This is a genomic window from Candidatus Flexifilum breve (assembly GCF_016713355.1).
This window is the reverse complement of the sequence record NZ_JADJPI010000035.1, coordinates 288358-403700: the sequence shown is the minus strand read 5'-3', so window position 1 is coordinate 403700 and position 115343 is coordinate 288358. Positions and strand designations below refer to the sequence as shown.

The 115343-nt window shown below is 60.3% G+C and carries 90 protein-coding genes, 3 pseudogenes and 1 riboswitch (2 of these 94 only partly in view); of the genes and pseudogenes, 55 read left to right on the top strand and 38 right to left on the bottom strand.

Features of this window, described 5'->3' with window-relative positions:
• The 6 genes from IPK17_RS24680 to IPK17_RS24655 all read left to right on the top strand — a co-directional run.
• Positions 1-221, top strand: the 3' end of a protein-coding gene (locus IPK17_RS24680) for a TolB family protein (protein ID WP_343420356.1). It extends 1891 nt beyond the left edge of the window; only the last 221 of its 2112 coding nucleotides appear in the window; its start codon lies beyond the left edge, outside the window; the stop codon is at positions 219-221.
• Positions 222-224: 3 nt separating this feature from the next.
• Positions 225-1469 carry a M23 family metallopeptidase gene (locus tag IPK17_RS24675; RefSeq protein WP_343420355.1) on the top strand — a complete coding sequence of 415 codons (1245 nt, stop codon included), beginning with the start codon at positions 225-227 and terminating at the stop codon, positions 1467-1469.
• Positions 1470-1536: 67 nt separating this feature from the next.
• Positions 1537-3645, top strand: coding sequence for a pre-peptidase C-terminal domain-containing protein (locus IPK17_RS24670; RefSeq protein WP_343420354.1), 2109 nt, complete (start codon positions 1537-1539; stop codon positions 3643-3645).
• A gap of 91 nt (positions 3646-3736) precedes the next feature.
• Positions 3737-4423, top strand: a complete 687-nt coding sequence (locus IPK17_RS24665) for a hypothetical protein (protein WP_343420353.1) — start codon at positions 3737-3739, stop codon at positions 4421-4423.
• 37 nt (positions 4424-4460) lie between these two features.
• On the top strand, positions 4461-5210 hold the full coding sequence (locus IPK17_RS24660) for a S1 RNA-binding domain-containing protein (RefSeq protein WP_343420352.1): 750 nt from the start codon (positions 4461-4463) through the stop codon (positions 5208-5210).
• Positions 5211-5383: 173 nt separating this feature from the next.
• Positions 5384-6076, top strand: coding sequence for a hypothetical protein (locus IPK17_RS24655; protein ID WP_343420351.1), 693 nt, complete (start codon positions 5384-5386; stop codon positions 6074-6076).
• 65 nt (positions 6077-6141) lie between these two features.
• On the opposite strand, the gene IPK17_RS24650 is transcribed toward IPK17_RS24655, so the two are convergent.
• Entirely contained in the window at positions 6142-6624 is a 483-nt protein-coding gene (locus IPK17_RS24650) for a vitamin K epoxide reductase family protein (protein ID WP_343420350.1), read from the bottom strand.
• A gap of 10 nt (positions 6625-6634) precedes the next feature.
• Positions 6635-7882, bottom strand: coding sequence for a molybdopterin molybdotransferase MoeA (locus IPK17_RS24645; RefSeq protein ID WP_343420349.1), 1248 nt, complete (start codon positions 7880-7882; stop codon positions 6635-6637).
• Positions 7883-8000: 118 nt separating this feature from the next.
• On the opposite strand from IPK17_RS24645, the gene IPK17_RS24640 reads away from it, so the two are divergent.
• Both IPK17_RS24640 and IPK17_RS24635 read left to right on the top strand, forming a co-directional pair.
• Positions 8001-10190: a RelA/SpoT family protein gene (locus IPK17_RS24640; RefSeq protein WP_343420348.1), complete on the top strand. Its 2190-nt coding sequence runs from the start codon at positions 8001-8003 to the stop codon at positions 10188-10190.
• A gap of 126 nt (positions 10191-10316) precedes the next feature.
• Positions 10317-11318: an AfsR/SARP family transcriptional regulator gene (locus IPK17_RS24635; protein WP_343420347.1), complete on the top strand. Its 1002-nt coding sequence runs from the start codon at positions 10317-10319 to the stop codon at positions 11316-11318.
• A 26-nt stretch (positions 11319-11344) separates the two neighbouring features.
• Here the strand turns inward: IPK17_RS24635 and gyrA are convergent, their stop codons facing one another.
• Positions 11345-13819: a DNA gyrase subunit A gene (gene gyrA / locus IPK17_RS24630; protein WP_343420346.1), complete on the bottom strand. Its 2475-nt coding sequence runs from the start codon at positions 13817-13819 to the stop codon at positions 11345-11347.
• Positions 13820-13969: 150 nt separating this feature from the next.
• Here gyrA and IPK17_RS24625 point away from each other — a divergent pair, with 150 nt between their 5' ends.
• The 3 genes from IPK17_RS24625 (at position 13970) to IPK17_RS24615 (ending at position 16723) form a co-directional block, all read left to right on the top strand.
• Entirely contained in the window at positions 13970-15325 is a 1356-nt protein-coding gene (locus IPK17_RS24625; RefSeq protein ID WP_343420345.1) for a hypothetical protein, read from the top strand.
• Between the two features lie 3 nt (positions 15326-15328).
• Positions 15329-16276 carry a helix-turn-helix transcriptional regulator gene (locus IPK17_RS24620; RefSeq protein ID WP_343420344.1) on the top strand — a complete coding sequence of 316 codons (948 nt, stop codon included), beginning with the start codon at positions 15329-15331 and terminating at the stop codon, positions 16274-16276.
• 75 nt (positions 16277-16351) lie between these two features.
• Positions 16352-16723 (top strand): VOC family protein, encoded by a 372-nt coding sequence (locus IPK17_RS24615; RefSeq protein WP_343420343.1) that lies wholly within the window; start codon positions 16352-16354, stop codon positions 16721-16723.
• Positions 16724-16815: 92 nt separating this feature from the next.
• Here the strand turns inward: IPK17_RS24615 and IPK17_RS41135 are convergent, their stop codons facing one another.
• The 5 genes and pseudogenes from IPK17_RS41135 to ftsY all read right to left on the bottom strand — a co-directional run bounded on the left by IPK17_RS41135 (position 16816) and on the right by ftsY (position 25906).
• On the bottom strand, positions 16816-19116 hold the full coding sequence (locus IPK17_RS41135; protein WP_502749411.1) for a DNA-directed RNA polymerase subunit beta': 2301 nt from the start codon (positions 19114-19116) through the stop codon (positions 16816-16818).
• Positions 19117-19395: 279 nt separating this feature from the next.
• Positions 19396-21441 (bottom strand): annotated as a pseudogene (locus IPK17_RS41130) (DNA-directed RNA polymerase subunit beta'); the annotation flags it as partial.
• Between the two features lie 277 nt (positions 21442-21718).
• Positions 21719-23842: a CHAT domain-containing protein gene (locus IPK17_RS24605; protein WP_343420341.1), complete on the bottom strand. Its 2124-nt coding sequence runs from the start codon at positions 23840-23842 to the stop codon at positions 21719-21721.
• A gap of 15 nt (positions 23843-23857) precedes the next feature.
• Complete coding sequence (prfB, locus tag IPK17_RS24600) at positions 23858-24982, bottom strand: peptide chain release factor 2 (protein ID WP_343420340.1); 1125 nt, start codon at positions 24980-24982, stop codon at positions 23858-23860.
• Between the two features lie 6 nt (positions 24983-24988).
• Entirely contained in the window at positions 24989-25906 is a 918-nt protein-coding gene (ftsY, locus tag IPK17_RS24595; protein ID WP_343420339.1) for a signal recognition particle-docking protein FtsY, read from the bottom strand.
• A gap of 133 nt (positions 25907-26039) precedes the next feature.
• Here ftsY and moaC point away from each other — a divergent pair, with 133 nt between their 5' ends.
• From moaC to rnc, 5 genes and pseudogenes are all read left to right on the top strand, one after another.
• Positions 26040-26525, top strand: a complete 486-nt coding sequence (gene moaC, locus IPK17_RS24590; RefSeq protein ID WP_343420338.1) for a cyclic pyranopterin monophosphate synthase MoaC — start codon at positions 26040-26042, stop codon at positions 26523-26525.
• A 3-nt stretch (positions 26526-26528) separates the two neighbouring features.
• A pseudogene (locus IPK17_RS24585) lies at positions 26529-26714 on the top strand (MoaD/ThiS family protein); the annotation flags it as partial.
• 106 nt (positions 26715-26820) lie between these two features.
• Positions 26821-27243 carry a molybdenum cofactor biosynthesis protein MoaE gene (locus IPK17_RS24580; protein ID WP_343420337.1) on the top strand — a complete coding sequence of 141 codons (423 nt, stop codon included), beginning with the start codon at positions 26821-26823 and terminating at the stop codon, positions 27241-27243.
• Positions 27244-27296: 53 nt separating this feature from the next.
• Complete coding sequence (fabF, locus tag IPK17_RS24575) at positions 27297-28541, top strand: beta-ketoacyl-ACP synthase II (protein WP_343420336.1); 1245 nt, start codon at positions 27297-27299, stop codon at positions 28539-28541.
• A 6-nt stretch (positions 28542-28547) separates the two neighbouring features.
• Positions 28548-29264, top strand: a complete 717-nt coding sequence (rnc, locus tag IPK17_RS24570; RefSeq protein WP_343420335.1) for a ribonuclease III — start codon at positions 28548-28550, stop codon at positions 29262-29264.
• Between the two features lie 182 nt (positions 29265-29446).
• Here the strand turns inward: rnc and IPK17_RS24565 are convergent, their stop codons facing one another.
• The gene (locus IPK17_RS24565) at positions 29447-31513 is read right to left on the bottom strand and encodes an endonuclease/exonuclease/phosphatase family protein (RefSeq protein ID WP_343420334.1); all 2067 of its coding nucleotides are present in this window, start codon (positions 31511-31513) and stop codon (positions 29447-29449) included.
• A gap of 81 nt (positions 31514-31594) precedes the next feature.
• Between IPK17_RS24565 and IPK17_RS24560 the strand changes: the two genes are divergently transcribed.
• Positions 31595-33571: an amidohydrolase family protein gene (locus IPK17_RS24560; protein ID WP_343420333.1), complete on the top strand. Its 1977-nt coding sequence runs from the start codon at positions 31595-31597 to the stop codon at positions 33569-33571.
• A 163-nt stretch (positions 33572-33734) separates the two neighbouring features.
• Positions 33735-34709, top strand: a complete 975-nt coding sequence (locus IPK17_RS24555; RefSeq protein ID WP_343420332.1) for an NAD-dependent epimerase/dehydratase family protein — start codon at positions 33735-33737, stop codon at positions 34707-34709.
• Here the strand turns inward: IPK17_RS24555 and IPK17_RS24550 are convergent.
• The 10 genes from IPK17_RS24550 to IPK17_RS24505 form a co-directional block, all read right to left on the bottom strand.
• Entirely contained in the window at positions 34684-35355 is a 672-nt protein-coding gene (locus tag IPK17_RS24550; protein ID WP_343420331.1) for an FHA domain-containing protein, read from the bottom strand. The genes IPK17_RS24555 and IPK17_RS24550 overlap by 26 nt on opposite strands.
• Before the next feature lie 63 nt (positions 35356-35418).
• Positions 35419-36105: a hypothetical protein gene (locus IPK17_RS24545; RefSeq protein ID WP_343420330.1), complete on the bottom strand. Its 687-nt coding sequence runs from the start codon at positions 36103-36105 to the stop codon at positions 35419-35421.
• On the bottom strand, positions 36105-37031 hold the full coding sequence (gene miaA, locus IPK17_RS24540) for a tRNA (adenosine(37)-N6)-dimethylallyltransferase MiaA (protein ID WP_343420329.1): 927 nt from the start codon (positions 37029-37031) through the stop codon (positions 36105-36107). The genes IPK17_RS24545 and miaA overlap by 1 nt, the downstream gene beginning before the upstream one ends.
• Positions 37021-37386, bottom strand: a complete 366-nt coding sequence (locus tag IPK17_RS24535; RefSeq protein WP_343420328.1) for a YraN family protein — start codon at positions 37384-37386, stop codon at positions 37021-37023. Before IPK17_RS24535 ends, miaA begins: the two co-directional genes overlap by 11 nt.
• Before the next feature lie 107 nt (positions 37387-37493).
• Entirely contained in the window at positions 37494-37742 is a 249-nt protein-coding gene (locus tag IPK17_RS24530; protein WP_343420327.1) for a Zn-ribbon domain-containing OB-fold protein, read from the bottom strand.
• Between the two features lie 63 nt (positions 37743-37805).
• A complete protein-coding gene (locus IPK17_RS24525; RefSeq protein WP_343420326.1) occupies positions 37806-37979 on the bottom strand; it encodes a hypothetical protein in 174 nt (57 codons plus the stop codon).
• A gap of 131 nt (positions 37980-38110) precedes the next feature.
• The gene (locus tag IPK17_RS24520) at positions 38111-39262 is read right to left on the bottom strand and encodes a thiolase C-terminal domain-containing protein (RefSeq protein ID WP_343420325.1); all 1152 of its coding nucleotides are present in this window, start codon (positions 39260-39262) and stop codon (positions 38111-38113) included.
• Positions 39263-39267: 5 nt separating this feature from the next.
• Entirely contained in the window at positions 39268-40347 is a 1080-nt protein-coding gene (locus IPK17_RS24515; protein WP_343420324.1) for a hydroxymethylglutaryl-CoA synthase, read from the bottom strand.
• A 34-nt stretch (positions 40348-40381) separates the two neighbouring features.
• Complete coding sequence (locus tag IPK17_RS24510; protein WP_343420323.1) at positions 40382-41686, bottom strand: hydroxymethylglutaryl-CoA reductase, degradative; 1305 nt, start codon at positions 41684-41686, stop codon at positions 40382-40384.
• A 166-nt stretch (positions 41687-41852) separates the two neighbouring features.
• Entirely contained in the window at positions 41853-42089 is a 237-nt protein-coding gene (locus tag IPK17_RS24505; protein WP_343420322.1) for a hypothetical protein, read from the bottom strand.
• A gap of 286 nt (positions 42090-42375) precedes the next feature.
• Between IPK17_RS24505 and IPK17_RS24500 the strand changes: the two genes are divergently transcribed.
• Positions 42376-43542, top strand: coding sequence for an aminotransferase class I/II-fold pyridoxal phosphate-dependent enzyme (locus IPK17_RS24500; protein WP_502749409.1), 1167 nt, complete (start codon positions 42376-42378; stop codon positions 43540-43542).
• Between the two features lie 121 nt (positions 43543-43663).
• Here the strand turns inward: IPK17_RS24500 and IPK17_RS24495 are convergent, their stop codons facing one another.
• Positions 43664-48568, bottom strand: coding sequence for an efflux RND transporter permease subunit (locus IPK17_RS24495; RefSeq protein WP_343420320.1), 4905 nt, complete (start codon positions 48566-48568; stop codon positions 43664-43666).
• 141 nt (positions 48569-48709) lie between these two features.
• Here IPK17_RS24495 and IPK17_RS24490 point away from each other — a divergent pair, with 141 nt between their 5' ends.
• Positions 48710-50749 (top strand): adenylate/guanylate cyclase domain-containing protein, encoded by a 2040-nt coding sequence (locus IPK17_RS24490; RefSeq protein ID WP_343420319.1) that lies wholly within the window; start codon positions 48710-48712, stop codon positions 50747-50749.
• 813 nt (positions 50750-51562) lie between these two features.
• Here the strand turns inward: IPK17_RS24490 and IPK17_RS24485 are convergent.
• The 6 genes from IPK17_RS24485 to IPK17_RS24460 all read right to left on the bottom strand — a co-directional run bounded on the left by IPK17_RS24485 (position 51563) and on the right by IPK17_RS24460 (position 58342).
• Complete coding sequence (locus IPK17_RS24485) at positions 51563-52345, bottom strand: MinD/ParA family ATP-binding protein (RefSeq protein WP_343420318.1); 783 nt, start codon at positions 52343-52345, stop codon at positions 51563-51565.
• Between the two features lie 83 nt (positions 52346-52428).
• Positions 52429-52956, bottom strand: coding sequence for a hypothetical protein (locus IPK17_RS24480; RefSeq protein ID WP_343420317.1), 528 nt, complete (start codon positions 52954-52956; stop codon positions 52429-52431).
• Positions 52957-53091: 135 nt separating this feature from the next.
• On the bottom strand, positions 53092-54063 hold the full coding sequence (rsgA, locus tag IPK17_RS24475) for a ribosome small subunit-dependent GTPase A (RefSeq protein WP_343420316.1): 972 nt from the start codon (positions 54061-54063) through the stop codon (positions 53092-53094).
• Positions 54064-54394: 331 nt separating this feature from the next.
• Positions 54395-56464, bottom strand: coding sequence for an argonaute/piwi family protein (locus IPK17_RS24470; protein ID WP_343420315.1), 2070 nt, complete (start codon positions 56462-56464; stop codon positions 54395-54397).
• 1 nt (position 56465) lies between these two features.
• Positions 56466-57305, bottom strand: coding sequence for a sulfurtransferase (locus IPK17_RS24465; protein WP_343420314.1), 840 nt, complete (start codon positions 57303-57305; stop codon positions 56466-56468).
• Between the two features lie 29 nt (positions 57306-57334).
• Positions 57335-58342, bottom strand: coding sequence for a Gfo/Idh/MocA family protein (locus IPK17_RS24460; protein WP_343420313.1), 1008 nt, complete (start codon positions 58340-58342; stop codon positions 57335-57337).
• A 56-nt stretch (positions 58343-58398) separates the two neighbouring features.
• On the opposite strand from IPK17_RS24460, the gene IPK17_RS24455 reads away from it, so the two are divergent.
• From IPK17_RS24455 to IPK17_RS24385, 14 genes and pseudogenes are all read left to right on the top strand, one after another.
• On the top strand, positions 58399-58785 hold the full coding sequence (locus IPK17_RS24455; RefSeq protein ID WP_343420312.1) for a hypothetical protein: 387 nt from the start codon (positions 58399-58401) through the stop codon (positions 58783-58785).
• Entirely contained in the window at positions 58691-59512 is an 822-nt protein-coding gene (locus tag IPK17_RS24450) for a PQQ-dependent sugar dehydrogenase (RefSeq protein ID WP_343420311.1), read from the top strand. The genes IPK17_RS24455 and IPK17_RS24450 overlap by 95 nt, the downstream gene beginning before the upstream one ends.
• 21 nt (positions 59513-59533) lie before the next feature.
• On the top strand, positions 59534-62029 hold the full coding sequence (locus tag IPK17_RS24445) for a glycosyltransferase family 39 protein (RefSeq protein WP_343420310.1): 2496 nt from the start codon (positions 59534-59536) through the stop codon (positions 62027-62029).
• 94 nt (positions 62030-62123) lie between these two features.
• The gene (locus IPK17_RS24440; protein ID WP_343420309.1) at positions 62124-63053 is read left to right on the top strand and encodes a metal ABC transporter solute-binding protein, Zn/Mn family; all 930 of its coding nucleotides are present in this window, start codon (positions 62124-62126) and stop codon (positions 63051-63053) included.
• A 3-nt stretch (positions 63054-63056) separates the two neighbouring features.
• Positions 63057-63816: pseudogene (locus tag IPK17_RS24435) on the top strand (metal ABC transporter ATP-binding protein).
• A gap of 1 nt (position 63817) precedes the next feature.
• Positions 63818-64744 (top strand): metal ABC transporter permease, encoded by a 927-nt coding sequence (locus IPK17_RS24430; RefSeq protein ID WP_343420308.1) that lies wholly within the window; start codon positions 63818-63820, stop codon positions 64742-64744.
• Positions 64741-65847 (top strand): metal ABC transporter permease, encoded by a 1107-nt coding sequence (locus tag IPK17_RS24425; protein WP_343420307.1) that lies wholly within the window; start codon positions 64741-64743, stop codon positions 65845-65847. The genes IPK17_RS24430 and IPK17_RS24425 overlap by 4 nt, the downstream gene beginning before the upstream one ends.
• A gap of 88 nt (positions 65848-65935) precedes the next feature.
• Entirely contained in the window at positions 65936-66820 is an 885-nt protein-coding gene (locus IPK17_RS24420) for a GAF domain-containing protein (protein WP_343420306.1), read from the top strand.
• 98 nt (positions 66821-66918) lie between these two features.
• Entirely contained in the window at positions 66919-67872 is a 954-nt protein-coding gene (locus IPK17_RS24415) for an ABC transporter permease (protein ID WP_343420305.1), read from the top strand.
• A 41-nt stretch (positions 67873-67913) separates the two neighbouring features.
• Positions 67914-69611, top strand: coding sequence for a ribose ABC transporter substrate-binding protein RbsB (gene rbsB, locus IPK17_RS41125; protein ID WP_502749407.1), 1698 nt, complete (start codon positions 67914-67916; stop codon positions 69609-69611).
• A 57-nt stretch (positions 69612-69668) separates the two neighbouring features.
• The gene (locus tag IPK17_RS24400; protein ID WP_343420304.1) at positions 69669-71210 is read left to right on the top strand and encodes a sugar ABC transporter ATP-binding protein; all 1542 of its coding nucleotides are present in this window, start codon (positions 69669-69671) and stop codon (positions 71208-71210) included.
• Entirely contained in the window at positions 71176-72147 is a 972-nt protein-coding gene (locus tag IPK17_RS24395) for an ABC transporter permease (RefSeq protein ID WP_343420303.1), read from the top strand. Before IPK17_RS24400 ends, IPK17_RS24395 begins: the two co-directional genes overlap by 35 nt.
• A 230-nt stretch (positions 72148-72377) precedes the next feature.
• Entirely contained in the window at positions 72378-75956 is a 3579-nt protein-coding gene (locus tag IPK17_RS24390; protein ID WP_343420302.1) for a HEAT repeat domain-containing protein, read from the top strand.
• 10 nt (positions 75957-75966) lie between these two features.
• Positions 75967-77490, top strand: a complete 1524-nt coding sequence (locus tag IPK17_RS24385; RefSeq protein ID WP_343420301.1) for an SUMF1/EgtB/PvdO family nonheme iron enzyme — start codon at positions 75967-75969, stop codon at positions 77488-77490.
• Positions 77491-77555: 65 nt separating this feature from the next.
• On the opposite strand, the gene IPK17_RS24380 is transcribed toward IPK17_RS24385, so the two are convergent.
• From IPK17_RS24380 to IPK17_RS24370, 3 genes are read right to left on the bottom strand one after another with little or no spacing between them, the layout of a single operon-like run.
• Complete coding sequence (locus IPK17_RS24380; protein WP_343420300.1) at positions 77556-79532, bottom strand: ABC transporter ATP-binding protein; 1977 nt, start codon at positions 79530-79532, stop codon at positions 77556-77558.
• A 4-nt stretch (positions 79533-79536) separates the two neighbouring features.
• Positions 79537-81459 carry an ABC transporter ATP-binding protein gene (locus IPK17_RS24375; protein WP_343420299.1) on the bottom strand — a complete coding sequence of 641 codons (1923 nt, stop codon included), beginning with the start codon at positions 81457-81459 and terminating at the stop codon, positions 79537-79539.
• Positions 81460-81497: 38 nt separating this feature from the next.
• Complete coding sequence (locus IPK17_RS24370; protein ID WP_343420298.1) at positions 81498-82022, bottom strand: MarR family winged helix-turn-helix transcriptional regulator; 525 nt, start codon at positions 82020-82022, stop codon at positions 81498-81500.
• A 148-nt stretch (positions 82023-82170) separates the two neighbouring features.
• Here IPK17_RS24370 and IPK17_RS24365 point away from each other — a divergent pair, with 148 nt between their 5' ends.
• The 5 genes from IPK17_RS24365 to IPK17_RS24345 all read left to right on the top strand — a co-directional run bounded on the left by IPK17_RS24365 (position 82171) and on the right by IPK17_RS24345 (position 86830).
• Entirely contained in the window at positions 82171-82716 is a 546-nt protein-coding gene (locus tag IPK17_RS24365; RefSeq protein WP_343420297.1) for a HEAT repeat domain-containing protein, read from the top strand.
• A gap of 65 nt (positions 82717-82781) precedes the next feature.
• The gene (locus tag IPK17_RS24360) at positions 82782-83207 is read left to right on the top strand and encodes an OsmC family protein (protein ID WP_343420296.1); all 426 of its coding nucleotides are present in this window, start codon (positions 82782-82784) and stop codon (positions 83205-83207) included.
• Positions 83208-83305: 98 nt separating this feature from the next.
• Positions 83306-83448, top strand: a riboswitch (cobalamin riboswitch).
• A gap of 120 nt (positions 83449-83568) precedes the next feature.
• Positions 83569-84744 (top strand): ABC transporter substrate-binding protein, encoded by a 1176-nt coding sequence (locus IPK17_RS24355; RefSeq protein ID WP_343420295.1) that lies wholly within the window; start codon positions 83569-83571, stop codon positions 84742-84744.
• Between the two features lie 14 nt (positions 84745-84758).
• Positions 84759-85847, top strand: coding sequence for an iron chelate uptake ABC transporter family permease subunit (locus tag IPK17_RS24350; RefSeq protein ID WP_343420294.1), 1089 nt, complete (start codon positions 84759-84761; stop codon positions 85845-85847).
• Positions 85844-86830 carry an ABC transporter ATP-binding protein gene (locus tag IPK17_RS24345; RefSeq protein ID WP_343420293.1) on the top strand — a complete coding sequence of 329 codons (987 nt, stop codon included), beginning with the start codon at positions 85844-85846 and terminating at the stop codon, positions 86828-86830. The genes IPK17_RS24350 and IPK17_RS24345 overlap by 4 nt, the downstream gene beginning before the upstream one ends.
• Positions 86831-87050: 220 nt before the next feature.
• Here the strand turns inward: IPK17_RS24345 and IPK17_RS24340 are convergent, their stop codons facing one another.
• A complete protein-coding gene (locus IPK17_RS24340) occupies positions 87051-88289 on the bottom strand; it encodes a peptidylprolyl isomerase (RefSeq protein ID WP_343420292.1) in 1239 nt (412 codons plus the stop codon).
• Between the two features lie 42 nt (positions 88290-88331).
• A complete protein-coding gene (locus IPK17_RS24335) occupies positions 88332-89948 on the bottom strand; it encodes an alpha-amylase family glycosyl hydrolase (RefSeq protein ID WP_343420291.1) in 1617 nt (538 codons plus the stop codon).
• A gap of 147 nt (positions 89949-90095) precedes the next feature.
• On the opposite strand from IPK17_RS24335, the gene IPK17_RS24330 reads away from it, so the two are divergent.
• From IPK17_RS24330 to IPK17_RS24315, 4 genes are all read left to right on the top strand, one after another.
• On the top strand, positions 90096-91355 hold the full coding sequence (locus IPK17_RS24330; protein ID WP_343420290.1) for an NAD(P)/FAD-dependent oxidoreductase: 1260 nt from the start codon (positions 90096-90098) through the stop codon (positions 91353-91355).
• Positions 91356-91357: 2 nt separating this feature from the next.
• The gene (locus IPK17_RS24325) at positions 91358-91999 is read left to right on the top strand and encodes an alpha/beta hydrolase (protein ID WP_343420289.1); all 642 of its coding nucleotides are present in this window, start codon (positions 91358-91360) and stop codon (positions 91997-91999) included.
• A 39-nt stretch (positions 92000-92038) separates the two neighbouring features.
• On the top strand, positions 92039-93118 hold the full coding sequence (locus IPK17_RS24320; RefSeq protein WP_343420288.1) for a VOC family protein: 1080 nt from the start codon (positions 92039-92041) through the stop codon (positions 93116-93118).
• Between the two features lie 102 nt (positions 93119-93220).
• A complete protein-coding gene (locus tag IPK17_RS24315; protein ID WP_343420287.1) occupies positions 93221-93592 on the top strand; it encodes an SWIM zinc finger family protein in 372 nt (123 codons plus the stop codon).
• 62 nt (positions 93593-93654) lie between these two features.
• Here the strand turns inward: IPK17_RS24315 and typA are convergent, their stop codons facing one another.
• The 3 genes from typA to IPK17_RS24300 all read right to left on the bottom strand — a co-directional run bounded on the left by typA (position 93655) and on the right by IPK17_RS24300 (position 97742).
• Positions 93655-95505, bottom strand: coding sequence for a translational GTPase TypA (typA, locus tag IPK17_RS24310; RefSeq protein WP_343420286.1), 1851 nt, complete (start codon positions 95503-95505; stop codon positions 93655-93657).
• A gap of 132 nt (positions 95506-95637) precedes the next feature.
• The gene (gene xylA, locus IPK17_RS24305; RefSeq protein WP_343420285.1) at positions 95638-96804 is read right to left on the bottom strand and encodes a xylose isomerase; all 1167 of its coding nucleotides are present in this window, start codon (positions 96802-96804) and stop codon (positions 95638-95640) included.
• Between the two features lie 26 nt (positions 96805-96830).
• Positions 96831-97742: a DMT family transporter gene (locus IPK17_RS24300; protein ID WP_343420284.1), complete on the bottom strand. Its 912-nt coding sequence runs from the start codon at positions 97740-97742 to the stop codon at positions 96831-96833.
• Positions 97743-97880: 138 nt separating this feature from the next.
• Here IPK17_RS24300 and IPK17_RS24295 point away from each other — a divergent pair, with 138 nt between their 5' ends.
• The 9 genes from IPK17_RS24295 (at position 97881) to menA (ending at position 107981) form a co-directional block, all read left to right on the top strand.
• Positions 97881-99101 carry a branched-chain amino acid ABC transporter substrate-binding protein gene (locus IPK17_RS24295; RefSeq protein ID WP_343420283.1) on the top strand — a complete coding sequence of 407 codons (1221 nt, stop codon included), beginning with the start codon at positions 97881-97883 and terminating at the stop codon, positions 99099-99101.
• A 288-nt stretch (positions 99102-99389) separates the two neighbouring features.
• The gene (locus IPK17_RS24290) at positions 99390-100364 is read left to right on the top strand and encodes a branched-chain amino acid ABC transporter permease (RefSeq protein WP_502749405.1); all 975 of its coding nucleotides are present in this window, start codon (positions 99390-99392) and stop codon (positions 100362-100364) included.
• A gap of 5 nt (positions 100365-100369) precedes the next feature.
• Positions 100370-101782 (top strand): branched-chain amino acid ABC transporter permease, encoded by a 1413-nt coding sequence (locus IPK17_RS24285; RefSeq protein WP_343420281.1) that lies wholly within the window; start codon positions 100370-100372, stop codon positions 101780-101782.
• Entirely contained in the window at positions 101783-102562 is a 780-nt protein-coding gene (locus IPK17_RS24280) for an ABC transporter ATP-binding protein (RefSeq protein ID WP_343421504.1), read from the top strand.
• 1 nt (position 102563) lies between these two features.
• Positions 102564-103280 (top strand): ABC transporter ATP-binding protein, encoded by a 717-nt coding sequence (locus tag IPK17_RS24275; RefSeq protein WP_343420280.1) that lies wholly within the window; start codon positions 102564-102566, stop codon positions 103278-103280.
• A 205-nt stretch (positions 103281-103485) separates the two neighbouring features.
• Entirely contained in the window at positions 103486-105459 is a 1974-nt protein-coding gene (locus IPK17_RS24270; protein ID WP_343420279.1) for a protein kinase domain-containing protein, read from the top strand.
• Positions 105460-105496: 37 nt separating this feature from the next.
• Complete coding sequence (locus IPK17_RS24265) at positions 105497-106225, top strand: ThuA domain-containing protein (protein ID WP_343420278.1); 729 nt, start codon at positions 105497-105499, stop codon at positions 106223-106225.
• A 49-nt stretch (positions 106226-106274) separates the two neighbouring features.
• Entirely contained in the window at positions 106275-107048 is a 774-nt protein-coding gene (locus IPK17_RS24260; RefSeq protein ID WP_343420277.1) for an inositol monophosphatase family protein, read from the top strand.
• 9 nt (positions 107049-107057) lie between these two features.
• Positions 107058-107981, top strand: a complete 924-nt coding sequence (menA, locus tag IPK17_RS24255; protein WP_343420276.1) for a 1,4-dihydroxy-2-naphthoate octaprenyltransferase — start codon at positions 107058-107060, stop codon at positions 107979-107981.
• Positions 107982-108107: 126 nt separating this feature from the next.
• Here menA and IPK17_RS24250 read toward each other — a convergent pair whose 3' ends face one another.
• The 3 genes from IPK17_RS24250 to IPK17_RS24240 all read right to left on the bottom strand — a co-directional run bounded on the left by IPK17_RS24250 (position 108108) and on the right by IPK17_RS24240 (position 111565).
• Positions 108108-109130 (bottom strand): NAD-dependent epimerase/dehydratase family protein, encoded by a 1023-nt coding sequence (locus IPK17_RS24250; protein WP_343420275.1) that lies wholly within the window; start codon positions 109128-109130, stop codon positions 108108-108110.
• Entirely contained in the window at positions 109127-110320 is a 1194-nt protein-coding gene (locus IPK17_RS24245) for a glycine C-acetyltransferase (RefSeq protein ID WP_343420274.1), read from the bottom strand. The genes IPK17_RS24250 and IPK17_RS24245 overlap by 4 nt, the downstream gene beginning before the upstream one ends.
• 63 nt (positions 110321-110383) lie before the next feature.
• On the bottom strand, positions 110384-111565 hold the full coding sequence (locus IPK17_RS24240) for a M20 metallopeptidase family protein (RefSeq protein ID WP_343420273.1): 1182 nt from the start codon (positions 111563-111565) through the stop codon (positions 110384-110386).
• 61 nt (positions 111566-111626) lie between these two features.
• On the opposite strand from IPK17_RS24240, the gene solA reads away from it, so the two are divergent.
• Genes solA through IPK17_RS24225 form a run of 3 tightly spaced genes read left to right on the top strand, consistent with a single transcriptional unit; the run spans position 111627 to position 115024 of the window.
• A complete protein-coding gene (gene solA / locus IPK17_RS24235; protein WP_343420272.1) occupies positions 111627-112760 on the top strand; it encodes an N-methyl-L-tryptophan oxidase in 1134 nt (377 codons plus the stop codon).
• Positions 112761-112763: 3 nt separating this feature from the next.
• Positions 112764-113906, top strand: a complete 1143-nt coding sequence (locus tag IPK17_RS24230; RefSeq protein WP_343420271.1) for an aminotransferase class V-fold PLP-dependent enzyme — start codon at positions 112764-112766, stop codon at positions 113904-113906.
• A complete protein-coding gene (locus IPK17_RS24225; RefSeq protein WP_343420270.1) occupies positions 113903-115024 on the top strand; it encodes a hypothetical protein in 1122 nt (373 codons plus the stop codon). Before IPK17_RS24230 ends, IPK17_RS24225 begins: the two co-directional genes overlap by 4 nt.
• 30 nt (positions 115025-115054) lie before the next feature.
• Here IPK17_RS24225 and pulA read toward each other — a convergent pair whose 3' ends face one another.
• On the bottom strand, positions 115055-115343 hold the final stretch of the coding sequence (pulA, locus tag IPK17_RS24220; RefSeq protein ID WP_343420269.1) for a pullulanase-type alpha-1,6-glucosidase. It continues 3392 nt past the right edge of the window; the window shows 289 of its 3681 coding nt (coding positions 3393-3681); the start codon falls outside the window, past its right edge; its stop codon occupies positions 115055-115057.

Sequence of the window (115343 nt, the reverse complement as noted above, 5' to 3'; positions counted from 1 at the left end):
ACTACATCGATCTGACCGAACTCGCCGTCGATTATGGCTGGAACCGGATGCCTGCAGGCGACGATTGGCGCGCCAACGCCTCCTCGATCAACTATTGGCTGTTCACGAAAGCGGATGATTTGAGTTTGTTTGAGTCGCTGCGCGAAATCTACGCGGAGTCGCAGTTGGGTGGGTTTGTGCCGACCGCCACGCCCGCGCCAGTAGCAACGCAGGAAGGGTAGGCGATGCAGCGCAGTGGTGTGACGGCCTTCGTCCTCGTCTTGCTCGTGGTGGGCGGCTTCATCTTTCTGCTGTGGTCGAATGCGCAACCCGCACCCGAACTGCGCGTCATCGTGCCGACGCAGAGCGCGCCGACCGAAGCCGTGAACGCGTGGGAACAAATCCTCGAAGCAGGATTTGGCGAGGACAGTACGCCGCTGCCCACCGTGGCGATCCCGACGGGCGAGTTCGTCCCGCCGACCGTCGCGCCCGTCAGCTTAGGGAGCACGCCCATCACCGCCAGTGAACTCGGCGGTCAGGCGGCGGAGCAGTTCAGCGTGCCCGCCACGCCGACGCGCCCTGTGTTGACTCCCCAGCTGGTCGCCACAGAAATCCCGCTCACCTCGATTGCGGTGACGCGCGCGGCGGTCCAATGGCAGCCGCCACCGCTGATTCCGCCGCTCTCGCGTGATCCGTTGGGGCGCGACCATTACTACTTCCTGCGCCCGGTCGATTCGAATGCGACCAATCGCGGCCTGTTCTACTATCCCTATGGGTCGGATGGCCCGGAAAATGCGTGGCGCATTCACACGGGCATCGACATGCCGAACGACATCGGGCAGACGGTACGCGCTGCCGGTTCGGGCATGATCGCGTGGGCCGGGCCGGGGTTCCAGAGCACCTCATCCTACGGCAATGTCGTCTTGATCGAGCATGATTTCGGCTACGATGGTCAGCCGCTTTATACACTTTACGCGCACCTCTCCGCGGTTCTGGTTTTCAGCGGCCAGCGGGTGAACGCGGGCGACGCGATTGGTTTGGTCGGTAATTCAGGGCGCGTGACCGGGCCGCACGTGCACTTTGAAGTGCGCTACGGCGAAAACATCTATGGCGCATCGGTCAATCCGGTGCTGTGGATGGTTCCGTATGTCGGCACGGGCGTCATCGCCGGGCGGCTGACGGATCGCAGCGGCAACCTGCTCGATGACGTCGACATTACCGTTCGCTCGTATGCGACCGGGCTGACGATAGATACTACGGCGACGTATATCTACGAAGGTACGAGCATCGACGTGAATGCCGACCCCATCTGGGATGAGAATTTCGTGGTAGGGGATGTGCCCGTTGGGCGGGTGGAAGTCATCGCCAATGTCGAAGGCGAACGCATCTCACAGATCGTCAACGTGGTAGAAGGGACGACCAATTTCGTCGATCTTACCCCGCGCGAACCTGACGCTCAGCCGACGAACGTAGTGGAAGCGTCAGGTTGAACGTAGCATATGCCTACGCAATCAGCTAAACTAACCTCGCTAACCATTCGCGAAGGAGGAATACTCCATGCTGAGTAAAATTGCGCGTCTGCTCCCGTTGATTGCGCTGCTGCTGGTGACACTGCCAGCGTTGGCGCAGGAAGGCGGGCGCGTATTGGCGCCGGGGACGCCTGTCAGCGGCATCCTGAATGAAAGTGCAATTGTGCAGGTGTATACGCTGGAAGGTCAGGCGAACCAGGTGCTGTCCGTACTGGCGTCGAATGAAATAGGTGTGCCGCTCGCGCTCATTCTGACGGACGCATCGGGGAATGCGCTGGCGCAGGTGGTCGACACCGAAGTGACCGGGACGAGCACGTTGTCAGGCATCACGCTGCCGGAAGATGGCCTGTACTACGTCACCGTCTTCAAGGCGGGCGGCGTACAGTCGGTGAGCGAAGTTACGTTCACGCTGGCGCTCACGCTGGATGCAGCGGGAACGCAGCCAGCCGCGACGGCGGAGCCGACTACCGAGGCCGTGACGCCGGAAGCGACGGGTGAGCAGCCCGCCACCGCCGAGGCGACGCTCGATTTTGGGCAGGTTGTGACGACGAGCGGTATGCAGATCAGCCTGACGTGGAATTCGACCGATGATCTCGATCTCGAAGTGCGTGACCCGGTCGGTGGTTCGCTGTACTGGGAGACGCCCACGGTCGCTAGCGGCGGCGCGTTGAGCGGCAACATCAATCAGGGCTGCGAAGTCACGACCGCGCAGTCGCCGACCGAAAGCGCGACCTGGTCGCCGGGCGGTGTGCCGACGGGCAGCTACGAAGTGATCGTCTACTTCCAAGAATCGTGCGCGGGCAATAATCCGGTCACGTTCACGGTGACGCCGACGATTGACGGTGTGGCGCTCACGCCCATTGAAGCGACGCTCCTCCCGACGCAAACGTTCGTGGGCAGCTTCCGCATCGCGGGTGATGGCAGTGGTACGATCAACCCGCTGCGCGGTGTCGTCTCGGACGATCTACCGGCCTCAGCCGCGGAGATCATCGCGGGCGCGCAGCCGATTGAACTCGGCGCGTTCGTCAACGGACAGATTACAACGAGCCAGCCGTACCAAGCGTATCGCTTCAGCGCGGCGGCTAACGATCTCGTCACGATTTCGATGAATGCGGACACGGGCAGCCTTGATCCGTTCCTGTTCCTGCTCGATGCAGCGGGAAACATCATTGGCACCAATGATGACCTCGGCGTCGGCGCGACCGACTCGCTGATCAGCAATGCGCTGCTGCCCGCCGCTGGTGATTACACGATTGTCGCCTCGCGCTATGCGAAGGCCCTCGGCGGGACGGAAGGCGCATACACGTTGTCGCTCAACACGCAGGCGACCGACCTGCCGGAGGCGTTCCTGAACCTGCCGCGCGGGCTGCTGGAAGTGCGCTTGCTGTGGAATAGCAACGCCGACCTGCAGCTCCTCGTCCGTGACTCGTCGGGGAACGCGGTGTTCGATGACTCGCCGACCATTCGCAGCGGCGGAACGCTGGCCGCAGCGGGCAATGTCAACTGCACTGTCCCGACGGGAACGCCGTTCTCCTACATCTACTGGCCGACCAATACCCCCCCGCGGCCCGGCTCGTATGAGGTTGAAGTCTGGTTCCAGAATGAATGCAATGACCCGGCTCCGGTCTCGTTCAACCTATACGTGACCTACAATGGTCGCGAAATCTTCAGCGATACCGCGCAGCCGCTGGTCGGTGACCGCTACCTGACGAGCTTCACCATTCAGGCGGATGGCACGGCACTCCCGAGCGAAGGCGGCATCATCACGGGCATTGACTCGCTGAACTACCAGTCCGAGCTGGAGAATGCGCTCCCGATCAGCGCGACCGAACCGCGCAACGGCAGCATCACGTTCGACAACAAGTTCGATCTGTATGTGTTCTCGGCGGATGCAGGGTCGCAGGTCTCGATCAGCATGAACAATACGTCCGGCACGCTTGATCCGACGCTGTATTTGATCGGCCCGAGCGGCATCCTTGTCGCGGAAAATGACGACGCGGTGGCCGGCGAGAATACAAATTCGCTAATCGCTGATCTCACCTTGCCAGAGAGCGGACAATATATTATCATAGCCACTCACTTCGGTGCGCTGTACGGTGGCACAACGGGAACGTATACGCTCACCCTTTCGCAGTAGCCAAGCACGAACAAACTCTGCCGGGGCAGCATCCCGCTGCTCCGGTCAATATTCTGCCGTTTTCAGGCTTCGTGATGAAAGTGTCTTGCCAATGAAACTTCGCTTCATTTTGCCGGGGCTGTTGGCTCTGGTATTGTTGTTTGCCGCCTGTGCGCCACCCCCTGAACTTCGTGATCCGAATATGCTGCAAGATACGAGTTTGGTTTCGGGAGAACCGTGCGAAGCTCCATGCTGGCGCGGCATCACCCCCGGTGAGACGACGTGGAGCGATGCGCTCACCATTCTGGAAGACGACACCACCATCGAGAATTTGAATACGCAGACGGACGATAACAGCAATGCTGCGCTCGCCGAATGGAATCAAAAGGGTGGTTCGGCCTGCTGCCAGATGTTCAGCGACGATGGCGAAACGGTTTCGGTGCTGCTGCTCCGCGTCGCGCCGACCATGACCCTCGGTGACGTCATTGAACGTTACGGTGAACCGACCTACGTGGTCGGCAGTCCGTTCACCGACGATCAAGCGGCGCTCAATATCATCTACCCAGACCGGGACATGGTAATCTATGTCTTCTCGGCAGGCGCGACCGGCGCGATCAGCGAGACAAGTGAAGTGTTTGCGACTTTGTATGTGGTGCCGTCGCAAATGGAACTGCTGATCAACACGACGTCGCTGCATGCGTGGGAAGGGTATGGCTCGTTTGAGCAGTACAGCGAGACCAACGAAGACTTTGAAGTTACACCGGCGATTACATTAACACCGACGGCTACCGGCGGGTGATGTTAAACACAAACAACGTGAGTTCTAGGGGAGCGATATGACGCAAGAAACTACGGTAAACAAACCCAGTTCGATTGAAGAACTGCGTACTAGCATGGAACTGAAGGGGACGATCAAGCGCATTGAGCTGTACGGCGCATTCGTCGATATCGGTATCGGGGTCGACGGCCTGCTGCATATTTCGCAGCTTGGCAAGCCGAATGTCCGCAACGTTGAAGATGTAGTGAAAACGGGGGAAGAAGTTCCCGTCTACGTCCTCAAGGTGGATCTCGAAAATCGCCGCATTGCGCTGTCGCTCGTCAAGCCTCCGATGATGTCGTGGGATGATGTGCGCGAAGGCACGGTGGTGATGGGCAAGGTCGTGCGTTTGGAGAAGTTCGGTGTGTTCGTGGAAATCGGCGCGGAACGCCCGGGCATGATCCATGTCTCCGAACTGGCCAGCGGCTACGTCAATTCGCCCTCGGATGTCGTCAAGGTGGGCGATGATGTGCGCGCGCAGATCATCAAGGTCAACAAGAAGAAGAAGCGCATTGACCTGAGCCTGAAGGCGCTGGAAATGCCGCCGGAACCCTCGGCGAAGTCTGTGGCTATTCCGGACGAAGAAGAAGAATACGTGCCGACTGCGATGGAAGTGGCATTACGCCGGGCGATGGAAGCGAACGGTCAAACCATGCCCGAACGCGAAGGTCGCGGTGGCAAGAAGGGCAAGCGCGGAGACCAGAAGCGCAAGCGCGAACGCGAGATGGAAGACATTTTCGAGCGGACGCTGCGCGGGAGCCGACGTTAGTCACTAGGGGCGAAAGTTATTCTTCATTACTTTCGCCTCTTTTCTTAAATTCCCCCTCTTAGCTGTAGTCCAAAATTACTGAGTAATGGTATACTTTCCTAAAGAGGAAGCGCCCCCCTCGTGCACGGCGGTTCCGCCTTTTATTTTTCGATTAGCACCCTTGGAGGAATTTTATGAGAAAGACCCTTCTGGTAACGCTGCTGCTCGTCGGCATGGCCATCCTGATGGTTGCGCCGACGTTCGCAGCGGACACCGCCGCTCCCGCTGAATCGACGCTCAATCAGGCTTGTGTTGGCTCGCTTGCCCCCCGTCTGCTGATCGGTGATACCGGTCGCGTGGCTCGGCAGTTCAGCAGCCTGCGTGAAGCTCCTGGTGGTCCCGCGTTCCGCGTTATGCCGGCCGGTTCGGTCTTCACCGTCGTCGATGGTCCTCAATGCGTGAATAACCTGATCTACTTCCGCGTGGACTATGGCAACGGCATTGTTGGTTGGGCGAACGAGAGCCAGGTTACCAGCCAGTATGGTGCTAATCTGTATTGGTTGGAACCGTACACCGTGGTTCCGACGAACACGCCTGTCCCGGTTGATCCGTGCGGCGCGTCGCTCGCTCCGCAGCTCGTTATCGGTCAGCAGGGCGAAATTGCTCAGCGCTTCAGCACGCTGCGCGCCACCCCCGGCGGCGCGGGCTTCCGCGTTGTCTATGCTCCGGCGACGTTCACCGTGCTCGATGGGCCGACCTGCGTTAACGGGCTGGTCTACTTCCAGATCGATTACGGCAATGGTCTGGTCGGTTGGGCGACGGAAAGCCAAGTTTCGAGCATCTACGGGGCGAATCAGTACTGGCTCGCGCCGGTGGTTCCTCAGTAAGTAAGCCGCAGCTTCAGGACGCAAAAGGGATGAGTTCAGCGCACGCTGACTCATCCCTTTTTATTCTAGCGGGCGAAGAACTGCCGATACGTGCGAATGCCTTGCACGATCAGCAGAATGGTCATCAGCACATGCGCCCCGATGCACCACGGGCAGATCGCGCCGACAAAGACAATCGAGGTGTAGGTGAGGTAGCTGTGGAAGAGGAAGCCGAATACGGCGATGCCGAGCAGCAGTACGGCGCCATATTCGCGCAGGAAGCCGACGCGATTTTCGAGCAGCAGGAGCGCGGCGATCACCAGCCAGGTCAAAAAGCCGAGGTAAGCGACGGGAATGCCTGTCCCACGCGGAAAATAGGCGTAAATGCTGCTGCTGACCGAGTCGCAGCTGATGTTCGCGCCCTCTAAGCAGGCGACCTGAGTATTTGTGGCTTTGGTGTAAGCCAAATACCCGGTCACAAACAGCGCAATTGCGAGTACGACGAGGCTGATGATGCGTAACGTGCGGCTGTTTTTCCCCTGAGATGCGGTCATTTCGACGGTAGCCATGAATTCCTCTCTAGTGAATATCGCGAAGCAGGCGCACGGCAAATGGCTCGCCGGCGCGGGCTAAAGTAACTCCCTCTGGGATGATGATGATGCCATCGGCTTTCACCATCGATGTGAGCGCGCCGGAACTTTGTGTTCCGGTCATGGTCGCGACCCACGTGGCGCCGTCACGGCGCAGTTTGACGCGCAGATAGCTGCGGCGGCCGTCGGACGGCGTGTCCTCCTCGAGCACGGCGGTGATGGTCGGGACGGCGTCGGGCTGTTCGGTGAGGCGGAGCAGGGCGGGGCGCACAAACACGTCAAAGGTGACCATCGCCGAGACCGGATTGCCGGGCAGACCGAAGAACGGCACACCGCCAACGTGTCCAAAGGCGAGCGGTTTGCCCGGGCGCAAGTTCACACGCCAGAAATTGATCGCCCCGAGTTCTTCAACGACCGCGCGCACCACATCAAAGGCGCCGACGGAGACACCCGCCGAACTCAAAATGATGTCGGGCTGTAAGGCGAGCGCTGCCTGAAAGCGCGCGCGCGCATCGGCGAGCGTGTCGCGAATGATGGGTAAGCGGATCGGCAGACCGCCGTAGGTCTTGACCAGCCCGTAGAGCGTGTACCCATTGGCATCGCGGATTTTACCGGGCGCGAGTGGCTGATCCACGTCGAGCAGCTCATCACCTGTGCTCAAGATCACGACACGGGGTTGGCGAATGACCGGGACGCGCTGGGAGCCGAGCGCCGCCAGCAGGCCGAGTTCTTGCGGGCGAATGGGCGTGAGCGCGGGCAGCACCGTGTCGCCTGTGAAAAAGTCTTCGCCGCGTGGGCGCACGTAGGCGCCGGGATTGACGGTCCGGTAGATGCTAACATAGGCGGAGGGCGGGTGATTTTCCCCGGAACGCCAGTTTTGGTCGGTTTGCTCCACGGGGACGACCGCGTTCGCGCCTTCGGGCAGCGGCGCACCCGTCATGATGCGCGCAGCCTCGCCCGCCAGCAGGGCGCGGGTGGGCATGGTGCCTGCGGGAATGTCGGCGACGACGCGCAGACGCGCGGGTTGCTGCTGTTCCGCGCCTTGCGTATCCTGCGCGATCACGGCGAAGCCATCCATGCTGGAATTGGCGAATGGCGGCGCATCGAACGATGCCCGCACATCGGCACCGAGTACGCGACCCAAACTCTCGACTAATTCAACATGTTCGACGGGCAGGGGGCGGAACGATTCTAGGATGCGGGTAACAGCAGATTCGACAGACAGAAGTTCGGGCAAAACATTCTCTCCTATCCAATGCCCCGAAATTATAGCACAAATGCTCACCTAATTCGGCTCATCTAATGAAGATTTGAGGTAAAATGGCTAAAATAATCTTAAAGCAAGGTTGGCGCGTATGAATCAGACCCCCGTACTCACTATGGATTTGCAGTCGCTCATCGACTTGCTGCCGGATCTCACGCCCAATGATCGGGCGTTGGTCGAACGCGCCTACTTCAAGGCGGAAACGGCGCACGCGGGTCAATTTCGCAAGTCCGGCGAGCCGTATTTCACGCACTGTGTGGCGGTCGCGCACATCCTTGCCGAGATGAAGCTGGACGCGGAGGCGATTGCCGCCGCGCTCATGCACGATGTCGTCGAAGATACCAACGTCACGACAGAAGAACTGCGCGTCGAGTTTGGTTCGAACATCGCCGCGATTGTCGAAGGGGTGACAAAGCTCAAGAAGCTCCCGATCAAGTCAGACGAGAAGAAAAGCCGCAACGTCGACCGGGAGATGGAATACATCCGCAAGATGGCGCTCGCGATGGGCGACGACGTGCGCGTCGTGCTCGTCAAACTGGCGGATCGCCTGCACAATATGCGCACGCTCGGCTATATGTCGCCGGACAAGCAGCGCGTGATCGCGCAGGAGACGCTCGATATCTTCGCGCCCCTGGCCAATCGCCTCGGCATCTGGCAAATCAAATGGGAGCTGGAAGACCTCAGCTTTCGTTATCTGGACTCGGAATCTTACCGGCAGATCGCCAGCAGTATTGACGAGCGCCGCGCTGACCGCGAAGCGTACCTCAACCGCATCATTGACGCGCTGCGCAAAGAACTGGTGCAGTACGGCATCCACAACCCGATCATCAGCGCCCGCCCGAAACACATCTACAGCATCTTCAAGAAGATGGATCGCAAAGGGCTGCCGTTCGATCAAATCTACGACGTGCGCGCCGTGCGCGTGATCGTCGAGACTAAGCCAGAATGCTACATTGTGCTCGGCGTGGTGCATAACCTCTGGCGCCCGATTCCCAACGAATTTGACGACTATATTGCCGCGCCGAAGGATAATTTCTACCAGAGCCTGCACACCGCCGTGCTCGACTCCAACGGCAAGACGGTTGAGGTGCAGATCCGCACCAAAGAGATGCACGAGCACGCCGAGTACGGGATCGCGGCGCACTGGCGTTATAAGGAAGGCACGAGCCGCAGCCATGACGACGCTTTCGAGCGGCGCATCGCGTTCCTGCGCCGCCTGATGGAGTTTGGGCGTGATACCGAAGATGCCGCCTCGTTCGTTGATACGATGAAGACCGAGGTCTTTCAGGATCGCGTGTATGCTTTTACGCCGAAGGGCGATATCGTCGATATGCCCAAAGGCGCAACCCCGGTCGATTTTGCCTACTATATTCACACCGACATCGGGCATCGCTGCCGCGGCGCGAAGGTGCACGGCAAGCTGGTCAGCCTGAATTACATGCTCAAAACCGGCGATCAGGTCGAAATCATCGTCTCGAAACGCGGCGGTCCCAGCCTCGACTGGCTGAACCCGAACCTCGGCTTTGTGACGACGGCGCGCGCCCGCGAGAAGATCCGCTACTGGTTCCGCAAGCAAAATCGCGACAAGAACATTCTGTCCGGGCGCGAAGTGCTGGAACGCGAGATGAAGCGCCTCGGCGTGCTGGATGTGACACCCTTCGAAACGGTGGCCAAGTGGTTTGGCCACGAAAAGCTCGACGACTTTCTCGCGAATGTGGGCGCGGGCGACATCAACGGCGGGCAGATTGCCAACAAGATTTTGGAAGTCGAACGACGTGAGCAGGAAGAACTCGAACGCACGCAGCTCAAGGCGAAAGCGCCGACACTCTCGCTTGATGTCTCCAATGGTGTGAATATTATGGGGACGGGCGGCCTACTGGTGAACATGGGGCGCTGCTGTAACCCCATGCCCGGCGACAAGATCGTCGGGTTTGTTACGCGCGGGCGCGGTGTGACCGTGCATCGTTCGGACTGTGTCAACGTGGCGCACGAGACGGATCGGCTGATCGAAGTGGCCTGGGGCCGGCAGAGCGCCGAACAGCGCTACAGCGTCCCGGTCGAGATCATCGCGTATGATCGCGAAGGCTTGATGCGCGACATCAGCACGATGTTCGCCGATGAGCGCGTCAACATGTCGACGGTGATTGTGAACACGCGGCACAATATCGCGACGTTCCACCTGACTATCGAATTGAACAGTTTGCAGCAGTTAACGCGTATCCTCACTCGTCTGGAGAACATTCCGAGCGTCACCGATGCCCGGCGGCGCAGCACGATCTAGCCGATCATCATGGAGTATTCCTGACTCAATTGAGTTAATTTGTGAGCATTTCCTCGAATGTATGTAGTAGAATAGAATATGTTCAAGTCGGCGCCTATGGCTGACTTGTAACAATCCTATCGCCTCGTGAGCGACGAACTATGGGCACAGTTTGATGGTGCGCGGGCAGAGCAGGCTGACCTTGGCGAGGGTATGATCGTCCTCGACGAGTGCGACCGAGCCGACGCCGACGCCTTGGTGGAGTTTTTGCGGCGCCTGTCCACGGCATTACCCGCCGCGCGGATCTATCTGCTCACCCGTTATTTGCCGCTCAAGCTGCTGCAGGATGCGGCACTGCGTCCGCTGACGGCGCTTGTGCCGGTAGCTGAAGAGGCGATGCTGTGGGATTACTCCCAGCGCTTGAATAATCCGACGAAGCTGCTGGAAGTGTATGCGCTAGGGGCTGGGCGCGTGTTTGTGGACGGGCGCTTAGTCCAGAACTGGGACGGCGTTTTGCCGCGCGCCCTGTTCTTTTACCTGATTGATCGTGGCATGGTTACCCGGCAGGAAATCTTCGAAACCTTCTGGCCGAATCTCCCGGTCAGGGAGGCGACGAATGTGTTCCATGTCACCAAACGCAAGATCAATGAGGTGCTGCAGACGGATTTGACGATGTACGGATCCGGTTACTATCACATCGCGCCGCACCTCCAGTTGAGCTATGACGTGTCGCTGTTCAATCTGCTGGTTCAGGACGCGCTGGTGGCCTCACCGGATGAAGCGGAAGTGAGGCTGATGCAGGCGCTGTCGCTGTATCATGGCGAGTTCCTCAGCCCACTGAATTTCGAATGGGTTAAGCCGCGCCGCGCCAATATGCGGATGACGTTCTGTGAGGCGTTGGCCGCCTTGGGGCGCGTAGTGCAGGATCGCGGTGATGATCGGCGTGCGCTCCAGTTTTATCTGCGCGCTACGACGATGCAGCGGACGCGGCAGGACATTGTCGAAAGTGTAGTGCGTTTGTATGCGGGGTTGAATATGCCCGCGGAAGCGCGGCAGTGTCTGGACAATCTCAAAGCGGAGTTGGCGCGGACACAGGCCGGGGATCTGCTCCCCAGCCTGCAGGCATTTGGTGAATCGCTGCGCGTTTGAACTCGAAGTCCGTGAGCTGTCCCCGCCTAAGTGGTGGGTTCGGGGGCGGCTTGCGGGACCGCATCCTCTTTGTGCTGCGGCATGAGCGCCGCAACGACCTGTTCTTTGGCTCCCAACGAGATCACAATATCTCCACGCTTGTCCCGCCGTCCGCTTGGTGCAAGACTGACGCGCATATCTTTGGGACGGTTTTTGTTGGTTAGCACGATGACATGATCATCCATGTGGGCGATGACTGATGCGGCGACGCCTCCGCTGTCTTTGGGCAGTTTCATCGTGACGACACCGCTGCCCGCGCGTCCCTGTGTTGGGTATTCGCTGAGCGGAGAACTCTTCGCAATGCCATCGTCGGTGATCGTCCATAGATGCAGGTCGGCGCGCGCAATGGCCGCCGCGACCACTCGGTCACGCTGTTCCGCCAGCTTGATGCCGCGCATGCCGCCCGCGCCTAAGCCCGTCGGGCGCACATCGCTCTCTTTGAAGCGAATGGCCTGCGCCTGATAGGTGGTCAGCACGATTTCGCACTCGCCGTTGGTCACGAGCACGTTAAACAGGTTATCCTCGGCTTCCAAGTCCATCGCTTTGAAGATATTTGCGGTCATGCCGGGCAAATCTGCCAGCTTGAGACGTTTGACCTCACCGGCCTCCGTCGCCATCAGCAGAAAGCCGTCTTCGGCATCTGCGGGCAGCGTGAGCATGGTCGCAACTTTCTCGCCATTCTTGAAGCCGCATAAGTCTTTGTAGAGTACGCCTTCCGCCGGGTCATGCACCTGGGGGAGCTGATGCACGGGGATGGTGGCACATTGACCGCGCGTCGAGAACAGGTAAATGATCTGCGTCGAATCGGTTTGCAGGATGAAGCGCGGCGGGTCGCTGACGTCGCCGGTCACCTTGGGCGGCGTGTTTTCGAAGCTGCGACCGATCTTGTCTTCAGCCGTGAGGGTGACCCACGTTTCTTCCTGCGGCATGAGCAGCGATTCGGTCGTGATCTGGCGGGTCGCGGCGCTGTCCACAATGATGGTACGGCGCGGGTCATTGTAGGCGCTCTTGATCGTGCGCAGTTCTTCGCCGATCACATCCCGCATTTTCTGCGGGCTACCGAGCACGCCTTCGAGATGCTTGATCAGCTTGACTTTTTCCTCGTATTCCTCTTCGATCTTCTTGCGTTCCAGCGCGGCGAGGCGGCGGAGCTGCATATCGAGGATGGCCTGCGCCTGAACTTCGCTGATGCGCAGCAGACTCATCAGGTTGTTGCGCGCCGTATCAGCGTTGCGCGACTTACGAATGGTCGCGATCACTTCGTCGAGCGCGTCGAGCGCTTTGAGCAGCCCTTCAAGGATATGGGCGCGTTCTTTGGCGCGGTTGAGGTCATATTCGCTGCGGCGGCGTACAACTTCCAGCCGGTGATCGAGGTAGACTTTGAGCGCTTGCTTGAGCGTCAGAAATCGCGGTTCGCCATTGACAAGCGCCAGCATGATGATGCTGAACGTCTCTTGCAGCGGCGTCAGCTTGAACAGACTGCTGATGATCGGGGCTGCTTCCGTCCCGCGCTGGAGTTCGATGGCGAGGCGCAGCCCCTGCCGGTCGGATTCGTCGCGCAGGTCGGCGATGCCTTCGAGCTTGCCTTCGCGCACGAGATAGGCAATGCGTTCGACCAGCGCCGCTTTGTTGGTCTGATAGGGCAGCTCGCTGACGATGATGCGCGACTTGCCGCGCCCCATGTCTTCGATGTGAATTTTGGCGCGCATGGTGATTTTGCCGCGCCCGGTCGCATACGCGCCGATCAACGAGTCTTCACCATTTTCGGTGTCATCGATGTGACGGTAGACGAGGCCGCCCGTGGGGAAGTCCGGCCCCTTGACGAAGCGCATCAGGTCTTCGACGCCGATGTCTTCGAGTTTGTCCCATTGGGCGAGCATGAAGACGAGCGCGTCACACACTTCGCCGAGGTTGTGCGGTGGGATGTTGGTCGACATGCCGACGGCGATGCCCGACGAGCCATTGACGAGCAAATTGGGAATGCTGGACGGCAGCACGGCCGGTTCTTGCAGCGTGCCGTCAAAGTTGTCGACGAAATCGACGGTGTTTTTGTCAATATCGACGAGCAGTTCTTCGCCCATCTGGGTCATGCGCGCTTCGGTATAACGCATGGCCGCCGCGCCGTCGCCGTCGATGCTGCCGAAGTTACCCTGACCGTCGATCAGGGGGTAGCGCATGGAGAAATCCTGCGCGAGGCGGACGAGCGTTTCATACACCGCGACGTCGCCGTGCGGATGGTATTTGCCGAGGACTTCGCCGACGATACGGGCGCATTTCTTGAAGGGTGTATCAGCGCGCATCCCCATGTCGTACATGGCGTAGAGGATGCGGCGATGCACGGGTTTGAGCCCGTCACGAGCATCAGGCAGCGCGCGCGACACAATCACGCTCATGGCGTAATCAAGGTAGGCGCTACGCATTTCCTGACCGATGTTAACCTGGCGCACGAGACCTAATGTCATACGTTTTCCTGTGCTACTTTCGGCGTAAGGCGCATCATTCTAGGGAACAACTGCACGCTTGTCAAATGAACATGTGTTCTTATTATACCACAATCTGAGCGAAAAAAGCGGCTATGGTTTGCCGTCAGCGGATATGTTAGGATCGTCGACATGATGAAACGACTGATAAACTCCATGATCACGTTGTTCGCCCTGTTGGTTCTGGGCGCATCGGCAAGCTTGACTGGTGCGCAGGGGGAGACTCCCACACCGCGCCCGGCCATCACACTGAGAGGCCCCGTCATTGGTCCCGGCTACGAGCCGCCGACCCTCACTCCGATCGTTACCAATACGCCGGATCCGGCGGTCACGGCGGTTCCCGGTACGGTCGCCGCTACGCCAGAGACGACCGCCACGCTCCCCAACCTTGACCCGAACCGGATGGGGATTCAGATTGACAGCAACCTTGAACAGGCGGACTGGGATAATGTCATGTACCGCCTTGGGGAGCATCTGGGCGTCAAATGGATCAAACTGCAAATCCCGTGGGAAGACATGCAGCCGAATGGCCCCGACGAGATCAGCCCGTTCTTCCAACGAGTCCAACTGTATATCGAAGATGCAGATCGGCGCCAGTTTAATATCCTGTTGAGCGTGGTCAAAGCGCCGAATTGGGCGCGTGCGAACGTGCAGGAAGACGGCCCACCCGATGATCCACAAGCGTTCGCGAACTTCCTATCGCTGCTGCTGCGGCAGGTCGGCGGCTCGATTGATGCGGTTGAAATCTGGAATGAGCCGAATCTCATTCGCGAATGGCGCGGGAATTTGCCGTTCAGCGGGGCCGGGTATATGCAGCTTTTCGCGCCCGCGTACCAAGCCGTGCGCGCCTATTCACCGTCGCTCGGCATCATCACGGCGGGGTTAGCACCGACGGGCAGCACTGACGGTTCGGTGGAAGATCGCGAATATCTGCGTCAGATGTATGCGGCCGGGCTGAGCAGCTATCAAGACGTGTATGTCGGCGTGCATCCCTATAGCTGGGGCAATGCGCCTGATGCGACGTGCTGCGGCACGCGCGGTTGGGACGACGATCCTCATTTCTTCTTTTCAGATAACTTGCGCGACTACCGTCAGATTATGACGGACAACGGCCACGCCACGACGCCGATGTGGGGCACGGAGTTCGGTTGGGCGACGTGGGATGGTTTCCCGAGCGCCCGCCCGGCCAGCGAAGGCTGGATGGACTTCAATGACCGCTGGGCGCAGGGCAATTACACCATTCGCGCCTTCGAGATCGCGCAGAGCCGCGGCGACATCGGCGTTATGTTCCTGTGGAACCTGAATTTCGCGACGCTGCTCGGCCTGATCGACAACGGCGATGAACGCGCCGCCTACAGCATCGTCGTGCCGGGGACGGCCTGTCAGGTCAACCCGCAAAGCACGGATACGACCGAGCGCCCACTCTATTGGATGCTCTATGATGCGGTACGCCCGGAAGTTAGTCTGCCGACCTACGACTGCAGTTAGCCCATGAACCGCGTCGACCGCTTGCTGGCTATCGTTCTCGAATTGCAGGCCAAAGGCTGCTTGCGCGCCGAAGACCTTGCGGCGACCTTCGAGGTCAGCAAACGGTCGATTTACCGCGATATTCAAGCGCTCTCAGAAACGGGCGTGCCGATTGTCGCCGTGCCGGGGCAGGGGTACTCGCTGGCGGAGGGCTATTTTCTGCCGCCGCTGCGCTTCACCGCGGACGAAGCGATCATTTTGCTCCTCGGCGCGGACTTCATGGCGCAGAACTTCGACGCGGAATACCGCGCGGCGGCACGCAGCGCGGAGAGCAAAATCGGCGTGGTGTTGAGCGAACGACTGCGCGATCAAGTCAGTGATTTGCAGCAGTCCATGCGTTTCGTCGCCGTGAACCATACTAATGACCCCGAACAGAAGCTGCTGCTGCAGCAACTGCGCCGTGCCATTGTCCAACGCAAAACGGTTCGCATTCACTATCACTCCAAAAGCGGTGGTGGGCATGGGGGAGAGCGCACGGTGCGTGAGGTCGATCCTTATGGCATTGTCTTCTACGGACAGGCCTGGAGTGTGGTCGCCTACTGCTACCTCCGGCAGGATATCCGTCACTTTCGTATCGACCGTATTCGCAACCTGACTGTGCTCAGTACATCCTTTGAACGTCCGGAGGGATTTGAGCTTGTCCAGAAGAACTTCGACTTGCCGACCACCGTGCGTGCCATGTTCCGCAAGGAGATCGTGCATTGGGTGCGTGAAGAGCAGCCATTTTATCTGGTCAGCGAAGTTGAACGGCCTGAGGGTGTAGTCATGACCTTCAAGACGCGTCGCGATGATGATCTCTTCCAATGGCTGTTGGGGTGGGGTGCGCAGGTGCAAGTGCTGGAACCAGCCAGTTTGCGACAACGTATTCAGCAGACTGCCGCCGCCATTCTAGACACTTACAAAAGCCTCTGAATCGCTGTTGCCATAATGGTGTCACACACTCCTGATAGGCTGTAGATGTTGAACGATACAGGAGCGAGAGATACCATGAATAATGCGATCAACTGGTTTGAAATCCCCGCTGTGAACTTCGACCGTGCGGTAACCTTCTATGACACGATTTTAGGCAAATCGCTGCGGCGTGGCGCTTTCAACGAGATTCCGCATGGCTTTTTCCCGGCTGACGAACAGGCAGTGAGCGGCGCTGTCGTCCTGGTTCCCGATTACCAGCCCGGCGAGAACGGGGCAGTTATCTACTTGAACGCTGGTTTCGATCTCGATGGCATTCTGAGCCGGGTGGAGGCGGCGGGCGGCAAGGTCGTCATGCCGAAGCTGGATATCACGCCGCAGGGGTACATGGCGCACATCGTGGATACCGAAGGCAATAGGGTCGGCTTGCATCAGCCGCCGATGGCGTAAGCCGGAGCGCAAAGCAAAAGGGCGACCAATTTGGTCGCCCCTACGAAAGCTTGAAACAGGGGACGCCTCGCAGCGTCCCCGTTTGTTTGGTTCTAGTGGTCGTCGTTGTCCCGGTCGCGATCCCGATCCCGGTCGCCGCGTCCACGTCCGCGATCCTCTTCGTCGAGGTCGTCGGTGTCGATGAACTCGGCGTCGTGGTCGAGCGTGCCCTGCGCTTCGAGGCTGATGACCGGAGCCACCAGTTCGCGATCCTGATAGGTATGGAAGCCCGTACCCGCCGGGATCAGCTTACCGATGATGACATTCTCCTTCAACCCGTACAGCTTATCTTCCTTACCCTCGATGGCCGCACCCGCCAACACGCGAATTGTGTGCTGGAAGCTGGAGGCCGAGAGGAAGCTGTCGGTATTGAGGGCGGCCTTGGTCACGCCGAGCAGCACCGGAACGGCGCCGGCTGGGTCTTTGCCGTCCATCATCAGCTTTTGGTTGATGTCGATCAACTGCAAGCGGTCGATCAACTCGCCAGGGAGCAGGTTGCTGTCGCCGCTCTTGGTGATCTGCACCCGCGAGAGCATCTTGCGGATGATGATTTCGAAGTGCTTGTCGGCGATGTTCACGCCTTGCGAGCGGTACACCTTCTGCACTTCGGAGAGCAGATACAACTGGGTCGCTTCGCCGCCCAGCACGCGCAGAATGTGGTGCGGGTTCTTCGCGCCTTCGGTCAACTGCTGACCGGGGGCGACGGTTGCACCATCTTCCATGCCGGGGAGCAAACGCCCGCTCGACGGAATTTCGTATTCCATCTCTTCGCGGCGTTCGTAGCGAATGTAGAGCATGTCATCTTCAAGGTGGACGGTGCCGCCCATCTTGGCGATGATCTTCTCGCCGGTGTCTTCGTCCTGCGCGAGGATGAAGCCCGCTTCGACGCGCTGGCTGTCCGCCGCGTTGACCGTCCAGCCCGGCAGAATGTCGTGCTGTTCGCTGAAGACTTCGCTGTCGATGACGGTGGCGATACGCACCCCTTCACGACGGCTGAGGCGCAGCGTGCCGCCGATATCGGTCACGACCGCTTCGCCCTTCGGACGCTTGCGCGCTTCAAAGAGTTCTTCGACGCGCGGCAGACCGCTGGTGATATCACCGCTGGCCTGCGCCGTACCGCCGGTGTGGAACGTACGGAGCGTGAGCTGCGTACCGGGTTCACCGATGGACTGCGCGGCGATGATGCCGACGGCCGTCCCGATTTCGACCATTTCGCCGCGACCGAGGTCACGACCATAGCACAGCGCGCAGATACCGTGAATGAGCGCGCACGTCAGCGGGCTGCGGACGTACACTTCCTGCAGCGTGCTGTTCTGGATGGCTTCGGCCACGTCTTCGTCGATCATGCCGTTGCGCGCGACGATCAGGTCGCCCGTGTCCGGGTGGATGATATCGCCCGCAGCGCAACGCCCGACGATACGTTCGTAAATCGACTGCCCGGCGATGTCGTCCGCGCGGCGAATCCAGATGCCGCCTTCGGTGCCGCAGTCGGTGCGGTTGATGATCATATCCTGCGCCACGTCGACCAGACGGCGGGTGAGGTACCCCGCGTCCGCGGTACGGAGCGCCGTATCGGCGAGACCCTTACGCGCGCCGTGCGTCGAGATGAAGTATTCGAGCGCGTTCAGACCTTCGCGGAAGTGGCTGCGGATCGGCAGGTCGATGATACGACCGGACGGGTCAGCCATGAGACCGCGCATACCGGCCAACTGCGTGATCGGACCGAAACCACCCTTCGTCGAGCCGGAGATCGCCATGACGGCGATGGGGCCAAACGGGTTCAGGGTGTCGCGAATCAGGTCTTGCAGTTGATCCTTCGCCTTGTTCCACACGTCAATCGTGCGCTGGTAGCGTTCTTCTTCGGTCAGCAGACCGCGCCGGAAGTCACGTTCAGCGCGGTCGACCACGCCCTCAGCTTCGGCGAGAATGCCCGCGCGTTCATCGGGGATTGTCAGGTCGGAGACGGCAATCGTCGTGCCCGAGACCGTCGCATAATGGAAGCCGAGGTCCTTGATCTTGTCGACGATGTCGGTCGTGCGTTCCGAGCCGAGGCGGCGGTAGCACTTGTCGACCAGCGTCTGGAGCTGCTTCTTGCCGAGCGTTTCCTGCACGAAGCGGACTTCGTCGGGCAGAATGCGGTTGAACAGGGCGCGCCCGACCGTGCAAGGTTCGGGTTCGTCCTGCGGCGGCAGGTGATCGTAGTAGTTGCCGAGCAGAATCGGCGTGTGCAGTTCGACCAGACCGATGTTGTACAGGTATTCGACTTCGTCGATGTCGACAACGTGGCGGCGTTCGTGCAGGTTGGAGAAGGCCACCTTGCCTTGCAGTTTCTTCTTCTTGATCAGCAGGCTCATGTCAAAGTGGTTCGCGATCATGCAATCCACTTCGCCATCAAGTAGCGCACGGATCGTCCGATCCATCGCTTTTTCGGTGATCTTGACGCGACCATTGTCCTGCATTTCCTTCGTGTCATCGTAGATCACCGCGCCGGGGATGTCGAAGTCTTTCAGCAGGTAGTAGCCGTTGCTGCGCATCGGCACGCCGACTTTGACGTTCGGGTCCCGCAGGTTTTCACGCGAACGGAACTTCTCGATGTCCTCAGGACGTGTGATCACTTCGACCGTTGGGTCAAGCGTGAGATAATACATGCCCAGCACCATGTCCTTGGCGGGACCAACGATCGGTTGACCGTCTGCCGGCTTCAGCAGGTTCTTGGTGCTCAACATGAGTTCGCGTGCTTCCTGAACAGCTCGTTCGCTCAGGGGAACGTGAACCGCCATTTGATCGCCGTCAAAGTCCGCGTTGAAGGCGGAGCAGACGAGCGGGTGAATTTGAATGGCCTTGCCTTCGACCAACTGCGGTTCAAACGCCTGAATGCCGAGACGGTGGAGGGTAGGGGCACGGTTGAGGAGCACCGGGCGTTCCTTGATCACCTGTTCCAGCACTTCCCAGACTTCGGGACGTTCACGCTCGATGATGCGCTTCGCGCCTTTGACGTTGCTGGCGTAGTTGTAGCGCACCAACTGGCTGATGACGAAGGGGCGGTAGAGCTCCAGCGCCATCGTCTTGGGCAGACCGCACTGATGGAGCTTGAGGCGCGGGCCGATGACGATGACCGAACGACCGGAGTAGTCCACGCGCTTACCGAGCAGGTTGCGGCGGAAACGACCCTTCTTCCCCTTGAGCATATCGCTCAGGGACTTCAGTTCGCGGCGGCCGCGGCGGCTGAGCGCCTTGCCGCGCTGGCTGTTGTCGATCAGGCTGTCGACCGCTTCCTGCAGCATACGCTTTTCGTTGCGCACGATGACATCTGGCGCGCCGAGTTCGAGCAGGTGCTTGAGGCGGTTGTTGCGGTTGATGACGCGGCGGTACAGGTCGTTGAGATCGCTCGTCGCGAAGCGGCCACCATCCAACTGCACCATGGGGCGCAGGTCGGGGGGGATGACCGGCAGCACGGTGAGAATCATCCATTCCGGACGATTCGCGCTCTTGCGCAGCGATTCGACGACGCGCAGACGCTTGGTCGCCTTCTTCTTCTTCTGCTTGGAGCGGGTCGTGCGGACTTCGTGCCACAGTTCGACGGACAGCTTTTCCATGTCCATCTGTTCGAGAATCTCGTAGAAGGCTTCCGCGCCCATGTCGGCCTGGAAGACCTGCCCGTAACGCTGTTTGAGTTCGCGGTAGCGCGTCTCCGACAGGAACTGCAGCACATGCAGTTCCGCGATCTCGTTGCGCGCTTTGTCCGCGCTCTGGCGGATGTGGGCGATGCGCGAGTTCAGTTCGTCGACGGCATCTTCGCTTACGCCCGCCGCCGAGACAATCGAGCTGGCTTCGCTGTTCAGGCGTTCGAGTTCCTGACGGCGCGCCTCTTCGATTTCAGCCTGCAGGTTGCCCAAGCGGGTGCTGACAATCGACTGAACGCGGGCAATGTGCGAGTTGTCGACCACCTCGCCGCGCGCCACGATGACTGTGTTCGCGCTGGGGAAGTCGATGTCGCTGACTGCCTTCTGATTCAACTGGGCTTCGATGCGCTTCTGCACCGAGTCAGCGTCGCGCACGAGTTCTTCACTCAGGCGTTCCAGTTCGGTGTTGAAGTGGGCGTTGATGTCTTTGGTCTGCTGTTCGACTTCGCGCAGCACTTCGTCGCGCCGGTTGTCGACGACACCCTGCTGCTCGTCCAGTTCGCCGCGCAGTGCGGCTTCTTTCTGCTGGAGTTCCTTGTCGATGCGACCGAGCGCGCGGTTGCGCGCTTCTTCGTCAATGCCGGTGATGACGTATTGCGCGAAATACAGCACGCGGTCGAGATTGCGGCGGCTGATGTCGAGCAGAAGGCCGAGATGGCTGGGAACGCGGCGGGTATACCACACGTGCGCCACCGGAGCGGCCAGTTCGATGTGACCCATACGTTCACGGCGCACTGAGGCGCGCGTCACTTCGACGCCGCACTTATCGCAGATGATGCCACGGTAGCGCACATTCTTGTACTTACCGCAGTAGCACTGCCAGTCGCGCGTTGGACCGAAGATCGCCTCGCAGAACAACCCGTCTTTCTCGGGGCGGAGACGACGATAGTTAATCGTCTCTGGCTTAGTGACTTCGCCATACGACCAAGATTTGATCTGCTCCGGCGAAGCAAGGCTAACGCGCAGTGCGCTAAAATCTTTTGCCTCCAAGGGCATCCTCCTCTGCGCTCGAACTGAAGCTGCTGACGTTATAAAAGGTAGAAATTGACTCCATCAACGATGGTTTGTGTCCTGCGGCGTGCGCTACAGATGACAAAACAGCGAATGAAATCTTCTTTCATCGCTTATCTCTGTAGGTACGTATGAACATTTTTGCGAATATCGTCGCCGACTCACCTTTTTATGCCAAGGAGAGACTTGGTTCGATAAAGTGACGTGGGTGGAGAAAAAGTTCCCACACGAATAGCTAGTATAACAATCAATTAACAAGTTGTCAAGGTGATTGTAGGACCGGGAGTAGGGTCAGCTGCGTGAGCCGGACCGGCTGGTTGTCGAGACTGATTTCGATGCGTCGGATCAGACGCGGCTGCCCGTCGAACGTGCCGAGCGTCACCTGTTCGCCCGCGTTGACGGCTTGCGGCGCGCTGACGAAGATCGGTTCGCCGCCCGAGGGGTTAGAGTACAGCCGCAGCGTGACTACACCCGCCTGCGTCGGAATGATCTCAAGCTGCACATCGGCGATTGGCTGGCGGATAATCGTGATGTTCAGCGGTTGCGTCACACACGCTGGAGCCGCCTCTGCGCCCAGGGTGAGAACCACGTCGTCGGCATCCTGATCAACGAGATCGAGCGGCGTATCGATGCAGCCCGCATCCGCTAACGATCCCACGGTGAAATCGAGATTCCACGGGAAGAAGTCATCACTCCCGAGGCGGAACGGGGTTTCGACAACCGTATTGTTCGGCAGCAGGCTGAAATCGACGACGAATGGCAAATCATCAGCGAGCGTAATGGGGAACTGGCGCCGGTTGTTGCGCTCGTCGCTTTCCGCCACTTCCGAGCCGACATCGGCATTGACAATCGAGTCGAATTCACCCCACCAGCCGTAGTTATACGAGAAACTGATACTTTTGGACGCGCCCGGCAGGATGTTTTCAACACGGCCTTCGACGGCATCGAGCAGGATGGCGCTGGCATCCCATGACCATGTGAACGCGCCAGTGTCGGCATTCCCCGCATTCGTGAACGTGATGCTGATGTTGAAGATTTCGCCAGGTGCGGGGCGGCGCGGCGAAATGCGCACGTTGCCGACCTGTAAGTCAGGCAGATTGGCCGGGTCGAGCGTGGGCGGGGCGGGGGTTGGCGTCGGTGGCGCGGGCACAACGCCGCGCAGCAACCCGACGAGAATTGCAATGGCGACGAGTGCCACAAGCCCAAACAGCACAGTTGGACGGGTCAGCGCGGCGGCGCGAGGATGTGGACGTGTCTCCTCATCGACGCGTCTGAGGACGGGGCGCGTCTCGTCGGCGCTCGGCGCGCTGAACAAAATGCCGGTATCCGAGCGCATGAACAGCACCGGGATCGCCCATTCGCTGTTCTGCAGGCGGTTGGCGATGGCGCGGCGGGCTTCGCTCACAGCGGTGTCGATGGGCGACATCTCGGCGAGGACGCGGTAGAACTCCTCGGCGAAGACTTTGGCGGCGCTGTCGCTGATGGCAAACTGCATGGCGACGACCGCGGGCAGGCCGCGCGCGACCAGACTGCTGCTGATGCCCTGCAACGCGTCGGTATCCGGTCGGCGGGCGCTGTGGCACGAATTCAGGACGATCAAGCGGAGCGTCGTCTCCTCGCCCAGTTCGCGTCCGAGCGCCTCACCTGTGATGACCTGCGTTTTGGTTTCGTCGGCTTCGCTCTCAAAGGCGAGCAAGCCTTGACCTGTCGCCGGATCGAAATCGCTGTGGCCGATGTAGTGAAAGACGTGATACTCGCTGCGCCGCAGCCGCCGCTGTAAGGCGATGAGCGTGGCGCTGTCCAGCCGTTCAAGGATCATCAGGCCGCGCGTTTGCAGTTCGGCGGTCGCCTCGTTGAGCCGCCGCCATTCCCCCTCGACATCCAGGGTCGGGTAGTCGGCGGGCGCGGAGATCATCACCAGCACGCGAATCGGGTAGCGGATGGCGACAGGCGGGCGCACATCCAACTGCGGGGTGTAGCGCACAATAGGTGTGAGGCGGGAGAGCGCTAGGAAGTCGCGGTTGGGGTCGCGCAGGTATTCCCACGGGAGCTGACGCAGGTCACCTGCGTTATCAACGGTCAGCCGGAAGCGGAGACCATTTGCTCCCGCGCGTTCGAGGCTGGCGATATAGGCGGCGTTGATGTCGCTGCTGCCGCGAATGGCGAAGTCGAACAGGCGCTGACCGAGTTCGCGCGCTGTGGCCAGCTCCTCCGTTCTGGAGACGCGCTGCGTGCGTCCGAGAATGGCGAGGTAATTCGCGATCTCCGGCGGCGTGAACGGGCTGTCAAGGTCGACGCTCGCCTCGCCGACGGGCGCCGACACGCGAATGCGGTAGCGCCCGTTGGGCAGCGATGAGACATCGACGGCGAAATTCAGATAGCCCATCACGACTCCGCAGGGTTAAGGTTCGATTTCACTCTCTTCGGCGGCGATCAGGGTGCCTGAGCCGACTTTGGCGCGCAAATATGCGACCATGAAGTCGTTCAGTTCACCGCTCAAGACGAGCGCCGGGTTAGTGGAGATGAACCCGGTGCGCAGGTCTTTCACCTGCTGGTAGGGCTGTAAGACATAGGAGCGAATCTGGTTGCCCCAGCCCGCTTCGACGTTTTCGCCTTTGAGCGCGGACAGTTCGGCTTCGCGCTTCTTGCGTTCCATTTCGAACAGGCGCGATTTGAGAATTTGCATGGCGCGTTCGCGGTTTTGCGTCAGGCTGCGCTGGTTCTGGCAGGTGACAATGGTATTGGTCGGGATGTGCAGAATACGGATGGCCGTTTCGTTCTTCTGCACGTTCTGGCCGCCTGCGCCGCTCGACCGATACGTGTCGATGCGGAGGTCTTTTTCGTTGATTTCGATGTCGATGTCGCCCTGAATGTCCGGCCACAGTTCGATTTTCGCGAACGAGGTGTGACGGCGGGCGGCCGCATCATACGGGCTGATGCGCACCAGGCGGTGCACGCCTTGCTCGCTTTGCAGATAGCCATAGGCGTATTCACCGCGCACGCCAATCATCACGCTTTTGATGCCGGCTTCTTCACCCGCCATCCGTTCGATGATTTCGGTCTTATAGCCGTTGGCTTCGGCCCAGCGCAAGAACATGCGCTCCAGCATTTCGGCCCAGTCCTGCGCCTCGGTGCCGCCCGCGCCCGCATGGATGGCAAGGATGGCATCGGCGCTGTCATAGGGGCCGGAGAGCAGCACTTGCAGCGACATCTTCTCGACGACTTCGGCCAACGCGTTGGCTTCGCTGAGGAGTTCGGGCACGAGATCCGGGTCTTCGAGCGACGCCAGTTCGAGCGCATCTTGAATCCGACCCTTGAGGCTGTTCCAGCGGTCGATCTCCGCGTTCAGCCGCGCGATCTCCTGCATGGTCTTCTGCGCCGCTTCGGGATTCGACCAGAAATCTGGATCGGCAGACTCCGCTTGCAGTTGGTCAGCGCGGCGCTGCTTGCCGTCGAGATCGAGTTTCTGCATCAGCCCGTCGATCTCGTCGCGCATGGTTTCAAACCGGGAATTCAGTGCTTCCATTGGGTTTTATTTCTTCTCGTCTTCGTCTTCGAACAGGCTGTCCACAAAGAAGTCCGGGCGGAAGGGGACGAGATCGCCCACGCGTTCGCCCAAGCCGATATAGTGGACGGGCAGGCCGAGATCATGATTGATCGCGAAGACCATGCCACCTTTGGCGGTGCTGTCCAGCTTGGTGACGATCACGCCCGTCACATCGACCATTTCGCGGAACTTCTCCGCCTGCGTCAGCGCGTTCTGCCCGCTCGTGCCGTCCAGCACCAGCAGGACTTCATGTGGCGCACCTTCGACCACACGCCCGGAGACCGCCTTGATCTTGGCGAGTTCTTCCATGAGGTTATAGTTGGTGTGCAGACGCCCCGCCGTATCCACAATCAAAATATCGCGATTGCGGGCTTTGGCGGCCACCGTCGCGTCATAGACGACGGCGGCGGGATCCGAACCGGGCTTGTTAGCAATCACGGGGACGTTCACCCGTTCGCCCCATGTCTGCAACTGCTCAATCGCCGCGGCGCGAAAGGTATCACCCGCGGCCACCATGACCTTACGCTGATTGATGTTATTGAGGCGGTTGGCCAACTTGGCGATGGTCGTCGTCTTGCCAGAACCGTTCACGCCGACGATGAGGATGATCGAGAGCGGGCGCCCGCTGACGTTGAGCACGGGCGGGTCTTTGAGCGTGCTGAGCAGCGCGTCACGCAGCGCGAGGTGGAGCTGGTCGGCGCGCTTCATGTTTTCGCGGGCGGCGCGGTTGCGCAGTTCCTTCATGACATCGGCGGTGGTTTTTACGCCGACATCCGCCTGAATGAGGAGCGCCTCGAGGTCGTCCCACGTATCATCGTCAATTTGGTTGCTGCCCAACATCTGCGCGATGCGTCCAAAGAACGAAGTACGCGTTTTTGACATGCCGCTGCGGAAAATACCCAAGGTGTATGCTCCTGAAACGCCGGGGGAAATGTGTTTATTGTACTGATCGCCCGAGGGCAAAACAAGATTGTTTCGCCGCGCATCGGCTATAATGAGCGTAACGAATAAGCCTATGATTGTGTTATGGGTAACGATGAGTGATCATTTAACGCACGTGGATGAGAGCGGCAACGCCCGCATGGTGGATGTAGGCGACAAACCGAACAGCGAACGGATGGCGGTCGCGGGTGGGGCGGTTACCATGGCACCGCAAACGCTGGAATTGATTCGGCAGGGGGGCATCAAAAAGGGCGATGTTCTGACGGTGGCACGCATTGCCGGGATCATGGCGGCGAAGCGTACCGCGGATCTCATCCCCCTGTGTCATCCGATTGCGCTGACGCACTTGGATGTCGAACTGACATTAAATACCGATGCACATCGCATCGAGATTGTGGCGACGGCGCGCACGGTCGGCCAGACGGGCGTCGAAATGGAGGCGCTCACGGCGGTGAGCGCGGCGGCGCTGACGATCTACGATATGGCGAAAGCGGTGGATCGCGCTATGCGCATCGGCGACATCCGGCTACTGGAAAAGCGCGGCGGCGTCCACGGCGATTACGTCGCTCAGGAGTCATAAAGCATGGAAATCACGATTTTGCTGTTCGCCACGTTGAAAGATCGCGCCGGCAAAGGACAGTTTTCGCTCACATTACGCGGCGACCACGCGACGATCAGTGATGTGCGGCGCACGCTCGCGGCGGAATACCCGGCGCTGGAAGCACATTTGCATTCCGCGATTTCAGCCGTCAACGAGGAATTCGCGTACGCTGATGATCCGGTCAAAGCCGGGGATCGCGTCGCGTTCTTCCCGCCCGTGAGCGGCGGCAGCGGCGAAGCGGATCCACTGCATCCCGAGGTGTTTCGCCTCGCCGATGCGCCGTTCAGCACCGGACGAACTCGTCGCGGCGATCACGACCCCGGCGACGGGTGCAGCCTGTGTGTTCAGCGGCATGGTGCGCGGCGAGACGGTCGGCCAGAGCGTAACCGCTCACCTCGAATACGAGGCGTATTCGCCGATGGCGATCGCCAAGATGCAGCAGGTCGCCGCGGAGATCCGTCAGCAGTGGCCGCTCGTGCAGGGCATCGCGATTGTGCAGCGCGTCGGGCGCTTAGAAGTTGGGCAGAACACCATCGTGATTGCGTGTTCGTCCGGTCACCGGGACCAAGGCTGTTTTGAAGCGGCTCGCTATGGCATTGACCGCCTCAAAGAGATCGTCCCGGTCTGGAAGAAGGAATTTCGCCCCGATGGCTCATCGTGGGTTGAAGGGCACTACACGCCGCGGCAGGGGGATTAAGGCGGCGCGCAACTAGAGCAATCATTACAGGCGTGGCAAGAAAGAGGATAAACATGGTTCGGCGAGTCGTAGTCACCGGCATGGGGGTTATCTCTCCGCTGGGACACACCGTGGAAGACACCTGGGCAAATATCAAAGCGGGAGTGTGTGGAATCGCCCCGATCACCCGGTTTGACCCCGGCGAAGCGAATGTGCGCATCGCGGCGGAGGTCAAGAACTGGGATCCGACCAAATATATGGCCGCGAAAGAAGCCCGCAAGCGCGACCTCAATCAGCAGTTTTCGGTCGCAGCGGCACAGCAAGCGTTGGCACACTCCGGGCTGGTGATCGACGATAGCAACCGCGTCCGCACGGGCGTCGTGATTGGCTCATCGGTGGGTGGTGTGGGCAGTTATTACAACGAGGCTAAGACACTGTACGAGACGAACGACTGGCGCAAGATCACGCCGTTCGGCATTCCGATGTTCATCGTCAATGGCGGGAGTAACCTCGTCAGCATGGAAATTGGCGCGATGGGGCGGTCGTCTACACCGATTTCAGCGTGTGCGACGGGCGCAGACTGCATCGGCCATGCCTTTGACCTGATCCGCTACGGTAAGCTGGATCACGCGCTGGCGGGCGGTTCGGAATCGCCGATTGTGCCGATTGGCATTGCGGCGTTTGATCGCCTCGGCGCGTGCTCACGCATGAATGACAACCCGGCGGGCGCGTCGCGTCCGTTCGCGAAAGATCGGCAGGGACTGGTCTTCGCGGAAGGGTCGGGCGTGCTGGTGCTGGAAGAGCTAGAAAGCGCGAAAGCGCGCGGCGCGACCATCCTCGCGGAGATGGTCGGTTACGGGGCGACCTCCGATGCCTTCCACATCACCGCGCCGCACCCGGAAGGGATTGGCGCGGGGTTGGCGATTCAGGCGGCGCTCGATGACGCCGGGCTGAAACCGGACGCTATCGACTACATCAACGCGCACGGCACGGCGACCGAACTCAACGACTCGATGGAGACGAAGGCGGTTAAACGGGTGTTTGGCGACCACGCGTACAAGGTGGCGATCAGTTCGACCAAGAGTATGACCGGGCACGGCATGGGCGCGACCGCGGCGATTGAATCGACGTTCGTGATCCTCGCGATGCGCGATCAGATCGCGCCGCCGACCATCAATCTGAACGAACCCGATCCCGAGCTGGATCTCGATTACGTGCCGAATGTGGCGCGTCCGATGCGTATCCGCACGGCCATGAGCAATTCATTCGGCTTTGGCGGGCATAACGTGTCGCTGATCTTCAAGCAATTTGAGAATTGATGTGCATTGATTGACTTGCAAGCATTTCAGAATGGGGTTGGCCTCAGCTTCCGTGACGCCAACCTTTTGCAGCAGGCGCTGACGCACCGTTCGTACGTCAACGAGCATGAGGACGCCGATCTGGTCGACAACGAGCGCTTGGAATTCCTCGGCGATGCGGTGCTCGATTTCGTCACGGGCGATTTGCTGTTCCGCCGTTTCCCTGAAGCGCTCGAAGGCGAACTGACCCGGCTCCGGGCAGCGCTGGTGCGCACGGAGTCGCTGGCAGCGCTGGCCAAGCTGTGTCAGGTCGGCGAGGCGCTGCGGATGGGCAAGGGCGAAGAACACAGCGGTGGCCGTGATCGGCTCAACAATCTGTGCGGCGCGTTTGAGGCCGTGGTCGGCGCGCTGTATGTCGATCAGGGGCTGGATGCGGTCAAGCTGTTTGTAACGCCGCTGCTGCTAAGCCGCCTCGACGTGATCATCGCCGAGCAGCTCGACAAAGACCCGCGCAGCGTGTTACAGGAACGCAGTCAGTACCAGTACGGCAAGACTCCGCATTACCGCTTTGTTGAGGCCAGCGGGCCGGAACACGAGAAAGCCTTCACTTTCGAAGTCTTGATCGGCGATTGGGTAGCAGGGCGCGGCATAGGACGGAGCAAGCAGGCCGCCGCGCACGCCGCCGCCTACGACGCGCTCAAACGCATGGAAGACAAGCCAAATCAAACCGCAGCAGACAGTTAGGTGGCTTTCCGAGAGTCCGAATGTAGGGGCAGACCTATGTGTCTGCGCGCTTCTCCGGGCGCACACACAGGTGCGCCCCTACGTCTGTTGGTGGATCTGTATCAAAGCCCCATCTTACGATCGGGCTGTTTCACAGTTGATGCGGTTTTCACTGTCTACTGTGAACTGTCAACTGAAAACTTCTAGCTACCCGGCGCGCGGTTGAGAATGACCTCGCTGAACGCTAACCGATGATCCGACGCATACGAGTTCATCATCACGCCCGTGCCTGATGACGGCAGGTTACACGTCCACAGATAGTCAAAGCGCGCGCGCGGCAGGCCCGTGCGGACAAAGGTCGACGAGAGTTCGAGCGCCGCGCCCGCGAATGGATCGCTGAAGCCCGCATTGCGCAAGCCTTGTACAAGCGGTGAATCGGGTACGTTGTGGAACGTGCCGCCAATCAGCGTGCGCCCGACGTTGATGCTGCACGCCTGCTGAATATACGTTCCGAAGAGCTGATTGAGCTGACGTTCCTGATCTTGCTCTTGCTCGGTGAGCTGAGTGTCGCCGAGGTCGAACAGGGGGCTGAGCCACGTGTTGTAGAGCGTGACGACCGTGTTCGGGTTGGGCAGTACCTGCACACGCTGCACGCCCGTCTGGTTGCCGAGGCTGTCGAGCAGGGATCCGTCGTCAAAGGCGATCTCGACATTCGACAGGACGGCCAAGCCTTGCAAACCTTCGTTCGTCGCGTAGAAGCGGCGATCCATGCCGAGCCGCCGCGCTAACCACAGCGACTGATCGATGCCGAACGAGGTCAAACGCCCGGCGTCGACTTCTTGCAGGAGCACGACATTCACGCCGCTGCCCTGAATCGTCCGGGCAATGTCTTCGAGACTGTCGTTGTAGAATTCGTCAAAGCCGCCGTGGATGTTGTACGTGCCGACGCGCAGCACTTCTGACCCGCGCACGCCCTGCACAACAGGTGGACGCGACAGGATCGCCGCGCCGACGCCCGCGCCAATCACGATCAGGAGCAGAAGCAGCGACGAGAGCCCGGTTTTGCCACTCCACGCGACGCGGCGCTGCATCTGCGTCATGGGCAGCACGGCAAGGAAGACCGCCAGCAGCAGCAAGCCGAGGCCAAAGCCGCGGAAGCCGCGCAGCAGCGGCGGAATCACTTGATTGAGGAACGCCGCGTCGCCGCTGAAACTGCGCACGAAGGCATACTCGTAGGTGAAGTTGTCGCCGACGATGAGCAAGCCGAACAGCACCAGCCCGAACAGCACCCAGATCGGCCCCAAACTGCGTTCTTTATCAGCGCGTGGGCGCGTGATCCAAAACCATGTGAGGCTGACGAGGAACTGCGCCCCGATCAAGGCCGCGCCCGCGATCACCCCATTGAGGCGTGTTCCCAGAACGATGAGGATGGCGATGAGCAGCATCCACAGCCAACCGCGCACATTCGCATCAAACAGGCTGATGAAGGCGCGCGCCTGACTGCGCACGGTCGGGATGATGGGCAGCAGCGTCGCCACGACGAGCGGCGTGACCATCGTCGTGTGGTTGGTATCCGCGCGCCCGGCTATAGCGTTCGGCAGCGCCAGCAGCGATAATTCGAGGTAGAGTAGCCCGGCCAGACCGAATGCGCCGGTGATCGGCAGCAGACCGCGATTCTCAACCTCGTCGCCTTCGCGCTGACGATTGAGCACGAACTGCAGCAGACTGATGATCACGACGGCGGCCGACAGGATGATCTGGATGTTCAGGTAATCAGGCAGGCGTGACGGATCGGCACTGTTGCCAAAGGCGCGCAGCAGTTGGTCGGCGGTGAAGCCGATGATGAACAGGTAGGGCAGGGTGCTCATGCGCCAGCGGGCGAGCATCAGGATGTAGACGAACGTCCCGCCCACCACCAAGGCCGAGGCCGCCAGCGGCGTGAGCACGCTTCCGGTCGCCATGAACAAGCGACCGAGTGCCACGAGCAGCACGCTCACGATGATGAACGGACGCACACGCCCGAACAGCAGCGTAATCAGCGGCAGGGCGAGCATATAGATTAAAAAGGTCACTTCGCTGTTGACCAACGCCGGATCAGGGATGCGGATGGGCGCATCGATGGTGATGCCGGACATCGTCAAGGCGGTAACCGCGGAGGCGCCCGCGATGCGGCTGTAGATCATACCAATGAGAAAGCGAATCGACTGGACAAAGAACAATCCCATCAGTCCAGCTTCGAGAATCGCTAAGAGTTGCAATCGTCTGTGCATATGCCTTCTTCGTTCGGGTAGCGCGACGCTACAGAAAAGTGTACAAAAGTGGAAATAATTACGCCACTAAAGGATGTGAACATGAACAAGGCGGATACGATCCTCACGGGAGGGATTGTCGTCACAATGAACCGCCAGTATGACATCTTCATGGATGGCGCGGTCGCAATTCTAGGTGAAAATATCATAGCAGTGGGCGCGAGCGCGGACATCAAGGCACGGTTTGAGGCGGAAACCGTGATCGACTGCACGGGGCAGATCATCATGCCCGGTCTGGTGAACGCGCATACGCATGTGCCGATGACGCTGCTGCGCGGGCTGGCCGACGATCTGCGGTTGGATGTGTGGCTGCTCGGGTATATGATGCCGACCGAGCGTGAATTCGTCACGCCGGAGTTTTGCCGCCTCGGCACGCTGCTCGGGTGCGCGGAGATGATCCGTGGCGGGGTGACGGCTTTTGCCGACATGTACTACTTCGAGTCGGATATTGCGCAGGCCACGGCGGAAGCCGGTTTGCGCGGGGTGCTGGGCGAAACGGTGATGAAGTATCCCGCGCCGGACGCGCCGAGTTACGACGACAGCCTCGCCTACACGCGCCAGTTCATCGAAAAGTGGCGCGGGCACACGCTGATCACCCCCGCGGTCGCACCGCACGCGCCGTACTCTAATACCGACGACACGCTGCGGCGCTGCGTCGAATTAGCGCTGGAATATGATGTGCCGCTGCTCACGCATCTCGCCGAGACAAAATTCGAAGTTGACGACAGCCTGAACGAACACGGCATGAGCGTCATCACGCGCATGAATCAGGTGGGCTTATTCGGGGCAAAGGTGCTCGCGGCACACTGCGTGCACATCGACCAGAACGAGATGCACATCCTGCACGATCATGAGGCGACGGTGGCGCACTGCCCGACGAGTAACCTCAAGCTGGCCAGCGGCATCGCCCCGATCACGCAAATGCTCAAGAGCGAGCTGACCGTGGGCATCGGCACGGACGGCACGGCCAGCAATAACGACCTCGACATGATCGAAGAGATGCGCTTGGCGGCGATTCTCGCCAAGACTGACGCGGCTGACCCGACGGCGCTCCCGGCGCGGCAGGCGCTGCTCATGGCGACGCGGCAGGGAGCGGAGGCGCTGTTCCTCGGCGACATCACCGGGAGCCTGGAAGCGGGTAAGCGCGCCGACCTGATCACGCTGGATGACCATCCGCTCCACAACAGCCCGCAGTTCCATCGGGACCAGAATCTGATCTATTCGCGGATCGTATACGCGAGTAAGTCGACTGATGTGCGGCATGTGTGGTGTAATGGCCGCCAGCTTATGCGCGACCGCGAACTGCTCACCGTGGACGAAGCGGCGGTTCTGCGTGACGCGGCGGATATTGCCCGCCGGATCGATAAGTTCCTCGCGCGGCGCGAACAGGACATTCTGAGCAAGCTGCTCGCGATTGGCGGTCTGCAGCAAGCCGAAAGTTTCGAAGTGCAGCTCAAGGCGCAGCTCCCTGACGAAACTCAGATTGAAAAGCTGCTCACGCACCCCGATGTGGAAGTCCTCAAGTCGATTCACTATCGTCAATACGACACCTATTTCCTGTTTGGCGATGCCAATGAGCGCGTGCGCTACCGGGAGGACGACCGGATCGGCGCGGATGGTGAGGTCGAATCGGTGCGCAGCCGTTTGACTTACACGACTCCGACCAAAGAAGGCGAGTTCCACTCGACGATTCTGCTCTCACGGTCGCGCTTCATCGCCGATGCGAACCAATCGCTGCGCTTCTACCGCGAATACTTCCGTCCGGATCAGGAACGCGAGCTGCACAAAGATCGCCAGCGCTGGCATTTGCTGTATCAAGGCGTGCTGTTCTACGTGAATGTGGATCGCGTGTTCAAGCCGGAGCTGGGCGGCGTGTTTGTCGAGATCAAGAGTCGCACGTGGTCGAAATCGGACGCCGAGAACAAAGCGGATCGGATCAAGGCGATGCTCGGGATCCTTGGGCTGGACCCGGCGGCACTCGTCAGCACGGATTACTTGGAGATGCAGACCGCGCCCTAGTGAATGGGGGCACGGCACATCCGGTGGGAGAGCGTAGTTTGCTCTCCCACCGCATTTTCTCAGCGCAATATAACCATTTTGACCGCCACACTGTAAGCTAATCTCAGCTCATGTCGTGCTATACTCGCGCCAGTGTATTTCGTAGAACATAAAGGCGGCAGGCATGACCACGTTGATCACAGGTGGGGCAGGCTTTATCGGCAGCCGTTTGGGGCTGCGTCTGCTCGACCAAGGTGAATCTGTCATCATTCTTGACAACTTCGATCCCTACTATGATCCAGCTCTTAAGCGAGCGAATGTCGCGGCGATGGGGGAGAAAGCAATTGTCGTCGAAGGCAGCGTGTGTGATGAGGCACTGGTAGCGTCCCTCTTTGAACAGTATCCCGTTGACCGGGTGGCGCATCTCGGCGCGTTAGCGAATGTGCGCTATTCGGTCGAGCGCGGGCGGCAGTACGCTGATGTCAACACCAGCGGCACGGTCACGCTGTTGGATGCCGCGCGCAAACATCAGGTCAAGGTGTTCGTCATCGGCTCGACGTCGTCTGTCTACGGACAGACTGCCCGTATCCCGTTTGTTGAAGAGGACACGGCGACGCTGCCGCTTGCTCCGTATCCGGCGAGCAAGCGAGCCGCCGAAATGTTTGGCTACAGTTATCACCAATTATTCGGTTTGAACGTGAATGTAGTGCGTTTTTTTAATGTGTATGGGCCACATGGTCGCCCGGACATGATGCCGATGAAAGCCATTCAGGCGATCTTGCGCGGCGAGACGATCCAGCTCTTTGAAGGTGGCGAACTCCAGCGGGATTGGACCTACATCGACGATATTGTCGCAGGGGTCTGCTTGGCGTTGGATAAGCCGCTCGGTTATGAAATCTTCAATCTTGGTTTTGGCGCGCCGATCACGCTGAATGCGTTCATCCGCATCTATGAGCGCTTGATCGGTAAGCAGGCGGTGACCGTCAATGTGCCGACGCCGCGCAGTGAGCCGCCAATCACTTACTGCGACAACAGCAAAGCGCGGACTCTGCTTGGTTTTGCGCCCAAAGTCGATATCGAAACCGGGCTAACACGCACCTGGGAATGGTACTGCGAACGCTATGGCGTCTCGGTTAATCCTGCTGGGGCGGATTATTGAGGCGGAAGCCGTGCCCGCGCACCGTGATAATGTACTGCCACTGCGGGTCGATCTCGGCGAGACGATCCCGCAGGCGGCGGACAAGCGCGTCAATCGCCTGCTCGCTCACCCCTTCGCCGATCACGTCCGGCCACACGGTTTCGACGACTTTATCGCGCGTGCAAATGCGTTCACCGCTGGTGTAGAGCAGTTCCAGTAGACGGTACTGCGGCGGGCTGAGCGGCGGGTCAATTTCGGCGTTGTTGATGAACACGCGCCGCGCTTCCGGGTCGATACGCAAACGCCCGCCTGTGATATCGGCGGGAACGACGGACTGCCGCGGCGCAGTCGCGCCCGTGCCGATGAACTGTAAGCGAATGGCCAGCGCCAGCGAAATCTGGTCGCCATCTTCGAGCAGATGTGTGCCTTTCAACTGCACGCCGTTCACCCACGTCCCATTGCGGCTGTCTAAGTCCTGCACGTAATAAACATCATTTTCCGCATAAACCCGAATATGATGCCGCGACACCTGACGTTCGGGCAGGACGATGTCGCAGTCTTCTCCGCGCCCGATGACCAGACTCTGCCCGTTTAAAACCCACTGGGTGTCCGCCATCTTGTCGGAGTGAATTATCAGCATGGGTTGATCCAAAGTTGACTCAGACATCGCTGCTGCTCCTGAATGCCCCGCACGTGTACACGATAAGCTCCAAGTATTATACCGTTTATTTCATTGCGCTGCGACCAGAATTGTCACGGGAGCCGAGGTGATATAGCCCGTCCACAGCCCTTGATCGGGATAGATGGGCGTGGCGACGATGCCCGGCTCCGGCACGACCTGCCCACGGGTTGCGCCGCGGTAGTAGGCGGTGACGCTGGCTGTCCCGCTGACCAGCGACGGATCGACGAGCACATTGCCGTTGGGGAACTCGACGGTGTGCACGCAGCGCTGCCGCGGCCCCAGCAAACGAATCGAGGTTTCGGGGATGGTGGTGCTGTCCTGCCGACCTAAGCCCGCCGCGAGCGAGGTAGTTGGATTGAAGATCAAGCCCATGCCGCTGGAGTTGTTGTCGCCGACGAGCACCTGTGTCGGGTTGTAGACGATGGCGACTGTGCCCAAAGATTCGTTGGTGATAATGATTTGGACGAAGAAGCTGCCCGCCGGGTCGCGCGTGATGGTCGTCGGTGCGACGCGGATGCTCAGCGGGTTTTCGGCGGAGCGGCCGAGCAGCGATTGATGGTTGGCGCGGTCGTCCGCGGTGCGCAGCCACGAGCAGGGCACGCCCTCGTAGAACTGCGGGAAGATGCCGGAAACGAAGCGGGGCAGGTTGTTGGGCCCGGCAAACACCAGCAGCAGCAGCAGCAAAATCACGCCGACGAGCAGGCTCGAACTATTGGTGTTGCGCAGCAAACGCATCAGATCTCCTGAAGGCGGCGCTCAACGTCATGGAGGAGCGCGTCGATATCCACTGAGTCTCTATTGTGCCACAGCATGCCGGGATCGTGCCCGCGAAACCACGTAAGTTGGCGGCGGATGAAGTCATGGGTGGCGTTCTTCGTGAGCGTGACGGCCTGCGCTAATGACAAGCCGTCGAGCAGATGGGCAGCGAGTTCGCGATAGCCAAGCCCGCTCATCGATGGCAGGGTACGGTCGTAGCCCGCGGCGAGCAGGCGGCGCACTTCGTCGAGGAAGCCCGCGGCCAGCATCGCATCGACGCGCTGATCGGCGCGCTCGTACAAACGCTCTCGCTCCAACATCAGACCGTAGTGCTGAATCCGATAGGGCGGGGGATGCTTCTGGCGCTGGGCGCTGAACGGTTGCCCGGTCACCTGAGTCACTTCGATGGCGCGCACCACACGGCGGATGTTGCGCGGGTCAATGAAAGCTTGGGCCTCCGGGTCGAGGGCGAGCAAACGGTCGAATAGGGCGCGTGCGCCGTGTGCAGCAGCATAGGCTTCCAGTTCGGCGCGCAGTTCGGGCTGTGGCGGGACTTCGGGCGGCGACCAGCCTTCGATCACTGCGGTGATGTACTGCCCGGTGCCTCCGACCAACAGCGGCACTTTGCCGCGCGTGTGGATGTCGTCAATGGCGGCATAGGCGAGGCGTTGATAATTGGCCAGCGAGAGGTCGCCATCCGGCTGGATGAGGTCGATCAGGTGGTGAGGAACACGGGCGCGTTCTTCCGGCGTAGGCTTGGCGGTGCCGATGTCCATCAGCGTGTAGATCTGGCGGCTGTCTGCGCCGACGATTTCGCCGCGGATGGTTTCGGCGATGGTAAGCGCGAGTTCGGTTTTACCAACGGCCGTCGCGCCGAGGATGACGATCAGCGGCTTACCAGTCAAGCGCGTTCTCCACATGGTCGATGATCGGTTGAGCGCCACGGGGCAACGCCACCGCGATCACGTCGATGCGCCACGCCTGATCAGTCAGGTTGTGCAATTGCAGGTAGAGTTCGACGGTGCGTACAAGCTTGGCTTGTTTGCGCGGGGTGATGCTGGCAAAGGCGGTTTCGGTGGTGGGGCTGTGCCGCGAACGGACTTCAACAAACACGAGCGTCTCGCCATCACGGGCAACGATGTCGATCTCACCTTTGGGCTGATCGCAGCGCCAATTCAGGTTGAGGATCGTGTAGCCGTGTGCCTTGAGATAATTGGCCGCGAGGGTCTCGCCTACGTGCCCGGTTGCCTGTCTGGACATGCCGCCTCGTCCACCGCAATAAACACAGAGACGCCCTGCGCGGCGTCCATTCCCCAGTATAGCAGGAAACAGGCACTGTCGAAGGGCGTCTCTGTGTGATTGATCGGTTATTGGCGCGGCAGCAGTTTGCGGAACTTGTAGCCGTAGATGATGACGCCGCGCGGACCTTCGGTGGTGAGCTTGCGAGTGACCATTTCGACGCGATCCCCGATAGCGAGTTGATCGCCGTCCAAATCGGTGATCTGCGCGGTGATCATCACACCTTCGTCCAGCTTGACCAGCGCCAGCACATACGGCGCCTGATCTTCGTACCCCTCCGGGGGTTCCTGCACGGTGGTGTAACTGAAAACTCTCACCGGTGCCGGCGAACTGAAAGCGTTCGCTCAGCTCAATTTGCTTTTTTCCGGTATCCATTGCGCCTATTTTCCGACGACGACCTCAACCGGCTTTGCAGCGGGCGTCTTCGTCGTATCGTGTACACGCACATCCACCACCACAGGACGGTTCTGAAGGCTCACGCCGCCATTTTGATAGCGGACGCCTTCCAAACGATAGCGCTGTGAGTTAAGACGCCAGTGACGTGAAATCTGCATGATAGGTAACTCCCTCGTCCATTTCGTTTCGTGCATTCTTGCACAAGTTGATTGCCAGTCTACGTTGAGAGGCCTATCAAAAGCTATCAGATGTCGCTTGATAGGCTCTCTAATCCCCGCATCATCTAGGCTTACACGCTCAAAATGTGGGTGATCGCGGTGCTGCCAAAGCCGCCGATATTCTGGATCAGGGCGACCCGCGCATCCGCGACTTGGTTCGCGCCTGCCGCGCCACGCAGTTGGAGCGCCGCTTCCACGGCCTGATACACGCCCGTCGCGCCGACCGGATTACCACGGCTCTTGAGACCGCCAAACGTGCACAGGGGCAGCTCACCCCCCAGGCCGATCTGACCGTCTTTCGCCAGCTTCCAGCCCTGACCGCGTTCGGCAAAACCCGCCGCTTCCAGAGTCAAGGCGCTGAGAATGGTGAAGGCATCGTGCAGTTCGAACAGGTCGATATCGCGGTGCGTCACCCCCGCTTGCTGGAAGGCTCTGTAGACTGATGCCCGCACAGCGCTCAGATCGAGCAGGTCAGCGCGTTCGGCGAGGGCGAGGGTATCGCTGGCCGCGGCGCTGCCGAGAATTTCGACCGGACGCGGCACGAGATCGCCCGCGCGTTCGCCGGAGGTGATGATGACCGCCGCCGCGCCATCGGCATCCGGCGCGCTGTCAAACAGGCTGACTGGTTCGGAAATCATTGGGGCACGGGCGAATGCGCCCGGCTTGATCTGGTTCCGATACATGGCGTTAGCGTTTTTGCCGCCGTTGGCATGCGCGTTGATGCTGAAGTTCTCGAAGGCGCTCAGATCGACGCCATATTCGTGCATGTAGCGGCGCATGACCAGCGCGGCGAGGGCGGTCAACGTGGCTCCCTGTACCGCTTCATAGTCGGCGTCGAGGCTGACGTTGCGGGCGCGGGTGTGTGCGGTACTGACCGTATCGGTCGACTTTTCCACGCCGAGCACGAGCGCAGTTTCGACCGCGCCCGAGGCTACCGCGAGGTAGCCGGTGCGCAGAGCCGCCCCGCCGGAAGCGTCGCCTGCCTCAACGGTGAAGGTCTCTACGCCGCCCAACCCGGAATAATCCGCGATCAGCGCGCCGAGCTGCGACTGACTGCTGAACGAGGCTCCGTAAGCGTTGCCGACGTACAGTGCGTCGACGCTCTTGAGGCCAGCGTCTTCCAGCGCGGCCTGCACTGCGTCCGCGGCGATCATGCGGATGCTGGCGTCCCAATGTTCTCCAACGGGCGTCTGTCCGACCCCGATAATCGCTGCTTTACGCATAGTTTTCAGTCCCTCAACAGTCCACGATAACGGCAGTACGTCGCGTAGTCGATCGGCGTGCGGCGGGCGATGTAGTCCCGCGTCTTGGGCGCGCGGTCGCGCACTTCGAGGATGCGGTCGGTCACGACGATGTCGAAAGCGTCCGAGCCCGCGCCGCTGCCATAGCTGATCATCAGGATGCGGTCACCGGGGGTGGCGACATCGAGAATCGCCGTCAAGCCGAGCATGCACGAGCCGGAGTACACATTGCCGATTTCGTCGGCCAGCAGACCGATTTTCATCTGTTCCGGCTTGAAGCCGACCATCTGCGCGGCGCGGGACGGGAACTTGACATTTGGCTGGTGGAACACCGTGTGCGTGTAATCGGCGGCGGTCGTGCCCATCATTTCCATGAGGCGGCTGGCCGCGCTCGTCGTGTGATTGAAATAGGCCGGTTCACCCGTGAAGCGTTCGCCGTGACTCGGGTAGCTTTCGTCCGCACGCCGCCAGAAGTCGGGCGTGTCGGTGACGAAGCTGTAGCTCCCCTGATAGATCGCGCAGGCTTCTTCCGCAGCGCCGATGATGAAGGCCGCGCCGCCGGAAGCCGCAGTGTATTCCAGCGCGTCGCCGGGGCGGGACTGCGCCGTATCCATGCCGATGCTCAACGTATAGGCGCCCATGCCGCTGCCCACCATGCCGATGGAGGCTTGGACAGCTTCGGTACCCGCTTTACACGCGAATTCCCAGTCCGCCGCCTGGATGTTGGGCGACGCGCCGATGCTTTCGGCGACGATGGTGCTGGTCGGCTTGACGGCATAGGGATGGCTTTCGCTGCCAATCCACACCGCCCGCAGCGCTTGCGGGTCGATGCCCGACCGGGCGAGCGCGTTGCGCGCCGCCTCAATTGACATGGTCGTCACGTCTTCATCAGGTCCCGCGACCGCTTTTTCGGTCACTGGGCTGCCGCCAAGGCCGCCCGTCCAGACGCGGGCGACTTCGCTGCCCGGCAGGCGGAAACGCGGCACGTAGGCGCCGTAGCCGACGATGCCAACGGGCTTCGACGGGCGCATGAGATGCGATTGATCGCGTAAGGAATTAGCTGTCATACCAGTGTCCTTTTGAACAGGGACGAGGGTGGCCTCATCCCGAAGATGCATTTCCTCGGAGTTCGTCCAGCAGCGCGCGGGCGCGTTCCGGACGGATATTTTTCTCGGTGATCATTTGCTGCACGATGCGACTGACCAGTTCCGGCGGCGCGCCGACCGCCGTGGCGATCTGCTTGGCGTGCATTTCCATGTGACCGCGCTGAATGCCTTCGGTCGCCAGTGCGCGCATCGCCGCGAGATTCTGCGCGAGCCCCGCCGCGCTGATGATCTCGGCCAACTGCCGCGCCGATTGGATCTTCATAATCTTGAGTGCGATTTGCGCGGTCGGGTGGACGCGGGTCGCGCCGCCGACGATGCCCACCGCGAGCGGCATTTCAATCGCGCCGCGCAGGTTACCGTTTTCGTCCTGCCACCAGCGCGTGAGGCTGGTGTACTGTCCGCTGCGGGCGGCGTAGGCGTGGGCGCCCGCTTCGATAGCGCGCCAGTCGTTACCCGTCGCCATAACGACCGCGTCCACGCCGTTCATGATGCCTTTGTTGTGCGTGGCGGCGCGGTACGGGTCAACTTCGGCGAAGACGCCCGCCTCGACAATCGCCCGCACGACCTGATCGCCCGTGAGCGTCTCAGTCGCGAGTTCGCTGGCGGGAATCATCCCCTCCGCGCGGGCTTTGCGATGGTCGGTGAGATTGCTCAGGATGCGCAGCACCACGCGCCCACCCGTAAGCGCTTCGATCTGCGGGGCGATGTGCTCGACGGCGGTGTTGATCGCGTTCGCGCCCATCGCGTCGCGTGTGTCATACAGTAGGTGGATGATCAGCATGGGGCCGACTGACGTGCTCGGCATGGGGCGCACCTGAATATCCTTTGCGCCGCCGCCACTCTTGACGATGCTTCCGCCGATGCGGTTGACTTCGTCCATAAGCGCGGCTTTCTCCGCCATGACTCTGCCCGCGGCGACGTAGACATCGTCCAGATCGAGCACCTGAATTTGCCCGATCATGATTGGTTCGTCACTAGAGGTCGTGAAGCCGCCGCCCGCGCGGAACAGGCGCGCCGCGTTGCTGACTGCGGCCAAGACCGAGGGTTCCTCAATCACCATGGGAATCAGGACATCTTGGTTGTTGATGAGAAAGTTGGTCGCGATGCCGAGCGGCAGCGCATAGACCCCGACCGCGTTTTCGATCATCTGGTCAGCTTGCGCCGCGCTCAACCCGTTGATGCCGAGCATGGCCGCCTGCTCCGCTGCAGAAAGGTCACCCCACTGCGCGACGATAGCGGCGCGTTCGGCGAGTGTACGTTTATAAAAACCGGGAATTCGTGATGTGTGTTCGACTGTCATGCGGGGCAGTCTAGCAGAGGGGAACTTTCAAAAGCTATCAAAGGTGAAAAACGGAACAATCAAGGAGCTATCTCTGAGCGGAGATTAAGGTGTACCGCCTCCGAGCACGCCGGTGCACCGTGGGCGGGAAGCAAAAGACCCGCCGGGAAGGCGGGTCTTTTGCAGATTAGTCAGGCAGAATGCGGCTGTTCAGGAAATAGTCGAGCCACGTGAGGATGAGCAGCCCAATTGGGAAGCCCGTCCAGAAGAAATACTGAACACCGTATTTCTGAATGCTGATCGCATTGCCGCCGTGCGGACCCATCCACGGGAGGATCATGGTCACAAAAACTGCGGCGATGAGGAAACCAAGGCCCATCGACACGACCCAGACGATCAGACGACGCATAGTCAACGACGACATCTTTTACTCCGGCACATCAAACAAAATGGTATGGCCAGATTGTAGCGTGGTTGTGCCTTTTGGCGCAAGTGATTTGTGACTCCGCAAAACATTAATGTGCCCATGCCGTAATGGTTGTTATATTTACTGATGTTTGCTAGACTGAAATGTGCGTAACGTGACGTGAAATTTACATCTTACCGTGGACAGCGGTGTTCTCATCCATGTAATCATAGTTTTATAAAGGGGAAGTTGCGTGGCTGACCTATTCGATAAGGCGAAAAACTACAGAGACGCTAAAGAGGCGATGGAATTGGGGATCTACCCCTATTTTCGCGCTCTGAGCACGACCGAAGGTGCGGTCGCGCAGTTTGAAGGACGCGAAGTCGTGATGATCGGCTCGAACAACTACCTCGGCCTCACGACCGACCCGCGTGTTCGGCAGGCCGCCATCGAAGCCGTAGAAACCTACGGGACGAGCGTTACCGGCTCGCGCTTCCTGAACGGTACGCTGGAACTGCATCTCGAATTGGACAAGCGTCTGGCGAAATTCGTGCACAAGGAAGCTGCGCTCGTATTTTCGACCGGGTATCAGACAAACGTCGGCGTGATTACCGCGCTGGTGCAAAAAGGCGATTACGTTATCATCGACAAAGATGACCACGCCAGCATCGTCGACGGTTGCATGATGTGCCGTGGCGAAATGAAGCGCTTCCGCCACAATGACATCAGCAGCCTCGAAGATGTGCTCTCGAAGCTGCCCGCTGATGCGGGTAAGCTGGTCGTCGTCGATGGCGTGTACAGCATGGGCGGCGATATTGCCCCGCTGCCGGAAATCGTCGACATCTGCAAGCGCTACGGCGCGCGTATCATGGTAGATGACGCGCACGGCATCGGCGTGACGGGTGGCGGGCGCGGCACCGCGGAACACTTCGGCCTGACGGATCAGGTCGACCTGATCATGGGCACATTCAGCAAGAGCTTTGCCTCGATTGGTGGTTTCATCGCCGGTGATGCCGATGTGGTGCACTACATTCAGCACCATGCACGCTCGCTGATCTTTTCGGCGGCGCTGACGGCTGGACAGGCTGCCGCCGCGCTCAAGGCGCTCGACATCATGGAAACTGAACCGGAACACGTCGAGTCGCTGTGGCGCAACGCCGAATACATGCGCAAAGGGCTGCACGAGCTCGGTTACAACACGGGCAAGAGCAACACGCCCATCATTCCGATTATCATCGGCGATGTGTTCCGCACGATCATGGCCTGGCACGCGCTGATTGAAGAGAACGTCTACACGAACCCGGTGCTGCCGCCGGGAGTGCCGCCGGGCAGCAGTCTGCTGCGCACCAGCTACATGGCCTCGCACCGGCAGGAACACCTCGACCGCGCCCTCAAGGGCTTCGCGGCGGTGGGTGAACGGTTGGATCTCGTGTCACTCAATAACGAATTGTCGGATGTGGCGACTGGCTGATCGTCAACGCTTCTGAAGTTACGTAAACGGGGCGGATACCATGTGGATCCGCCCCGTTTTTGATTCTGGTAGCCGCTGTAGGGACAGGGTCTACCCTGTCCCTACAGCGGCGTGCTTTGAACTATGAGCTGACCTTATTGCTGAGCTGCCGATCCTTGCGGTTGAGCGCGAGACGGCGGTGCAGCGGGTCGAGCAAGCGGTAAGCGACGGGCACGACGATCAGGGTGAGCAGCGTACTGCTGAACAAGCCGCCAATCACGACAGTGCCGAGTTCCGATGCGATAATCGCGCCTTCTGACAAGCCAACCGCCAGCGGAACCAACGCGCCGATAGTCGCCAGCGCGGTCATGAGAATCGGACGTAGACGACGTTCTCCCGCTTCGAGGAGCGCGTCGCGCAGTTCCATGTGCCGTTCGCGGCGGTTGCTTTGCACGCGGTCGATGAACACCACGGCGTTGGTCACTACGATACCGATGAGCATCAGCAGGCCGATCATCGCCGAGATGCCGAGCACGCGGTTGGTCAGCGTGAGCAGGATGGCCGCGCCGACCGGGGCGACGATGATGCTCAGGATGATATCGAGCCAGTGCACGAGCGAGCCGAACGTCACGATCAGGATGAGCACGACCAGCACAATCGCGATGCCCATCGCAATGCCGAGACCCGCAAACCCTTCGGTCTGCTGGCGCGATTCGAAGCCTTCGCTCACCGTGACGCGATCCGCCAGACTGTTGCTGTCAAGATAGCTCTGAATCGCCTGTTTGGCGGTGTTCGTCACGCCGATGGTGTTGTTGGTTTCCAGTTCGCCCGTGTAGCGCGCCGCCGACTGGAGATCCACGCGAATGAACGTCACCGGGCCATCATCGGCTGCGTCACTGCTGACGACGTTGCTGCTGACGTTGGTCAAGCCTTCGACATCATTGAGCACGTCGATAATGTCGGCGTTGATCGCTTGGAGATCCGCCTGCTCGCCGGAGAGCACGAGCGCGAAACCACCGAAACCCTGTTCGCTGAGCGACGCGCTGGAGACGGTGACGTTTTCCGGCCCGAAGATGCCTTCGGCACCAGCCCGAATCTCACCCGTCAGCGCGTCGAGCGTATCCGGGTGTTCCACGCTCAGGGTGATGGTGGCGACGTTTTCGCTGACTCCGCTGCTGCCGAGGATCAGCGCTTCGAAGCCGTCACCGCCGCCGATCCGGGTCGAGACCGTCGTGATGTCATCTTCGGTGAAGTTCTCGGCGAGGTAGTCTTCAAATTGCAGGATGACGGCGTTGGTATCCGCCATCTTGGTGCCGGGGGGCAGATTCACGGCCACGCTGACCTGCGGTTCGCCGAAGGAGGGCAGGAAGGCCAGCGGCCGGGTCGCGAACAGCCCCAGACCGACGATCAGGCTGACCGCCGCCACCGCCAACACGATCAGGTTGTTGCGCCCACTAGCCAGCGCCCACTTCAATGCCGGATCGTACAGGCGTTCCAGCCACGAATTCTCTTCGTCGGCGATTTCGTTGCGGTCGAGGAGCAGATAGGCGACGACCGGGACGACCGTGATAGCGACGATGAACGACGAGAGCAGCGAATAGGTCACGGCGAGGCCGAAGGGCAGGAAGAATTCGCCGATGATGCCGCCAGTCAGGCCGAGCGGCAGGAACACGACCACCGTGATGACCGTCGCGGCGAAAATTGCGACGGACACATCGCGCGTACCTTCGATCAAGGCGTGGGTTTTGTCTTCACCTTCCTGCAAGTGGCGGAAGATGTTTTCGAGCACGACGATGGAGTCGTCGACGACGCGGCCAATGGCGACCGTCAAGCCGGAGAGCGTCATGATGTTGAGCGTGATGCTTTCCGGGAACAGGCGCAAGAAGAACGTCGCGAGCGATGATGTATCCGCCAGTGGCAAAAGCGCGGCATGCACAATCGGCGGCACCCAGTACATAAAGGCGAGCGCCATCAGCACGGAGAGCGGAATGCTCACGCCGGACACGAGCGTGCTGCGCCACGCCGGATGCGGCAGGTTGCCCGGCCACAACAGCACGAGGAAACCCGCGCCCGCGCCTAACAGCAGCAGCACGCGGACGACCACGTCCGTTTGTTCAAAGGCGCGACCAAAGTCACCGCCTAGCGCCGCGGCGTTTGCTTGAACGACGAGGAACAGCCCGCCGAGGAACAGCGCGATCATGATGCCGCCGACGACCGCGCGCGGACGGCGCGACCAGCGACCGCTGCTCAGGAAGATGAGGATGACGACGACCGCGAAGATTGCGCCGAGACCGCCTTCACGCGCCACACCGCTGATCGACTCTTCGACGAAGCTGGCTTGTTCAAAGGCGACGGAGACGGAGATGGTGTCGTCCGCTGCATCAATTTCGTGCAGCAGGTCTTCGACAATGTGGAAGGCTTCGACGTTGTTCGCTGTGTCCGTCTTGAAGACCGTGACGGACAAGCTCGAATTGCCGTTGACGCGGGTGAGGGCGTTGGTCGGCACGAACGGCGCTGCGCCTGAGGCAATGCGTTCCTGCACGTCGGCGGGCAGCGTGGCGACCACATCGGCGGAGAAGAGCTGCAGCGCTTCGATGCGCAAATCGTTCAGGAAGTTCGAGTCGCGTGTGACCATGTAAGCGACGGCTTCCGGCGACGTATTCCCGATCAAACTGGGGGCAAACGACGCGCCCTGCGCCGAGTTGAACAGGCCATTGATGAAGCCCGTCGCGCTGGGGAAGAAGCGGAATAGGTCATCGGCGCTATCCAGCTCGACGCCAAGGAAGTCGCCAATGAACTGCCAGTCAGCGTTGAGCGCCGGGGCGTTCGGGTCAGCGGGCGGCACATCGGTCGCATAGCGTTCAGCCAACTGGGTGGCGGCTGAGGCGGTTTCGCCGCTGGCAATCGCGCGTACGGTGGTCGCCGTGTCGGCGGGCAGCGCTGCGATCACCTCGTCGGACAGCTCGGCGAGCGTGGCGGGCGCAAATTTCGCCACGACCGCGGGATCGAGGTTCGCAAAGAATTCCGGTTCAACCGCGTTGAAGTAGTTGATGATTCCGGGTGTGAGGCTGTCGAACAGGCGGACATCATAGCCGGCGAACTGCTCGGGCACGTTGGCGTTGATCGTGTTGAGGACGGTCGAGGGCTGCCCGCCGCCGATTTCGACGATATCCTGCGCGGTCTCCAGCGGCAAGGTGGCGAACTGTGGCTGCGCCGAGAGCGTATCCCACACATTATTCAGCGGAATTTCCACGCCCGGCACGTTGAGCAGCACATCGAGGCTGAACGCGGACGCCACATCAGCGCTGAGATTGGGCAGGAACGTCGGGTCGTTGGCCGCAATGAAGGTGATCGCTTCGGGCGACAACTGGCGAATCACGCCAGCCGCGCCACCGGGGATGCTGACCGAGGGCGCACCTTCAGGCAGCGCATCCGGGTTGTCGAGCAGCAGCAGGAAGTTGAGCAGATCCGCTGCGCGCAGGGTCTGCGTGCCGCCGAACTGCGCCGCCATCTCGTCGGGCAGTTGAATGTTGATCAGGTCGTCGGCGGTGTTGAGTTCAAGGCCAATGAACCCGCCGAGCAGGTTGAACACCAGCGGTAGGCTTGGCCCTTCGGGAATATCCTGAACGACCGGTGTTTCGCCGGTGCCAACGGGTTGTTCGACGGCTTCGGTTGAGCCGTCAGCCGCCGCCCCGCCATCGGTGGGGAGAGCCGCGCCGGTGCCGGAAATGCTGAAGGTCGCGAGCGGAATATCGTCAAAGCTGAAGGTGATTAACTGCGGCGGTGAAATGCGCCACGGCTGCGGCAGGTCAACCGGTTCGGGCTGTGCAGCGGCGCCGCTGATGGCGACGGCCAAGGCCTTCGCCGCCAGTTGATCGCGAGTCAGACCGTCGAGGTTGGCGATGTAGTCGGCGGGCAGCGCGGCGAACGCTTCATCGGACAGACTCACGAGCTGATCCGCTTCGAAATACTGCACGAGAGTCGGTTCAACCGCCAGCAGTTGGTTGATGTCGGCGGCCGTCAGATCGTCGGTTTGTCCGAGTGCACCGATGATTTCGCCAGAGGTCACGAAGTTATTGAAAACCGTGCCCAGTGTGCGGGTGAGCGTGCGCATTTCGCGCAGGTCACGCGCATCCTTGAAGCGATCCATTTGCCAACTGGCGGGCAGCGCCGGCACGCCTTCCGGTACGGAGAAGGGCAGCGCGCGCAGGGCCTCGACGGCCGTCTGGTCAAGGGCGCTCAGCCCATCAACCTTGGCGCTCACGACGGCCCAAACTTCGGGAGTCAGGTCGAGCAGGCGGCTGGGCGCTTCGGCACTGCCGACCGGGACGGGCGTCGGCACGGCTTCTCCGTCGCTTGGCAGAATCTGACCGCCGCTCACCGAGACGCTGGCGACCTGTTCGATGTTCTGCAGCGCGGGCACAACTTCCTGCTCGACGAGCAGGCGGAGCGCATCCGAACTGTTCACATCTTTGGTCTGCGTGGCGAGGTAAGCCAGCAGCGTCTGCACCGTGTCAGCGGATAACGCCGACCACACGTCGGGCGAGAGTTGGAACAGGAAGTTGGAATCGGTCGTCTGCAGGTAGATCAGCACTTCGGGTGGCAGATCGGCGAGCAGGCGCGCCGCGAAATCGGTCGCGCTCTCACCTTCAGGCGGCGCGATGCGGCGCAGCGGCAGCCAGACCGAGTCGATGGCCTGCTGGATTTCGCTGCGCAAGCGGGGCGCGTTGACGCCGAAGTTATTACGCGCGGTGATGACGGAGCCGAAGGCACCCGTCGTGGATGACTCAAGGTTGACGACGTCGGGGACTTGTTCGTCCAATGCGGTTTCGATGCGCGAGGTGAGGACATTGAGCACCTGGTCGCTCGTCATGCCCGTGGCTTGGGCGAGGATGATCGTCTGCGGGAACTCGACTGAAGGGATCAGTTCCTGCTTAAGCTGGGTCACCGCGTACACGCCCGCGACCGAAAGCAGAATGACGAGAGCCAGCGTAACCACGCGGAAACGAAGCGATAGCGCTGTAAGTCCGCTAAAGAGTGATTTCATGCAAGACCCTATCTATTGTGATGGCTGTCACTAAGAATAGTAGTGGTTACACGCGTGAAAATCAACGTAAGGTTATGTAAAACTGTTTCATATCTAATTAGGAAATGATCTACAATGAACGGTGTAGACAAGGCATAAAACATGGACATCGACTTACAGGAACGCAGCAAACGTTTTGTCCCTGCCCAATACCGCGACCACCTTGACGATCCTGCCATTCTCGCCGAAGCGATACAACATCTGAACAGTTTGTATAAGGCGCTCTGTTCGTTCCTGCCCCTGTACATTGAAGAAGAGATCCTCAAGACGCAGGGCTACAGTGCGCTCCGTCCCGGTACCTTCATGTTCGCTGACGTTTCCGGTTTCACCGCATTGTCCGAACGCCTGCAGCGCGAGAGCACGCAAGAAGGCGCGGAAATCCTCACGATGGTGATGAATGATTACTTCGCCGAAATGCTGGAAATCCTCGCGAAATCGGATGGCCAATTACTCAAGTTTGCCGGGGATGCACTGCTAGCATTCTTCCCGGCGAAGCCGCGCAGCATCGCCGATGCCGTCAAAGCGGTACGCACGGGGCTGCGTATGCAGCGTGCTATCGAGCGCTTCAAGCCCATCAGCGATCCGCGCCTCGTCGAACTCCTCAAAGGCGACCAGTACAGCCTCGTGATGTCGATTGGGGTGGCGCGCGGGAAGCTATTCGAAATGCTCATTGGGAATCAGGCGCAGCGCGATCACTTGATTTTGGGCAGCCTGCCCGGCGCGGCGATGTCCGCGGAGAGTGTCGGGCGGCAGGACGAGGTCATTGTCGATGCCAAGCTGGCCGCACTGCTGGTGGGGCACTTCTCGTTCAAGCGGATGGGACATGGCTTTTCCCAGGTAGTCGATAGTCTGGGCGCGGAACTGGGCGACTACGAGTTTGAGGCGCTCAAGAAGCGCCGCGCCAAAGGCTCTGCCCTGTTTGACTTGACGACGGATATGCTGATCGATACGCTGCGTCAGCTTCTGAGCCGGGTGGAGGCCATGTCGGTGTATGTTGCTCCGGCGGTGCTGCATGAGCTCATCAACAGTGGTGACTATCATCTGCGCAGCTCGAATCGCTTCGCCGTGACCATGTTCATCTATGCGACGGGGTTCGCCGAACTGCTGGATACCCGGCGCGGCGCAGAGGATCGTCGTGACCTGATCGCTTCGATTGCCGAACGTTATTACAACCTCGTCCAGCAGACGATCACCGAATACGGCGGGACGCTCACGCGTACCGACCCATATCAACTGGGCACGAAGCTGTTGGCGACGTTTGGTGTCCCCGTCGCGCACTCTGACGACGCCGACCGCGCGGTCGATGCGGCGCTGGAAATCCGGCAGCGTCTCATGGCACTCAACCAGAGTCTCGAACATGAACTCCCCGACGATCTGCGGCGGGCAGCATGTATCACACAGCGCATTGGTATCGCGCAGGGCAACACCTTCGCGGGCGAGGTCGGCTGGAAGGCGCGGCGCGAGTTCACCGTGATGGGCGACGACGTCAACCTCGCCGCGCGCCTCATGGCCAAAGCCGCGCCCGGTCAAATCGTGATCAGCGACCGGGTGTACGGGCGTGTGCAGGGAAGTCTGGAAGTTGAACGCTTGCCCGCCGTGCAGCTCAAAGGTAAGCAGCACCCGGTGCAGACCTACGCAGTACTGCGACCGCTGCTCGCTCCCGTCAGACTGGTGGAGGCGGAACCCGCCGCGTTCATCGGGAACCAGGCCTTGCTCGAAACGGTTGCGGCGGCGCTCGCGGCGACGGTACAGGGGCAGGGCGCGCGCCAACTCGTGCTGCTCGGGCACAGCGGGGTCGGCAAGTCGCGCCTCGCCCGGCAGATCGCGCGGCAGGCGCGCGTGAACGACTGGCGGGTGGCGTGGGTGAACTGCACCCGGCGTGACACCGAACGCAGTGTGATCCGCGCGCTGCTGAGTCAACTCCTCGATATTCAACCAGACGATCCGACGGCTGTGCTGCAAGTACGGCCTTGCTCGGGCTCGCGGTGCGCCTGCTGGGGATCATGCCGACTCTGCTTATCATCGACGATGCCCAACGCGCCTCGGGTGATCTGCTTGAGCGACTCAGCGAAATCGCACGCGCAAGCGGCAGCGCGCCGGTCGTCCTGCTCCTGCTCGCGGAGCCGCCGTTCGCGACTGTGACCGTCGATACCTATCGCATCGCCGATCTCGAACCGAATGAGCTAGCGGAACTGGCGGCACAGTATCTTGGTGTGGCGGCGATTGGCGCACGGCTGCGGTCCGTCCTGTGGACAAAAACGGGTGGACGACCGGTTTATGCGGAGGCCTATCTGGAAAGCCTGCGCACGCACGATTATCTGGTCAATGGCGAGCTGCGCCCCGAAGCCGTGACGGATCTGCTGCCCGAGAGTCTTCGCGAAGTTGTGATGACGCGCATCGACTCACTCTCCGCTGACCTGCAGGCGGTGCTGCGCGCAGGCGCCGTGCTCGGCGGGAAATTCACCCCGGCGGCGCTCAGCGTCGTCGCTGAGATTTCCAATCCGGCGCAGATTGACGCAATCATACAGACTTTGGTCGATGAACATCTGCTGATGGCGGCTGATGATGCGTTCACTTTTCGGCGGGAACTGGTGAGCAGCGCGATCTACACCAGTCTCTCACGGGTGATACGCCTCAAACTGCACCGGTTAGCGGTCAGCTACTGGCAGGCACAGCGCCAGGAACGGGCGGCGGCTCAGCAGTTGGCCGGACATCTGGCGCGGTGCGGTTTGCTCCCGCAGGCGATCGAGGTGTTGATGAACGCCGCAGACGCGGCGGAAGAGCAGGACGACCTGAGTCGGGCGGCGCTCATTTACCAGCAGGCACTCGAAATCTTTCCCGACGATAAGGGGGTCGCTCTTCGGTTAGAACGGCTGCAGCAGCGGTTGACCGGGGAGTAAAGTACACAAGCACAGGACGAGAACGTTCTCGTCCTGCTGCTGGTTGAAAGCGCGGTTAAGCGAGGAGCTCAGTGGCAACCCGCCGCAGATTCTGCGTAATGGGGTGGTTGGGGAAGTGGAGCACGAAGACTCCAGCGCTCGCCAACGTCATCATTTCGTCGGAGTGCGGCAGCACCGCGCCGACGGGGCAGTTGTACGTTTGGGCAACGCGTGCGCGAACCTCGTCAAAATTGAAGGACATAGGCGTCTTGTTGACGATGAGCAGCATCCGCGGCACGTCGAGCTTGCGCGCAACTTCCACCGTGACGCCTGTACCCTGATAATCCTGCTGGTCGGGACGCATGATGATTGCCAGCGCGTCCGAAATGGCGACCGAAAGGAGCGTTTCTTCGTTCAGGCCGGGGTGCGTGTCGATAAGCAGCACATCGAGCGTCAGCTCTTTGATCAGATTTTGGAAGCCGTCGTTGAGAAGACCGACATCGTAGCCTTCGCGGAGAATACGCGCGATTTCGCCGACTTTGATGCTCGCCGGGATCAAGTAGATTTTGCCGTTGGCCGGAATCGGCTCCGCGCCCTCGCCGAGGTTCTTATTGAGGTTCGCCGTCACATCGTAGGCGGCTTTTTCGATTTCGCACTTGCCCCACAGGTAATCGTTGAGCGAGTACTTGATTTCTTCTTCGTCCAGCCCGAACAGAACGTGAATCCCGGGGGAGTTGATGTCGGTGTCAATCACCCCGACCCGCAGACCACGACCTGCGATGATACCGGCCAGGTTCGCAGTGGTATTCGACTTGCCCGTTCCACCTCTGAAGGAGTGGACCGAGATAATTTTTGACATGAAGATTTCTCCCAGGCATGATGTTCACAGAGGACGTCACGATGTTCATATTACCCGGTTTTGATGGATTCGGCTAGCGGCGGTCAGGCAACCGGTGGTTCATCGCGCGAGATCGCATCCAACGCGTTGAGCACCCGTTTGCGCAGCGCCCGTCCGAATTCCGAGGTCGGTTCTTTGGAAGCGCGGGAACGCCCGCGAATCGAGGCGAGGAGCGCCTCACGCGTAAGGGGAACATCCCGTTCGATGGTGTCCCAGATGGCCGGGGGCAGCGTGCGCTTTCCGCCGCGCATCATAGTGCGCTGATTGGTGTCATCGGGAGCGGACGCATTGTCGACGCCGAGGCGCGTCCAGAAGGCTTGGTTTTGCTTCGCGCCGCGCCGCACGAGGTTAACGCGGTACACGCGTACTTGGTCATGGAGCAGGGAGACGATCCACTCGTGCGCGGCGAGGTCGGCGAGCAGCGGGTCGACATCCTGGGGAGCAACAAGCCGGAGTTCCTGCAGCGAGAGACACAAATCGTCATAGGTCATCATCGTTTCACGCAGGATGAGGCGCACGACCTGGCGCTGGGCGGGCGATAGTTCCATCAAGTCGACCAGATTGCAGCTCATGGTTGGCTCCTCATCTTCCCCAGCTAAAAATCGTAAATGTATTATAGTCAGGTTTTCTGAGAAGTGTGGTTAGGAAATGTTTAGCGTAAGGTTGGTGGAGAGATACAATGGCGTTCTCTCCACCAGAAATAGTGGCTAGTCGAGCATGCGGACATAGCTCTCGTAACGGCGTTTGGTGATATGCCCTGCGCCCACGGCCTTGAGTATGGCGCAGCCCGGCTCCGTGCGATGCGTGCAGTCGAGTCCGAAGCGACAGCTACCAACGTAGGGCTGCATTTCGCGGAAGAAGAGGGCAAGGTCGCCGTCGTCGATGTTCCACGTCGAGAATTCGCGCATGCCGGGCGTATCAACAATGTAGCCGCCCTCGTTCAGTCCGATCATTTCGACGTGGGTGGTGGTGTGCTTCCCCTTCTTAAGCGCTTTGCTCACTTCACCCACGCGCAAGCCGAGCCCCGGTTGCACGGCGTTGAGCAGACTCGTTTTGCCGACGCCGGATTTGCCGATGAGGACTGATGTTTTGCCGTTCAGCGCCGCGCGCAGTGCGTCGATGCCCTGACCGGACTCGGTGCTGGTGAGGATAGCCTGGTAGCCGAGCGCGCGGTATTCATCCATGACGGCATCGAATGTCCCGGGTTTCACGAGATCGAGCTTGGTCATGACGATGAGCGCAGGAATCTCCGCTTCTTCGGCGGTGACGAGATACCGATCGAGCAAATTCCAGTGCGGCGCGGGCAGCGCGGCGGCGAACACGGTCACGAGCTGGTCAACGTTCGCGGCGATGATTTGTTCAAGCTGCTTGACGCCCGCTGCCGAGCGCGCCAGTTTGTTGCGCCGGGGCAGCACTTCCGTGATCAGGCCTGCGCCGTCTTCGGCCACCACGAACTGCACACAGTCACCAATAGCGACCGGGTCAATCATATGGATGTCGTCGACTTTTTGCACGCGGTGATGCCCGATGGACGAGCGGTCTGCAATCGGATAAATCAGCTCTTTGCGCAGGCGGCTGGAAATTGAGCACACGACATCGCCGTCGGCGCTGCGCACGAAATACGTGCCGAGTTGTTTCTTATAGACCACGCCTTCGACGTGGTTGGTGTATCGAGCCAAGGTTGGTTTTCCCCTGAACAGGTGTAGACGAATCAAAACAGTGATCGACGGATGACGGGTGGCATGCCAAAGACATGTCACGGCGCATCGTGACCGCGTTCCTCAACGCTCGCCAGTTAGGGTAGGGCGGGGGTTGTGTCTTAAGCGGAGATCAGATGCGCGAATAAGCTCGGTATGCTGACGACAGTCATGTAATCTGGCTCCTTCACGCACAAATAAGACACTGTGAACCACTATAGTCTGATCTGAACCGTTCGTCAAGATCAGCGGCGGGGATTTCCGTCAAAAGTCGGAGAACGAATCGGGAGCGTCTGCGCGCTCCCGCGATCAGTTATAGCCAGAATTGGGTTTTGCCCTGCAGGTTCTCGTCGAGCACGCCGCGCAGAATGCCCGCCTCAAGCGCGTCGCCACCGTATAACGTCACGGGGAGCTTCGGCACCTTGACCGCACCATAGTGAAACAGGGTGAAGGCCAGCACGCTGTGCAGTGCCTGCTCAATCGGCAGCGAGGCTTCAGTGCGAATGTGAATCGGCTGAATAGCGGCGTCGCCGGAGGTCGTCAGGATGAAGGCTTCGGTATCGCTCAGGCGGAAGGTGCTGCCCCAGTCCGGCGCTTCGATCTTCCCGCCGCCCAGTGCATAGATCCGTGGTACGCCGGAGCGGATCACTTCGACCGGGCAGAATTCGGCGTCGATTTCGCCTTCCCAAGCGCCGATGGCGCGCAGCACTTCACGGCGCTGCTTGCCGTCAAGATGCAGCACGACGCGCTTCCCGCCGAGCAGCTCTTGCGGGAGCAGCCGCGCGAGCAGCGCATCCGGCACGCTTGCGCCGTCACGCACCGGTTCGGTCGCTATGGCGTAGCCGATGAACGCGCCGTCTTTCTTGTAAACGCGCGCAACGCCCGTGAGATGCGGTACATCCTTCTTATTGTGCTCAATCAAGCTTAAGCCGACGACACGGTCGGCGTAGGGGAGCGATTCGTCCAGCAGGTAGGGGATGCCGCCCGCGCGTGCCACCAAGCCCATGATCACACTGCTCATGGCGGCCGGGTTGTTCATGGTCGATTCGTGAATGACGAGCGTGGGCATGCCGCGCCCGACGGTTTGCAAACGCGTATTGCGGTCATCCACCGCTTCTTCTTCGGCGGACTCGATTTCGTCGGGCAGGAAGGCCAACGCGAGATCATGCGGCTCTTTGAGCAGTAGGCGCACGGCGCTTTCGAGGTTGGCCTGCGAAATCACGCGGATGCTGCGTTCGCGCACGACTTCCAGCTTCAGACCGAAATCACGGTCGAGCGAGCGGCGCAGTGCTTCGGTGAAGTCGCGCACTTCATCGGCGAGCGTGTTGATCACCACTACCCGCAGCGGTTTGTCGGTGTCGGGCAGTTTCTGCGCGCCCGCCGTCTGGAAGTCCTGATTAAGCCGCGCCAGATCATACGGACGCGACTTGCCGCTGCCGTAAGCCAGCGAAAATTTGGGAGTCATGCTGCCGAACAGCGCCGCCGCGTTCTGGGTGCTGTAGGCATTGCTGATCAGATTGTGTTCTTTGAGGATGTCGGAGATCAGCTTGACCATCTGCGCATGCAGGGCGGGGCTGAGGTGCAGCGCCTTCTCCATCTGCGCCTTGTTGATGTCAAACTGGCCGATGTCGCGTAGACGGATCACCAAATCGAGCGCATCCGTCACGTAATCGTATTCGCGCGTATCAACCAGCACACGGCACACCCAATGATCGCCGGGCGTTTTCGCGAGCAGTTCCTGCATGTCCGGACGGTCGCTCAGCTTGATGAGGCGGTCGCGCTGTTCGTCGAGCGTGCCGACGACTTTGGTGATCTCGCCCTGTAAGCGCGCGGTTTTATCTGCCACCCACAGGCCGATCATGTCGGTGGGCTTGTCGAGCGTTTCGACATATGCCTGTAAATCCGGCTCATAGAGCAGGCGGGAGACGACCGTGATCGAAAGCGCAGGTTGGTTATCGACTGTCCACGTGCGGATGCGATATTCCCGCTGCGTGCGCGTGTTTTTGATGCCATAAGCGGTCTTGGCCAGCGCGTCGATCAGCCGATCTTCGAGGCGGAGCAGTGGGCCACGCGCCACAAAATCGGCCAGATGATCGGCGGTGGGCTGCCACGCGAAATCTTCTTCCAGCGCCTCGACGTCGCGGAAATGCGGCTTGAGCTGATCGAGCATCATCACCAGTTTGACCGGGTTGGGCGCTTGATCGGTGAGGATGCGCCCGCCGACCCACACCCAATCACCGGGGAAGACCTCGCGCAGCTCGGCCGCCAAGCGCGCGCCGACTTTGCGGGCGCTGTCGTTGCGGGTGAGGATGCGGTAGGCCGTCAACGGCGGGAGCGCGTCCGTCTTGATTGGGAAGATTTCGGCAAAGAGGTGTGCAGGCATGTCACTCCACCGGCTTGGTGTCGTCGTTACCCCAGTCTTTCCAAGAACCATCATACACACTCCCGTGCGCTAGGCCAGCGGCGCGAAGCGCCAGCAAACCGAAACTGGCCGAGACGCCGCCGTTGCAGTAAAACACCACATCGGATGATTCACTGGTCACGCCCGCCGCTGCGAACAGCTCACGCAGCTTGTCAGGCGGCAGAAGCTGCCCGGAAGCGTCGATGAGCGCCGTACGCGGCAGATTGATCGCCGTGGGAATATGACCGCCACGCTTGGCGCGCGACGCCTCGCCGCGAAACTCCGCCGGAGTGCGCACGTCGATCAACTGCTGGCCGGAACGCAGCGCTGTCAACACCTGATCGCCCGAACGAAGGAGTTCCGGCGTCGGACGTGGGCTGAAATTCCCCGCCGCATAGTTCGGAATTTCCGCCGTTGTCGGGCGACCCTCCGCGACCCACTTCTGCCAACCACCATCCAAAACGGCAACCTGTGTATGCCCGTAGTAGTTGAGCGACCACCACAGCCGAGCGGCGAACATCGATGCAGCATCGTCATAGGCGACGACGAACGAGTCGTCGTTCACGCCGATGCGCCGCATGACATCCGCGTAACGTTCGGCCGGGGCGATCTTGGCATGCCGGGGATCGGCTGGGTCAGTGATTTCTTGCACCCAGTCGATAAAGACTGCCCCGGGTAGGTGCGCCTTCAGGTAGTCGTCCCGATGGTTATAGTAGTGGGGCAGGGGTTCGGTTGCCGGGAGCACATGCCCGCGGATATCCACCACCTGCACGCGATCTAGATTGGCGGCCAGCCAGTCAGTCGTGACCAGTAGATTATTCATACATCCCTATTCTAGCATTTTTGTTCTAATTAAGCGAATCGCTGTGGCGTGACGCGCCTGCCCGTTTCGGCGGAGCGCAGCATGGCTTCGATGACGGCGACATCGTTCAAGGCTTCGGTTGGGCTGTTGCGATGCGGCGTCCCGTGCTGAATGGCATCGGCGAACGCCGCTAGTTCATCGGTGACGCTTTTGTTTTCGGCAAAGCTCACGGGTTTCGGTTGACCATCGACTGTGACTTCCAGCAGGTTGCGGTCAATGCGGGCCGTACCGCGCTCGCCGACGAGATGCAGCGCGCTCGTCCACGGAGCACCTGCCGCATACGTGACCGTGTACGTGCCGATTGTGCCGCTCGCGAACTCAAGCGCCGCGCTCAACGTATCGGCGGGTGGCAGGTCAGCGCGCATTTGCTTGACGACGGCGTTCACACCGACGATTTCGCCGAGGATCTGCCGCAGCACTGCCACATGATGGACGCCGCCGTCCATCAGGAAGCCGCCCGGGAAGCTTCCTGAGCGCCGCCACGCCGTCTGATAGTACTTGTTGCTCGGCACCAGCGAATTTGCCAGCGCCCAATGTGCGCTGAAGACCGGCCCGAGGTCACCGTTCTGCACCAGCTCAGCCGCGGCGCAGAAGGCGTTCTCGTAGCGCCAGTTTTCTGCCACCATCCATACTTGACCGGGATGATTCGCGTAAATGGAGAGCAGTCGTTCGCCGGAAGCGACATCGGCCGCCATTGGTTTTTCGCTTACGACATGCTTGCCCGAGGCCAGCGCCAGATCAACGGCGGAGGCGAGTAGATCGATGGGGAGCAGAATATCCAATGCGTCAATGTCGTTGCGCCGCATGAGTTCGTCGAGGTCACTCGTAATAGCGGGCTTGATCGGCATACTGGCGACGAGCGCTTCCGCGGTCGCGCGGGTGCGGCTGTAGATCGCCACGATTTCAAAGCGGTCTTGCAGACTGAGCAGCGCGGGGATGTGGGCGTCGCGGGCGAAGATTCCAGCCCCGGCTAGGGCGATCCGAATACGTTCAGGCATGGTGCGTGATCTCCTCTCTAGCGCATCATTTTACCTCAGGGTAGAATGACGCGCTTATGTGGCGACCCTTCGTTTTTATCAGTCTGATGCTTCTCATGGTCACGCGCGGCGCGGCGCAGCTCCCTGCCTGCTCGGACCGACCCACCTATATTTCCCAGCCGTGGATTAACCCCGAACTCGCTTGTTTGGAAGAAGTCATCAATGACGCGACAGTCGGCACGTTGGGCTTTGCCGCACTGGCGGTGGCACCGGATGAGACGCTGTATGCAACCCGTCCACTGACCGGCGAGGTCGTCGCGCTGACCGATACCAACGGTGATCTGCTGCCCGATACGCCGCAGGCTCGTGGTGAGCGGCCTGACACAGCCAACCGGCCTAACTTATCACGACGGCGCGCTCTACATCGTGGGCGGCGCGCATATCTATCGCTTGATCGGCGATGAACTCGAAACACTGGTCGATGATGTACCGACGGGCGGCGGGTTCTGGGGGAAGGGTATTGCCGTGAGCGACCGAATCTACGTTTCGACGGGTGCGCCGTGTGATCCGTGTGTGACCGACGATCCCCGGCGCGGCGCGGTGCTCAGCTACGCGCTCGATGGAAGTGATGTGCAGGTGGTTGCGACCGGGCTGCGTTCCCCGGCAGACCTCGCGTTTCTTGGCGATCAACTGTACACGGTCGACAGCACGCGCGATGACCTGTTCGCCACATCAGATCTTGACGAGTTGAATCACGTTACGCCCGATGTCGATTTCGGCTTTCCAAATTGCGCGGGGGATCAGCCGGATTTTGGGACTTGCGCCGGCACGGCTTTGCCATTGCTCACCTTCCCGACCGCCAGTTCGCCCATCGGGCTGGCCGCCTACACCAGTAACACGCTGCCCCTGCTCACCGACTCGCTCTTGGTCGCGCTCTACGGCGCATACAACCAGCTTGAGCTGCGCGGGTATGCTATCGCAGCTGTCCGCTTCGTCGACGACAGCGCGCAATATGAAATCATTATGCCGCAGCAGGCGGCGAGCGATACCAGTGAGCGCTTCACCGTCGATCAAATGAACTATCGGGGGAGCGGTTTCTTCCCGCAGCGACCGCTAGATATCGCCGTGAGCGACCGCGGATGGGTGTACATCAGCATCAGCGGTGGCCGCATCATCGCTTTACGACCCTGACCACTATCTGGATAAATCCCCATGCCGTATTGGATTGCTGACACGCTCGCCGCGACGCCGTTATTCGCGTGGATCTTCTTTGGGCTAGGTGTGCCGTATGCCTTGCTCCTGCTGCCGCGTCCCGATTGGGTGCGCCGCGCTGAGGTCTTGGCGCTGGCGTTCGCCGTTGGTCCGGCGCTGCTCACTGCGTACATGTTTGGGCTGTCAACGCTCAGTGTGAATTATACGCGTGAGAATGTGCTCGGCGGGACCGTGGTGCTGGCGATGGTCGGCGGGCTGTGGGTGTGGCGCAAGGCTCAGAGCGCAACCTCTCCCCAAATTCAGGGAGGGGAGACAACAGCAGGTCGGCAGGCTGGTTTCGGTGTGGATGGGTGGCTGCTGATCGGTCTGATCACGGTCGCACTGATTGTGCGCTGGGTGGTGATTGCCTACTGGCCGTTCACTGCCTACGATTCCCTGTGGGTCTACGGCTACGAAGGGCGGTTGTATGCGCTGCTCGGCCACATCCCGAACAGCATCGGCTATTACCCGCAGTTCATGCCGCTCCAATACACCTACGCGCAGTTGTTCTTTGGCATCAACGACCACGCCGCCCGCGCTGGATTAATCTTCCTGCACGTTGGCAGCATTCTGGCCGCCTATGGGCTGGGTTCACGGCTGTTCAACCGCCGACTTGGGCTGCTTCTCGCGGCGATCTGGGCGCTGCACCCGCACCTTGGCGAGTGGTCGCGGGCGGGCGACCTCGAAATTCCGCTGGCCTATCTCTTCACACTGGCCGCCGCGTACTACTTGATAGCGTGGCGCTCACAGAACCGCCGCTATGCGCTGATTGCCGGGGTGATGCTCGGCATTGGCCTGTGGATCAAGCCGACGATGGGCGCGTTCCTGCTCGGCATGGCGCTCATGGGGCTGTTCGAACTGCTGCGCGTGCGCTTCGACTTCAAACGCCTGCTGCCGCGCCTGCAAATCGCGCTTATCACGGGGATGGCTGCTGTGCCGCTCGGAGCAGTGTGGTATCTCCGCAATTTGCTGCTGGGGCACAATCCCGTCGATTTCCCGTCCGGTTTCTGGCAGACGCTCGCCGCGCAGAGCGGAGTGGAGTTCGGGTGGGTGCTGCTGGCGCTGCTCCTCGCACTTGTATACCTGTTGACGCGGCGTGATCGGCCTAATATGGCACTGTTCCTCGTCGGCGCATTGCTGATTGTCGGCGCATTGATATCGACGCTTCTGCCGTACTGGGCGCTGTCCTTGCAAGCGATTTTCCCCGATTGGCTCTGGCTGGAAACGTGGCTGGCGCCCGCTCGCCGCTTGAACACGGTTGAATGGGCAGCGCTGTTCGCTGGTGCTGGCGTGATCGCCGGCGCGCTGTGGCGCTACTGGCGCGGTCGCGGTTTGCCGGAGAGTGTCGCCCAGTTGGGGTGGGCGGCAGCGCTGGCGCTACCCTATGCGGTCGTGTGGTTTTTCTTCTACAGCTACCATTACCGCCTGTCGTTTGCGGTCGTGCCCCTGCTGATTCTCCCATCGGCGGCGCTGCTGGCGATGTGGATCAGACCGGAGCGGATGCGGCGCACCTTTCGCGTGGTCTATTTCGTTGTGCTCGCCTTACTCGGCGTGCCGGGGGTGGTCGCAGCGGTCTATGACACGTTTGGCGGTTGGGATTATATGCAAACGGATAAGTACCCCGACGATGTGGCGCGGTATCGTTCTGGCAACGGTGCGCTGATGAGCGTGGTCGATGGCTTACAGGTGTGGCTGGACGAACACCCGGGGGAAACGCTGACCGTCAACGCGCCAGGGGTGGATCGCCTACCGTTTTTCTTCCCACTGCACAACATCAATGTCGATGAAGCGCCCACCCGCTTGAGCGACGTGGAAGACGCGGCCTTTCTGGTCTATGGGCTGCCGGAGACTCGCGGTGAATACCAGAATATTCCCATCACGGACAATCAGGTGATCGGGGCACTCAGCCGGGTCGACGTGGCGCGGCGGGCGTGGGGTTTTGACGATGGCATTTTCCGCTATGACGTCTACGAATGGTCGCTCGATAACCGCTGGATCGCGCCGCAGCCGAATGGCCCGGAAACGCGCGCTGTCGTATTTGGCGGAATCGTGCGCTATCTCGGCTACGATATTGGTTCGTTCTATCTCGGGCCGCAGCGTCGTGTTATTGGGCATACCTACTGGCAAGTACTCGAATCCGCGCCGCAGGACCTCTCGCTGTTCATGCACCTGCTGGATGCCCATGGTAATTTGATCACCAACTGGGATAATCCCATCGGGCGCGGGGAGCGCGGCTACTACTCGTCGCAGGTGTGGGAAGCGGGCGAATACCTCACCGATGAGCGCGAGTTCCCGGTCAGCGCGGACAGCGCGCAGCAGTGGGTGGGGGGGCCGTACCGTCTTGTGATCGGTTGGTATGACCCGGTGACAAACACGCGCCTCCCCGTGGTGATCGATGGAGTGGCGGCGGGCGACAGCCACGAAATTGAGGCGCGGATGGAAATTCATCTTGACTGAGTTTAGGTTTGTCTAAAAAACCTATTGCAAAAGTCTAAAAAATATGTTTAGATAGAGTCATTACGTCCGATGCCAACTTAGGAGCATAAGCCCTATGATGCGAACGGCAGTCATGGCTCTACTTCTGATTCTCTTGGTCGGTGTTCCGCTGCAGGCACAAGCCGAATGTGCTGAACCCGCGATCAATGTATTGGCGACCGTCGGCATGATTGCGGATGTGGCGCAGAACATTGGCAGCGACTGCGTGCAGGTCCGCGCGCTGATGGGGCCGGGTGTTGACCCGCACCTCTACACGGCGACCGAGCGCGACGTCGAATATCTGTTTGACGCCGACATCATCTTCTACGGCGGCTTGCACCTTGAAGCGCGCATGATCGACGTGTTCGAGCAGGTGCGCACGGGGTTGAACAAGCCCGTGGTCGGCGTCAGCGAACGCATCCCCGAAAACCTCCGCTTACTTGGCAGCGATCACCACACGCCCGACCCGCATGTGTGGATGGATGTGTCGCTGTGGATGTACGCCGCGGAAGCTATCCGTGATGCGCTGATCGAGAACTATCCCGATCATGCCGCTTATTTCACCGCGAACGCCGACGCCTATCTCGCGCAGATGCGCGACCTCGACCAGTACATTCGTGAGCAGATCGCGCGGATTCCGCAGGAACAGCGGGTGCTGGTGACTGCGCACGACGCGTTCCAGTACTACAGCCGCGCCTACGGCATTGAAGTGTTCGCGCCGCAGGGGATTAGCACGCAGGCGGAAGCGGGCGTTCAGAACATCCGCGATACCGTGCAACTACTGGTTGATCGGCACATCCCGGCGATTTTCGTAGAGACGAGCGTATCGCCGCGCGTTATCGAAGCCATCATCGCTGGGGCGCAGGCGCAGGGACACAATGTCGTGATCGGCGGCTCGTTATTCTCGGATGCCATGGGCGATGTCGGGACGCCGGAAGGCACCTACCTCGGCATGATCCGTGCCAATACCGACACAATCGTTTCCAGCTTGTTAGGGGAGTCATAAATCATGGTGACGATGGAAGAAGCGGCCAAGCAGCCGATCACGGTCGAAGACCTGACAGTCGCCTATAAGGAAGAGCCAGTGTTGTGGGATGTTGATGTCACCGTGCCCAATGGCTCGCTGATGGCGATTGTCGGACCGAATGGGGCGGGCAAGTCCACGCTGATCAAGTCAATCCTCGGTCTAGTGGATATTTCGGCGGGGCGCATTCTGATCTATGGCAAACCGTACCCGCAGCAGCGGCATCTGGTCGCCTACGTGCCGCAGCGCGGCAGCGTCGACTGGGACTTTCCCACGAATGCGCTCGACATTGTAATGATGGGGCGCTATGGGCATCTCGGGTGGTTCAAGCGACCGGGCAAGACGCGAACGCGAACTGGCCATGCATGCGCTCGAACAAGTCAACATGGATGCATTCGCCAAGCGGCAAATCAATCAACTGTCCGGCGGGCAGCAGCAGCGCGTGTTTCTGGCACGGGCGCTGGCGCAGGATGCACAGATCTACCTGATGGACGAGCCGTTTCAGGGTGTGGATGCGACCACCGAAAAGGCGATCATCGACGTGTTGAAGAACCTGCAAGCGCAGGGGCGCACGGTCGTCGTGGTGCATCACGATCTCGAAACGGTGCCGGAATATTTCGACCATGTGCTGCTGCTGAATGTGCGGGCGGTGGCGAGCGGCGCGGTCGAGCAGGCGTTCACACAGCAGAACTTGCGCACCGCCTACGGTGGGCGCATGGAAGCTTTGCTGGCTCGGGAGCGCTAACATGGATTGGACACTTCTGTTCACCGATTACACGATTCGCAACGTGGCGCTGGGCGCGTTGGTACTCGGCATTGTCAGCGGGGCGCTGAGCGCGTTCGCCGTGCTGCGTAAGCAGAGTTTGCTCGGCGATGCCATGAGTCACGCAGCGCTGCCCGGCGTGGTGCTCGCGTTCATTATCACGGGGCAGCGCGCGCCGCTGCCCTTGATGATCGGCGCGGTGATCGCCGGTTGGTTGGGTACCCTGGCGATGATAGCTATCCGAACGCACACCCGGATTAAGGAGGACAGCGCGCAAGGCGTGATCCTCGCCGTATTTTTCGGCTTCGGGATGGCGCTTCTCTCGTGGGTGATACGCCAGCCGGGTGCGGAGCATTCCGGCCTCGACAAGTTCCTGTTCGGGCAAGCGGCGGCAACAGTCGCCAGTGATGTCGAAGCGATGGCGCTTGTCGGTGGGGTCGCGGTGCTGCTGCTGGCCGTCTTCTGGAAGGAATTCAAGCTGATCAGCTTTGACCCCGGTTACGCGGTGACACTCGGTTTCCGCGTGCGCGGACTGGACATTCTGCTGACCACGTTGATCGTCATCGCCGTGGTGATCGGCTTGCAGACGGTCGGTGTGGTGCTGATGAGCGCAATGATCGTCGCGCCCGGCGTGGCCGCGCGGCAGTGGACGAATCGCCTCGGGTGGATGGTCGCGCTGGCAGCGTTCTTCGGCGCGCTGGCGGGCGTGACGGGCGCGATTCTGAGCAGTCTCGACAATGGGCTCCCGACTGGCCCGGTGATCGTATTGGTGATTACGGGCATTGCGCTTGTGTCGCTGTTCTTCGCGCCGGAACGAGGCCTCGTTTGGGAATGGACTCAGCGCCGCGCCAACCGACGCCGCCTGCGCGCTGCTCTGCAGGCTGAGCGAGTCAAGGAGTTTGCAGCATGAATCAGGCGATGATCGAGATGCAACTGGTCGCGGTGCTGGTCGCGGCGGCGTGCGCGCTGCCGGGTACGTTCCTGGTGCTGCGGCGTGTGGCGTTGATGAGCGATGCCATCAGCCACACGGTCCTGCTGGGGATCGTGTTCGGGTTTATGCTCGTCGGCGATATCCGCAACCCATTGCTGATTCTGTTTGCGGCGCTGAGCGGCGTGCTCACCGTCTCCCTGACCGAACTCCTGCTTAAGACCCGCCGTGTCAAAGAGGATGCGGCCATCGCGCTGGTGTTTCCGGCATTGTTCAGCATCGCCGTGATCATCATCAATCGCAATTTCGCTAACGTACACCTCGACACGGATGCTGTGCTGCTTGGTGAACTGGCGTTCGCGCCGTTCAACCGCGCGGAGTTTCTGGGCGCGAACCTGCCCAAGGGCGTGTGGATCATGGGGGCAGTGCTGCTGCTTAATCTCGCCGTGATCGCACTTTTCTACAAGGAACTCAAGCTGGCGACGTTCGATGCGGCGTTGGCGGCGGCGCTCGGGTTTGCGCCCGCGCTCATTCACTATGGACTGATGGCGTTAGTTTCGGTGACCGCTGTCGGCGCGTTCGATCACGTGGGTTCGATCCTCGTGATTGCGCTGATGATTGCGCCGCCCTCCGCGGCGTATCTGCTGACGGATCGGCTGTGGCGCATGCTGGTCTACGCGGTGTTGATCGGCGCGGCATCGGCAATTGCGGGCTACTGGGTGGCGCGGACGCTGAACGTCAACATCTCCGGGGCAATGGCGAGCATGACGGGTGTGTTCTTCCTCGCCGCTTTCCTGTTTGCGCCAGAACGCGGACTGATCGCCAAGCTGCTGCAGCGCACCCGCCGTCAGCGGCGCTTCGCGACCGAAATGCTGCTCGTACATCTGACGCGGCACGAAAACACCGAGCGCGAAGCGGTCGAGAACACGCTGGCACACCTGACCAACGAGCTCAACTGGAGTGAGAAGTTGGCCCACACCGCGGTCGACCGGGCACAGAGTGCGGGGTGGATCACCCGGCAGGCGGATCGACTGCTGCTCACAGATCGAGGGCGCCGCGTGGCGTACCAGGTGCAAACGCGGTAATTCAGAGGCTAAGTCGTAGGTGGAAAATGTCCGGATGCGGTATAGTTAACTGCATCCGGTTTTTTATTGCCCAATGGAATGAGAACGCATGCCTGAGAACAACCAATTGACCACTGACTTGATGAATGCCATCGCCCAGACGTCGACGGAAGCGCGCCAGCTGCAGCAGATTCTGGAACGCTTAATGCAGGTGTTGACCCAGAACGGCTTTCAGATCGCGGTCGATATTGTTGGGCTGAGCGGGCAAATGCATCAACGGTTGGAACGCGCGGGCGATCAAGCGAATACGGTGTCGCAGCAGCTGGTGCGGCTCGACGAAATGCTCCGCACGTTCGCTTTGATTACCTCATCGCTGGATCTCGATCACGTGCTACAGGAAGTCATGGACACGGTCATTCGCCTGACCGGGGCGGAACGCGCCTACCTGATGCTCAAAGACCGCAATACCGGGGAACTGGATATCGCCGTCGCTCGAAATTGGGATCGCGAAACACTGGCGGATCGCGACGCGGTGTTCAGCCGGAGCATTGTTAATCAGGCATTGGGCAAAGGCGAAGCGGTGATCACGGTTGATGCGGCGGCGGACGAACGCTTCGCCGACGCCAAGAGCATCATGAGCAATCAGATGCGCTCGGTGCTGTGCGTGCCGCTCATGCTGCACGGGCAGGTGATCGGCGTGCTGTATGCCGACAACCGCATCACTCAGGATGTGTTCCGCAAGGAAGAGATTCCGCTGCTGACCGTGTTCGGCACGCAAGCCGCCATCGCCATTGAGAACGCGCGTCAGTTCGGCGCGGTGAAGAGCGACCTCGACAAAGCGCTCAATGAGCTGCAAAGCCTGCAAATTGAAATCGACCGGCAGCGCGTGGAAAAGCAAGTCTCCCAGATCACCGAATCTGACTATTTTCAGCGCTTGTCGATCTCCGCACGCAGCATGCGCAAGCGGGCAGACCGTTCGGGCGGCGATACGTAAGTCAAACCGCATAAATCTCTACGCAACCTGCCCATAGTGGGCAGTACAATAGAGGGGCGTGGCAGTCACGAGCCACAGGACATAGATGGATTGAAATTATGACCTCAGCCATTGCCGCACAGCCCCGCTTGAATCGACGCCAATTCTTCCAGCAGTTCGGGCTGTTGATCGTCTTTCTGCTGCTTTGTCTCGCTTTGTCCCTCATCAGTGATCGCTTTCTGACCGGAGACAACCTGAAAAATGTGCTGCGCCAGTCGACCGTCAACGGGATTATCGCCGTCGGCGTGATGTTCGTGATCCTCACCCGCGGCATTGATCTGTCGGTTGGCTCGGTGCTGGCGATGTCGTCAATTGTCGGCGCGGATTTGCTGCAGCAGGGGTGGGCACCATTCCCGGCCGTCTTGGCGGCGCTGGTGGTGGGCGGCTTACTCGGGTTGATCACCGGGCTGCTCGTCAGCCAATTACGTATTCCCCCATTCATCGCGACACTGGGCATGATGACGTTCGGGCGCGGTCTCGCGTTCAGCGTCACGGGTGGCACCCCCATCAGCAGCTTCCCCGATGGCTTCCGGCTGATCGGCACAGGCGAGTTCCTCGGCATTCCGACACCGATTATCATCGCGGCGGGCGTGTTTTTGGTCGCGTATGGGCTGCTGTACCACACGACCCTCGGCCGCTTCATGTTCGCGCTCGGTTCGAATGAGCGCGCAGCGTTCGTGTCGGGGATTCCCAACCGACTGGTCCTGCTATCGGTCTATGTCTTCTCCGGTATGATGTCGGCGCTCGCCGGGATTATCCTCATCGCCCGCCTCAATTCGGCGCAGCCGAGCATTGGCGAAGGCTACGAATTGGATGCGATTGCAGCGGTCGTGGTCGGCGGGACAACGTTTGACGGCGGCGAGGGGACGCTGCTGGGCACGCTCCTCGGCGTGCTGATCATCGCCGTACTGAATAATGGTCTAAATTTGCTCAACGTCCCGCCGGAATTCGTTGGCGTGGTCAAAGGAGTTGTCATCGTGGTGGCGCTGCTGCTGCACCGTGCGCTGCGATAAGTTATTCGTTTTAGGCTAGGAGATATACCGTGCGTAGACTTATGGTTCTCGTTCTTGCAGTCGGACTCGTTTTGGGTGTCGGGGTGGCCAGCGCGCAAGATGCAGGCATCACCATCGGCTTGTCGCTCTCAACCTTGAATAATCCGTTCTTTGTAACTCTCCGTGATGGCGCGCAAGCGGCGGCGGATGAACTGGGCGTGGAATTGATTGTGGTGGATGCCCAGGATGACCCGTCGACGGAAGCGGCGAATATTCAGGATTTGATCGCGCAGGGCGTGAGCGCCATCCTCGTCAATCCCACGGATGCGGATGCGATTGTGCCGTCAATTGAGGCGGCAAACGCGGCGGGCATCCCGGTATTCACGGTGGATCGCGGCGCGGCGGCGGGCGAAGTCGTCAGCCACATCGCGTCGGATAACGTGGCGGGCGGTGCCATGGCCGCGCGCTTCCTTTGCGACCAACTGGGCGGCGCGGGGAATGTAGTCGAACTGGAAGGCATCGCCGGGACGTCGGCGGCGCGCGACCGCGGGCAGGGCTTCAATGATTATATGAGCACCAACTGCGCGGGCGTGACCATTGTCGCGCGGCAGACGGCGAACTTCAATCGCGCCGAAGGTCTGTCGGTCTTTGAGAACATTCTGCAAGCGAACCCGGAAATCAACGGTGTGTTCGCGCACAACGACGAGATGATCCTCGGGGCGATTGAAGCGGCGGCGGCGTCCGGGCGGACGGGCATCACGTTTGTGGGCTTTGATGCGGTCGATGATGCGGTCGCAGCGGTGCAGGCGGGGACGCTGGCGGCGACCGTCGCGCAGCAGCCCGATATGATGGGTGATTTGGCCGTGCGGACGGCGGTGGCTCATCTGGGCGGTGAGGCGGTCGAGGCGAGCATCCCGGTCGGTCTGCGTTTGGTGCAGGACTTGACGATTGGCTTGTCGCTCTCCACGCTGAACAACCCATTCTTCGTCACGCTGCGCGATGGCGCGCAAGCGGCGGCGGATGTGCTGGGCGTGGAACTCGTGGTCGTGGATGCGCAGGATGATCCGTCGACCGAAGCGGCCAACATTCAGGATTTGATCGCGCAGGGCGTTGACGCCATTCTGATCAACCCGACCGATGCGGATGCAATTGTCCCCTCGATTGAGGCGGCGAATGCGGCGGGTATTCCGGTATTCACGGTGGATCGCGGCGCAGCGGCGGGCGAAGTCGTCAGCCATATCGCCTCGGACAACGTGGCGGGTGGCGCGATGGCGGCGGAGTATCTGTGCAACGCGCTCGGCGGTGCGGGGAACGTGGTCGAACTGGAAGGCATCGCCGGGACGTCGGCGGCGCGTGACCGTGGGCAGGGCTTCAATGATTACATGAGCGCCAACTGCGCGGGCGTGACCATCGTCGCGCGGCAGACGGCGAACTTCAACCGTGCCGAAGGCCTGACGGTGTTCGAGAACATCCTGCAGGCGAATGCCGAGATCAGCGGCGTGTTCGCGCACAACGACGAAATGATCCTCGGGGCGATTGAAGCGGCGGCGGCCGCCGGACGTTCCGGCATCACGTTTGTCGGCTTTGACGCAGTGGCCGATGCGGTCGCGGCGGTTGAAGGCGGAACGCTCGCGGCGACAGTCGCGCAGCAGCCGGATCTGATGGGCAGTCTGGCGCTGGAAACAGCAGTCGGGTACCTGGGCGGCGAAACGGTCGAGACGTATATTCCGGTCGCGCTGTCGCTGGTCACGGCAGAATAGTCAAATCACATCACAGGCCGGGGCGCGGTGTGCCGCGCTCCGGCGAAAAGGCGGTTTATGGAACCTCTGCTGCGCATTAACCAGATTTCCAAGTCGTATCCCGGTGTGCAGGCCCTGAGCGACATCAGCTTCGAACTCTATTCCGGCGAGATTATCGCGCTGGTGGGGGAGAATGGCGCGGGCAAGTCGACGCTCATGCGCATTTTGAGCGGCGCGGCCACCCCTGACTCCGGTGAACTGATCTGGCAGGGACAGCCGGTCGCGCTGCGCACACCGCGCGAGGCGCAGGAGCTTGGCATCCGCATGATTCATCAGGAACTGGCGCTGCTCCCGAATCTCGATGTCGCCAAGAATATCTATCTGGGACGGGAGCCGCGGGGCGCGCTGCCCGGCACCATTGACTGGAAAACGCTCTATCAGCAGGCCGCCGCCCAACTGCAGCAGTTGGAACTCGATATCGATCCGCGCACACCGATTCGAAATCTGTCGCTCGCGCAGCAGCAGATGGTGGAAGTCGCAAAGTCGCTGTCGCAGAACGCGCAATTGATCATTATGGACGAACCGACGTCCACGCTGACGGACCGCGAAGTTGAGACGTTGTTTCGCAAAATGCGCACGCTGCGCGATCAAGGCGTGACGATCATCTTCATCTCACATCGGCTGGAAGAGATTTTTGCGGTGTGTGACCGCGTCGTCGTGCTGCGCGATGGACAAGTCGTGGCCAGCGACCCCGTCGCTGAGACGACGCCGAGCAAAGTGATCGCCGAAATGGTTGGGCGCACGGTCGATGATCTGTTCCCCCGCCAGCGCAGCATCGTCGGCGACCCGATTCTCGATGTTCAGCATCTCGCGATCACCAGCCCGAAGCAGGATCTGACGTTCACGCTGCATCAAGGGGAAATTCTTGGCATCGCCGGATTGGTCGGCTCAGGGCGGACGCCGCTCGCCGAAGCGATCTTCGGCTTGCGGCGGGCGCTCAAGGGTAAGATCGTGCTGAACGGCGCCGAATTAATTATCAGCAGCCCGGCTCAAGCCATTGAGCATGGTATCGGATTTGTCCCCGAGGATCGAAAAGGGCAGGGCTTGTTCCTGTCACTTTCGGTCGGCGCGAATATCATCGTGTCGCTGATGCGCCTGTGGTCGCGTTATGGGTGGGTGCAGTGGGGACGGTACAACGATGTGTCCGCGCGTTTCATCGACCGTCTGGATATCCGTACACCGTCGGCCGGGCAGCGTGTACGCAACCTGAGCGGCGGTAACCAGCAAAAGGTCGTGATCGCGAAGTGGCTGACGATGGAGCCCAAAGTGCTGATTCTTGACGAGCCGACGCGCGGCATCGACATCGGCGCGAAAGCAGAGATTCATCAGTTGATGCGCCAGTTGGCCGAACGCGGGGTGGGTATTCTGATGATTTCGTCGGAACTGCCCGAAGTGCTGGGCGTCAGCGATCGCATTCTGGTGATGTATGAGGGCGACATTGTCGCCGAATATGATGCGCGCCGTACCACGCAAGACCAGGTGATGCGGGCGGCAACGGGAAACTTAGAAGTAAAGGGACCACGGAATGACAGCAAATCTCCTGCGAACTTCATCGTCTAGCTGGCTGCGACGCGGGACCGTGTTCCTCATCCTCGTCGGGATGATCGTGTTCTTCTCGACTCAGTCGGATCGCTTCTTTCAGCCTGTCAATCTGCGCAATATTGTCGAGCAGAATGCGTATATTATCGTCGCCGCGGTTGGCGTGGCGCTCACGATGATCCTCGGCGGCATCGATCTATCGGTCGGATCGGTGGCGGCGCTCGTCGGCGCGCTCACCGCCGGGCTGATCACGCGCAATGGCTTCGCGCTGCTTCCGGCGCTGGCGATTGGTTTGATCGCAGGTGCGCTCCTGGGCGCGATCAACGGAGCCTTGGTCGTGTTCGGCAAACTGCCGCCGTTCGTGGTGACGCTGGCGATGCTCGGCGTCGCGCGGGGCCTGACGCTCGTTTACACCGAAGGGCGTCCGATCTCCGGGTTGCAGGAGACGGGCTATCGTTCGTTTGCCGGTGAACTCAACGTGGGGTTTCCGCTGCCAGTGCTGGTGCTCATTGCCTTGCTGGTGACGCTGGCGGCGTGGCTGCTGCTCACCCGGACGCGCTTTGGGCTGCACGTGTACAGCATCGGCGGCAATGAGGAAACTGCCCGTTTGGCGGGCGTAGCGGTTGCCCGCACCAAGATTCTCACCTACGCCCTTAGCGGGTTGTGCGCGGCGATTACGGGTATCATGTTGACGGCCTCGCTGGCGTCCGCACAGCCGCGAGTAGCGGAAGGGTTAGAATTGAATGCAATTGCCGCGGCCGTGCTCGGCGGCGTGAGTTTGTTTGGTGGTGTTGGCAGCATGGTCGGCGTGCTGGCTGGTGTGCTGATCGTCGGTGTCCTGAGCAATGGAACGAATCTCCTCCGCATTACTCCCTATTCCAAACAGATCATTCAGGGCATTGTTCTTGTAATTGCAGTGAGCATTGACATGTACTCCAAGCGGTTGGAAAAGGGCTGAACGGATGTTCTGTCCGTTTGTCTAAGTCTTACGACGGTGGACTACAAACAAATTACCTATACAATCTTGACATTGGAAAATGGTTAGTTTATATTCTCCAACATTACGCCGTAATGTAATTTAGTTTGAGTTTGATACCTATCAACATTGTAACGCCTCAATTGAAAATTAAAGTGGCATAATTAATAACTCAAGCCTAAGTTAACGGTGTGTCGCGGGTAAGGATCCTAATGAAACGCAGTCCTACCGACGTCGAGCGCGTCCATGTTTATCTGAGTTATGCAGCGGTTGAAGCAAACTTTACGCTCCAACTAGCCAGCGATCTGCTCTGCGAAGGTGTTCCCGTCTGGATGGATCGCCTCCACGCGAGTGCAGAGCGGTGGGAAAGCGACCAACAGGCCGCATTGAACCAGACTGCTGTCTTCATCGCAGTTGTCACCCCCGAATATGTCCAATCACCCTACACGCTGCCCGAGCTGCGCGCTGTCGCTAAACGCAAAATTCCGATTATCCCTGTGCTGTGTGTGCCTGTGGAACGTTCACAATGGTTGAGCGAGCTGCAGCCTGCGGCGTTGATCGATTTCAGCCAGTGGAACGACAAACGCGTATACCGCCAGCGTTTGGATGAACTGCTCGACGACCTGCGCCCGAAAGTTGACCTGCGCACGACTTTGGATGTCGAGGCGCGCTATCTCCACACGTTAGTCGCGCGGTTGGAAGCGCGCAAACCGCTGACGCAATTTGTCGATTTGTCGGCGAACCCGCGCCCGCAAGAACAAGCCACACGTCCCTATTTGCGTCTGAGTGAATTGTGGGGCAAGAACGTTCCGCTGTTCGAGGTTGACGCCGATTCCCGGCGCACCACCCCTATCGACTCAGTCACTGCCGCGCTCGAAAAGTATCCCCAGTTCATCTTGACCGGGGTGAGTGGGAGCGGCAAAACAACACTGTTGGAACGCTTCGCGCTGGACGCCGCTCGCAAACGTCTGAGTGTCGGGCGTGAGGCGCCGCTGCCAGTCTACATCGATTTGGCGCGTTGGACGGATGACGAAACGATTGAAGCCTTTGTGCAGCGCAGCGCCACGTTTGATGGCGAAGCGCTGATCAAGCTGACGCCGTGGGAAGTCATCCTGTGTCTGGATCACCTCGACGAACTGGGTGATAACGCCGCGGAACGCGCCACTCAGATCAAGACGTGGTTGGCAAGTGACGCCGCGCCGCGTCAGGTGATCATCGCGTGCCGCCAGGCCGAAGCCGTGCTGATGCAGGATCTGCCGCAGATCGCGATTGGCGATCTCGAAGAAGATCACATTCGCCGCTATGTGAACGCTTGTCTGGAACCGAACCATGCTCAGGCGCTGCTCAACCAGTTCTTCCCGAGCTTGCCGGATGATCAGCCGCGCGCGGTGCTGCTGTGCTCGCTCGCCCGTACCACCGCCATGTTGGCCGGACTGGTTTTCCTCTACAAGTCGTCGCCGCAGAGCGAACTCCCGCAAAACCCCGGCGCGCTCCTCAAACGCTACTTCGCCAACTTCTGGATTTGGAAGCGGCATTCCGGGATGCCCGGGTGGATGCCCTACAAGGAATTGGAAGGCAGCCTGCACCGCATCGCGCGCAACCTGCTAACGGGTAAGCATGCCAGCCAGTTCAGCTATGCAGACGCGCGCGAAATGATCGGCGATGAGCGCTTCCTCACGGCGGCGATCACCAGCGGATTGATCGAGCCGATTGGCGATCAACTGCGCTTCCGTGACCGTCTGACGCTGGAATACTTCGGCGCGGTCAACCTGTCGCTGTCCGATCTGGTGCTGCGGCTGATGTCCGCGCGCTTTGATGACTGGGGTTTACGCCTCGCTCAACGTTGGGATGGCGTCGTAATTCTGATGAGCGGCTACCTCCCGACACCGGAAAGCCTGATCCGTTCGGTGGCGGAAATCGACCCATACCTCGCCGCGCGCTGCATTGCCAGTGGTGTGCGCGTCCCGGAGACCTTGTTTGATCAAATCGTCGCCACATTGGAAGAACTCGCGTTTGAACCGCAGAACCGCGGGCGTGTGGAGGCGGCGACCATTTTGCGGGTGTTCACGCATCGTGCCGGGATGAACGCGCTGCTCGAAATGATGCGCGTCGGCACATGGCGCGAACGCCAATCGGCGACGCAGATCATTCGGCAGGGGGAGATGGTCTTCCCGCCCCTCCTGTTTGAAGATTTGAGCACGTGGGATTGGAAGCCCTCCGAGCGCATCGCCGGATCGCTGATCACGATTGGGGTGGAGGGTATTCCGCTGCTGCTCAACGTGCTCAGTGATGACCTTGAGCCGCAGAATCGCTGCGGCGCGGCCTGGGCTTTCGGCGTGATCGATGACTGCGCGGCGCTGCCCGCGTTGGTACACGCGCTCGCCGATCCAGATCTCGCCGTGCGGCTGCAAGCCATTGCGGCGATTGGTCGGTTGCGCGACACTGCCGCGATCCCGTTCCTGACCACGCTGCTGAAGGATGAGCAGTGGGATCTCCGTGAAGCGGCGGCAGATGCGCTGGATAAGATCGGCGCGCCGAAAGTGGGGAACCTCAAGCTCAAGGAAGCGCTGCCCGAAAGGTCGGCGAAGGGCGAATCGCTTCTCGATTTGCTCAACAGCGATGACTGGAAAGCGCGCGTCTCCGCCATCGGCTCATTGGCGCAGTTTGACGACCCCTCGATCATTCCCGCCCTATTAGAAACCCTGCATGATGAGGACGCCCGCGTGCGCCTCGCCGTGGTTCATGTGCTGGAACAGCATCCGGACGATGTGGTGCTGCAGGCGCTGGCCGATGCTGTCAATGATGAGGATGCCGCAGTCGCGGAAGCCGCGCAGGAAGCGCTCGGGCGCTTCAAATCGGCGACACCCGGTGAACCCGTGGGCGTCGAGGAATTTGAAGCGGAAGAACGCATCGAGGCGGAGGCTGCCCCACTTGAATTTGAGGCGGAAGCGGCCCCGATTGAATTCGAGGCGCAGAGCCTGTTTGATGCCGAGACCGTCGCCGCGGACGAAGTACTGCCGTTCGACGAACAGCAGATCGCCCAGTGGGAAGCGCTGCGGGACTTGTTGGAGTCGCTGTTCGCGTCCGATTGGCACGCGCGTCGGGAAGCCGCGACCGCGCTGCGCGAACAGGCGAAGAGCTTGCGCGGCATTGCCGATCGGTCGGTGATCAATCTGCTGCTGAACGCGCTGAGCAATACCGACTATGTGGTGCGTTGGGCGGTGGTCGAGGCGTTGGCGTGGATTAAGGATGTGTCGGTCGCGCCTAACCTGATGTACCTGCTCCGCGACCCGAGCTGGACGGTGCGTACCGCGGTGATTCGCGCGATGCTCGAACTCGGGGATAATTCAGTTATCCCGGCGCTGATCGGCTCGCTGGATGATGAACACCCGCTGGTGCGAGAAACGGCAGCGGAAGCCCTGGGTCGGTTACACGCAGATCTGGCGCTGCCCGCGCTGGTGCAGCGGCTGCGCGACCCCGAATCGTTCGTCCGGCGCGCCGTCGCGATTGCGGTCGGTTCGATTCAGGAATCGGGCGAATCTGGGATACAATCCCTGATTAAATTGCTGGAAGACCCTGATCCTCAGGTACGGTGGGCCGCGGTCGAGTCGCTCGGCACGCTGCGCGATCCTTCGGCAGTTGACGCTCTCATTGCTCGGCTGGGGGATACGTATGTCCCCATGTGGGAAACACGGCGTATCTGCGATGTCGTCGCGGAAGCCCTGTTGGCGATTGGCGATGAAAGCGGCATTCACGCGGTTGAATTATGGCGTTTAGGTCAACTCACATAGGTTTGCGACAATGCGGTTATTCATCAGCTATGCCCGAGTAGACAAACCCTACTGTGTCCAAATTGCGGAAACGCTGGACATCCACAGCACGTGGTTTGATCAGCGACTGTATGCCGGCCAACATTGGTGGCGGGAGATTCTGCGCCGTTTGGATTGGTGCGAGGGCTTCATTTATCTGCTCTCGCCCGATTCCATCGCTTCAGAGTACTGCCAAAAGGAATACAAGATCGCGCAGAATACGGGGAAACACATTTTCCCCGTGTTGATTCGTGATGGCACGACGCTGCCCAAGGAACTGGTCGAACTCCAGTATGTCGACTTCACGAAAGGCATGACGCCCGATGTTGTGAAGGGGCTGCTGAATTCGATCCATCTGGCGGAACGCAGCACTGCCCCGCGCGCCCCGGTCTCCAAGCAGAACCACAACAAAGTCGTGGAAGCGCCGACCGTCCCCAACGACGTCACCACCGTGATCGGCAAGGCGGCCGAGGCGATGGAAGTCGGGAAGTTCGACGAATCGGTGTTCATGCTCAAGCAGGCGATTGAACGCGGCCTGAAGTCGCGCTTCATCAATCTTGAGGCGCTGCTCGCCGAGGCGGAAGGCGCGCTCGAACGGCAGGTGCGCCTGCGCGAAATCGAGCTCGAATACAAGAACATCGCCGAACTGGTCAAGCGCAAGTGGACGCGCCCGATGGGCTGTCAGGCGTTCCAGGCCTTCCGCAAGGATGTGCCGAACTACGACCCGGATAACCTCGCGGAAATCTGCGCGAACGAACAAATCTCGCGCCAGGCACAACCGCAGGCGGCTCCGCGCGCCGCCAAAGGCGGGATCCCGCTGCTGGAATGGTGCGAAATCCCCGCCGGGATTCTGCACATTGGCGAGAACGGCAAGGGGTCGCAGCGCGATACGCTGCATGTTGAGGCCTTCCAACTGGCAAAGTACCCGGTGACGAACGGGCAGTTCCAATTGTTCATCGACGACCCGCGCGGCTATGCCAATCAGTCGTGGTGGGGTTTCTCGCCGTACGCGGCGGAGTGGCGGCGGCTGAACCCGCAGCCCGCGGCATCGCAGTTTCAGGGTGCGGATCGTCCGCGCGAGAATGTGACGTGGTTCGAGGCAGTCGCGTTCGCCTGCTGGCTGAGCGACAAGCTCGGCATGCAGATCACACTGCCGACGCGCCAACAGTGGCAGCGCGCCGCACGCGGTGATGATCAACGCGTGTACCCGTGGGGCAACGAGTTTGACACCACGCTGTGCAACACGCGCGAAAGCCGCCTGCGCCAGACAACGCTGGTCATGCGCTACGTGAACGGCACGAGCCAGCACGGCGTATATGACATGGCAGGTAACGTGTGGGAATGGTGTCTGAATGGCAACTATGACGACACCGATAAGTCGAGTAATGCGCAGCGGTCAGTGCAGGGTGGATCGTTCATCAGCGCGCACGAACGCGCTCAGACGGGCTTCACCTTCAAGCTCAGCCCGGAATATCATTACGGCAGCATCGGCTTCCGGTTGGCGTGCGTGCGCTAAACGCGGATGACTAAAAGTAAACAAAAAGGACGCGGTTACTACCGCGTCCTTTTGATTCAGTCAGCTTATTTCGCGACGGTTTCGGTTGAACTGCCATTCGCCGACGGTTCCGGCTCTTCTTCACGGCGGAACTGGCTCATGTACAGGTCGTAATATGCGCCACGCTTTTCCAGCAGCGACTGATGCGTCCCGCGCTCGATGATCTCTCCGTCCTTGAGCATCATCACCAGATTGGCATTACGAATCGTGCTCAGGCGGTGGGCGATGACGAAGCTGGTGCGTCTTTTCAAGATCTGCTCAAACGCCTTCTGGATCAAGCGTTCGGTGCGCGTATCGACGCTGGAGGTCGCTTCGTCGAGGATGAGGATGCGCGGGTTCATGAGGGCGACGCGCGCAATGGCGATCAACTGGCGCTGCCCCTGACTCAAACCGCTGCCGCGCTCGCCGAGCACTGTCTGGTAGCTTTCCGGCAGGCGTTCGATGAACGTGTCGGCGGCCACCACTTTCGCGGCGGCAATCACTTCCTCGTCGGTCGCGCCAAGGCGGCCATAGCGGATGTTATTCATCACCGTGTCAGAGAAAAGGAAGGTGTCTTGCAGCACGATGCCGATTTGCTGGCGCAGGCTTTCCTGCGTGACGGTGCGCACGTCGATGCCGTCAATGCGCACGACGCCGTCCATTACGTCGTAGAAGCGCGGGATGAGGTTAATGATGGTCGTCTTGCCCGCGCCGGTCGGGCCGACGATGGCGACCATCTGCCCGGTTTCGGCGACGAAATCGACGCCCTTCAGCACGGGTTGATCTGACTTGTAGCCCGCCTGAACGTGATCGAACTCCACGCGCCCTTGAATCTGCGGCATGACTTTGGCGTTCGGCTGATCTTCGATTTCGATTTCGGTGTCGAGTAAGCCAAAGATGCGCTCACCGCCCGCCACTGCGCTTTGAATGTTGGCCCAGAGCACTGCGATCTGCGTGATCGGCTGGTTGAAGCGCTGAATGTACTGCAGGAAGGCGAACACCGTGCCCAGTGAGATGATCTCCGTGCCGAGCAGCGGTTCATTGCGCAGTACCGACAGCCCGCCAACGACCACCACCAGACCGAGCGCGACATAGCCGAGCGCTTCCAGCACGGGGTTGAGCGCGCTGGTGAAGCTCGCCGCGCGCACATTCGCATCACGGTTGGCGGCGTTGGTGCGTTTGAACTGGTCGATGCTCTCTTCTTCACGGTTGAAGGCCTGCACTTCGCGCACCCCGGCGATGCTCTCCTGCAGACCCGCGTTCACGCTGCCCATCTGTTCGCGCGACTTGCGGAACGCCTTACGCGCCTGATTCGAGAAGTAGACGGTCGCGATATACATGACCGGGACAATCGACAGGCTGATCAGCGCATAGACCCAGTTGGCCTGCAGCATCTTGAACATGATCCACACCATGAGCAGCACGCCGCCGATCACGCTGAGCAGGGCAAAGCTGAACACCTGCTGGATCGTGTCGGTGTCGCTGGTGACGCGGCTCATGACGTTGCCGACTTCATTTTCGGCGTAGTAGCCCATCGACAGGCGCTGCAGCTTGCGGAACAGCTCCTGCCGCATCTGCTTGAGCACGCTTTGCCCGGCGATCCCCATCGCATAAAATGCGAGACCATTCATCACCGAGCCGAGCACAAATAGCCCGAGCAGAATGAACACAATCGAGGTCAGCCCGGCGACTTTGGTGTCGAGCGTGACCGCGTCGAGCGTCTCCTGCCCGCCGTCGACCGCCGTTTGCACAGTCGGATCAAACCAGCAGTTCGACCCGGGGACTTCCTGCCCGGCGAAGGACTGCGCGGCACGGGGGAACAGGTAGCAATCGACTGCCTGCCCGATGTAGTCTGGTGACGCGACCTGCGTCCAGGTTGCGGTCACGACCAGCACCAGCGCGATCACCACGCCAAACCAGTTGCGCCGGAAATACCCACCAAAGCGCCGCAGCGTCGAACTGACATTGCCGGCTTTGCTGGCTTCGTTCTCAAACAGACGGCGGCCGCCGTCAATACCCATCATGGCGTTAGGCCTCCTGCGCTGTGCTGGACTCGTCGACGGCAGCGTCGCCGACCAACTGCGAATGGTAAATCTCGGCGTAAATCGGGCTGCTCTCCATTAGCTCTTCGTGCTTGCCGGAAGCGACGACGCGCCCCTTGTCCAGCACGAGGATCATGTCGGCGTTGAGCACTGTCGAAATGCGCTGGGCGATGACAAAGCTCGTGCGACCTTCCATCAGCCGATCCAGCGCTTTCTGGATGCGGTATTCAGTGATCAGGTCGACGCTGCTGGTCGAATCATCGAGGATGAGGATGCGCGGATTGAGCAGCAGGGCGCGCGCAATGGCGATGCGCTGCTTCTGCCCGCCCGAGAGTGTCGAGCCGCGTTCGCCGACTGGCGTATTGTAGCCGTCGGGGAAGGTCATGATGAAGTCGTGCGCGGCGGCGGCTTGCGCGGCGGCGATCACTTCGTCATCCGTTGCGTCGGAGCGCCCGAAGGCGATGTTGTCGCGAATGGTCCCGCTGAACAGGTTCGTTTCCTGCAGCACGATGCCGATCTGTGAGCGCAGGCTGTCCAGCGTGACGTCGCGCACATCGTGGCCGTCGATCAGGATTGCACCTTCACTGGTATCGTAGAAACGCGGGATCAGGTTAATGATGGTCGTCTTGCCCGACCCGGTGCCGCCCAACAACGCGACCGTCATGCCCGGTTTGGCTTCAAGGCTAACTTTTTGCAGCACCGGGTCGCCGCCGCCGAAGTAGCGGAAGGTCACGTCTTTGAATTCGAGATGCCCCTGAATGGGCGGCAGGGTAATCGCATCGGGCTTATCGGTGACGTCGCTCTTGGCGTCGAGAATCTCGAAGATGCGCGTGGCGGAGGCGCCTGCCTGCGCCATCAGCGAGATGATGAAGCCCAGTTGACCGAGTGGGAAGAACACGTAGATCACATATAGGCTGAACTTCTGATAATCGCCGAGCGAGAGCGTGCCGTCAAGGATTTGCCGACCGCCGAAATAGAGCAGGGCGACCTGACCCAACTGCGCGATCAGGAAGATGACTGGGAAGAGGAACGAAAAGGTCCGCGACACCTTCAACTGCTGCGCGTACAAGTCGAGGGTGGACTTGTCGAAACGCTTCTGTTCGTAACCTTCACGGGCGAAAGCGCGCACCACTTTGATGCCCGCCATGTTTTCTTGCAGAATCGTGTTGAGCGCGGACAGGCGCATCTGAATCTGCACGAAGAGCGGCTGGCTGACCGCGCCGAAGATGATGAACGTGACCAGCGCGATAGGCAGAATCGGCAACACCACCAGCGTCAACTGCCAGTTGGAGACGACGAGAATGAGCAAGGTGACGACCAGCAGCAGGAAGGCCTGCGCCGCGAGCACCAACCCCTGTGCGATGAACAAGCGCAGTTTTTCGACATCGTCGGTCGCCCGGATCATCAACTGCCCGGTCTGGTTCTGGTCATGGTAGCTGAACGAGAGCCGCTGAATCTTAGCAAAGATCTCGTTACGGAGGTCAAAGGCGATGCCCTGCGACAGGCTTTCCGCCATGAAGGCCTGCACAAACGAGAACGCGCCGCGCATGATGGCGAACAGCACGATCAACACGACTGCGCCGATCAGCCACGATTCGGCGTTAGCCTGAAACTCACGGAGTTGATCGAGCGTGTAACCTGCGCGCTGCGCGGCGACGTTTTGAAAGAGTGCCGGGACGCTGTTGAAGATCGTGTTGGCAATAGTTCCCTGTGTGATCGAGTCGATCATGTTCTGAACGAGCTGCGGCACAGCGAGCTGCGCCAGCGTTGCCACGATCAGCGCGCCATAGGCAATGGCTGTCGTGCGGCGCTGCCGTCCGAGATAGCGAATAGCGCGTCCTAAACCGCCGTTACTGCTGCCTTTAGAGCGCTGGCGACCGCGTCCCCATGAAGCTGATTGTGCTGCCAATCTTAAATCCTCCGTAAGCCGAACTCAACGAGGTGAAACTAGGTCGGATCAGCCGATGCGGGCCGATCACACGAGTAAGCCTGAATGCGGGTCGTCACATCGCGCAGCATTTCCACCCCACCCGGCAGGTGCTGCATGACTTCGCGCAGCAGCGTTAACAGCGACTGCGCCTTGTCCGCGCCCAGTTCGTTCATGCACACATATAACATGTCATTTTCGTGCGCAAGTGGGATGCGGTTCAAAAGTGCTGTGCCGGCCTCCGTGATGTTCAAGGGCAGGCGGCGGCGATCCGTCGGGTCTTTGCCGCGCGTCACGAACCCCTTACGCTCCAGCGCGTCGATCACCGGGACAAGGGTTGATGGGTCGAGAATGAACTTTTTGCTCAGCTCGCTCAAGGTGAATGGCTGACCCTGCAGGGCGCGCAGAATCCCGTATTGCAAGCCGCTGATGCCGAGATCCGCCTGCTCGATTTGTTCTTCCATGTCGCGCATGGACAGCCGCGCGATCATCGACATGAGAATACGGATCTCAATCGTCGTGCCGAACAGCGTTGTTTCTGTCATAGATCGTTTGGTATCCAATGATTTGCTTACCAACTATAGTGGAGGCCGTGATGACCCGTCAACTAGCCAATGGATCAGTTGCCTTGGAGATTGCACCGTCCGCCATCGGCAAGTAAACTAGAGTAGGGATACGGTGATAGGGACGCATATGTCGAACAAGCTGCTGATTGAACGATTGTTGAGCGATCTGCGGGGGGATGACGAGGATAAGCAGCGTCAGGCTATCTACCGGCTGCTCGAACTGGCTGACCCGATGACGATCCCGGCTCTGCTCGAAGCGCTGCGGGATGGACAGGAAGAAATTCGTTCAGTGGCTGCCGAGGCGCTCGGCGTAATTGGCGAAAACGATGCGCTGCATGGGCTGGAATTTGCCCTCCTGAACGACGAGAGTGATGATGTGCGGGTGGCCGCGGCCAAGGCGCTGGGCACGATTGGCGATGTGACGTCGGTCCCGGCGCTGCTGCAGGCGCTGAAAACGCCGAACACTGATGTGTGGCACAGCGCGGCGGAGTCGCTGTGGCTGATGAACGAGGACGTGATGCCGCATGTGATTGTCGCGCTCACGAGTCGCGATCACGACACGCGTCGGGTGGCGCTGCAAGCGGCGTTGTGGCTGACCGCCGAATATGATGACGACGAAGTCAACGACCGTGACGACTATGAGTGGCGCGATGCATGGGGCTGGTGGAATTGACGCCTTTTCGGTATGCTAATTAAGCAGATCTGAATCATGTTTATTGTCACTCAGGAGAGATAACGATGCCAGCACGTACCGCAACGGCGATTTGGAATGGCAATTTGCAGCAGGGCAACGGCACGCTCAAGACGGGCAGCGGCGCAGTTCAGGGCGCTTACTCGTTCCCGTCGCGCTTCGAAGATGGTCAGGGCACCAACCCGGAAGAACTGCTCGGTGCGGCGCACGCGGGCTGCTTCTCGATGGCGCTGGCGGCGAGCCTGTCCCGTCAAGGTTTCACGGTCAACAACATCAGCACGACCGCGCACGTCCACCTCGAAAAGGGCGAAGCAGGCTTCTCGATCAGCCGCATTGACCTGGTGACGCGCGGCAGCGTTGAGGGCATCGACGACGCCAAGTTCAAGGAAGCGGCGGAAGCCACCAAGACGGGCTGCATTGTGTCGCGCGCGCTCTCCGCGGTGCCGATGACGATTGATGCGGCGCTCGTCTAGCGCGTGCAACAGCACTTACAAACGCCGGAAACTCTCCGGCGTTTTTGTTTCCCCACATTTGACAGACTCAGCTAACTCATGCTATCCTCATCTTCGTGAACACACGGAATCAGTGTGGTGTACTGCTGCCCGGATGCACAGTACAGAATGGGGGAAGCCGGTGAAAGTCCGGCGCTGTCGCGCAACGGTAACGGCGTAATTTAGCCGAAGCCCGATTACCCACCGCACTGCTCCTCGTGATCCACCTTCGCAGATAAGGGGGAACGAGATGCTTGGTAACTCCATTCCTCCCGCCGCTGGCGGGTTTTTTGTTCCTCCTTGGAACGAAGGCCTTGTATCCAACCTTAGGGGGACTTCCACAATGAAGGTTTCTGCAATTTTTTGTTTGTTCGTCGGGCTGCTGTTGGGCACCGCGGCGTTCGCGCAAGACGCCGCGAATGTGACCGAAGGCTGTGTCGCCACCTATGACGCCAGTGTTGATTACTTCCCGGATAAGGCCACAGTCGAATACGCTGAAGGCTTCACCATCGAGTACTTCAACAACTACAAAGTGATCACCGTCACCCGTCCGTGGGTGGGCGCGGAAACGCCGTTCACCTATGCGCTGGTGCAGTGTGGCACGCCCGCGCCGGAAACGGCGACCTTTGACGCCGTGATCGAAGTGCCGATCAACCGCCTTGTCAGTATGTCGACAACCTATCTCCCGAGCCTCGTTGAACTGGATGTGGTGGATACGCTGGTCGGCGTGGATGAATTCGACTTTGTGTACAGCGATGCCGTGCGCGCGCGCATCGACGCCGGGGACATCGTGGAAGTTGGCGGCGGGTCGCTGGTGAACGTCGAACAGGTGCTGGATCTTGATCCCGACCTCGTGATGACGTATGGCCTGGGCAGCTCTGACTATGACGCGCATCCCGTCCTCATCGATGCCGGTATCCCGGTCGCGCTGAATGGCGATTTCAATGAGACCTCGCCGCTCGGTCGCGCCGAATGGGTGAAGTTTGTGGCGGTCTTCTACAACCGGGAAGCGGATGCCACCGCGTTGATGGAAACGGTTGCTGGGGAGTATCAATCACTGTCGGAACGCGCCCGTAGCACCGATAGCCTGCCGACCGTCTTGGTCAACGCGATGTTCGGCGACACCTGGTACGTCTCGGGCGGACAAAGCTACATCGCGCAGTTGATCGCGGATGCGGGTGGTCAATATGTGTGGGCTGACGACGAGTCGACCGGCGGGCTGCCGCTCTCGTTTGAGGCTGTGCTGGATGCGGCACAGGACGCCGACGTGTGGATCAATCCGAACTTTTGGTTCACGCTGGCAGACGGGTTAGCAGAAGACGAACGTTATGCCGATTTTGCCGCTTTCGAGAACCAGCAGGTGTTCAACAATGTGGCGCGGGTGACGCCGACGGGCGGCAACGACGCGACCGAACTCGGCGCGCTGCGCCCCGATCTCATGCTGGCCGACCTGATCCGGATGTTCCACCCGGGTCTGCTGCCCGACCATGAATTCTTCTTTTATACGCGGTTGCAGTAACGAAGGATGATCCGATGAGCGAGATCACGCTGGAACGCGCGCAGGCGGCGGAGCAAATGATCTGGTCACGACGGCGGGCGGCGTTGATCGCGCTGGCGGTGGGGTTGGCGGCGGCTTTTGCCGCCAGCCTCGCGCTCGGCTCGGTCAGCATTCCACTCGGCGATATTCTCACCATCCTGCGGGGTGGAGAGGGCGCGCGCGCATCCTGGACGACGATCGTCATGGAATTTCGCTTGCCCAAGGCGCTCACGGCGGCGTTGGCGGGGACAGCGCTCTCGGTCAGCGGCCTGCTCATGCAGACGCTGTTTCGCAATCCGCTGGCCGACCCGTATGTACTCGGTATCAGCTCGGGCGCGAGTCTCGGCGTGGCATTGGTCGTGCTGGCGACCGCCTCCGCGGGCGTCAGCCTGTTCTCCGGCCTGACGTTCGTCGGCGATGTTGGCCTGATTACGGCTGCGAGTCTCGGCGCGGCGCTGGTGCTGGCGGTCGTCGCCGTGATCGCGCGGCGCGTGCGCCACACGATGACGCTGCTCATCATCGGCCTGATGGTCGGCTATATGACTGGGTCGCTGGTGAGCATCCTCATGCACTTCAGTATTCCGGATCGCATCCAGACCTATGTGAACTGGACGTTCGGGACGTTTGGCGGCGTGACCTGGTCGCAAATGCCGTTGTTCGCCGTGGCTATCCTGATCGGTCTCGTGACCGCAAGCATGGTCGCCAAGCCACTGAACGCGTTCCTGCTCGGAGAAACCTACGCGCGCAGCATGGGCGTGGATGTACGGCGGGCACGCTGGGCGATTCTGGCAGCAGCGTCGCTGTTGGCGGGCGCGGTGACTGCGTTCTGTGGACCGATCGGGTTTTTGGGCGTAGCGGTGCCGCATCTGTGCCGGATCTTGCTCGGCACGTCGGATCATCGCTATCTCATGCCCGCCACGGCGCTGCTCGGCGCGGCGCTGGCGCTGGTCGCCGATGTGATCGCACAGGTGCCCGGCGCGCAGGTCGTGCTGCCGCTGAACGCCATCACCGCGTTGATCGGCGCGCCCGTGGTCGTGTGGGTGATCCTCGCGCGGCGCAATTTGCGGGAAACGTTCAGCGCATGAACCAGACGATCATTTTGTGCGCCGAAGGATTGAGCATCGGCTACGCGAAGAAATCGGTTGCCGCCCACCTCAATTTGACGCTGTCGGCGGGCGAATTGGTGTGCTTGCTCGGGCAGAATGGCGCGGGCAAATCGACGCTCATCCGCACATTGGCGGGCATGCAGGCGCCGTTGGGTGGGCGTACGCTGCTCATGGGGCAGGATGTGCGCAAGCTCGACGCGCGGACGCTGGCACAGCGGCTGAGTGTGGTGCTCACCGAACGCGTTGATGCGGGGGCGCTCACCGTCTACGACTTGGTCGCCTTGGGGCGCTACCCGTATACGGACTGGACGAGCCGCCTGCAAGAGGACGATAAAGCGGCGGTCGCGCGCGCGATTGAAGCCGTTGGTGCAGCGGACCTGGCGTATCGCCCCGTCGGAGAATTGAGCGACGGTGAACGCCAGAAAGTGATGATCGCCCGGGCGTTGGCGCAGGAACCCGCGTTGATGATCCTCGACGAGCCGACCGCCTTCCTCGACCTGCCGCGCCGCGCGGAAATCATGTTCCTGCTGCGTGACTTGGCGCGGACGAGCGGACGGGCGATTTTGCTTTCCACGCACGATCTCGATCTGGCGCTGCGCACCGCCGATCGGGTCTGGCTGCTGGCCAACGGCAGGCTGACAGAAGGCGCGCCGGAAGACCTCGTATTGAGCGGCGCGTTCGCCTCCGCGTTTCAGAATGAGGGCGTGACCTTCAATGTCAGCGAGGGCGCGTTTCATGTCGAACGCCCGCACCCGACGCCGATCAAGTTAATCGGCAGTGGGATCTACCGCGTGTGGACGCTGCGCGCGCTTGAACGGGCGGGCTTCGCCGTCGTTGAGAACTGCGTTGATTGCGTGGAAGTGACTGCCGGGTCGCACGGGGTGCGTTATCAAGTACTGCGCGGCGGACAGAGCCGCGAATACGACACGATTTATGCGTTGCTTGCCGGATTGAGGGTCTAGCGACGGGGCAAGGCGTGAGCGTGTTGAAAAGGTCAGATTCTGACCCCACTCCGGCCCCTCCCCGAATTCAGGGAGGGAGCAAACAGACTCGTCGAGCCTCCGCTCTCCCCGCTTGCGTGGGAGAGGGGCTGGGGTGAGGGTTTGAACTCCCTCGTGCTTGGCCCCGACCAAAAGATCGCTGACCGGGACGAGCTGACACTCATCCCGGTTGCTTTATGGGTTAGCGCATTTCGCGGCGCAGCACGTCCGCGAAGATGCGTTCGTAGGTGGCGATGCCGACACGTTCGGCCAGCCACTGTTCGGTCGTGGCGTCGGTCTGCGCCGGGAAGGTCGCGCGCACGGTCACGACGAAGTGCCCGCGCTGCCAGAAGGTGAGCGCATCCACCGAGTCGGTTTCGCATACGGTCCGGTTCTGCGTGAAAACCGGGTTGGGTAGCGTTTCAGATGCGGTTTCGGTGAAGCCCGCTTCCGTCGCAATGCGTCCCAACGTGCCCGACGCGATCGCCGCGGCAGCCTCTTCCGGCGTGGCGAAGCGATCCAGCGAATAGGCCAGGGCCCAGAACTGAATGTTCGTCGCGCAGGTCGCATTGGTGATGCGGTTCGACACGCGGTATTCGAAGTTGTTGGCGCTCAGCAGGTCAGCGTATTCGGCGCGCACGGCTTCCGGCGCGGTCGCGACGACCTGTTCTGCCGTGAATACGCCCGTCGTCTCTTCGTCGATCGCCAGCGTCGGGGGGAGCATGCCGCGCAGCTCCTCAATGACGGCGAGGACTTCGTCCTGCGTCGCGGGTTCGGGCGCGACATAGGTCGTGGTGACGCTCGCCGGGTCGGTCACGATCACGACGGTGTCGAGTGACGTGCCGGGGGTAGTTGCCGCTGCCGGATCACGCAGCTCGATGCCTTCGACACTTTCCTGACCTTCCAGCACTTCGCCGAAAATCGTGTAGCCGAAGTCGAGGCTGGGGTAGGGGACGGTCGTGATGAAGAACTGCGAACCGTTGGTATTTGGCCCGGCATTCGCCATCGCCAGCCAACCGGCGCGGTCAAACGTGAGATAGCCGGTGTTCTCATTCACGAACTGATAGCCGGGGCCACCGGTACCCGTCGCCGTGGGGTCGCCACCCTGCGCCATGAAGTCTTGAATGACGCGGTGGAAGGTGGTGTTGTTATAGTAACCCTGCTGCGCGAGGAACACGAAGCTGTTCACCGTGATCGGCGATTCGTTTTCCAGCAGGTCGATGTAAACCGCACCCGCGCCCGTGCAGAACACCGCGCGGTAGTCGACGCCCGCTTCCAGCACCTGTTCCGCCTGCGCAAATTCACGATTGGCGGGGTCGGTGGCCGGGGTAGCGGCGGCGCAGATTTCCGTTGGGGTCTGCGCGTCCTGCGCGGCGACCGTGCCGACCATCAAAGCGCCGACGACCAGGGCCAGCAGCGCCAAACGGATCATATTCTTCATACAGTTCAATCTCCTGAACTTAAGTAGGTGCGCCATTGTAGCTTATTCGCCAGCGCTGGCAAGGCGAATCACGGTGGTGCTGTACGGCGCGACTTCTGCGAACGGCTGATAGGCGTCAAAGCCGCCTGCCATGTTGAGCGTGAGCGGTGTCAGCTCGCCCTGACCGAAAATGACTGCTGGCGTGCCCAGCGTGAAGCTGCCCTCGGCAAGCGTGAGACCATAATCGGTGATGGGTTCATCATCGACGTTGATGAGCACGAGCAGCGTTTCGTCGGCGTGCTGGCGAATGAAGGCGTACAGCTTGCGTGAGCCGGACTCGACCGCAATATAGTCGCCTTGGCGCAGCGCGATGTGATCGTTGCGCAGATGGATTAGGTTGCGGTAGTGGCTGAGGAGCGAGTCTGCATCGTCGGTCTGGGTAGCGACGTTGGCGGTCGTGAAGTTCGACTGCATCGGTTCCCACGGGCGGCGCGCGTCGGTGAAGCCCACGGTCGTCGCTTCCAGTTCCCACTGCATGGGTGTACGGATGCGTTCATCTGGTTTTTCGCCGATCATGCCGATCTCCTCGCCGTAATAGATGAACGGCACGCCGCGATTGGTCAGCAGCAGACTCGCCGCCACCTTCGCTTTGTTCACATCGGAGCGGAGTTCGCTCATCACGCGGTTCTGATCGTGATTGGTCAGGAAGGCGGCGTACTGGCCGTTGGGGTAAAGCTCATTCACATTGGCGGCGCGCGACTGCATGATGCTGCTTGAGCCGGATGACGAGGCGCTCATCATGGCGGTAGCGAGGTCAAACTCAAACGCGAGGTCGAGGCTGCCCGCGTCGAGATACTGCGCGACAGTGTCGCTGTCCGTCCACACTTCGCCGACCATCAGCGAATTCGGGTTGATCGAGTCCATGTAGGCGTTGAAGTTGGCCGTCCATTCGAGTGTTGAGTCGGTGTCGGCCATCGACCGATCTTCTTCGACGACGTAGCGCAGCGCGTCCATGCGGAAACCGTCCGCGCCCATATCTTCCAGCCAGAAGCGAGCATTGTCATACATCGTCTCGGTGACTTCCGGATTGGTGTAATTGAGGTCGGGCATGCCGCTCCAGAACACACCGTAGAAGTAGCGCCCATTGCGCTGATGCCACACGCCCTGACCCCACGGCCCAGCGTAACCGGGGTCGGTGTCCGACCAGATGTACCAGTCGGCATAGTCCTCATCGCCGCGCGCGGACGCCGTGAACCACGAGATTTGATCCGAGGTGTGGTTGGCGACAAAGTCGACGATGACGGCAATGCCACGTTCGTGGGCCGCGGCCATCAGCTCGCGGAAGTCCTCGGTTGTGCCGTAATCTTCGTCAACCGTCTGGTAGTCGGTGACATCGTAACCGTGATAGCTCGGCGACTGCGTGATCGGCATCAGCCAGATGCCCGTCACGCCGAGGTCGGTCGTCGTACTCGGGTCGCCGTCGTTCAGGTAGTCGAGCTTCTGGATGACTCCTTGCAGGTCGCCGATGCCGTCGGCGTCGCTGTAATAGAAGCTGCGGACGAAGATTTCGTAGAAGACGCGGTCGTTCCACCACGGCGCGCTCGGCGCGGTTTCCTGCGCCAGTACAGGCGTGATGCTCAGCGCCAGCAGCAGCCCGATCAAAAACCACTTTTTCATCATGTAAACCTCTTTGCTCATTCAAACAGGCGGAGTCTACCATATCGCCCCATGATGGGGAATCATCCTGAGAATCCGCTTAGGGAGTTGAGGAAATCAGCGTCGCACGACCATAATGAAGGTGAACGATTGAGTTACAGGGACGACTCTATGAGGGATTATGATGTAATTGTCGTCGGCGGGCGTCCGGCGGGAGCGACACTGGCCGCCCGCCTCGGTCAAGCCGGGCTGCGCGTGCTGCTACTGGAGCGCGCGACCATGCCGAGCTTGCCGGGCGCGTCCAGCCCGATCATCTACGCGTCGACGATGCGCTTACTTGACGAAATTGGCGCGGATGAAGCGGCTTATGCCCACAACACGCCGAAGATCCGCCGGATGCTGAACGCCACACCGGGCATGCAGACTGAGATGCGCATTCCCAGGCTGGATGGCCGCGACTACGCCTATGCGATTGACCGGGCGCGCTTCGACGTGGCGCTCTGGAATACGGCGAGCCAAACGGTCGAGGCGCGGGATGGTGTCGCCGTGACCGATGTGCTGCGGGATGGTCAGCGGGTTGCGGGCGTGGTGACGAGCGCGGGCGAGCAGATCACGGCGGATGTGGTGATCGGCGCGGACGGGCGTTTCAGTTTGATCGCGCGTAAGGTCGGCGCGGCGGAATACGACGTGCATGACCAGTACCCGACCTCGATCTACTATGCGTACTGGCGCGGTGCGAAACCGTTCGCTGAACCGACGGCGCTGGCGTTTGGACAGGAGTTCGGCGTCGGCTATCTGGTGATGGACAGCGCCGACGACACGAAAGTGATCGCCATTGAAGGGCGTACCGAACTGCTGGAACCGGAACCGGGTCAAGCGAACCAATTCTATGAAAGTTTGATCCGCCAGCACGCATTCCTCGCCGAGATCATCGACGGGGCTGAACGAATCACCGAGGTGCGGGGGATGCGGCGCATTGGTAACCTGTACCGACAGGCGGGCGGGGCAGGGTGGGCGCTCGTCGGCGATGCCTACCACCAGAAAGATCCGATTGACGGGCAAGGGCTGTACGATGCCGTATTCACGGCCAAACAGTTGGCCGAAGCGATTTTGGAATGGAAGCGCGGGGCTAAGTTGTGGGGCGAAGCGTTGGCCGCCTATGATGCCGCCGTCCGCCGCCACACCTATCCCATGTATAGCTCGACGTTGGAGCGCGTGCGCACCAGCCTCTACGAACCCGCCCCTGCCTGGGCGCAGACGCCCGTCCGCTGGTTGCTGCAAGACCCGCTGACCATGGAACGCTTCGGCTTGATGCTGACGCGCCAGATCGATGCCGACCGCGTGATGACGCCGACGCTCATGCTCGGCGCGCTGCTGCGCGGCCCATTGCGTGACTTAAGCCGTTTCCTCGATAAAGAAAGCAAACGCTAACGATGACCATTCATCAAGGACAGCCAGTCCTGGGCATGGGGCAGCCGCTGGCTGCCGCCAAAGCCGTGCTGATCATGATTCACGGGCGCGGAGCGCGGGCGGAAGATATTCTCTCGCTCGCGCCCGAACTGGATCAGCCCGATTTCGCCTACCTTGCGCCGCAGGCGGCAGGCAATACATGGTATCCCTACCGTTTTCTCGAACCGCGGGAGAAGAACGAGCCGCATTTGACCTCCGCGCTCGCCACGATCAGCGGCTTGGTCGATCATGTGTTGGGGCAGGGCTTCAGGCCTGAGCAGATTGGCCTGCTGGGTTTCTCGCAAGGGGCGTGTTTGGCCGTCGAATGGGCCGCGCGCAACCCACGGCGCTATGGCGGGGTGTTCGTGTTAAGCGGCGGGCTGATTGGCGATGTGCTGACCCCGATACCCGGGTCGCTGGACGGAACGCCGGCCTTCTTCGGATGCAGTGATGTCGACTTCCACATTCCCAAAGAGCGCGTGACTGAATCGGCGGAGATGCTGCGGACAATGAACGCGGAGGTGACCGTGCGTTTGTACCCGGGCATGGGCCACACCATCAATGAAGATGAGATCGCGGCGGTGCGCGGGATTATGGAGAAAGTTGCCGGTAAGAAGTCGGAATAGGTAGCCGTCTAAGTATTGTAACGAATAGGAAAGTGAACCATGACGATACTGGGACTGCATCACATCACGCTGGCCGCGGCCAATGCGCAGCGCACCGTCGACTTTTACACGGGCGTGCTCGGCTTACGCCTTGTCAAGAAGACGGTCAACTTTGATGACCCCGGCAGCTATCACCTGTATTTTGGGAATGAAACGGGCGCACCCGGCACGGCGATCACCTTCTTCGAATGGCCCAACGCTCCGCGGGGCAGCTACGGCATCGGCGGCACGCATCACTTCGCGCTGACCGTCAACGACTACGACGGACTCCTGAAGTGGAAGCGGCGGCTGACCGACGCAGGCGTGCCGGTCACCGGGCCGCTGGATCGGGCCTACTTCAAGTCAATCTACTTCCGCGATCCCGATGGCGCGGTGTTAGAAATCGCCACCCGCGGCCCCGGTTGGACGATTGACGAGACGCCGGACGCGCTCGGCACGGAATACCGCGAGCCGCCGGAAGACCTGCGTTTGGCCAACCGCGATCAGGTGACGATCAATGCGCTGACGTGGGCTGAACCCGTTCCCGTTATCACGCCCGATATGGCGCTCGTTGACGGTATGCACCACATTTCGGCGATCAGCTCGAATATCGAGCGCACCAACGAATTCTTCTCCGGCGTGCTGGGAATGCGGCTGCTCAAGCGCACGGGCAACTTCGACGATCCCACGACGCCACACTGGTACTGGGGGGTGGGGGAGGGTGATCCGGGCACGCTGATCACCTATTTCGAGCATGACCCGAAGTACGGCAAGCGGGCGCGGCTCGGCACTGGGCAGACGCATCATTTCGCGCTGGCGGTTGAGAATGCTGAAGTGCAGCTCGAATGGCGGGCCAAGCTGATTGCGGCGGGCTATGGTGTGTCGCCTGTGCGGGATCGCACCTACTTCAAGAGCATCTACACCAACGATCCGGACGGGCACATCGTCGAAATCGCGACCCTTGACCCCGGTTTTGCGGTCGACGAGCCGGTCGCCGAACTGGGCACGCACCTGATGCTGCCGCCGTGGTTGGAACAGAGCCGCGCGGTGATCGAAGGCGCGCTCACGCCGATCAACGCGACCCCCATAAATGCGGGGTAATGTTAAAGACTCGAGGAATGTGTGTTCACAAATACGAACGAGTGTGCTATACTATAAGGGAAGAAATGTGAGTATAGCAGCCTCATTCGGGAGGTTGAGAACATGCACCCAAGAGAGATCAAGAAGCTCCAGGCTCGCAGTCGGAACTTGCGCGTCAAGCAGATTGCGCCGCATACACTGGTCGTGACCAGCCGTTCAAATCCGTACGCGAATCACATTGTCTCGATTGAGACGGATGATGCGGGGACGATCCACGCCCGCTGTACATGTCCTTGGGCGCAAAACGGCGGCTATGGCTGCTCACATGTGCTCGCCGCGTTGAGTTACCTGGCGGCGCGACAGAAACGCGCGCTAAGTTTTTGGCTCGAATTATCGGACGCGCAGCGCCAACGACATCGCATCCTGCGGCTGAATGGAAGCACCGCGGATGGCGCGATCTACATTACGTCGCGTCCGCTCAAGGATGCCGCGTAAACCAAACAAAAAGGACGCTCATGGTGAGCGTCCTTTTTTGTTACTCGCTGAAACTGCTGCGCTTAGGCGTCGGCCATCAGCTTCTCGCGGGCCTTCTGGTCACGCATACGCAGTTCGTTGTTGAGGATGCGCTTACGCAGGCGCAGGCTTTCCGGCGTGACTTCGAGCAGTTCGTCGTCGGCCATAAACTCGATGAAATCATCCAGCGTCATGGCGCGGATGGAACGCAAACGAATATCGTCGGCGTAGTTCTTCGTGCGGACGGCCGTCAGGTGCTTGGACTTGCACACATTGATCGCCAGGTCTTCCGGGCGGATATGTTCACCAACGACCATGCCTTCGTAAACATCGGTGCCCGGCTCGATGATGAACGTGCCGCGCTGCTGCAGATCCGCCATCGCGTAGGTGGTCGACGGGCCAGCTTCAAACGCGACGAGACTGCCAAACTGACGCCCGGGAATGGCTCCGGCGACGGGTTCATAGCCGTGGAAAATGCTGTGAATGGTGCCCATGCCGCTGGTCGCGGTGAGCAGCTTGGCGCGGAAGCCGAGCAAACCGCGCGTCGGCACGAGATACTTCAGGTACGTCGTCCCGTTTTCAGAGCTGATGTCGATCATTTGCCCACGGCGGGTGCCGAGCATTTCGACGACGACGCCCGTCATATCGTCGGCGACATCGACATGCACTTCCTCGACCGGTTCGAGCATTTCGCCCGTTTCCGGGTCGCGGCGGTAGATGACTTCCGGCTTGCTGACTTCAAATTCATAGCCTTCGCGGCGCATGGTTTCGATGAGGATGCCGAGGTGGAGTTCACCACGTCCGCTGACCACAAACCGTTCTGGCGAATCGCCATCACTCACGCGCAGCGCGAGATTGCTGCGGGTCTCGTTGAACAAGCGTTCACGCAGCTTGCGCGATGTGCCCCAGCCCGTTCGGCCTTCGCGGCCCGCCACAGGCGAGGTATTGACGCCAAACGTCATGCGGACCGTCGGCTCTTCCACGAGGATGGGGGGCAGGGCGACGGCGTTTGCGGGATCGGCGATCGTGTCGCTGATGCCGAGTTCGCCGATGCCGCCAATCGCAATAATATCGCCGGCGCGCACTTCGGTCGCTTCCACTTTGGACAGGTTAAAGAACGTGAACAGGTAGTCGATGTGCGCATTGACCCGTTCACCCGTGGGCGTAATGCGGACGACCTGCATCCCCTTCTTAATCACACCGGAATCGATGCGACCAATGCCGATCTGTCCCTTGTAGTTGTCGTACTCAATGTTGGTGATGAGCAGACGTGCCGGAGCATCGCCGTCAATCACGGGCGGCGGCACTTCTTTGATGATCGTTTCGAACAGGGGCGTCAAATCATTGTCGAGTTTGTCCGCTTCCATGCCCGCGCGTCCATCCATGCCGATGGCGTACACGACCGGGAAATTTGCCTGTTCGTCACTCGCACCGAGTTCGATGAATAGATCGAAGGTTTCATTGAGCGCCACTTCAGGATTCGCGTGTGGGCGGTCAACCTTATTGATAACGACAATGATGCGCAGCCCGGCGGCCAGTGCTTTACGCAGCACAAAGCGCGTCTGGGGCATCGGCCCTTCAACCGCGTCGACGAGGAGCAGCGCGCCGTCCGCCATGTTGAGAATACGTTCGACCTCACCGCCAAAGTCGGCGTGGCCGGGCGTATCCACGATATTGATCTTGACATCACCCCACACGACGGCGGTGTTCTTCGCCAGAATGGTAATACCGCGTTCGCGTTCCAACGCATTCGAATCGAGGATGCGTTCGCCAGCGGCGTCAGCGTTGCGGAAGACCTTGGTCTGCTTGAGCATACCGTCTACGAGTGTTGTTTTGCCATGATCGACGTGAGCGATGATCGCAATGTTGCGAATATCGGCGCGAGTCTGTGTCACAGTTTCCCTTTAGCCTAACTCTCTGGAATCACATACAATTTTAGCAGGGAAATGTTAAGGGATATAGGGGGATTTACACGAGAAGCCGTAATTGTGCCGGGATGCAAGCGTTTGCACCCCGGCCAAAATAAGTTAGCGGACGCCGAGCAGGACTTCCACAGTCAGTTGATCGAGGCGTTCGTAGGCCAGACCCTTGGCGGCGATGCCGTCACGGTCGAATTCGGTCGCCTTGAGCTGCTGGGCCTTCTCGGGCGTGAAACCACCCTTGAGGAAGTCGACGGAGCCATCATTCGCGTTGACCTCTTCGAGGATCGCCTTGATTTCAGGATCGGCGTTCCAGCGGGCGGCGCGTTCCTTGAAGATCAGGTAGGTGCGCATGCAGCCGCGCGCGAAATCGCGGACGCCGGCGTAGTCCTCGGTGCGGTAGGCGTGCGCGTCAAAGTGACGGCTGCCGCTGTAACCGACATCTTCGAGGAACTTGACGAGGAAGAAGTTCTGCTTGAGCATGACCGAGCCGAAGCGGAAATCCTGATCGAACCGGCCAAACAACTGGTCGTTCAGATCGACATGGAACAGCTTGCCCGCGTCCCACGCCTGCGCGACCGCATGCATGAAGTTCAGACCGGACATGTGCTCGTGGGCAACTTCCGGATTCACGCCGACCATTTCCGGGTGATCGAGCGTGGCGATGAAGCCGAGCATCGCCCCAGTCGTCGGGAAGTAAATGTCACTGCGCGGCTCGTTCGGCTTGGCTTCCAGGGCAACCTTCAGGTTGTAGCCCTGCGACTTGATGTATTCGGTGATGAAGTTGACCGCTTCGCGCATACGCTTGACCGAATCGGTCGCGGCTTTGCTGGCGTCCGTCTCTGTACCTTCGCGCCCGCCCCACATCACGTAGACCGACGCGCCCATATCGTAGCCAATGTCGATGCACTGCAGCGTCTTCTGCAGAGCAAACGCGCGCACCTTCGGGTTGTTCGAGGTGAACGCGCCGTCCCGGAAAATCGGGTGCGAGAACAGGTTGGCGGTCGCCATCGGCATTTTGATGCCAGTATCGGCGAGCGCTTTCTTGAAGTCGCGGATGATTTGTTCGCGTTCGGCGGTCGGCGTGCCAATCGGGATCAGGTCATCGTCGTGGTAGTTGACGCCGTACGCGCCGACTTCCGCGAGCAGATGCACGATCTCGACAGGGGAGATGGGATTACGCACGGGCGGCCCAAACGGGTCACGACCCACGTTGCCCACGGTCCACAAGCCAAACGTGAATTTGTCTTCCGGACGAGGTTGAAAATCCGTCATGAGAGGAGATCCTTTCAAAAAATACCTTATGACGGTTCAACTATATCCAATTTGGCTCGTTCTGGCGACGGGCGCGGCGTGACAATTGTCAGCAAAACGCCGCCGATAATCAGCGCGCTCCCCAGTTGGAGACTTGGCGTCAGTTCTTGCCCGCGCACGAGCACGCTCAGCAGCCCGCCGACCAGTGGCTGCGCGAAGAAGAACAGCGACGCAATCGAGGCTTCGACCAGCGCGAAGGCGCGATTCCACATCCACATGGCGAGCGCCATCGCGATCACACTCAGGTAGAGGACGCCGAGCAGAATCGGCAGGTCAATCGTGCCGACCGGGCGTACAGTTAGTTCCTGTGCGGCGGCGGGCAGCGTGAAAACCAACCCGCCGAGCAGCGCATACAACGACACGATCAGCGTGTCAAACTGGCCGCTGACCCGGCGTACCAGCACCGAATACAACCCCCATGTCAGCGCGGCGAAGGCCAGTGAGATATCCCCAAAGAACGTGTCCGAGCTGAAGTTGACATTGGCCGGGTCGATGATGATGATGACGCCGATGGTGGCCAGAATGACGGCGGCGATGCGCTGCACGGTCAGTTTTTCGCGCAGGATGAGCGCGGCGAACAGCAGAATGAAGGCGGGGGCGGCGCTCGTGATCAGCGCGCCGTTGAACGCCGTCGACTTGTCGGTGCCGACGAACTGCGCGCCGATGCTGATCCCGAAGCCGAGGAAGCCGACGCCGAGCAACTTGAGCGCGCCGCGGCGATCCGGATAGATGAGTTTGGAATTGAGCCGCGCGAATAGGCCGAGCAGCAGCAGCCCGATCAGGATGCGAATTGTGAGCAGGGTGAAGGGCGGAATCGTCTCTAAAACGATGTCAGATACGACGTAGAGACCACCCCAGGTGGCGGCAGCCGTGAGACCGTAGAACGCGCCTTTGAGCATTGTCAATCCTAAATTGTGAACAGAATCCAATCAAATTTTATTAAATGAGATTGATTGCTTGTAACTTTTCCGTGGGTTAGTATACTAACCTTAGCTGGAAATTTTAATGTTCTACAACACAATTTGATGGAGTGGCACATGAAGACTTCGCGCAAGCTGATGGTATTTTTGTTGGTGGTGGCGGTCGGTCTCCTGATGAGCGCAACGATGGTGAGCGCGCAGGATACCGTTATCCGCATTGCTTCCCAGACCCCGCTGTCTGGCCCGCAGTCGATCCTCGGCACCGGTATCCGCAACGGCGTTGAACTGGCGATTGCTCAGCTGTCTGGCCCGCTCACTGATCTGGGCTACACGGTCGAATTCGTCCCGTTTGACGATCAGGCGACCCCGGACGTTGGCGTGGCGAATGCCCAGAACATTGTGAATGATGGCGCCATCCTCGCCGTGATTGGTCACCTGAACAGCGGTGTCGCGCTGCCGTCGTCGGAAGTTTACAACGACAACGACCTCGTGATGGTCTCGCCCGCGAATACTAACGTCAACATCACCGACCGTGGCTACCCGACCGTCAACCGCATCTGCGGTCGTGATGATGCGCAGGGCGCTGCCGGTGCGCAGTTTGCGGCCAGCCTCGACGGCGTGTCTTCGGTCTATATCATCCACGATACCACTGCTTACGGCTTGGGCGTCGCTGAATTCTTCCAGGCGGAAGCTGAAGCTCAGGGTCTGACAGTCCTCGGTTTCGAGGGCACGGAAGAAGCGGCCAACTTCGAAGGCATCATCCAGCCGATCCTCGCGCTCGCGCCGGATCTGATCTACTTCGGCGGCCTGTATCCGCAGTCGGGCATCTTCATCAACCAGGCGCGCACCGCGGGTTACACCGGTCTGTTCATGGGCCCGGATGGCTTCGACTCGTCGGAATTCTCAGAACTCTCCGGTGAAGCTGGCGTCGGCACGTACTACACGACGGTTGCGGCTCCCGTGACCATTTACCCGGATGCGGCGGACTTCGCGGCCTCCTACGAAGAAGCGTACGGCGAAGCACCCCAGCCGTTTGCGGCGCAGGCCTATGACTCGACCGGTATCGTTCTGCAAGCGATTGCTGGCTTGATCGAAGCCAACGGCGCGCTGCCGAGCCGTGCGGAAGTGGCTGCGGCCGTTCGCGCGACCGAAGGCTATGCTGGTATCACCGGCACGTACAGCTTTGACGACAATGGCGACCCGGAAATCGGCCAGTACTACATCCTGAGCGTTGGCTCGGCTGACCCGGCTGACTGGAATAGCAACGAACTGCTGTCCTCGCAGAACATTCCTTCGCCGCTCGCCGCGGTGGAACCGGAAGCCACCCCGAGCTCGTAGTTGGTAAGTCCGCACATTGGGCGGTAGCGCACCCGCGCTGCCGCCTTTTTTCTAATTGCCTGTTGGAGTTGTCGTATGAGTTCAGAGACCTTGACCCCGCCGCAAGCAAACAGCGTTGCTGCCCTCGACTCCCCATGGAGACGCCTGCGCGATAGCTTTCCCGTCCGTTTCATTCTGTTCCCCATTGGGCAAATGGTGGTCTTCATTGCTGGCGCTGCGGGTTTGCTCACGCTGCTTGCGGTCATCCTCGCACTGCTCGTCCCTGAACCCCGTGAGAACATTATCCTGATGGATCAGATCGGGAAACAGCTTCCCGGCATGATCATCAGCGGGATCAGCATCGGGTTTGTCTACTCGATGGTCGCGTTAGGCTATACCCTGGTGTATGGGGTGCTCAAATTTATTAACTTCGCGCACAGCGAGATTTTCATGGTCGGTTCGGTGGTTGGTTTTGAGGTGATGCGCCGCATCGACGATGCCGGGTTCATCCAAGCGTGGCATCCGGTGTTCCTCGTCATCACCGTAGTCGGGGCAGGAATGATGGCCAGCGGCTTACTCGCTGTGTTCATCGAACGCGTCGCTTACCGTCCGCTGCGCAACGCACCGCGCCTCGTGCCGCTCATTACGGCCATCGGCATCAGCTTCTTCTTGATCGATTTTGTGCGCGCGATTGAAGCGATCACGCGCAATGACTTTAATCTCACTTATCCTACGGGCGATCTCCCGTATTTGCGGACGCCTATCCCCGTGCAGTTTGGTGATAACACGGTCAATGTGCGGATCACCTCGATTGTCATCGTGATCGCGGCGGTGCTTATGCTGATCGTGCTCAACTATTTCGTCAATGGCACGAAGCTCGGGCGCGGCATCCGTGCTGTATCGCAGGATCGCACCACGGCTGGCCTGATGGGCATCAACGTCAACCTGATCGTATCAATCACCTTCTTTGTCGGTGGGGCACTCGGCGGCGCCGCTGGGGCGTTGTTTGGCTTGAACGTCGGCACGGTGACGCCCTACGTGGGCTTTATCCCGGGGCTGAAAGCGTTCACTGCGGCGGTGCTCGGCGGCATCGGCAATGTGACCGGGGCGCTGCTCGGCGGGCTGACGCTCGGCTTGGTTGAATCGTTCCTGAATGGCGTGCTGGTGTACTTCCCGGCGCTCGGCCAACGCTACACCGATATTTTCGCCTTCTCCGTGCTGATCCTGATCCTGATCTTCCGGCCCAGTGGTCTGCTCGGCGAACGCGTGGACGAGAAAGTGTAACCGCCATGACGACACAAGCCGCTTCAAGTCCCTGGGTAACCTTGCGCGCGTGGATCAAGCAGCCGCGGGTCGCGGGGGTGCTGATCATCGCTTATCTGCTGATCGCGGTGGGCACGCTGCTCTCACTGGATCGTGGTAACTTGCTGTTCCCGCTGTTTAGCACACTGGTCTTTCCGCCGTTTGTGCTATCACCGCTGGTCATTTTGGCCGCGCCGATCCCGAATAAATTCAAATATTCTTTGATTTTGCTGCTGCTGGTCATCGCCATGCCGATGATCGGCATCTACGACAGCAGCTACCTCGAACTGACGATCCAGATCTGCATTTTCGCCGGGTTAGCACTCGGGTTGAACATCGTCGTCGGTTTCGCCGGGCTGCTCGACCTTGGCTATATCGCCTTCTTCGCGGTCGGCGCCTACGTATGGGCGATGTTCACGTCCAGCGCGGATACGGTCTTCTTCGTAAGCGGGATCATCGTACCGGGTTGGGCGTTCTACCTGTTCCTGTTCGTCGGCGTGGTCGTCGCCGCCGGAGTCGGGATTGTACTCGGCCTGCCCGTGCTGCGTCTGCGCGGTGATTACCTCGCGATTGTGACGCTCGGCTTCGGCGAAATGATCCGCGTACTGGCACGCAATGCCGACCAACCGGTCAACCTGACGAACGGTTCGCAGGGGCTGCTTAACGTAGCCAGCCCGCCCATGCCCGCGTTCTGGGTCGACTTCATCGGCGGGATAGCCAACACCTTCGGCATTCAGATCGCCGGGAACCTCGAACCGCTGGCACAGCAAATCCTGTTTTACTTCATTGGGATCATCATCCTTGGCGTCATCATCGTGGCGGCGCGGCGGCTGGATAACTCCGCGATTGGCCGCGCGTGGACGGCGATCCGCGAAGATGAAGTCGCGGCGATTGCGATGGGCGTGCCGCTGGTGCGGATGAAGCTGCTGGCCTTTGCGACGGGCGCGTCGTTCGCCGGGGCGATTGGCGTGTTGTACGCGGCCAAGCAGACGTTTGTCAGCCCGGAAAGCTTCAGCCTCATTCAATCGATCAGTATTCTGGCGATGGTCATCGTGGGCGGCATGGGCGGGATCCGCGGCGTGCTCCTCGGTTCGATCATCGTGACGCTGCTCAACCTGCAAGTGTTGAAGAATATGTCGCTGCAGCTCAACGCGCTGCGCAACATCGACTATGTCGTGCCGCTCATCAACTTCCATATCAAAGACTGGCCGACGCAGCTTGAACCCGCCAAGTATGAACGCTTGGTGTTCGGCTTGCTGCTGATTCTGATGATGCTCTTCCGTCCGGCAGGCTTGCTGCCCGAACCCCGACGCAAAATGGAGCTGGATGAGAAACGGCGCACCAAAACGATGGAGACGCCGATCATCAAGAGCTCTGAACCTGCTTCCGGAGGCGACTAGATCATGCTGCTTGAAGTCAACAAGCTCGTCAAATCCTTTGGCGGTATCCGCGCCGTGCGCGACGTAAGCATTAGCATTCCTGAGGGGAGCATCTGCTCGATTATTGGCCCCAACGGCGCGGGCAAAACCACGCTGTTTAATCTGCTGACAGGCATCTACAAGCCAGATTCCGGGACGATCATGTTCAACGGTCGCTCGCTGATCGGGCTGCGACCCGATCAGGTGAACGCGGCGGGCGTTGCGCGCACGTTCCAAAGCATTCGCTTATTCGGCAATATGTCTGTCTTGGAAAACGTGATGGTCGGCATGCATTCGCGCCTCGATGTGTCGCTGCGCAAGACGCTGCTGCGCACACGGAGTTTCGCGAAACAGGAAGACCATGTGCGCGAGTACTCGCGCGAACTCCTACAGTTTGTCGGGCTGATGGGCAAAGGCGATGAACTCGCCCGCAATTTGCCCTATGGCGACCAGCGCCGCGTCGAGATTGCGCGCGCGCTCGCCAGTGATCCCAAGCTGATCCTGTTGGATGAGCCAACCGCTGGCATGAACCCGCAGGAAAGCGATGACGCGACGCTGCTGTTCCGGCGCGTGCGCGATCAGCGGAAGGTCACGGTCGTGCTGATCGAGCATGATATGCGCGTGGTCATGGGCATCAGCGAACACATCAGCGTCCTCGACTACGGCGAGAAGATCGCGGAAGGCTCGCCCGCCGATATCCGTGCGAACAAGCGCGTGATCGAGGCGTATCTAGGGCGGCGTGCCGCAGGCGCGGAGGTCTAACATGGCAGCTTTATTGGAACTGGAAAACCTACACACGTACTACGGTCAAATTCACGCGCTCAAAGGCATCAATCTGACCGTCAATGAGGGCGAGATCGTCACGCTGGTAGGGGCGAACGGCGCGGGGAAATCGACCACGCTGCGCACGATCAGCGGGATGGTCAAGGCGCGGTTGGGCACGGTCAAATTGGCGGGCAAAGACATCAACGGCGGCCGCCCGCACGATATTGCCGCGCTCGGTGTGGGGCATGTGCCGGAAGGTCGGCGCATTTTCCCGCTGCTGACAGTGCGCGAGAACCTTGAAATCGGCGCGTGGAACGTCAAAGATGGGAACCTCATCAAGAGCCGGATTGAGCAGATGTTCAATTTATTCCCCCGGCTGCGCGAACGCACCTTCCAGAAGGGCGGCACGCTGTCCGGCGGTGAACAGCAGATGCTGGCGATTGCCCGCGCGCTGATGGCCGACCCGCGGGTGTTGCTGCTCGACGAACCGTCGATGGGCTTAGCGCCCGTACTGGTCGAGGCGATTTTCGATATCATCGTGCAGATCAACCGTGAAGGCAAGACGATTCTGCTCGTTGAGCAGAACGCGCTCATGGCGCTGGAAGTCGCGCATCGCGGCTACGTGCTGCAAACGGGTGAGGTCGTGCTGAACGACAGCGCGAAATCTCTGCTCACCAATGACATGGTGCGCAAAGCGTACCTCGGCGAGAGCTAACGATTCTGAACTTCGGGGCGTATCCTGTACGCCCCGACTATTCGGTCGCTGTAACGCCCCGCGTGTAAGTCCACATAGGTTGCCTGATACCGCGAACAATGCTATTGTAAGCCTCGGACTCTCGGCTTCAAACCTCATCATTTCCGACCCTGAACCGGGCCTTTGCCTCGGGAGACTGTTCTGTTCGCCATACATAGGGACAGTGATGGCAGCCAACCAATACGCTGGGAAAGAAATTGGCGACTATATACTCGAAGAACGCATTGGCCGCGGAGCGACCGCCGACGTTTACCGTGCACGTCAGAAATCGGTGCAGCGTGATGTCGCCCTCAAAGTTATCAACCCAGTCTACAATATCGATGATCAGCAGGACTTTCGGCAGCGTTTTGAACACGAAGCTAAGATCATCGCCGCGCTGGAACATATTCATATTTTGCCCGTGCATGACTATGGCGTGACCGAAGACGGCTTGGCGTACATCGTGATGCGACTGATGCGCGGCGGCTCACTGGACGATTTGATCACGAGCAGTGGGCTGCCGCTCAGTCGTGCGGCGCTGCTTTTCACACAGGTCGCTTCCGCGCTGCATTACGCGCACGAACGTGGCATCGTGCATCGCGACGTCAAGCCGAGCAACATCCTGCTGGATGACACGGGGAACGCCTACGTGAGCGATTTTGGCGTTGCCAAGTTTATGGATCACCCCTCGTTGAGCTTGACGAAGACCGGATACATTATCGGCGCGCCCGCCTACTGTTCGCCCGAACAACTACGCGATCTGCCCGTGGATCGCCGCTCTGATGTGTATTCGCTCGGCATTCTGCTCTATACCATGTTGATTGGTCATACGCCGTTTGCCCGCATCGCAGCGGGCGTGCTGGATATGATTGACAAGCAGATCAATGTGCCGCCACCGCCGCCGCGTTTACTGCGTCCAGATATTCCCGTCGGCGTTGAGCAGGTGATTCTGAACGCGCTCAACAAGAGCCCGGAAGAGCGTTTCCCCACTGCGCAGGCGTTGTCCGATGCCCTGACCGCCGCATTGCAAGGTGAACCGACAGGGGACAGCGTCCCTAAAGAGGCGCGTGCGCCGCGGCAGCCGACGAGCGACCGATCACTGCTGCGGTTGTACGGCTTTGGTGTCATCGGCGTGGTGGTGGCGATTGTGCTGCTGTTTGCCTTCTCACAGTTAGTGGGTCTGAGCGAAATCAGCCAGCCGCCTAACCCGACCATTCTGGTGGGGGAACGCGGCACGGCGGCGGAGGTCGCACCTGCAGATGAGGAACTCCGCCGCGCGCAGCGGCGCGTAGGCACGGCGCAGTTCATCGCCTTTGTGACCTGTACGCTCGAAAGTCAGACGCAAGCCACGCGCGCGCGCGAAATGGCCGAGCGAGCAGCGAGCTATGGTCTGCGCTTTGAAGTGTACGATCCGGCCATGAATCCGACAGAGCAGGCGATGCTTATCGAGCAGGCGCTTGAGGCTGGTGCCCGTGCATTGATCATCTGTCCGTTGGATGATGCGGCCTTGCGTGAGTCAATACAGCATGCCCACCGTGCCCATGTGCCCGTCGTGTTTACATTTCCGATTGCGAGTGACAATAATGCGGTGATGGTTGAGCCGGATAACGACGTGATCGGACAGTTGGTGGGTCGCGAAGCCGGAAACTACATCCGTGACCACTTCGATCGTCCGGCGAACGTCGTCGTGCTCGGCGCGTCTCAACTGGAGACGAGCAACCGGCGCATGGCGGCGATGCAAGCAGGTTTGTTGGAGACGGCACCCGAGGCACAGATCGTGGGGGAGTATGCCGCAAACGCTGACCGTGATTCGGGCTATGCAGCGATGCGGGACATTTTGCAGGCCGAGATCGACTTCGATGTTGTGTTGAGCCTGAGTGATGCGACCTCGTTTGGCGCAATTCGGGCGCTGGAAGAAGCGGGCATTGCCCCGGATGAGATCGCAATATTCAGCGTGAACGGCGAATCACTGGCCGAGCAGTATGTACGCGAGGGCTATTACCTGCGCGCGACGCTGCAAATCTCGGCGGCAGAAGTCGCTCAGATCAGTGTGGACGCGCTGGTGCGCCTGTTGGGCGACGCGACCGTTCCGCAGTATATCGTGCTCGCACAGAACGTGCTGATCACGCGTGATGGACTGGAAGCATCCCCACAGGATTGATACACTAGAGGCGTATTTCCTGAAAGGATAAACGCACATGCGTATCACAGTCTGGAACGAAGGTCGACACGAACAGAAGAACGAAAAAGTTAAAGCGGTCTACCCGACGGGCATTCACAGTGTCATCGCGGACGGCTTGCGCGAACATGGCTTCACTGAAGTGCGGACGGCGACGCTGGACGAACCCGAACACGGCTTGACGGCGGACGTGCTGGCGGCAACCGACGTGCTGCTGTGGTGGGGGCACATGGCGCACGGCGATGTGAAAGACGAGATCGTCGAACGGGTATATCAGCGCGTCATGGATGGCATGGGGCTGATCGTGCTGCACTCCGGCCACCACTCGAAGATTTTTAAGAAACTGATGGGCGTAAATGCCGACCTCAAGTGGCGCGAAGCCAACGAGAAGGAACGCCTGTGGGTGGTCAACCCGGCGCATCCCATCGCCGATGGTCTGCCCGATTATTTTGAACTGCCCCACGAAGAAATGTATGGTGAACCGTTTGGCATTCCCGAGCCGGACTCGTTAGTGCTGGTGAGCTGGTTCCAGGGCGGCGAAATCTTCCGCAGCGGGTGCTGTTTCTACCGTGGGCGCGGCAAGGTCTTCTATTTCCGCCCCGGACACGAGACGTTCCCGACGTACTACGACAAGAACGTGCGCCACGTCATTGCGAACGGCGTGCGCTGGGCTGCCCCGACGAATGGGCCGCGCGTGTGGGTTGAAAATCGCACCGTGCCGCTCGAACCGCTGCCGGATGCCGAGTAACTGACTCGCCATAAACTTGACTCGCGGTTAGCCCAATGGGAGATGATAGGTGGCTGCACTACAATCTTTGCTTGATTTCGCGCTGGACGTGACCTGGCGCGCCGGACGGATCACCTTGCGCTACTTCCAGACCGGGATTGCGGTGGAACGCAAAGGCGACAACAGCCCGGTCACGCTGGCTGACCGCGAGTCGGAACAGTACCTGCGCGGCGCGATCAACCGTTACTATCCCGATCATGGCATCATTGGGGAAGAGTATGGCGAACAGGCGAGCCGCAGCGAATTCCGCTGGATCATTGACCCGATTGACGGGACGAAGTCGTTCGTGAGCGGGGTGCCGCTGTACGGTTGCTTGCTGGCGTTGGTCGAACGCGACCACCCCATCGTCGGCGTGGCCCATTTTCCCGCACTGGACGAAACGATCTCGGCCTCCGTGGGCGGCGGCTGCTACTGGAATGGACGACGCGCACGTGTATCGTCCGTTGCGAAGCTCGAAGAGGCAACGCTGCTCGCCAGCGAAATCAGCCGCACCTGGGAAAATCGACCGGAAGCGTGGCGCAAGCTTAATTCGTCGACGTATATTCAGCGCACGTGGGGCGATGCCTATGGCTATGCCTTGGTCGCTACCGGGCGCGCGGAAATGATGTTCGACCCGAAGATGCAAATCTGGGACTGTGCGCCCTTTGGCGTCATTTTGCCGGAAGCGGGCGGCACTTTCACGGATTTCAAAGGCAACGCGACGATTTCTGCGGGCGAGTCGGTCGCGACGAATGGCGCGCTGTTCGACCCGGTGATGGCACTGCTCAACGATAGTCAGGCATAAAGGATCGGCATGGCGGCTAACGCAACAGTATGGAATGCTTGGTATCGCGCGGCGCGACCGCGGACATTAACGGCGACCTATGTCCCGTTGGGCTTGGCCGCGGTTATTGCCGTACAGGCTGGCACATTTGACCTTGTACGCTTCATCCTGTCGCTGATTGGTGCGCTGTTTTTGCAGATCGCGGCGAACCTCATCAACGAGTACTGGGATTATCGCCGCGGCGCGGATACGCTCAAGCAGGCGGGGCAGGGCATGATCATCAAAGAGGGTGTGCTCACCCCACAGCGCGTGCTGATCGGCGCCATCGCGACGGTGGTCGCCGGATCGCTAATCGGCTTGTTTCTGCTGACGCAAAGCGGCCCACTGCTGTTGTGGATCGGATTGGGCGGCGTGCTGGTTGTGATCACCTACACCGCCGGCCCGTTCCCGCTGGCGTACAACGGACTCGGGGAAGTGGCAGTCTTCATCTTTATGGGACCGTTGATGGTGCTCGGTGCATATTATGTGATGGCGCGCGAGTTCAGTTGGACGCCAATTGTCGCGGCGATCCCGATTGGTTTCATGGTCGCGGCGATTCTGCATGCGAATAACGTGCGCGACATTGATGCTGACTGCGCGGTGAACAAGCGCACATTAGCAGTACTGTTCGGCCTGCGCGTTGCTAAGCTGGAATACCTCGGGCTGGTGGGTGGAGCATATGTCGCCGTCGGCGTGATGATTCTGCTCGGCGTTATGCCGATCACGACGCTGGCAGTCCTCATCACCGCACCGGAAGCCTACCGTTTAATTCAGATCATCTTCAACAGCCGTGATACGGCGCTGCTGCATCAAGCACAGGGGCGCACCGCCAAGCTGCATGGGCAGTTTGGCTTGTGGTTGGTGATCGGTTGGGCGGTGTGGCTGGTGATTCAGCGGTTAGCTGTCAGCGGGTAGTCATTGGTGCAAGATAGTTCGTGAAGATGTCGGGGCGCACATTTGTGCGCCCCGTTGATTCTTATGGGCGCGAGTGCCTCAGGTGTGGTGTAGGGGCAAGGCGCGCCTTGCCCCTACGACTACGACTTAGGTCGTCGTGTACCGCTCGCGGATATTCGGAATGAGGTACTGGTCGAAAGCATTGGCGAGGTCGTAATCTGGTTGCCAGCCCCAATCAAGGCGCGCCTGCTGGTCATCGACTTGCGCCGGCCATGTATCGACGATGCTCTGTCGCCGCATATCTGGCGCAAACGTGATCTCCGCGTTCGGAAAGGCCATCAGCACGATTTCGGCGACTTCTTCTGCCGAGGGGTTGAAGCTGGTCACGTTGTAGACGTGGCGCGTCAAACGCTCGACGGGTGCGCTGGCAAGCTGTAACAGCGCCTTGATTGCGTCGGGCATGGCCATGAACGGAATGCGTGTTTCCGGGCGCACAAAGCACCGGTACGGCTCACCCTGCGCAGCAGCGTGAATCATCTCCGGCGCGAAGTCGCTCGTGCCGCCGGACGGCAGCGTGAACGCGCTGATTAGGCCGGGGAAGCGAATGGCGCGGAAATCGACCAAGTGCGGTTCGGGCGTCGCCGCCAGCCGGCGATAGTGGTGCGAGTAGTAGCGCCCCAAATGCTCGCAGTACAGCTTGTTGCAGCCGTACATCGTGGTTGGGTTGCAGAACTCCTCTTCGGAGACGGGCGGCGCGCTCGCCTTCGCATCCAGATCCGGAATGCCGTATACGGCAATCGAGCTCGGGAAAAGAAACTTGACCCGATCCCCGACGAGACGCGACTGCTCGATCGCCAGATGCAGCAGATTAAGCGTGCCTTCCACATTGACGCGGTGGGCCGCCTCCGGCGTGATCTCCGCGCGGGTAGAGAGCAGGGCTGCCAGATGATAAACGGTGCCGATCTCGTAGCGGCTGAGGATGCGCTGCAGCATATCCTGATCGAGGATGTCCCCGATCACGGCGGCGCGGACTTTCGGCCTCAGCGAGTCGTGCAGTTCCATGACATCGAGCGCGATGATGTGTTTTTCGCCCATCTCCGCCAAACGCTCGATCAGCCCGTGCCCGACTTCGCCGTTCGCCCCAGTGACGAGGACTGCGCGTTTGGTCACGAGAGCACCCCCAATTGCTTGCCGACCTTCTCGAAGGCGGCCAAGGCTTGCTCAAGGTCGCTCTGCGAGTGCGCGGCGGTGTTCATCACGCGGATACGCGCTTTGCCTTTGGCGACGGTCGGGAAGCCAATTGCCATCGCGAACACCCCGTTCGCGAGTAACTGCTTGCTGAATTCCTGCGCGAGCGGCGCTTCGCCCAGCATGACCGGGATGATCGGCGTGGTGCTGTGCCCGATGTCAAAGCCGAGCTTCTGCATCTCCTGCTTCATCAGATCGGCATTTGACCAGAGGCGGGTCACCAGTTCGTCCGAGCTTTCGAGCATGTCGACGGCTTCGAGGCAGGCGGCGACATCGGGCACGGTCATGGCGCTGGAAAAGAGGAATGGACGCCCACGCTGGCGCAGCCAGTCGATGATGACCTGCTTGCCTGCGACGATGCCGCCGACCGCGCCGAAGGCCTTGCTCATCGTGCCGACTTCAATGTCGACTTGCCCGTGCAGCCCAAAGTGATCGACGATGCCGCGCCCACCGCGTCCGAGCACGCCTTCGCCGTGCGCGTCATCGACCATGAGCAGAATCTTATGCTCCTGCGCGACCTTGAGCAGATCAGGCAGGGGGGCGATGTCGCCATCCATGCTGAACACGCCATCGCTGACGATCAGGCGGCGGTTGTAGTCGGCCGTCTCGGCGATTTTGCGGCGCAGATCGTCGAGGTTGTTGTGCTCGTAGGAAACGATAGTCGCGCGGCTGAGGCGGCAGCCGTCGATGATGCTGGCGTGGTTCAACGCGTCGGAGAAGATGACATCGCCTTTGCCGACCAGCGCGGGGATGGTCGCCAGATTGGCGGTGAAGCCGCTTTGCAGCGTGATCACTGCTTCGGCATGTTTGAATTCGGCGAGGCGTTTTTCGAGCTGCACGTGCAGACTCATCGTCCCGGCGATGGTGCGCACTGCGCCCGGCCCGATGCCATAGTAGTCAATGGCACGTTTGGCCGCTTCTTTGAGACGCGGGTGATTGGCTAATCCTAAGTAATTGTTCGCGCAGAAGTTGAGGACGGGCTGCCCATTCACGACAATGTGGCCGTCCATCGGGCTGTCGATGGTGCGGATGGTGTTGTACAGCCCCTGCGCTTTGAGCGCGGCGAGTTCGTCTGCGATCCATTGCGTTTTTTCGTCGGTGACGTAATCCATAATGGGGTTTATCTCCTCTGAAGAATAAATAAGGGCGCAGTCACCTGCGCCCCTACGACCGATTTAGGCGAGCTGCGTGAGCAGACGACAGGCGGTCTCGGCGAGGACGGCTGCGCCGGTTTTGAACACCGATTCATCAATGTCGAAGAGCGGATTGTGGTGCGGTCGGCTGATCTCGTCGAGCTTCGCGCCGAGCATGAACATGGCGCCCGGGGCGCTGTTCGTCATGTAGCTGTAGTCTTCGCCGCCCATGCTCGGTTCTTGCGCGAGCAGGGCATCTGCCCCGGCGATATCACGCACCGCCGACTGAATGGTCGCAGCGACATGGTTATCGTTGATGACGGATGGGCAGCCGAGGATGAACTCGACCTCGAAATCGCCGCCGAGCGCCCGTGCCACGCCGAGCGCACGTTCCACTTCGACGCGGAGCTGCTCACGGATGCCGGGGTCGTAGCTGCGCAGTGTGCCGCTGATTGTCACGTCGTCGGGGATCACGTTGCGCGCGGTGCCGCCGTGAATGGTGCCGACCGTGAGCACAGCCGGATGAATCGGATTGAGCCGCCGTGAGCGTACCCCTTGCAGCGCATTGAGCACCTGCGCCGCCAGAAAGATCGGGTCGATGCCATCGTTGGGGTGCGCGCCGTGGCAACCACGGCCAATGATACGCGCGTTGAAGTCATCGACGGCCGCGGTCAGCGGGCCACCGTTGGCGACGATTTTCCCGGCGGGGACATCACTGGCGACATGCAGCGCGATCACGCGGTCGACACCAACCATCGCGCCTTCTTCGACCATGCGCTGCGCGCCGCTCTTATGTTCTTCATCAACGGTTTCTTCGCACGGCTGGAAGAGCAGGCGGATCTGTCCGGCGGGGCGGTTAGGCATGCTGGTGAGAATGCGCGCGACGCCGAGCAGCATGGCGGTGTGCGAGTCATGCCCGCAGGCGTGCATCTTGCCCGGCGTCTGCGAAGCATATTCGACCTGATTGGCTTCGAGAATTGGCAGCGCGTCCATATCACCACGGATGGCGACGACGGGAGAACCTTCGCCGATGATCGCCATGACCCCGGTTTTGGCAATGCCCGTGACCACTTCAAGACCCATCTCACTCAGAGCCTGCGCGACGACCTTGGCGGTGCGGAACTCCTGAAAACCAAGTTCCGGATGGGCATGAAAATCGCGCCGCCATGCGATGATTTGTGGTTCGAGTGCATGGGCGCTGCTCACAATTTCGTCGACTGCCACGAGTGCGGACTCCTTGATCCTAAGTTATACTTTTGCGGCAATTATACCCAAAGGCTCACATATGCCGAAATTCGACACCATTGTCATCGGGGCAGGCGCGATGGGCAGCGCGGCAGCTTATCACGCGGCTAAGAGCGGGCAGCGCGTGCTGCTCCTGGAGCAGTTTGAGATCGATCACCAACGGGGCAGCTCCTACGGCTATTCACGCATCATCCGTTACGTGTACGACTATCCGATCTACATCCGGTTGGCACAGTTGGCTTACCCGCAGTGGCGCGAGCTAGAAGCGGAAGTCGACGAAAACTTGATGGTCACGGCGGACGGTGTCACGTTCAGCCCGCCGGACGATCATGACTACACCGCGACGCTTGCAACCATGCGCGAGATGGAGATCCCGCTCGAAGAAATCACGCCGGAGGAACTCGTATACCGCTATCCGCAGTTCCGTGTGCCGCCGGAGATGAGCGTGTTCCTGCAGGCCGAAACGGCGGTGCTGCGGGCGTCGCGCTGTGTGCGCGCGCACGTGCGTCTCGCCGAACGTTATGGCGCGGTGGTCAAGGAGAACACGCCCGTCACGCAGATTTTGCCGAACGCGCAGGGCGTCGAGGTGGTGACGGCGACCGAAACCTATTCGGCGGCGCGGCTGATCATCACCGCGGGCGGGTGGATGCGCGCACTGATGGGATCGCTCGGCATCGAGCTGCCGCTGGTGCCGATTGCGGCGCAGGAGAATTACTTCATCCCGGAGAATCCCGCCGAGTATGAGATCGGACGTTTTCCCGTGTTCCTCGCGCACCTCAAGCACGAGTTCGGCTACATGATGTATGGCCTACCGAGCATCGACGGTTCGGGCGTGAAGATTGGCTTACACGGCGCGGATCCGCTGGATCTCGATGGCGACCGCATCCCCGATCCAGCGCAGATCGCCAAGGCGCAAGCCTTTGGCGCGAAGTACCTCAACGGGGCAGTGAAGGCCCATAAGCAGTCGCGGGTGTGCATCTACACCATGACGCCGGACGAGCATTTCATCATCGACCAGCATCCGGAATACGCGCATGTGGTGTTCGCGTCGCCGTGTTCGGGGCATGGTTTCAAATTCAGCAATGTGATCGGCCAACTGCTCGCCGAACTCGCGGTCAGCGGGCAGAGCAGTTTTGACATCAGTTTCTTTCGCCTCTCCAGTCCGAAAAAGTAGAGCATGACTCACCCAAACAACCTAAAATCACACTTTCTGCTTGATCCCGAAATCGTCTTTCTGAATCATGGCTCCTTCGGCGCGTGTCCCAAGCCTGTGTTTGCAGCGTACCAGGCATGGCAGTTGGAACTGGAACGTCAGCCCGTCGCTTTCTTGGGACGGCGCATTGATGGGCTGCTAAGCGAGGCGCGCACGGCGCTTGCTGCGTACGTGAACTCCGACCCGGACGATGTGGTCTTCGTGGCGAACGCGACGGCGGGCGTCAACACCATCGCTAAAGCCATTCCGCTGCACGCGGGTGACGAGATTCTGACGACTGATCACGAATATGGCGCGTGCATGACGACCTGGGGGCGCGTGGCCGCTCAGGCTGGCGCGGTCATCGTTGAACGCAAGGTGACGCTGCCTCTCCTCTCCGACGAAGCGTTTGTCGAGGAGTTCTGGGCGGGTGTCACGCCGAAAACGCGCGTCGTCTACCTGAGCCACATCACCTCGCCGACCGCGCTGACCTTCCCGGTGACTGAGATTTGTCGCCGCGCGCGCGCAGCGGGCATTATCAGCGTGATCGATGGTGCCCATGCACCGGGGCAGATCGGGGTAGATCTGCGCGCGATTGAACCGGATTTTTACACGGGGAACTGCCACAAGTGGATGTGCGCGCCGAAGGGGTCTGGTTTTCTGTATGTGCGGCGCGATCAGCAGGATTATGTGCATCCGCTGATCATCAGTTGGGGTTATCGCGACGGCGACACGTTCATCAGCCGCCACCAGGTGCAGCCGACGCGCGATCCCGCGGCATTTTTGACTGTCCCGGCAGCAATTCAATTTCAGCGTGAACATGAATGGGATTTGGTGCGTCAGCAGTGCCATGCCGTCGCCGTGGACCTGCGCAACGCGATCAACGCGTGGTCGGGTTTGCAGCCCCTGTGCAGCGATGATCACTTCGCGCAGATGTTCACCGTCGAAGTGCCACCCTGCGATCCGGTGGCGGTGAAAGATCGCCTGTACGACGACTATAAAATCGAGCTGCCGATGTTCAACTGGCAAGGTAAGCCCTGCCTGCGCACTTCGATTCAGGGGTACAACACGGTGCACGACGGTGAATTCCTACTGAACGCGCTGCGTGAGGTGTTCGCAAAGGCGTGACCGATCTCAATGCGCTGGTGCAAATCCTGATTATCGGTGCGGCGCGCCTGCTGATTCTCGCAGCGGGCATACTCATTGTGGCGAATACCTTCCTGTCGGCGGTCAAGACGGTGGTACTGCCGCGCAGCGCCAATACCAAGTTGTCGCGCACGGTGTTTCGCTCAGTGCGCCTCGCCTTTGACCTGCGCTTGCGGCATGCCGATACGTATGAAGACCGCGACCGCATCATGGCATTGTACGCGCCGATCGCCCTACTCACGCTGCCGATGGTGTGGTTAGCGATGGTGTTGATCGGCTACACGCTGATTTACGTCGGAATCGAGGGCATGGCGCTGTACGATGCCTTCAAGTTGAGTGGTTCGTCGCTGCTCACCCTCGGTTTCGAACGGCGCGACACCGTGTTCGGTATGATCTTCGAATTCAGCGAGGCAGCGCTCGGCCTTGTTATCGTGGCGCTGCTGATCTCGTATCTGCCCGCGATGTACTCCGCCTTTTCCAAGCGCGAGGCCTTGGTCACAATGCTGGAAGTGCGCGCCAATACGCCGCCGTCGCCGTACCAAATGATCACGCGCGCCCATCAGATCAGCGGGCTGGCACAGTTGTCAGAACTGTGGGAACTGTGGGAAGTGTGGTTCGCGGAACTTGAAGAGAGCCATACCTCACTGGCGGCGTTGGTGTACTTCCGCTCGCCGTTGGCGGGGCGGTCGTGGGTGACCTCAGCGGGTGCGGTGCTGGACAGCGCCGCGCTCATGTTGTCGACGGTCGATATGCCGAACGACCCGCAGGCACAGTTGATGATTCGATCCGGGTATCTGGCGCTCCGCCGGATCGCGGACTTCTTCAACATCAGCTACGACGCTGACCCGAAGTCGACTGATCCGATCAGCATCGCACAGGATGAATTCGACCAACTCTATGATTCACTGGCTGAAGCGGGCGTGCCGCTCAAAGCTGACCGTGACCAGGCGTGGCGTGACTACGCGGGCTGGCGGGTCAATTATGATCGGGTGCTGCTGGCACTGGCGGCGCTGACGATGGCTCCGTACGCGCCGTGGGTCTCGGATCGGTCGCTGCCGCGGGGGACGATGTACCGGCGCAACGGTAAAAACGGGAAGTAGGGGCATGGCATTGCCATGCCCCAAAACTGTTTAGGGAAGTTCGCCTTCCGGAGCGACGAATACGGCGGTCGTACGCGCGGGCACGGTGAACGTGCCAGTCGCAGCATCGAACGTCGAACTCGCGGTGATCGGATCACTCGAAGCGGCCTGTACCGCGTGGAGTTGGAGCGGGTAGCCGACCACGTCTTCGAGCACGAAGGTTTGGGTCTCCGGGCTGGCGTTGAACAACACGACCGCGTAGCTGTAGTTCGGGTCGAGGTTCGCGTCGCCTTGATCGCTGATGCTCATGACGATCAAGCCGGGGACTTGTTCCGCCCCG

Coding starts and splice junctions, on each gene's coding strand:
- xylA (WP_343420285.1), bottom strand. CDS start 96,804: ATGACGGATTTTCAACCTCGTCCGGAAGACAAATTCACGTTTGGCTTG.
- IPK17_RS24460 (WP_343420313.1), bottom strand. CDS start 58,342: ATGCCTGAACGTATTCGGATCGCCCTAGCCGGGGCTGGAATCTTCGCC.
- IPK17_RS24300 (WP_343420284.1), bottom strand. CDS start 97,742: ATGCTCAAAGGCGCGTTCTACGGTCTCACGGCTGCCGCCACCTGGGGT.
- IPK17_RS24545 (WP_343420330.1), bottom strand. CDS start 36,105: ATGCGTTTGCTGCGCAACACCAATAGTTCGAGCCTGCTCGTCGGCGTG.
- IPK17_RS24320 (WP_343420288.1), top strand. CDS start 92,039: ATGACGATACTGGGACTGCATCACATCACGCTGGCCGCGGCCAATGCG.
- IPK17_RS24395 (WP_343420303.1), top strand. CDS start 71,176: ATGACAGCAAATCTCCTGCGAACTTCATCGTCTAGCTGGCTGCGACGC.
- IPK17_RS24520 (WP_343420325.1), bottom strand. CDS start 39,262: ATGCGTAAAGCAGCGATTATCGGGGTCGGACAGACGCCCGTTGGAGAA.
- IPK17_RS24665 (WP_343420353.1), top strand. CDS start 3,737: ATGAAACTTCGCTTCATTTTGCCGGGGCTGTTGGCTCTGGTATTGTTG.
- IPK17_RS24365 (WP_343420297.1), top strand. CDS start 82,171: ATGTCGAACAAGCTGCTGATTGAACGATTGTTGAGCGATCTGCGGGGG.
- IPK17_RS24455 (WP_343420312.1), top strand. CDS start 58,399: ATGTGGCGACCCTTCGTTTTTATCAGTCTGATGCTTCTCATGGTCACG.
- IPK17_RS24640 (WP_343420348.1), top strand. CDS start 8,001: ATGAATCAGACCCCCGTACTCACTATGGATTTGCAGTCGCTCATCGAC.
- IPK17_RS24330 (WP_343420290.1), top strand. CDS start 90,096: ATGAGGGATTATGATGTAATTGTCGTCGGCGGGCGTCCGGCGGGAGCG.
- IPK17_RS24515 (WP_343420324.1), bottom strand. CDS start 40,347: ATGACAGCTAATTCCTTACGCGATCAATCGCATCTCATGCGCCCGTCG.
- IPK17_RS24655 (WP_343420351.1), top strand. CDS start 5,384: ATGAGAAAGACCCTTCTGGTAACGCTGCTGCTCGTCGGCATGGCCATC.
- IPK17_RS24625 (WP_343420345.1), top strand. CDS start 13,970: ATGATGAAACGACTGATAAACTCCATGATCACGTTGTTCGCCCTGTTG.
- IPK17_RS24340 (WP_343420292.1), bottom strand. CDS start 88,289: ATGAAGAATATGATCCGTTTGGCGCTGCTGGCCCTGGTCGTCGGCGCT.
- IPK17_RS24505 (WP_343420322.1), bottom strand. CDS start 42,089: ATGTCGTCGTTGACTATGCGTCGTCTGATCGTCTGGGTCGTGTCGATG.
- IPK17_RS24440 (WP_343420309.1), top strand. CDS start 62,124: ATGATGCGAACGGCAGTCATGGCTCTACTTCTGATTCTCTTGGTCGGT.
- IPK17_RS24370 (WP_343420298.1), bottom strand. CDS start 82,022: ATGACAGAAACAACGCTGTTCGGCACGACGATTGAGATCCGTATTCTC.
- IPK17_RS24670 (WP_343420354.1), top strand. CDS start 1,537: ATGCTGAGTAAAATTGCGCGTCTGCTCCCGTTGATTGCGCTGCTGCTG.
- IPK17_RS24620 (WP_343420344.1), top strand. CDS start 15,329: ATGAACCGCGTCGACCGCTTGCTGGCTATCGTTCTCGAATTGCAGGCC.
- IPK17_RS24290 (WP_502749405.1), top strand. CDS start 99,390: ATGGATCAGATCGGGAAACAGCTTCCCGGCATGATCATCAGCGGGATC.
- prfB (WP_343420340.1), bottom strand. CDS start 24,982: ATGGAAGCACTGAATTCCCGGTTTGAAACCATGCGCGACGAGATCGAC.
- IPK17_RS24275 (WP_343420280.1), top strand. CDS start 102,564: ATGGCAGCTTTATTGGAACTGGAAAACCTACACACGTACTACGGTCAA.
- IPK17_RS24565 (WP_343420334.1), bottom strand. CDS start 31,513: ATGCACAGACGATTGCAACTCTTAGCGATTCTCGAAGCTGGACTGATG.
- IPK17_RS24490 (WP_343420319.1), top strand. CDS start 48,710: ATGGACATCGACTTACAGGAACGCAGCAAACGTTTTGTCCCTGCCCAA.
- IPK17_RS24550 (WP_343420331.1), bottom strand. CDS start 35,355: ATGTCTGAGTCAACTTTGGATCAACCCATGCTGATAATTCACTCCGAC.
- IPK17_RS41135 (WP_502749411.1), bottom strand. CDS start 19,116: ATGAGCCTGCTGATCAAGAAGAAGAAACTGCAAGGCAAGGTGGCCTTC.
- menA (WP_343420276.1), top strand. CDS start 107,058: ATGGCGGCTAACGCAACAGTATGGAATGCTTGGTATCGCGCGGCGCGA.
- IPK17_RS24265 (WP_343420278.1), top strand. CDS start 105,497: ATGCGTATCACAGTCTGGAACGAAGGTCGACACGAACAGAAGAACGAA.
- IPK17_RS24415 (WP_343420305.1), top strand. CDS start 66,919: ATGACCTCAGCCATTGCCGCACAGCCCCGCTTGAATCGACGCCAATTC.
- IPK17_RS24245 (WP_343420274.1), bottom strand. CDS start 110,320: ATGGATTACGTCACCGACGAAAAAACGCAATGGATCGCAGACGAACTC.
- IPK17_RS24675 (WP_343420355.1), top strand. CDS start 225: ATGCAGCGCAGTGGTGTGACGGCCTTCGTCCTCGTCTTGCTCGTGGTG.
- IPK17_RS24285 (WP_343420281.1), top strand. CDS start 100,370: ATGACGACACAAGCCGCTTCAAGTCCCTGGGTAACCTTGCGCGCGTGG.
- IPK17_RS24325 (WP_343420289.1), top strand. CDS start 91,358: ATGACCATTCATCAAGGACAGCCAGTCCTGGGCATGGGGCAGCCGCTG.
- IPK17_RS24525 (WP_343420326.1), bottom strand. CDS start 37,979: ATGCAGATTTCACGTCACTGGCGTCTTAACTCACAGCGCTATCGTTTG.
- IPK17_RS24380 (WP_343420300.1), bottom strand. CDS start 79,532: ATGATGGGTATTGACGGCGGCCGCCGTCTGTTTGAGAACGAAGCCAGC.
- IPK17_RS24510 (WP_343420323.1), bottom strand. CDS start 41,686: ATGACAGTCGAACACACATCACGAATTCCCGGTTTTTATAAACGTACA.
- gyrA (WP_343420346.1), bottom strand. CDS start 13,819: ATGACATTAGGTCTCGTGCGCCAGGTTAACATCGGTCAGGAAATGCGT.
- IPK17_RS24360 (WP_343420296.1), top strand. CDS start 82,782: ATGCCAGCACGTACCGCAACGGCGATTTGGAATGGCAATTTGCAGCAG.
- IPK17_RS24580 (WP_343420337.1), top strand. CDS start 26,821: ATGCGCCGTTCAGCACCGGACGAACTCGTCGCGGCGATCACGACCCCG.
- rbsB (WP_502749407.1), top strand. CDS start 67,914: ATGGTTCTCGTTCTTGCAGTCGGACTCGTTTTGGGTGTCGGGGTGGCC.
- IPK17_RS24555 (WP_343420332.1), top strand. CDS start 33,735: ATGACCACGTTGATCACAGGTGGGGCAGGCTTTATCGGCAGCCGTTTG.
- IPK17_RS24295 (WP_343420283.1), top strand. CDS start 97,881: ATGAAGACTTCGCGCAAGCTGATGGTATTTTTGTTGGTGGTGGCGGTC.
- IPK17_RS24615 (WP_343420343.1), top strand. CDS start 16,352: ATGAATAATGCGATCAACTGGTTTGAAATCCCCGCTGTGAACTTCGAC.
- IPK17_RS24270 (WP_343420279.1), top strand. CDS start 103,486: ATGGCAGCCAACCAATACGCTGGGAAAGAAATTGGCGACTATATACTC.
- IPK17_RS24350 (WP_343420294.1), top strand. CDS start 84,759: ATGAGCGAGATCACGCTGGAACGCGCGCAGGCGGCGGAGCAAATGATC.
- IPK17_RS24400 (WP_343420304.1), top strand. CDS start 69,669: ATGGAACCTCTGCTGCGCATTAACCAGATTTCCAAGTCGTATCCCGGT.
- IPK17_RS24660 (WP_343420352.1), top strand. CDS start 4,461: ATGACGCAAGAAACTACGGTAAACAAACCCAGTTCGATTGAAGAACTG.
- IPK17_RS24445 (WP_343420310.1), top strand. CDS start 59,534: ATGCCGTATTGGATTGCTGACACGCTCGCCGCGACGCCGTTATTCGCG.
- solA (WP_343420272.1), top strand. CDS start 111,627: ATGCCGAAATTCGACACCATTGTCATCGGGGCAGGCGCGATGGGCAGC.
- IPK17_RS24650 (WP_343420350.1), bottom strand. CDS start 6,624: ATGGCTACCGTCGAAATGACCGCATCTCAGGGGAAAAACAGCCGCACG.
- IPK17_RS24355 (WP_343420295.1), top strand. CDS start 83,569: ATGAAGGTTTCTGCAATTTTTTGTTTGTTCGTCGGGCTGCTGTTGGGC.
- IPK17_RS24315 (WP_343420287.1), top strand. CDS start 93,221: ATGCACCCAAGAGAGATCAAGAAGCTCCAGGCTCGCAGTCGGAACTTG.
- IPK17_RS24480 (WP_343420317.1), bottom strand. CDS start 52,956: ATGAGCTGCAATCTGGTCGACTTGATGGAACTATCGCCCGCCCAGCGC.
- IPK17_RS24390 (WP_343420302.1), top strand. CDS start 72,378: ATGAAACGCAGTCCTACCGACGTCGAGCGCGTCCATGTTTATCTGAGT.
- IPK17_RS24425 (WP_343420307.1), top strand. CDS start 64,741: ATGAATCAGGCGATGATCGAGATGCAACTGGTCGCGGTGCTGGTCGCG.
- moaC (WP_343420338.1), top strand. CDS start 26,040: ATGAGTGATCATTTAACGCACGTGGATGAGAGCGGCAACGCCCGCATG.
- IPK17_RS24500 (WP_502749409.1), top strand. CDS start 42,376: ATGGAATTGGGGATCTACCCCTATTTTCGCGCTCTGAGCACGACCGAA.
- IPK17_RS24535 (WP_343420328.1), bottom strand. CDS start 37,386: ATGTCCAGACAGGCAACCGGGCACGTAGGCGAGACCCTCGCGGCCAAT.
- IPK17_RS24560 (WP_343420333.1), top strand. CDS start 31,595: ATGAACAAGGCGGATACGATCCTCACGGGAGGGATTGTCGTCACAATG.
- IPK17_RS24345 (WP_343420293.1), top strand. CDS start 85,844: ATGAACCAGACGATCATTTTGTGCGCCGAAGGATTGAGCATCGGCTAC.
- fabF (WP_343420336.1), top strand. CDS start 27,297: ATGGTTCGGCGAGTCGTAGTCACCGGCATGGGGGTTATCTCTCCGCTG.
- IPK17_RS24605 (WP_343420341.1), bottom strand. CDS start 23,842: ATGGGCTATCTGAATTTCGCCGTCGATGTCTCATCGCTGCCCAACGGG.
- IPK17_RS24495 (WP_343420320.1), bottom strand. CDS start 48,568: ATGAAATCACTCTTTAGCGGACTTACAGCGCTATCGCTTCGTTTCCGC.
- IPK17_RS24230 (WP_343420271.1), top strand. CDS start 112,764: ATGACTCACCCAAACAACCTAAAATCACACTTTCTGCTTGATCCCGAA.
- IPK17_RS24430 (WP_343420308.1), top strand. CDS start 63,818: ATGGATTGGACACTTCTGTTCACCGATTACACGATTCGCAACGTGGCG.
- IPK17_RS24385 (WP_343420301.1), top strand. CDS start 75,967: ATGCGGTTATTCATCAGCTATGCCCGAGTAGACAAACCCTACTGTGTC.
- IPK17_RS24420 (WP_343420306.1), top strand. CDS start 65,936: ATGCCTGAGAACAACCAATTGACCACTGACTTGATGAATGCCATCGCC.
- IPK17_RS24470 (WP_343420315.1), bottom strand. CDS start 56,464: ATGCCTGCACACCTCTTTGCCGAAATCTTCCCAATCAAGACGGACGCG.
- IPK17_RS24465 (WP_343420314.1), bottom strand. CDS start 57,305: ATGAATAATCTACTGGTCACGACTGACTGGCTGGCCGCCAATCTAGAT.
- IPK17_RS24485 (WP_343420318.1), bottom strand. CDS start 52,345: ATGTCAAAAATTATCTCGGTCCACTCCTTCAGAGGTGGAACGGGCAAG.
- IPK17_RS24335 (WP_343420291.1), bottom strand. CDS start 89,948: ATGATGAAAAAGTGGTTTTTGATCGGGCTGCTGCTGGCGCTGAGCATC.